Source organism: Sphingobium sp. B11D3D (assembly GCF_025961755.1).
GTDB lineage: Bacteria > Pseudomonadota > Alphaproteobacteria > Sphingomonadales > Sphingomonadaceae > Sphingobium.
Map to the genome: position 1 here is coordinate 960,779 of NZ_JAOQOG010000001.1, position 112,704 is coordinate 1,073,482.

109 protein-coding genes (2 of these 109 only partly in view) are annotated in these 112,704 nt (G+C 64.5%); 59 read left to right on the forward strand and 50 right to left on the reverse strand.

Features of this window, described 5'->3' with window-relative positions; genetic code table 11:
* Together M2334_RS04540 and M2334_RS04545 are read right to left on the reverse strand one after the other, a co-directional pair.
* Positions 1–267: the 5' portion of a hypothetical protein gene (locus tag M2334_RS04540; RefSeq protein WP_264604881.1), read on the reverse strand. The gene continues 927 nt to the left of window position 1, outside the view; 267 of the gene's 1,194 nt are visible here — the first part of the coding sequence; its start codon is at positions 265–267; the stop codon falls past the left edge of the window.
* Entirely contained in the window at positions 264–881 is a 618-nt protein-coding gene (locus M2334_RS04545) for a polysaccharide biosynthesis/export family protein (RefSeq protein WP_264604882.1), read from the reverse strand. Before M2334_RS04545 ends, M2334_RS04540 begins: the two co-directional genes overlap by 4 nt.
* Positions 882–1,113: 232 nt before the next feature.
* Here M2334_RS04545 and M2334_RS04550 point away from each other — a divergent pair, with 232 nt between their 5' ends.
* From M2334_RS04550 to M2334_RS04565, 4 genes are all read left to right on the forward strand, one after another.
* Complete coding sequence (locus M2334_RS04550) at positions 1,114–2,685, forward strand: tetratricopeptide repeat protein (RefSeq protein WP_264604883.1); 1,572 nt, start codon at positions 1,114–1,116, stop codon at positions 2,683–2,685.
* A 24-nt stretch (positions 2,686–2,709) separates the two neighbouring features.
* On the forward strand, positions 2,710–4,158 hold the full coding sequence (locus tag M2334_RS04555) for an undecaprenyl-phosphate glucose phosphotransferase (RefSeq protein WP_181560414.1): 1,449 nt from the start codon (positions 2,710–2,712) through the stop codon (positions 4,156–4,158).
* Positions 4,159–4,253: 95 nt separating this feature from the next.
* Positions 4,254–5,675 (forward strand): hypothetical protein, encoded by a 1,422-nt coding sequence (locus M2334_RS04560; RefSeq protein ID WP_264604884.1) that lies wholly within the window; start codon positions 4,254–4,256, stop codon positions 5,673–5,675.
* Between the two features lie 266 nt (positions 5,676–5,941).
* A complete protein-coding gene (locus M2334_RS04565; protein ID WP_264604885.1) occupies positions 5,942–7,669 on the forward strand; it encodes a hypothetical protein in 1,728 nt (575 codons plus the stop codon).
* A 66-nt stretch (positions 7,670–7,735) separates the two neighbouring features.
* On the opposite strand, the gene ggt is transcribed toward M2334_RS04565, so the two are convergent.
* Complete coding sequence (gene ggt, locus M2334_RS04570; protein ID WP_264604886.1) at positions 7,736–9,478, reverse strand: gamma-glutamyltransferase; 1,743 nt, start codon at positions 9,476–9,478, stop codon at positions 7,736–7,738.
* 219 nt (positions 9,479–9,697) lie between these two features.
* On the opposite strand from ggt, the gene M2334_RS04575 reads away from it, so the two are divergent.
* Positions 9,698–11,491 (forward strand): AMP-dependent synthetase/ligase, encoded by a 1,794-nt coding sequence (locus M2334_RS04575; RefSeq protein ID WP_264604887.1) that lies wholly within the window; start codon positions 9,698–9,700, stop codon positions 11,489–11,491.
* A 15-nt stretch (positions 11,492–11,506) separates the two neighbouring features.
* Here M2334_RS04575 and M2334_RS04580 read toward each other — a convergent pair whose 3' ends face one another.
* The 3 genes from M2334_RS04580 to M2334_RS04590 all read right to left on the reverse strand — a co-directional run bounded on the left by M2334_RS04580 (position 11,507) and on the right by M2334_RS04590 (position 13,215).
* Positions 11,507–11,920 (reverse strand): DUF6491 family protein, encoded by a 414-nt coding sequence (locus M2334_RS04580; protein WP_264604888.1) that lies wholly within the window; start codon positions 11,918–11,920, stop codon positions 11,507–11,509.
* Positions 11,921–12,055: 135 nt separating this feature from the next.
* Positions 12,056–12,787, reverse strand: coding sequence for a hydroxyacylglutathione hydrolase (gene gloB, locus M2334_RS04585; protein WP_264604889.1), 732 nt, complete (start codon positions 12,785–12,787; stop codon positions 12,056–12,058).
* Positions 12,781–13,215 (reverse strand): VOC family protein, encoded by a 435-nt coding sequence (locus M2334_RS04590; RefSeq protein ID WP_264604890.1) that lies wholly within the window; start codon positions 13,213–13,215, stop codon positions 12,781–12,783. Before M2334_RS04590 ends, gloB begins: the two co-directional genes overlap by 7 nt.
* Before the next feature lie 112 nt (positions 13,216–13,327).
* Here M2334_RS04590 and M2334_RS04595 point away from each other — a divergent pair, with 112 nt between their 5' ends.
* Positions 13,328–14,044, forward strand: coding sequence for an SIMPL domain-containing protein (locus M2334_RS04595; protein WP_264577455.1), 717 nt, complete (start codon positions 13,328–13,330; stop codon positions 14,042–14,044).
* Positions 14,045–14,056: 12 nt separating this feature from the next.
* Here M2334_RS04595 and M2334_RS04600 read toward each other — a convergent pair whose 3' ends face one another.
* From M2334_RS04600 to M2334_RS04625, 6 genes are all read right to left on the reverse strand, one after another.
* Positions 14,057–14,995, reverse strand: coding sequence for a hypothetical protein (locus tag M2334_RS04600; protein WP_264604891.1), 939 nt, complete (start codon positions 14,993–14,995; stop codon positions 14,057–14,059).
* A gap of 8 nt (positions 14,996–15,003) precedes the next feature.
* Complete coding sequence (locus tag M2334_RS04605) at positions 15,004–15,762, reverse strand: alpha/beta hydrolase (RefSeq protein ID WP_264604892.1); 759 nt, start codon at positions 15,760–15,762, stop codon at positions 15,004–15,006.
* A gap of 13 nt (positions 15,763–15,775) precedes the next feature.
* A complete protein-coding gene (locus M2334_RS04610) occupies positions 15,776–16,858 on the reverse strand; it encodes a M48 family metallopeptidase (RefSeq protein ID WP_264604893.1) in 1,083 nt (360 codons plus the stop codon).
* Positions 16,859–16,873: 15 nt separating this feature from the next.
* Positions 16,874–17,962: a YjgN family protein gene (locus M2334_RS04615; RefSeq protein WP_264604894.1), complete on the reverse strand. Its 1,089-nt coding sequence runs from the start codon at positions 17,960–17,962 to the stop codon at positions 16,874–16,876.
* A 111-nt stretch (positions 17,963–18,073) separates the two neighbouring features.
* Positions 18,074–20,263 (reverse strand): TonB-dependent receptor, encoded by a 2,190-nt coding sequence (locus tag M2334_RS04620; protein WP_264604895.1) that lies wholly within the window; start codon positions 20,261–20,263, stop codon positions 18,074–18,076.
* Between the two features lie 161 nt (positions 20,264–20,424).
* Entirely contained in the window at positions 20,425–22,011 is a 1,587-nt protein-coding gene (locus M2334_RS04625) for a M23 family metallopeptidase (protein ID WP_264604896.1), read from the reverse strand.
* Positions 22,012–22,237: 226 nt separating this feature from the next.
* Between M2334_RS04625 and M2334_RS04630 the strand changes: the two genes are divergently transcribed.
* From M2334_RS04630 to M2334_RS04650, 5 genes are all read left to right on the forward strand, one after another.
* Positions 22,238–25,207 carry a helicase-related protein gene (locus M2334_RS04630; RefSeq protein WP_413716457.1) on the forward strand — a complete coding sequence of 990 codons (2,970 nt, stop codon included), beginning with the start codon at positions 22,238–22,240 and terminating at the stop codon, positions 25,205–25,207.
* 4 nt (positions 25,208–25,211) lie between these two features.
* Positions 25,212–25,544, forward strand: coding sequence for an RNA-binding S4 domain-containing protein (locus M2334_RS04635; RefSeq protein WP_264606030.1), 333 nt, complete (start codon positions 25,212–25,214; stop codon positions 25,542–25,544).
* Positions 25,545–25,638: 94 nt separating this feature from the next.
* On the forward strand, positions 25,639–25,977 hold the full coding sequence (gene fdxA, locus M2334_RS04640) for a ferredoxin FdxA (RefSeq protein WP_264571087.1): 339 nt from the start codon (positions 25,639–25,641) through the stop codon (positions 25,975–25,977).
* Between the two features lie 391 nt (positions 25,978–26,368).
* Positions 26,369–26,899, forward strand: coding sequence for a CarD family transcriptional regulator (locus M2334_RS04645; protein WP_181560400.1), 531 nt, complete (start codon positions 26,369–26,371; stop codon positions 26,897–26,899).
* A 174-nt stretch (positions 26,900–27,073) separates the two neighbouring features.
* Positions 27,074–27,811, forward strand: a complete 738-nt coding sequence (locus tag M2334_RS04650) for a DUF2807 domain-containing protein (RefSeq protein ID WP_264604898.1) — start codon at positions 27,074–27,076, stop codon at positions 27,809–27,811.
* A gap of 64 nt (positions 27,812–27,875) precedes the next feature.
* Here M2334_RS04650 and M2334_RS04655 read toward each other — a convergent pair whose 3' ends face one another.
* On the reverse strand, positions 27,876–28,475 hold the full coding sequence (locus M2334_RS04655; RefSeq protein ID WP_264573413.1) for a PEPxxWA-CTERM sorting domain-containing protein: 600 nt from the start codon (positions 28,473–28,475) through the stop codon (positions 27,876–27,878).
* Positions 28,476–28,714: 239 nt separating this feature from the next.
* A complete protein-coding gene (locus M2334_RS04660) occupies positions 28,715–30,811 on the reverse strand; it encodes a RelA/SpoT family protein (protein WP_264606031.1) in 2,097 nt (698 codons plus the stop codon).
* A 178-nt stretch (positions 30,812–30,989) separates the two neighbouring features.
* Here M2334_RS04660 and M2334_RS04665 point away from each other — a divergent pair, with 178 nt between their 5' ends.
* The 3 genes from M2334_RS04665 to M2334_RS04675 are packed head-to-tail and all read left to right on the forward strand — an operon-like array spanning position 30,990 to position 33,405.
* Positions 30,990–31,499 (forward strand): winged helix-turn-helix transcriptional regulator, encoded by a 510-nt coding sequence (locus tag M2334_RS04665; RefSeq protein WP_264604899.1) that lies wholly within the window; start codon positions 30,990–30,992, stop codon positions 31,497–31,499.
* 8 nt (positions 31,500–31,507) lie between these two features.
* On the forward strand, positions 31,508–32,608 hold the full coding sequence (locus M2334_RS04670; protein WP_181560395.1) for a sensor histidine kinase: 1,101 nt from the start codon (positions 31,508–31,510) through the stop codon (positions 32,606–32,608).
* A complete protein-coding gene (locus tag M2334_RS04675) occupies positions 32,605–33,405 on the forward strand; it encodes a LytR/AlgR family response regulator transcription factor (RefSeq protein ID WP_181560394.1) in 801 nt (266 codons plus the stop codon). Before M2334_RS04670 ends, M2334_RS04675 begins: the two co-directional genes overlap by 4 nt.
* A gap of 102 nt (positions 33,406–33,507) precedes the next feature.
* Here M2334_RS04675 and M2334_RS04680 read toward each other — a convergent pair whose 3' ends face one another.
* Positions 33,508–33,882, reverse strand: a complete 375-nt coding sequence (locus M2334_RS04680; RefSeq protein WP_181560393.1) for a glycine zipper 2TM domain-containing protein — start codon at positions 33,880–33,882, stop codon at positions 33,508–33,510.
* A 188-nt stretch (positions 33,883–34,070) separates the two neighbouring features.
* On the opposite strand from M2334_RS04680, the gene M2334_RS04685 reads away from it, so the two are divergent.
* Positions 34,071–35,075 (forward strand): esterase-like activity of phytase family protein, encoded by a 1,005-nt coding sequence (locus M2334_RS04685; protein WP_264604900.1) that lies wholly within the window; start codon positions 34,071–34,073, stop codon positions 35,073–35,075.
* A gap of 81 nt (positions 35,076–35,156) precedes the next feature.
* Here M2334_RS04685 and rpmB read toward each other — a convergent pair whose 3' ends face one another.
* Positions 35,157–35,450 carry a 50S ribosomal protein L28 gene (rpmB, locus tag M2334_RS04690; RefSeq protein ID WP_181560391.1) on the reverse strand — a complete coding sequence of 98 codons (294 nt, stop codon included), beginning with the start codon at positions 35,448–35,450 and terminating at the stop codon, positions 35,157–35,159.
* Positions 35,451–35,609: 159 nt separating this feature from the next.
* Between rpmB and M2334_RS04695 the strand changes: the two genes are divergently transcribed.
* On the forward strand, positions 35,610–36,068 hold the full coding sequence (locus tag M2334_RS04695) for a nucleoside deaminase (RefSeq protein WP_264579577.1): 459 nt from the start codon (positions 35,610–35,612) through the stop codon (positions 36,066–36,068).
* On the opposite strand, the gene M2334_RS04700 is transcribed toward M2334_RS04695, so the two are convergent.
* Positions 36,027–38,075: a hypothetical protein gene (locus M2334_RS04700; RefSeq protein ID WP_264604901.1), complete on the reverse strand. Its 2,049-nt coding sequence runs from the start codon at positions 38,073–38,075 to the stop codon at positions 36,027–36,029. The genes M2334_RS04695 and M2334_RS04700 overlap by 42 nt on opposite strands.
* A 208-nt stretch (positions 38,076–38,283) precedes the next feature.
* Here M2334_RS04700 and M2334_RS04705 point away from each other — a divergent pair, with 208 nt between their 5' ends.
* Positions 38,284–38,664 carry a GtrA family protein gene (locus M2334_RS04705; RefSeq protein WP_264604902.1) on the forward strand — a complete coding sequence of 127 codons (381 nt, stop codon included), beginning with the start codon at positions 38,284–38,286 and terminating at the stop codon, positions 38,662–38,664.
* Positions 38,665–38,737: 73 nt separating this feature from the next.
* On the opposite strand, the gene M2334_RS04710 is transcribed toward M2334_RS04705, so the two are convergent.
* On the reverse strand, positions 38,738–38,947 hold the full coding sequence (locus tag M2334_RS04710; protein WP_181560387.1) for a circumsporozoite protein: 210 nt from the start codon (positions 38,945–38,947) through the stop codon (positions 38,738–38,740).
* A 183-nt stretch (positions 38,948–39,130) separates the two neighbouring features.
* On the opposite strand from M2334_RS04710, the gene M2334_RS04715 reads away from it, so the two are divergent.
* Positions 39,131–40,102 (forward strand): ArsR/SmtB family transcription factor, encoded by a 972-nt coding sequence (locus tag M2334_RS04715; protein WP_264579574.1) that lies wholly within the window; start codon positions 39,131–39,133, stop codon positions 40,100–40,102.
* A gap of 42 nt (positions 40,103–40,144) precedes the next feature.
* Here M2334_RS04715 and M2334_RS04720 read toward each other — a convergent pair whose 3' ends face one another.
* The 3 genes from M2334_RS04720 to M2334_RS04730 form a co-directional block, all read right to left on the reverse strand.
* Positions 40,145–40,327, reverse strand: a complete 183-nt coding sequence (locus tag M2334_RS04720) for a DUF465 domain-containing protein (protein WP_181560385.1) — start codon at positions 40,325–40,327, stop codon at positions 40,145–40,147.
* A 260-nt stretch (positions 40,328–40,587) separates the two neighbouring features.
* A complete protein-coding gene (locus tag M2334_RS04725; RefSeq protein WP_181560384.1) occupies positions 40,588–41,301 on the reverse strand; it encodes a hypothetical protein in 714 nt (237 codons plus the stop codon).
* A gap of 10 nt (positions 41,302–41,311) precedes the next feature.
* Positions 41,312–42,517: a toxic anion resistance protein gene (locus tag M2334_RS04730; protein WP_264594022.1), complete on the reverse strand. Its 1,206-nt coding sequence runs from the start codon at positions 42,515–42,517 to the stop codon at positions 41,312–41,314.
* Between the two features lie 323 nt (positions 42,518–42,840).
* Between M2334_RS04730 and sthA the strand changes: the two genes are divergently transcribed.
* The gene (gene sthA, locus M2334_RS04735; protein WP_264571076.1) at positions 42,841–44,238 is read left to right on the forward strand and encodes a Si-specific NAD(P)(+) transhydrogenase; all 1,398 of its coding nucleotides are present in this window, start codon (positions 42,841–42,843) and stop codon (positions 44,236–44,238) included.
* A gap of 149 nt (positions 44,239–44,387) precedes the next feature.
* Here the strand turns inward: sthA and M2334_RS04740 are convergent, their stop codons facing one another.
* Positions 44,388–45,761 carry a glutamate--cysteine ligase gene (locus M2334_RS04740; protein WP_264604903.1) on the reverse strand — a complete coding sequence of 458 codons (1,374 nt, stop codon included), beginning with the start codon at positions 45,759–45,761 and terminating at the stop codon, positions 44,388–44,390.
* A gap of 64 nt (positions 45,762–45,825) precedes the next feature.
* On the reverse strand, positions 45,826–46,587 hold the full coding sequence (locus M2334_RS04745) for a 16S rRNA (uracil(1498)-N(3))-methyltransferase (protein WP_264604904.1): 762 nt from the start codon (positions 46,585–46,587) through the stop codon (positions 45,826–45,828).
* Between the two features lie 268 nt (positions 46,588–46,855).
* On the opposite strand from M2334_RS04745, the gene ubiA reads away from it, so the two are divergent.
* From ubiA to M2334_RS04865, 24 genes are all read left to right on the forward strand, one after another.
* Positions 46,856–47,767, forward strand: a complete 912-nt coding sequence (gene ubiA / locus M2334_RS04750) for a 4-hydroxybenzoate octaprenyltransferase (protein ID WP_264594025.1) — start codon at positions 46,856–46,858, stop codon at positions 47,765–47,767.
* Positions 47,768–47,822: 55 nt separating this feature from the next.
* Complete coding sequence (locus M2334_RS04755; RefSeq protein WP_264604905.1) at positions 47,823–48,404, forward strand: YqaA family protein; 582 nt, start codon at positions 47,823–47,825, stop codon at positions 48,402–48,404.
* 4 nt (positions 48,405–48,408) lie between these two features.
* Positions 48,409–49,998, forward strand: coding sequence for an apolipoprotein N-acyltransferase (gene lnt / locus M2334_RS04760; protein ID WP_264604906.1), 1,590 nt, complete (start codon positions 48,409–48,411; stop codon positions 49,996–49,998).
* Positions 49,999–50,086: 88 nt separating this feature from the next.
* The gene (gene metK / locus M2334_RS04765) at positions 50,087–51,295 is read left to right on the forward strand and encodes a methionine adenosyltransferase (RefSeq protein ID WP_181560377.1); all 1,209 of its coding nucleotides are present in this window, start codon (positions 50,087–50,089) and stop codon (positions 51,293–51,295) included.
* 153 nt (positions 51,296–51,448) lie between these two features.
* Complete coding sequence (gene trmB, locus M2334_RS04770) at positions 51,449–52,156, forward strand: tRNA (guanine(46)-N(7))-methyltransferase TrmB (RefSeq protein ID WP_181560376.1); 708 nt, start codon at positions 51,449–51,451, stop codon at positions 52,154–52,156.
* Positions 52,157–52,314: 158 nt separating this feature from the next.
* Positions 52,315–52,854 carry a hypothetical protein gene (locus M2334_RS04775; protein ID WP_264604907.1) on the forward strand — a complete coding sequence of 180 codons (540 nt, stop codon included), beginning with the start codon at positions 52,315–52,317 and terminating at the stop codon, positions 52,852–52,854.
* A 13-nt stretch (positions 52,855–52,867) separates the two neighbouring features.
* Positions 52,868–54,172, forward strand: coding sequence for a DNA-packaging protein (locus M2334_RS04780; RefSeq protein ID WP_264606032.1), 1,305 nt, complete (start codon positions 52,868–52,870; stop codon positions 54,170–54,172).
* 106 nt (positions 54,173–54,278) lie between these two features.
* Positions 54,279–54,986, forward strand: coding sequence for a helix-turn-helix transcriptional regulator (locus M2334_RS04785; RefSeq protein WP_181560374.1), 708 nt, complete (start codon positions 54,279–54,281; stop codon positions 54,984–54,986).
* Between the two features lie 116 nt (positions 54,987–55,102).
* The gene (locus M2334_RS04790) at positions 55,103–56,248 is read left to right on the forward strand and encodes a phage portal protein (protein WP_264604908.1); all 1,146 of its coding nucleotides are present in this window, start codon (positions 55,103–55,105) and stop codon (positions 56,246–56,248) included.
* The gene (locus M2334_RS04795; protein ID WP_264571066.1) at positions 56,245–56,664 is read left to right on the forward strand and encodes an HK97 family phage prohead protease; all 420 of its coding nucleotides are present in this window, start codon (positions 56,245–56,247) and stop codon (positions 56,662–56,664) included. The genes M2334_RS04790 and M2334_RS04795 overlap by 4 nt, the downstream gene beginning before the upstream one ends.
* 79 nt (positions 56,665–56,743) lie before the next feature.
* A complete protein-coding gene (locus tag M2334_RS04800) occupies positions 56,744–57,895 on the forward strand; it encodes a phage major capsid protein (protein ID WP_181560371.1) in 1,152 nt (383 codons plus the stop codon).
* 95 nt (positions 57,896–57,990) lie between these two features.
* Complete coding sequence (locus M2334_RS04805; protein ID WP_264604909.1) at positions 57,991–58,530, forward strand: head-tail connector protein; 540 nt, start codon at positions 57,991–57,993, stop codon at positions 58,528–58,530.
* Between the two features lie 8 nt (positions 58,531–58,538).
* A complete protein-coding gene (locus M2334_RS04810) occupies positions 58,539–58,922 on the forward strand; it encodes a tail completion protein gp17 (RefSeq protein WP_264604910.1) in 384 nt (127 codons plus the stop codon).
* 61 nt (positions 58,923–58,983) lie between these two features.
* Positions 58,984–59,391: a phage major tail protein, TP901-1 family gene (locus tag M2334_RS04815; protein ID WP_264573391.1), complete on the forward strand. Its 408-nt coding sequence runs from the start codon at positions 58,984–58,986 to the stop codon at positions 59,389–59,391.
* The gene (locus M2334_RS04820) at positions 59,388–59,708 is read left to right on the forward strand and encodes a gene transfer agent family protein (RefSeq protein WP_264604911.1); all 321 of its coding nucleotides are present in this window, start codon (positions 59,388–59,390) and stop codon (positions 59,706–59,708) included. Before M2334_RS04815 ends, M2334_RS04820 begins: the two co-directional genes overlap by 4 nt.
* Positions 59,709–59,740: 32 nt before the next feature.
* Positions 59,741–59,914: a phage tail assembly chaperone gene (locus tag M2334_RS04825; RefSeq protein ID WP_413716103.1), complete on the forward strand. Its 174-nt coding sequence runs from the start codon at positions 59,741–59,743 to the stop codon at positions 59,912–59,914.
* Positions 59,907–60,470 carry a tail tape measure protein gene (locus M2334_RS04830; protein ID WP_264594040.1) on the forward strand — a complete coding sequence of 188 codons (564 nt, stop codon included), beginning with the start codon at positions 59,907–59,909 and terminating at the stop codon, positions 60,468–60,470. The genes M2334_RS04825 and M2334_RS04830 overlap by 8 nt, the downstream gene beginning before the upstream one ends.
* Before the next feature lie 161 nt (positions 60,471–60,631).
* Positions 60,632–62,959 carry a DUF2460 domain-containing protein gene (locus M2334_RS04835; RefSeq protein WP_264604913.1) on the forward strand — a complete coding sequence of 776 codons (2,328 nt, stop codon included), beginning with the start codon at positions 60,632–60,634 and terminating at the stop codon, positions 62,957–62,959.
* Positions 62,956–63,771, forward strand: coding sequence for a DUF2163 domain-containing protein (locus M2334_RS04840; protein ID WP_264594042.1), 816 nt, complete (start codon positions 62,956–62,958; stop codon positions 63,769–63,771). Before M2334_RS04835 ends, M2334_RS04840 begins: the two co-directional genes overlap by 4 nt.
* Before the next feature lie 3 nt (positions 63,772–63,774).
* Positions 63,775–64,173, forward strand: a complete 399-nt coding sequence (locus tag M2334_RS04845; RefSeq protein ID WP_264594043.1) for a peptidoglycan endopeptidase — start codon at positions 63,775–63,777, stop codon at positions 64,171–64,173.
* Between the two features lie 3 nt (positions 64,174–64,176).
* Positions 64,177–66,393, forward strand: a complete 2,217-nt coding sequence (locus M2334_RS04850) for a phage tail protein (protein ID WP_264594044.1) — start codon at positions 64,177–64,179, stop codon at positions 66,391–66,393.
* A 56-nt stretch (positions 66,394–66,449) separates the two neighbouring features.
* A complete protein-coding gene (locus M2334_RS04855) occupies positions 66,450–66,947 on the forward strand; it encodes a DUF2793 domain-containing protein (RefSeq protein WP_264571056.1) in 498 nt (165 codons plus the stop codon).
* Between the two features lie 194 nt (positions 66,948–67,141).
* A complete protein-coding gene (locus tag M2334_RS04860; RefSeq protein WP_181560360.1) occupies positions 67,142–68,230 on the forward strand; it encodes an OmpA family protein in 1,089 nt (362 codons plus the stop codon).
* 230 nt (positions 68,231–68,460) lie between these two features.
* Entirely contained in the window at positions 68,461–69,192 is a 732-nt protein-coding gene (locus M2334_RS04865) for a Bax inhibitor-1/YccA family protein (RefSeq protein ID WP_264575197.1), read from the forward strand.
* Positions 69,193–69,294: 102 nt separating this feature from the next.
* Here the strand turns inward: M2334_RS04865 and M2334_RS04870 are convergent, their stop codons facing one another.
* From M2334_RS04870 to M2334_RS04885, 4 genes are all read right to left on the reverse strand, one after another.
* On the reverse strand, positions 69,295–69,924 hold the full coding sequence (locus M2334_RS04870) for a glutathione S-transferase family protein (RefSeq protein WP_264594046.1): 630 nt from the start codon (positions 69,922–69,924) through the stop codon (positions 69,295–69,297).
* Positions 69,925–69,975: 51 nt separating this feature from the next.
* A complete protein-coding gene (locus M2334_RS04875) occupies positions 69,976–70,653 on the reverse strand; it encodes an alpha/beta fold hydrolase (protein ID WP_264594047.1) in 678 nt (225 codons plus the stop codon).
* A gap of 124 nt (positions 70,654–70,777) precedes the next feature.
* A complete protein-coding gene (clpA, locus tag M2334_RS04880) occupies positions 70,778–73,108 on the reverse strand; it encodes an ATP-dependent Clp protease ATP-binding subunit ClpA (protein ID WP_264594048.1) in 2,331 nt (776 codons plus the stop codon).
* Between the two features lie 143 nt (positions 73,109–73,251).
* A complete protein-coding gene (locus tag M2334_RS04885; RefSeq protein ID WP_264594049.1) occupies positions 73,252–73,452 on the reverse strand; it encodes a DUF1192 domain-containing protein in 201 nt (66 codons plus the stop codon).
* A 190-nt stretch (positions 73,453–73,642) separates the two neighbouring features.
* Here M2334_RS04885 and M2334_RS04890 point away from each other — a divergent pair, with 190 nt between their 5' ends.
* The 5 genes from M2334_RS04890 (at position 73,643) to M2334_RS04910 (ending at position 79,257) form a co-directional block, all read left to right on the forward strand.
* Entirely contained in the window at positions 73,643–74,623 is a 981-nt protein-coding gene (locus M2334_RS04890) for an NAD(P)H-quinone oxidoreductase (RefSeq protein ID WP_264606033.1), read from the forward strand.
* A gap of 104 nt (positions 74,624–74,727) precedes the next feature.
* The gene (locus M2334_RS04895) at positions 74,728–75,567 is read left to right on the forward strand and encodes a UDP-2,3-diacylglucosamine diphosphatase (protein ID WP_264594050.1); all 840 of its coding nucleotides are present in this window, start codon (positions 74,728–74,730) and stop codon (positions 75,565–75,567) included.
* Positions 75,564–76,622, forward strand: a complete 1,059-nt coding sequence (locus M2334_RS04900; protein ID WP_264594051.1) for a glycosyltransferase family 4 protein — start codon at positions 75,564–75,566, stop codon at positions 76,620–76,622. Before M2334_RS04895 ends, M2334_RS04900 begins: the two co-directional genes overlap by 4 nt.
* 167 nt (positions 76,623–76,789) lie before the next feature.
* Positions 76,790–77,446 (forward strand): DUF1013 domain-containing protein, encoded by a 657-nt coding sequence (locus tag M2334_RS04905; RefSeq protein ID WP_181561486.1) that lies wholly within the window; start codon positions 76,790–76,792, stop codon positions 77,444–77,446.
* A gap of 125 nt (positions 77,447–77,571) precedes the next feature.
* Positions 77,572–79,257 (forward strand): long-chain-fatty-acid--CoA ligase, encoded by a 1,686-nt coding sequence (locus M2334_RS04910; RefSeq protein WP_264594052.1) that lies wholly within the window; start codon positions 77,572–77,574, stop codon positions 79,255–79,257.
* 101 nt (positions 79,258–79,358) lie between these two features.
* On the opposite strand, the gene M2334_RS04915 is transcribed toward M2334_RS04910, so the two are convergent.
* Positions 79,359–79,553, reverse strand: coding sequence for a hypothetical protein (locus M2334_RS04915; protein WP_264573379.1), 195 nt, complete (start codon positions 79,551–79,553; stop codon positions 79,359–79,361).
* A gap of 240 nt (positions 79,554–79,793) precedes the next feature.
* Between M2334_RS04915 and M2334_RS04920 the strand changes: the two genes are divergently transcribed.
* Together M2334_RS04920 and M2334_RS04925 are read left to right on the forward strand one after the other, a co-directional pair.
* A complete protein-coding gene (locus tag M2334_RS04920; protein WP_264573378.1) occupies positions 79,794–79,976 on the forward strand; it encodes a hypothetical protein in 183 nt (60 codons plus the stop codon).
* Positions 79,977–80,049: 73 nt separating this feature from the next.
* On the forward strand, positions 80,050–81,417 hold the full coding sequence (locus M2334_RS04925) for a PQQ-dependent sugar dehydrogenase (protein WP_264604914.1): 1,368 nt from the start codon (positions 80,050–80,052) through the stop codon (positions 81,415–81,417).
* Positions 81,418–81,549: 132 nt separating this feature from the next.
* Here the strand turns inward: M2334_RS04925 and M2334_RS04930 are convergent, their stop codons facing one another.
* On the reverse strand, positions 81,550–82,371 hold the full coding sequence (locus tag M2334_RS04930; RefSeq protein ID WP_264606034.1) for an ATP-binding protein: 822 nt from the start codon (positions 82,369–82,371) through the stop codon (positions 81,550–81,552).
* Positions 82,372–82,535: 164 nt separating this feature from the next.
* Here M2334_RS04930 and M2334_RS04935 point away from each other — a divergent pair, with 164 nt between their 5' ends.
* Both M2334_RS04935 and M2334_RS04940 read left to right on the forward strand, forming a co-directional pair.
* Positions 82,536–83,492: an L-threonylcarbamoyladenylate synthase gene (locus tag M2334_RS04935; RefSeq protein ID WP_264604915.1), complete on the forward strand. Its 957-nt coding sequence runs from the start codon at positions 82,536–82,538 to the stop codon at positions 83,490–83,492.
* Between the two features lie 369 nt (positions 83,493–83,861).
* A complete protein-coding gene (locus tag M2334_RS04940; protein ID WP_264604916.1) occupies positions 83,862–85,652 on the forward strand; it encodes a glycosyltransferase in 1,791 nt (596 codons plus the stop codon).
* Between the two features lie 45 nt (positions 85,653–85,697).
* Here M2334_RS04940 and M2334_RS04945 read toward each other — a convergent pair whose 3' ends face one another.
* The 5 genes from M2334_RS04945 to M2334_RS04965 form a co-directional block, all read right to left on the reverse strand.
* Entirely contained in the window at positions 85,698–85,919 is a 222-nt protein-coding gene (locus M2334_RS04945; RefSeq protein WP_264594056.1) for a hypothetical protein, read from the reverse strand.
* A 98-nt stretch (positions 85,920–86,017) separates the two neighbouring features.
* On the reverse strand, positions 86,018–86,548 hold the full coding sequence (msrA, locus tag M2334_RS04950) for a peptide-methionine (S)-S-oxide reductase MsrA (protein ID WP_264575208.1): 531 nt from the start codon (positions 86,546–86,548) through the stop codon (positions 86,018–86,020).
* A 242-nt stretch (positions 86,549–86,790) separates the two neighbouring features.
* Positions 86,791–87,717 (reverse strand): N-acetyl-gamma-glutamyl-phosphate reductase, encoded by a 927-nt coding sequence (gene argC / locus M2334_RS04955; RefSeq protein WP_264604917.1) that lies wholly within the window; start codon positions 87,715–87,717, stop codon positions 86,791–86,793.
* Positions 87,714–88,619, reverse strand: coding sequence for a C40 family peptidase (locus M2334_RS04960; RefSeq protein WP_264604918.1), 906 nt, complete (start codon positions 88,617–88,619; stop codon positions 87,714–87,716). The genes argC and M2334_RS04960 overlap by 4 nt, the downstream gene beginning before the upstream one ends.
* A 91-nt stretch (positions 88,620–88,710) precedes the next feature.
* On the reverse strand, positions 88,711–90,111 hold the full coding sequence (locus tag M2334_RS04965) for a leucyl aminopeptidase family protein (RefSeq protein ID WP_264604919.1): 1,401 nt from the start codon (positions 90,109–90,111) through the stop codon (positions 88,711–88,713).
* An 83-nt stretch (positions 90,112–90,194) separates the two neighbouring features.
* On the opposite strand from M2334_RS04965, the gene M2334_RS04970 reads away from it, so the two are divergent.
* Complete coding sequence (locus M2334_RS04970; protein ID WP_264604920.1) at positions 90,195–91,022, forward strand: DUF3298 and DUF4163 domain-containing protein; 828 nt, start codon at positions 90,195–90,197, stop codon at positions 91,020–91,022.
* Positions 91,023–91,119: 97 nt separating this feature from the next.
* Here the strand turns inward: M2334_RS04970 and rimO are convergent, their stop codons facing one another.
* The 4 genes from rimO to serS form a co-directional block, all read right to left on the reverse strand.
* On the reverse strand, positions 91,120–92,490 hold the full coding sequence (gene rimO / locus M2334_RS04975; protein ID WP_264594061.1) for a 30S ribosomal protein S12 methylthiotransferase RimO: 1,371 nt from the start codon (positions 92,488–92,490) through the stop codon (positions 91,120–91,122).
* Positions 92,491–92,569: 79 nt separating this feature from the next.
* Positions 92,570–93,628, reverse strand: coding sequence for a potassium channel family protein (locus M2334_RS04980; RefSeq protein WP_264595363.1), 1,059 nt, complete (start codon positions 93,626–93,628; stop codon positions 92,570–92,572).
* A 107-nt stretch (positions 93,629–93,735) separates the two neighbouring features.
* Entirely contained in the window at positions 93,736–94,509 is a 774-nt protein-coding gene (gene surE, locus M2334_RS04985; RefSeq protein ID WP_264594062.1) for a 5'/3'-nucleotidase SurE, read from the reverse strand.
* Positions 94,509–95,786, reverse strand: coding sequence for a serine--tRNA ligase (serS, locus tag M2334_RS04990; RefSeq protein WP_264604921.1), 1,278 nt, complete (start codon positions 95,784–95,786; stop codon positions 94,509–94,511). The genes surE and serS overlap by 1 nt, the downstream gene beginning before the upstream one ends.
* Positions 95,787–96,048: 262 nt before the next feature.
* Here serS and dksA point away from each other — a divergent pair, with 262 nt between their 5' ends.
* Complete coding sequence (gene dksA / locus M2334_RS04995) at positions 96,049–96,510, forward strand: RNA polymerase-binding protein DksA (protein ID WP_181560338.1); 462 nt, start codon at positions 96,049–96,051, stop codon at positions 96,508–96,510.
* 840 nt (positions 96,511–97,350) lie between these two features.
* Here dksA and M2334_RS05000 read toward each other — a convergent pair.
* Positions 97,351–98,235, reverse strand: a complete 885-nt coding sequence (locus M2334_RS05000) for a neutral zinc metallopeptidase (protein ID WP_264594064.1) — start codon at positions 98,233–98,235, stop codon at positions 97,351–97,353.
* 194 nt (positions 98,236–98,429) lie between these two features.
* On the opposite strand from M2334_RS05000, the gene M2334_RS05005 reads away from it, so the two are divergent.
* Together M2334_RS05005 and M2334_RS05010 are read left to right on the forward strand one after the other, a co-directional pair.
* A complete protein-coding gene (locus M2334_RS05005; RefSeq protein WP_264594065.1) occupies positions 98,430–99,608 on the forward strand; it encodes a patatin-like phospholipase family protein in 1,179 nt (392 codons plus the stop codon).
* On the forward strand, positions 99,605–100,390 hold the full coding sequence (locus tag M2334_RS05010; protein ID WP_181560335.1) for a 3-hydroxybutyrate dehydrogenase: 786 nt from the start codon (positions 99,605–99,607) through the stop codon (positions 100,388–100,390). Before M2334_RS05005 ends, M2334_RS05010 begins: the two co-directional genes overlap by 4 nt.
* Before the next feature lie 249 nt (positions 100,391–100,639).
* Here the strand turns inward: M2334_RS05010 and M2334_RS05015 are convergent, their stop codons facing one another.
* From M2334_RS05015 to M2334_RS05040, 6 genes are all read right to left on the reverse strand, one after another.
* Positions 100,640–101,305: a DUF1345 domain-containing protein gene (locus M2334_RS05015; protein WP_264587646.1), complete on the reverse strand. Its 666-nt coding sequence runs from the start codon at positions 101,303–101,305 to the stop codon at positions 100,640–100,642.
* Between the two features lie 292 nt (positions 101,306–101,597).
* Complete coding sequence (locus M2334_RS05020) at positions 101,598–102,527, reverse strand: electron transfer flavoprotein subunit alpha/FixB family protein (protein WP_264594066.1); 930 nt, start codon at positions 102,525–102,527, stop codon at positions 101,598–101,600.
* 107 nt (positions 102,528–102,634) lie between these two features.
* Positions 102,635–103,381: an electron transfer flavoprotein subunit beta/FixA family protein gene (locus M2334_RS05025; protein WP_264594067.1), complete on the reverse strand. Its 747-nt coding sequence runs from the start codon at positions 103,379–103,381 to the stop codon at positions 102,635–102,637.
* A 49-nt stretch (positions 103,382–103,430) separates the two neighbouring features.
* Positions 103,431–103,880, reverse strand: coding sequence for a GFA family protein (locus M2334_RS05030; protein ID WP_264604922.1), 450 nt, complete (start codon positions 103,878–103,880; stop codon positions 103,431–103,433).
* The gene (gene sucC / locus M2334_RS05035) at positions 103,880–105,076 is read right to left on the reverse strand and encodes an ADP-forming succinate--CoA ligase subunit beta (RefSeq protein ID WP_181560330.1); all 1,197 of its coding nucleotides are present in this window, start codon (positions 105,074–105,076) and stop codon (positions 103,880–103,882) included. Before sucC ends, M2334_RS05030 begins: the two co-directional genes overlap by 1 nt.
* Positions 105,077–105,252: 176 nt before the next feature.
* Positions 105,253–105,576, reverse strand: coding sequence for a hypothetical protein (locus M2334_RS05040; protein ID WP_264571028.1), 324 nt, complete (start codon positions 105,574–105,576; stop codon positions 105,253–105,255).
* Positions 105,577–105,745: 169 nt separating this feature from the next.
* Between M2334_RS05040 and M2334_RS05045 the strand changes: the two genes are divergently transcribed.
* Positions 105,746–106,159 carry a low affinity iron permease family protein gene (locus M2334_RS05045; protein WP_413715532.1) on the forward strand — a complete coding sequence of 138 codons (414 nt, stop codon included), beginning with the start codon at positions 105,746–105,748 and terminating at the stop codon, positions 106,157–106,159.
* 53 nt (positions 106,160–106,212) lie between these two features.
* Here M2334_RS05045 and M2334_RS05050 read toward each other — a convergent pair whose 3' ends face one another.
* The 4 genes from M2334_RS05050 to M2334_RS05065 all read right to left on the reverse strand — a co-directional run bounded on the left by M2334_RS05050 (position 106,213) and on the right by M2334_RS05065 (position 109,633).
* Entirely contained in the window at positions 106,213–106,509 is a 297-nt protein-coding gene (locus tag M2334_RS05050; protein ID WP_264579531.1) for a hypothetical protein, read from the reverse strand.
* A gap of 55 nt (positions 106,510–106,564) precedes the next feature.
* The gene (locus tag M2334_RS05055; RefSeq protein WP_181560327.1) at positions 106,565–106,909 is read right to left on the reverse strand and encodes a glycine zipper 2TM domain-containing protein; all 345 of its coding nucleotides are present in this window, start codon (positions 106,907–106,909) and stop codon (positions 106,565–106,567) included.
* A 109-nt stretch (positions 106,910–107,018) separates the two neighbouring features.
* A complete protein-coding gene (locus tag M2334_RS05060; protein ID WP_264571026.1) occupies positions 107,019–107,444 on the reverse strand; it encodes an OsmC family protein in 426 nt (141 codons plus the stop codon).
* A 257-nt stretch (positions 107,445–107,701) separates the two neighbouring features.
* A complete protein-coding gene (locus M2334_RS05065; RefSeq protein ID WP_413716430.1) occupies positions 107,702–109,633 on the reverse strand; it encodes a ribonucleoside-diphosphate reductase subunit alpha in 1,932 nt (643 codons plus the stop codon).
* Positions 109,634–110,104: 471 nt separating this feature from the next.
* Between M2334_RS05065 and M2334_RS05070 the strand changes: the two genes are divergently transcribed.
* Together M2334_RS05070 and M2334_RS05075 are read left to right on the forward strand one after the other, a co-directional pair.
* Positions 110,105–110,671 carry a hypothetical protein gene (locus M2334_RS05070; protein WP_264575276.1) on the forward strand — a complete coding sequence of 189 codons (567 nt, stop codon included), beginning with the start codon at positions 110,105–110,107 and terminating at the stop codon, positions 110,669–110,671.
* A gap of 103 nt (positions 110,672–110,774) precedes the next feature.
* The gene (locus M2334_RS05075; protein WP_264606036.1) at positions 110,775–111,926 is read left to right on the forward strand and encodes a Bcr/CflA family efflux MFS transporter; all 1,152 of its coding nucleotides are present in this window, start codon (positions 110,775–110,777) and stop codon (positions 111,924–111,926) included.
* A 4-nt stretch (positions 111,927–111,930) separates the two neighbouring features.
* Here the strand turns inward: M2334_RS05075 and M2334_RS05080 are convergent, their stop codons facing one another.
* Positions 111,931–112,704: the 3' portion of a methyl-accepting chemotaxis protein gene (locus M2334_RS05080; RefSeq protein WP_264595365.1), read on the reverse strand. Its footprint extends 639 nt past the window's final position; only the last 774 of its 1,413 coding nucleotides appear in the window; its start codon lies beyond the right edge, outside the window — the gene reads right to left on this strand; it ends in the stop codon at positions 111,931–111,933.

Below are 112,704 nucleotides of genomic sequence, written 5' to 3' on the forward strand. Positions count from 1 at the left end.
GGTGCCGTCGTAGAGCCGCGAATATTCCGTATGCGTCACCGATCCCCGCAACTGGGTCGTGCCCGTCGGCGAATTGATCGTGACGGTGGGAGCGAAGCTGCCGGCCAGCGTGGCGGCGGCGCTATCGCCGCCCACCGTGCCATAGGGATTGCTAGCGACACCGCCGGTGACGCCGAGATCCGCGCCAATGCGGGTGTCAGCCTGCGCGGCGCTGCCGAGCATGAGGGCGGCGATGGCTGCCGAGCCGATCAGCTTCGTCTTATTCATGGAACGATCACCGTGTCGCCGGTCTGGATCTGGGGAATGGCGCGGGCGGCCTCTTCGGAAAGATTGCCCTTCATCGCGCCGCCGAGCCGGAAGCGCAGCGCGGACAGCTCATTGCCGTTCTTGCGGATGATGGTGACGTTATCGAGATTGGCGAACTCATCCGGTCCACCGGCCATGGCGATGGCCTCGACCAGGTTCACATAGCGACCCGGGGTGAACGAGCTGGGGCCGCGGACCCGGCCCACCACAGAGAAGGTAAAGCCCGAGGGCGTTTCTACCGAGACGGTCACCTGCGGGGGCTCGCCGCGATATTGGCTGGCCAATCCGTTCGAGATCGCAGTCTGGACCTGCTCGGGCAGCATGCCCTGCGCGACGATGCGGCCGACCAGCGGGAAGGAGAAGCTGCCATCCGGAAGCACGCGGATCGAGCGCTGCAGACGCTCCTCGCCCCACACATAAACTTCGATCTGGTCGCCGGGGTTAATTGTATAGGGCCGGGCGACCTGATTGGATGCACCGCCTGCCGCAGTGGCGTTCTGCTGTGCCATCGCTGGCAGCGTTGCGACGGCGGCAAGAAGGCCCGCCATGGACCATGAAATTACGGGAAACCGCACGGTTGAGGATCCTTCTACTTGGCCGGGAATGCAGGCTTCATATACCAAAACCCTATGCCGTCACTACGTAAAAGCTGGGTTAATGATGTGGGGGCAATGGTTACTTTCGTTGCTTGCTGGGGTTAAGCCCTGTAACGCGACGCGGGTTGGGCGATATTCACGACAGGGCGATATGACCGGGTTTGGCAGGCTGACTTTCGCTCATGGCAGCGCCGCCCGTTTCGGCGGTGGAATGCCGAAGGCCTCGGGCAGAGGCCCATCGTCGAACGCTTTGGCAGCTTTGCTGATCCTCGCGGCCCTGGGCGGCTGCAAGAGCCCGAGTGAACAGGCCGCCGAGCGCGCACAGGCGGCGGAAGCGCTGCTGCAGGCGGGTGACCTCGCCGGTGCGCAGCGGGCGATTGGCGAGGCGATCCGTCTGCGGGAAGATGGACCCAATTTCCAGCAATTGGCTGGCATGATTGCCTTGCAGTCGGGCGATCCTGCGGGGGCCTATCGGGCGTTCCAGAGGGCGCTGGAGTTCGATGCCACGAACCGCCTGGCCCTCGCCTATGTGGCGAATCTCGGCGTTCAGCTCGGGCAGATCGCAGATGCCGAAGCGGCAGCGGACCGACTGTTGACGCTGGAACCCGATGCCATGCCCGCGCTCCAGACGAAGGGCATGATCGCCCTGGCCCGCGAGCAACTGGACGATGCGATGTCCTATGCGGACCGGATTCTGGCGCGCTCGGCGACGGATGAGGCCGGTGTTATCGTGAAGGCGCGGGTGCTGGCGCGGCGCGGGCAGGCGGAAGAGGCCATCGCCCTGATCGACAACGCGTTGCGTGTCTCCGGCGATTCCTCGGCGCTGTTGACCAACAAGGTCAATCTGTACCGCTATCTGGGCAAGCCCGAGCCGATGGCTGAGGCGCTGGGCCGGCTGGTCGCGACCGGCAATGCCGGGACGGCCATGAAGCTGGACCGCATCAATCTGCTCTACAAGATGGGCCGGCTGCCGCAGGCCCGCGAGGCTAGCCTGGCGCTGCTCCGCGAGGGTTTGCGAGAGCCGTCGGATTATGAGGTGCTCACCCGCATCTGGTGGGAGTTCGACCCCACGTCGCTGTCGCCCGAGGTCGCGCGCGGGCCGACGGATTGGCGCGACCCGCTCGCCGTCCTGACGGTTTCGCGCTATCTGCTGGCGCGCGGAAATCGCGAGACGGCCAATCTGCTTTTGAATTCCGTGCCGGATGGGCGCGCCAAGGATTTGATCGCACCGCTCAAGCTGCGCCTGCTCATGGAAACCGGTAAGGATAAGGGAGTCGAGGGGCAGGTCGAATCGCTGCTCAAGCAGGATCCCGAGAATGTCGACGCGCTGCTGCTGCGCGCGCACTATGCCGCGAAAAGAGGCGACGCACGCGCTGCGCTGGAAGCGGCGCAGCTGGCGCTGGCGAACGATCCGCGCAATCCCGACGCCTATCAGGCCGTGGCGCAGCTTTATCGGGCGCGCGGCGAGAACTGGCGTGCCCGCCAGATCTACGAAGAGGGATTGAAGCAGATTCCCCAGAATTTTCCTCTGGTGCAATCTTATATGCAATATCTTCATGAATCGGGGGATAGGGCGCGGAGTATGTCGGTCGCGCGCAATTTTGCCCGGGCTTTGCCGTCGTCGGAAAAGGCGTGGAGCCTGCTCGTGGCGCAATGCGCGGCCATACAAGATGGGACCTGCGCGAGCGTGGCTCAGAATGGATTGGACAATGCCCGGACAGCCTATCTCGTGGATGATCCCCCAGGCAAACCGGCCGATCGCGGCCTGTTTGGTCGCTTTTGACACCGTTTTGTAATTCGGCGAACCATGATCAGCTTTCAGCGTCCTGCGCGTAACAAATATGTCCGCTTCACGTCCAACGTGTTGCGCTCGGGCGGTATCATTAATGATAGCCTGTGCTTCCTGCTGTCCTATCTGATCACGGTCGCCTTTTATCGCAGTTTCCTGGGCTATTATCTGGACGCACGCCTCCATTCGACCGTCGTGGTCGTCATGGCGATCAACTTTTTCCTGATCCGGATATCCCGGGACGCCTATTCCGGTTTCCGGGGGCAGGGCGATGATCTTGGTGGCAGCACATTCCTCGACTTCCTCGTGGCTTTGACGCTGACCGGATTCATCCTCGTCCAGTTTGGCAAAGGCGGCGATCTGTCGCTCCGCTTCGCGCTCGTCTTCTCGCTGGTCTGCCTCATCTTTCTGGTGTTTTCGCGCCTACTGTTCCGGCAGCTCGTTCGCGTCGCGATGAAGCACAAGATCATCGGGCAGCGCGTGGCGATCTATGGCGCGGACCGGGAGGTGACGAGCCGGCTGCTGGAACTGCTGGAGATCGAGCGGCTGCCCCATATCAACATCGTGGGTTTTGCGGACGACCGGCGCTCTCGAGTCGAGACGGGCATGATCGGGCGGTTTCCGTATCTCGGGGGGTTCGACGAGATGCTGGGCCTCGCGCAGCAGGGGATGCTGGACCAGGTGATCGTGGCGCTGCCTCTGGTGCGACAGGAGCGCCTCAACCAGATCATCGAGCAGCTCAGTGCCGGCGCGATCGACATTTGCATCATGCCGCGCGAGTTCCTGGTGCTGCGGGATCGGTACAGCGTCAATTATATCGGCTCCCTGCCGGTGCTCAGCGTGTGGCAACTGCCGATGCGAGACTTCGACGGTGTTCTGAAGGAGATCCAGGATCGCCTTCTTGCGCTCATCGGCGTGATCGTTCTGGCGCCGCTGCTCATCCTCACCGCGCTCGCCATCCGGCTGGAGAGCAAGGGGCCGATCCTGTTCCGCCAGAAGCGCCTCGGCTTCAACAATCTGGAAATCGAGGTTCTCAAGTTCCGGTCGATGTATACCGATCGTCAGGATGTCAGTGGTGGCGAACGGACGCGCAAGGGCGATCCGCGGATCACCCGGGTGGGGCGCATCATTCGTCGCACCAGCATCGACGAACTGCCGCAGTTGTGGAATGTGCTCAGGGGTGAGATGTCTCTGGTCGGGCCGCGGCCCCACGCCTTGGCGATGCGCGTGGGCGATGCCTATTATCACGACGCGGTTCGTGGATATGCTGCCCGGCATCGCGTGAAGCCCGGGATCACGGGCCTGGCGCAGGTGAGGGGCTTGCGCGGAGAGATCGATACGATCGAGAGAGCCAAGAAACGTGTCGAATATGACATCTATTATATCGAGAATTGGTCGCCCTTGCTTGATCTGCGGATCATCCTCGAGACTGTCGTGCGCCTGATCTGGGACAAACATGCCTACTGAGGCTGTCCGCCAGCGTGAAGGGTCGTGCGAGCGGGCTGCCATGGCCGGAGCGTTGATGAGCGCGCTCAACTGCATCGCGCGGAGGGGATGAAGCGATGCAGGCGTTGATCGCACAGGGCGTTCTTATCCTCTGGCCGCTGGTGGCTCTGGTCCTTTACATGACCATGGCGGCCGGACGGGCTACGATCTGGACGTTGCTCGCGGGCTATCTGCTGCTGCCGCGCGGGGTTGCGTTCGACCTTCCGGGCATTCCGGCCTTCGACAAGTCCACCATCCCGAGCCTCGCAGCGTTCGTGCTCGCGCTAGCCACCGCGCGGAGGGGTGAGTTCAAATGGCCGCGCAGCAAGGCGCTGAACTTGCTGATGCTGGGCTTCGTCCTCACGCCCTTTGCCACGGCTCTGACCAACCGCGATTTCTACATGATCGGGAGCATGGCCTTCCCGGCGCTCGGTTTTAGAGAAGGCCTGTCCATGTCGGTCGGCCACGTGATCACGCTGGCGCCGTTCGTGCTCGGCGCCGGTCTGCTCGGCAATGAGCGTGGCCATCGGCAGATCCTGCTCGCGCTAGTGATCGGCGCGCTAGCCTATTCCATCCCAATCATGCTCGAAGTCAGGCTCAGTCCGTTTTTGCAGCGATGGGTCTATGGCATCGAAGACGCCGAATATTTCCTGCAGCAGATGCGGTTCGGCGGCTTTCGCTCGATGGTGTTCCTCGGCCATGGCCTGCTGGTGTCCACGCTGCTCGGCATGGCACTTCTGGCCGCACTCGGCCTGATGAAGATGCGAATGAAGTTGTTCGGACTCCCGATGTCCCTCATCGCGGCTTATCTGGCGGGCATCCTGATCCTGAACAAATCCGTCGGCGCAGTCGTCCTGGTCGCCCTGCTGGCCCCGATGTTGCTGCTGCTCAAGCGGCGCATGTTCCTGATCGCAATCGCCGGGTTGGCCATGATGGTCGTGACCTATCCCGCCCTGCGCGGCGCCAATCTGCTGCCGTTGCAGGATATTGTGGAAGCCGCCGGCTCGTTGAGTGCCGAGCGGGCGGACTCCTTCGATTTTCGACTGAGGAATGAAGAACTGTTGCTCGACAGAGCGGAGCAGCGGCCATTGTTCGGATGGGGGACATTTGGTCGAAATCGTGTGATCGTGGTCGCGCATTGGGGCGGCACGCTCGATGTCGCGGTGACCGATGGCACATGGATCATCGTCATCGGCATGCTGGGCTGGGTCGGCTATGTGCTATTCTTCGGTTTGCTGTCCTATCCCTTCTGGCGCGCTTTCCGTTTGCGCCGCAGCGCGGTGCCGACAGCTAGCCTCGCACTGGTGGCGGTCCACATGTATAATGTGCTCGACTTGATCCCGAATTCATCCATCCAGCCGATTACGTGGCTGGTCGCGGGAGCGATTGCCGGACTGCGCTTGGACTCGGGGCTCCGGAGAGGCCAGCGCGATGCCCAGCCAGTGGACGGGCCATCCCGTGACATCCACCCGCCATCAAAGGCGTCGTCGCGAGCGTAGCAACATGGTGTGCCGCTGATCGCCGCAGATGGAAACCTGTTGGTAGCTTTGCTCTTGGCAAAACCGAAAGATCGGTCAACCGGCGTACAACGGCGGGCTGCAGATAATCTACAGAGCAATATATAAGCGGATCGGTAACGCGATGCGTTCAGCGGGGTGGTAAGCAGGAATTTAACCACACTTGGCAATCGAAGCTTTTTGGCTCTCTCCTAGGTTCGCTTCGGGACGCAATGAATCCCTACGGGGTTGGCAGGAAGTTGAAGCGTATGAACCGGGTGCGTAAGACGAAACTCAGGTTGATCGGTGCGATGGCACTGAGTTCGACAGTGATGATGGGCACGGCGGCAGTGGCTGCCAGCACGGCCAGCGCGTTTCTTCTCTATACGGCGTCAATCAAACTGAAAGGCCTCAATCTGGTGAAATGGGCCGATGTTCTCTCGGTTCTGACCCTTGCGTCACTCCCGTCGACGTCCTCGGGCACCAAGCCGTCGGGTTCATCGACCACGACGATTTCTACACCGGGTTCCGCGACCACTGTTGGAAGCGGGTCGGCAGCGACTGGCGTGCCGGCCATGAAGCTCGGGTTGAACCTGACCGCTCCCACCACGTGGATTGGAAACAGGTCTTTCCTGAACCTTCTAAGCGGCTGGCGTCTCAGCAATGCACAGGGCGGATGGTCTGACATGCCCGAGGACCGTCTGGACGCCAACAAACGGCTTGTCGATCTGCGATCGGGTGAATCGGGCATTCGCCAAATGGCTCTGCCCACGCGCAGCCTGTGGGGTGAGAGTGTCGATATCATCTGTCGGTGGCAGGGTACGGGAAGTGTCAGCGTCGGTGGTACGCCTGCAAAGAATACCCGAATATCGGGAAAAACTTTGACATTCACATTCGTGCCTCAGGGCGGAGCTTCAGCCTGGCTTCGTATCGCAAGTACAAGCCCGTCGGATCCTGTTCGGAACGCAGACTGTCGTGAAGTCGACGCCGATCCGAATGCGACGTTCGACCCGACTTATCTTGCCGAGGTGAAGCGCTACGGCGTCCTGCGGTTCATGAAATGGTCCTACGGGGGCGTCGAGGGCAATCTTCCCGTGCGTTGGGAGACCCGAGCAAAGCAGGGCGACGAAATCGTTGCCGGTCCGGACGGCGTGGCGCTGGAATATATGATCCAGTTGGCCAATGAATTAAAGGCCGATCCTTGGTTCTGCGTTCCCTGGAATGCCGACGACGAGTATGTGCGCAAGTTCGCGGAGCTCGTGCGCACACGGTTGGACCCGTCTCTCAAAGCCTATGTTGAGGTATCCAACGAGGTCTGGAATTACGTTTATCCCGTGACGACGCAGGCTTTGAAAGAAGGTAAGGCGGCCGGTCTCTCCTCGAACGACCATATGGCGATGCTGTCTCGTTATTCGCAGAAGACTGGACAAGTGATGGACATCTGGTCCTCCGTTTTTGCCGGCCAGATGCAACGGATCGTTCGTGTTGCGGCAGTTCAGACGGGCGCCTGGAATGCGGACTTTGTTCTAAGTTTTGGCGACACTGCAAAGAAGGTGGATGCTGTTGCCATCGCGCCCTATTTTGCAGCGAACCTGTCTGCGAATGCGCTTGATACCTCGGCAGGTGTCGATGCTGCCTTTGCCGGTCTGGCCAATGACGTGAATGACCGCATCGCCGAATCCAAGAAGGTCAAGGACGTTGCTACCAAATTCGGTTTGCGAACGATCACTTATGAGGCGGGCCAGCACGTGCTGGGATCGGCGCCGCTGGACAAAATGATCGCCCTGCAACGGGACGCGCGCATGACCAAGCTCTACACGACCTATCTCACCAAATGGCGTGACGAGGTCGGAGACCTCATGGTGATGTTCGCCGATTATGGAGGCGGCAGCCAATGGGGGAGCTGGGGCCAGCGGGATTATGTGGGCCAGCCTTTGAGTGAGGCGAATAAGGAAAGAGCTGTGGAGCTGTTCCGCCAGTCCTACATCACACGCTGATCAGGATAGATTAGATGGGACGGGTCGCGCTGAGCGCGGCCCGTTCTCTTGTCTGACGGATTAACTTTACCGGTCAACTTGCGGGATCGCGGCCTCAACGAGAACGCGGCCCTCTCTGCGTGGGTCATAGCCGCCGTCAACCACGCCATTGCGGATGATGACGGCATGAACACCGCTGTCTTCACCTTGTCCGGGTCGCAGGTCGATGCCGCGGGCCTTCAGGCCTGCCAGCGTGTCCGGCGAGAACTTGCTCACTTCACCCTGAAAGGCAGAGCCACGTGCGATGAGGTTGGGGAGGGCGAGGGCTTCCTGCATGGGGAGACCCCAATCCACTGCAGCGACCAGCGACTTGCCGACATAAGCGAGAATGGCGTTGCCGCCGGCTGAGCCAATGGCGCCTGCAAAGTGGCCCGCGCGATCGATCATCACCAGCGGGATCATCGAGGAACGCGGGCGCTTGCCCGGCGCCACCGCATTGGCGGCAGGCCTTCCATCCGCATCCTGCGGCGTGAAGGAAAAATCGGTCAGCTGATTATTGAGAAAGAAGCCATCGACCATGCGGCCCGTGCCGAAGATGGATTCGACGGTCGTCGTGATCGAGACAACATTGCCGCGCGCGTCGCCCACGATGAAATGGGAGGTGCCGCCGGGCTCATGGGTATCGTCGATGCCGGCGATCTGCGCACCGGGCGGCACGCCGGCCGAGGGCGGCGGCCCCGCGGTAGCGCCGATCAGCTTTGCCCGGCTGTCGACATAGGCGCTATCGAGGAGCCCGGCGACGGGAACGGCAGTGAACGCCGGATCGCCGACATAACGGTCGCGATCGGCGTACATCAGCCGGCTCGCCTCGGCGAACAGGAACCATGCCTGCGGGTCGGCTGGCCCGCGCTTGTCGATGTCGGTGCGTTCCAACAGGGAGAGCAATTGCAGGAAGGCGACGCCGCTTGACGGCGGCGGCGGTACGCACACGACGTAGACCCGGTAGGGATTGCACACAGCCTCACGCTTGATCGGACGGTAGGCCGCCAGATCAGCCAGCGTCATGCTGCTGCCGAGGGGGCCGGCAGCGACTCGCGTCACGATCCGTTGCGCGGTATCGCCGGCATACAGCGCGGATGGCCCTTGCGCGGCGAGCCGTTGCAGAAATTCGGCATAAGCGGGATTGGCGAGCTGATCGCCGGCCTTCTTGATCGATCCGTCCGGGGCAGAAAAATAACGCCGCGCATCGGCCACCTGCATCTGGGGAAAATTCCCTTCCAGGAACTTGGCCAGGCGCGGCGTGATGGTGAAGCCGGTGCGTGCCGTCCGCTCCGCATCGCCGAAGAGAGATTTCCAGGGCAGGCTGCCATGCTCGTCATGAGCCAGGGCCAGCATCCGCACCGCACCCGGCACGCCGGTTGCCCGGCCGCTCACCAGCGCGTCGCGGAAGGGGATGGGCTTGCCATCGGCACCGAGGAACATGTCCGGCGTGGCACCGGCGGGCGCGGTTTCCCGGCCGTCATAGACGACCACCTTGCCTGTGCCGCCATCGAAGAAGGTCATGAATGCGCCGCCGCCCATGCCCGAGCTCTGGGGTTCGACAAGCGAGAGCATCGCCTGCACGGCAATGGCCGCATCGACAGCGCTGCCGCCCTGGCGCAGGATCTTCATGCCGGCTTCCGCTGCCAGCGGGTTGGACGCCACGACGAAATTCTGGGCTACCGGCGAAGCAGGACGCGGCGCTGTGCTCGAGCGGGGCGGCGCAGTCGTCGCACAGGCCGTCAGGGCTAGCGCGGAAAGGAAGCCGATGGCGGCACGGAAATGGAACATATGGCAAGCCCGCTTGGTTGTAATCGATGACGCTGCGCTGCAGTCGCGGCACAGTGGGGCGCGCACGATCCCGAAGCAAGGGGATGATGTGCGTATCTTGCCGGCGCTGCCGCCCATGCACGATCGGGCGCGCGGGCAGGGTGGCCCTCGCGCAACGGCGCGCTATATGGGATGTAAAGGCGCTCGCTGTCGGAGCAGCCGGTTCAAGGAGAGCGTTGCTTGCAGGCCCTCGAATATTTTCCAAGCCTGACCGCCATGTTTTTCACGCGCGCCATGGAGCGCGGCGAGCGGCCGTTCCTGTGGGCCAAGCAGGGCGAGCAATGGCAGCCGATCAGCTGGATGGAGACCGCCCGCCGGGTTGCTTCAATGGCAAAGGCGCTCAAGGCGCTGGGCGTCGCGCCGGGCGACCGGGTGATGCTGGTCTGTGAGAACCGACCGGAATTCTGCATTGCCGATTTGGCGATCATGGCGGCGGGCGCCATCACCGTGCCCACCTACACCACCAACACCACGCGCGATCATGAGCACATCATCGGCAATAGCGGCGCGCGGGCGGTGATCTTCTCGACCGCGAAAATCGGCGCTGCCCTGCTGCCCGCCGTCGTGCGCTCGCGGATCGAATTCGCGATCAGCATCGAGCCGATCAAGTCGATGCAGAACTCGGCTGTGCAGATCTGCGACTGGGCGACGCTCATCGCCGAGCATCCGGCCGATCCTGTCGCCTGCGCCGCCGAGCAGACGGCCACGCGCGATGATATCGCCTGCCTGATCTACACCAGCGGAACCGGCGGGGCGCCGCGCGGGGTGATCCAGCATCACGGTGCGATCCTTTGCAATGTGGAGGGCTGTGTCGACATCATTGCCGGTGATTTCGGCTGGGACGACGAGGTGTTCCTCTCGTTCCTGCCGATCAGCCATGCCTATGAGCATTCGGGCGGGCAGTTCCTGCCGATCGGGTTGGGCGGGCAGATCTATTATGCCGAGAGCCTGGAAAAGCTGGCCAGCAATATTGCCGAAACCCGACCGACCATCATGGTGGTCGTGCCGCGCTTGTTCGAGCTGCTGAAAACCCGCGTCACAAAGGCGGTGGAGAAGCAGGGCAAGGTGCCCGCGCTGCTGCTGGAGCAGACGCTGCGGCTGGGCGCCAAGCGGGCGGAAAGGGGCGGCACGCTGCCCCTGTGGGACAAGCCACTCGAGGCCGTGCTCAACCGGACGATCAATCCTAAAATCCAGGCCCGGTTCGGCGGCAGGATGAAGGCGCTCGTTTCCGGCGGTGCGCCGCTCAATCCGGAGGTGGGCACCTTTTTCCAGTCGTTCGGCCTCACCTTGCTGCAAGGCTATGGCCAGACGGAGTCAGGACCGGTGGTGAGCTGCAATCGCCCCTCGGTAGGGCTGCGGATGGACACGGTGGGGCCGCCGCTCAAGCATGTCGAGGTGCGCATTGCCGAGGATGGCGAAATCCTCGTGCGCGGCGAGCTGGTGATGAAGGGCTATTGGAACAACCCGGCGGAAACCGCGCGGGCGATCCAGGATGGCTGGCTGCACACCGGCGATATCGGGCGGTTCGATGAGGCCGGGCGGTTGATGATCACGGACCGCAAGAAGGACCTGATCGTCAATGACAAGGGCGACAATGTCGCACCGGCAAAGCTGGAGGGCATGCTGACCCTGCAGCCGGAAATCGGGCAGGTGATGGTGCATGGCGACCGGCGCCCGCACATCGTGGCGCTGATTGTGCCCGATCCGGACTGGCTCAAGACATGGGCACAAGCGCAGGGCAAGCAAGCCGATCTTGCAGCGCTGCGTGAGGACCCGGTGCTGCACGGGGCGATCAGGGCCGCGGTCGATCGCGTCAATATCGATCTGTCCGTGATCGAGAAGGTGCGGCGCTTTGCGTTGGCGGACGAGCCGTTCACGATCGACAACGAGATGCTGACGCCCAAGCAATCAATCCGCCGCCACGTGATCCGCGCACGCTATCAGGCGCGGCTGGACGCGCTTTACAAGGCGTGACGGCTGCCCGGCGTGTTACTTGCCGGGCGTGCGGTAGGGAATGAAATCGCCCAGCGCACAGCTGCCGGTCATCGCGCCCGAGGGCAGGTTCACCACGCGGGCGATGTCGCCCCGGCAATACTGCGATGAACTCATGCGGTTCATCACCAGCGTGTCGCCGCGCGAGATGCCGGTGCAGCTCCCCTGCAGGCGGTTGAGATAGAGCTGATCCTTGCTGACCACATAGACCAGCGTGTTATCGCCGATGGACCGCAGGCGGCTGCTGTCGAACGAGGTGACGCAGGAGACGGGCTCGCCCGCCGTCTTGCGCTCCAGCAGGCGCTCTAACTCCTGCGTTTCGCGTTCGCTGAGCCTCGGTTCGGGAGCGGGACCCGCCGTCGCGCAGGCGGCCAGCGGCAGGACCGCCAATGAGAGACACAATCTGTTCATCATCTCCGCTCCTCTCGCGTCCTTCTGTCTCGCGAAACTAGCAGATTTCCCGCTGTCTCGCATCTTGTATGACGGATACGAATGTGCGGGCCCTTGGTTGCGCAGGCCAGGACAGAGCGCCGTGGCCTCTATTGCCTACCCCCTGTCCTTGGCCGCGCGCCGGCTGGCCAGTTCCTCCACGCTTTGGGCGCGCATGAAGGGGTTGGTGGCGCGTTCCAGCGCGATCGTTGTGGGAACGGTGGCCTCGTCGCGCGCGCGGGCAGCTTCGACCTGCGCGAGGCGATCCGCGATGGCCTCATTCTGCGGTTCTGCCTGAAGGGCGAACTTGCCGTTGGAGAGCGTATATTCGTGCGCGCAATAGACCTGGGTGTCGTCGGGCAGGGCCTCGAAGCGTCGCATGTTGGCGTACATCTGCGCGGGCGTGCCCTCGAACAGCCGGCCGCAACCCATGGCGAACATCGTATCCCCCACGAAGATCATGGCATCGTCGGCAAAGTGATAAGCGATGTGGCCGGCGGTGTGGGCCGGCACTTCCATCACCACCGCTTCATGGTCGCCCAGCCGCACCCGGTCGCCTTCGCGGGCCGGGCGATCGACATGGGGGATTTTCGCCAGTTCGGCGGCGGGCGCCGTGACGGTGGCGCCGGTCGCTGCTACGATGCCGGGGTTGCCGCCGATGTGATCGCCATGCCAGTGCGTGTTCCAGATCTGGGTGATGGACCAGCCGCGCGCTTGCGCGGCGGCCAGCACCGGTTCCGCCACCGAGGGGTCGACGACCAGCGTCTCCCCGCTCGGCTTGTCATGAACCAGCCAGACATAATTGTCCGACAGAACCGGAACGCGCAGGATTTCGAGCGCGCTCACCATTCACCCGTGTTCGGCATCGACGCCCAAGGCTCGGCCGGCTCGAGATGGCCATCCTGCAGCAGCTCGATGGAAATGCCATCGGGCGTGCGGACAAATGCCATATGGCCGTCCCGGGGCGGGCGGTTGATGGTCACGCCATTGTCCATGAGGCGCTGGCAGGTCTCGTAGATATTTTCGACCCGGTAAGCCAAGTGGCCGAAATTACGCCCGCCGCCATAGCTTTCGCAGGCGCTGCCGTCTTCCGGCGGCCAGTTGTAGGTCAGTTCCACCTGCGCATCCTCATCGCCCGGTGCGGCGACGAAGACGAGCGTGAAGCGGCCCTTCTCATTATCGAAGCGACGGACTTCCTTGAGGCCGAGCAACTCGAAAAAACGCAAGGTTGCGTCGATATCGGCGACGCGGATCATGGTGTGGAGATATTTGGGCATGGTGCAGCTCTTTCCTTTGGTCCCGCGTCAGCAACGGTTCAGCACAAGAGTGAGATTGGTCATCTCTCAAATAGGCGTCTCGCGGTCGCGGGAAAAGAGAGGAATGCGCACAATGGTTTGGCTGCAGGACATGAACAAGGTCGCTTTGGCAGGTGCGGTGGTACTCGCGGGCGGCATGATCACCGGTGGCTATCTGCTTGGGGATGGCCTGCGGCGTGCCCACGCAGCTGACCGATCCGTCACGGTGCGGGGCCTCGCCGAGCGGAATGTGACCGCCGATCTTGCGACCTGGACCATCGCCTATTCCGCGACCGGCACCGACCTTGCCAGCGTGCGGGCCGATATCGAGGGCAATACGGCCGAACTGCGCGGCTACTTCAAGAGCCTCGGCTTCCCGGACAATGCGCTGACCGCGACCGGGGCCGGGGTCAATCAGTTCATCAACAATGGCGTCCCCAACATCACGATCACCCAGCGGATGCAGTTGCGCACGACCGATATCGAGCGGGCGCAAAAGGCAGTGGCCAATCAGTTCGATCTCGTGCGGCGCGGCGTGACGCTGCAGGAAGGTTCGGCGATGAGCTACAGCTTCACCAAGCTCAACGATATCAAGCCGGAGATGGTCGCCGCCGCGACCAAGGATGCGCGCTCCTCCGCAGAACAGTTCGCCAAGGATAGCGGCACCGGCGTGGGCGGCATCAAGAGCGCGACGCAGGGCTATTTCTCGATCGAGCCGCGCGATGGCGAGACATCCGGCGGCTATGGCGCGGCCGACACGCCCTTCAAGAAGGTGCGGGTTGTGACGACGGTGGACTTCTACCTCGATTGACTCCAGCGCGCGTCAGCGACCGCTGTCGGTGGCTGACGCGCCCTCGGCGGCGGGGGCCGGCTCGCCGCTCAGCTGGGCGAGATAGTCGGTGGCCTGCCGGGCAATATCGCTATCGCGCGCAGCCAGCTCCTTGCTGCGGCTGAAGGCAGCGCGGGCGCCGGCATCATTGCCTGAGAGCGCCAGAATGATGCCCTGTTCCAGCGCAATGGCGGCATCGTTGCGGGCGCGGCTGGCGGCTTCCTCGATATGCAGGCGAGCCAAGGGCAGGTCGTCCATGCGCCGGGCCAGCGTGGCCGAGAGGAGCCATGCGAGCGGATCGGCGGCGGCCAGCACGATCGCCTGATCGAGGTCGGTACGGGCGCCGGGCAGATCGTTGGCACCCACGCGGGCGCGGGCGCGATCCAGATAGATTTCTCCGGTCGCGAGCGTCTTGGGCAGGGGGCGCAAGAGCGCCGCGTCCAGCGCCCGCAGCGCGCGCGGCGTCTCGCCTGCGATCAGCGCCGCGTTGCCGGCCTGCGACCACAATCGCGCCTGCGTTACCGCGTCGAGGCCCTTGAAGGCCGCGCCATCCTCGAAAGCCTTTGCCGCGTCGCTCCAGCGCCCGGCCTGGCCGAGCGCATAGCCCCGGCACTGCGCGGCATAGGCGCGGCCATCGGCCTTTGCCCAGGCGTCCGCATCGGCAATGCCCTCGGAGGGGTTGGCGTTGGCGCGCTCCAGACAGGTGGCGAGGCGGGGCGCAATGGCGGGCGGGACGACGGCGGCCAGTTCCGTGCTGTCATTGCCGGCGCGTTCCGCGGGCACCTGCTCGATCCAGGGGCGCTGCTCTCGCTGCTCGGCCTCGGCGCGGCGCATCTCGTCTCGTCGCCGCAGCAGGGCCTCGATTTCGGGATCATGCTGGGGCACGCTCGCCTGAGCGAGCTGGGCGAGGGAAAGCGCGGCGGCAACGAGCATAGGCAGGGTCAGGACTCCACGAGGCGCGCGACAGTCGCGATCAGCAGGGCGATGTCCTGCGGGCGCGAGAGGCGATGATCGCCATCCTTGACGAGCAGCGTCTGCACATCGGCTGAACGAACCTGCTGCGCGATCCGCACAGCGATTTGCCAGGGAACGTCGGTATCGGCCTGGCCCTGCAGCATCCGCACCGGGCCATCGATCGCGATCTCGCCATCGAGCAGCCGCAGCGCTTCGCCCGACTCCCAGAAGGCGCGTGTGGTGACATAGGGCTGGTCACCATAGGGCGTGGGCTCGACCAGCTTGCCCTCGCGCTGCAGGGTTGCCTTTTGCGCGACATCAAAGCCCCAATCGGTAAAATCCGGCGCGGCGGCGATGCCGACGAGGCCGGCGACGCGCGCGCCCAAATCGCGGGCGAGCAGCAGGGCCAGCCAGCCGCCCATGGATGAGCCGACGAGGATGATCGGTCCGGCGGGGACGCAATGATCGATCACGGCGCGGGCATCGTCGCGCCAGCTGGCGAGTGTGCCGTCCTCGAACCGACCTGCACTCTCGGCGCAGCCGGCATAATCGAAACGGAGCATGGCGCGGCCTTGGGCGGCGGCCCAGTCGTCCAGCGCCAGCGCCTTGCTGCCCATCATGTCCGACATGTAGCCGGGGAGGAAGACGACGGTCGGCGCTGTGCCGGGCCGGTGGCGGTAGGCGAGGCGCAGGCCCGCGGCGTTGGGCAGGAAGGCGGGCGGTGCGCTGGTGGTATCGTCAGTCATGACGCTGCCCTTATCAGAACGGGAAGCGACTGGCAGGGGCGACGTCCTTGTCATCCTTGCAGGCATTCACGATGGCGCGCCATTCCGCCGGAGTCAGTGCGGCCTCATAGCGGTGGCCCTTGCGCGCCGAGGCCTCGAACGCCTTGCGCCGCTCGGCGGAGATGGGGTGCGAGGCCATGAGATTGGCGGCACGCTCGATCTGCTCCCCGCCGTCGCCTCCCCCGAGGCGTTTAAAGAAAGCGGCGGTCGGCAGGGGCGATATGTCGGCCTTTTGCAAGGCGCCGATGGAGTAGCTGTCCGCCGCCCGCTCGGCATCGCGGCCATAACTCAGGGACAGCAGGCCGTTGGCGGTGTTGCCGAGGTCGCCGCCGAACCCGCCCAGCACGATGCTGAGGCCAAACTGGCGGATGAGCGCCGTCATCGTGTCGCGGTTGCGGACATGGCCGATCTCATGGGCGAGGATACCAGCCACTTCATCGGGCGACTGGGCATCCTGAATGAGCTGGTCGAACAGCAGGATGTGGCCGCCGGGCAGGGCGACCGCATTGACCATCTTTACATTGGCGATGCCGATGCGGCGGATGGGTACATCTTCCCCGAGCTTGCGCTGGAGCTTGTCGAGCGCGGCGCGGCTCTGCGGGGTCTGGCACAGGCGACCGCCGAAATCGCCGATCATGGCATCGCCGAGCCGTTGCTCCCAGCTGAGCGGAACATGCGGCGCGATCCAGTCGGGCGCGCGGAGGACGGCGTAGACGACGCCCGCCGCGATCACGGCGAAGAGCGCCAGTGCCCGCCACAGGCCGACACGGTCGATCCAGCGGCCATAACGTGCGGGGAGGGGCAGGTGGATCGCGAAGTCCTGCGGTGGCGCGCCGGTGAAGCCGAGCCGCCAGCCATGCTGCCCGCGCAGGCCATAAATGGAGCGCCCGCCGCTGCCATCGACCGGCACCAGATCGCCCCAGCGGTGCGGGCCGCTTTTGTTCAGACCCCAGCGGAGCGTGAACGTCTCCGCTGTCCATTCCAGAACCGGATGATGGCGCGTTGCGCTGGTGCCATCATAATGCCAAATAGTCTCGTCCGGGCCGGCCTGGGTCATGCGCGCGCTATGGAGCTAGATGGCGCCGATGTCGAACGCATCGGCAAGGCCCTCGCCCTGACCCGGCGCATTCGTGCTCGACTGGGTGAGAGATGAGAGGCTGATCTCGCCGCTGGCATCGAGATGGACGATGAAGAACTTCCAGTGCCGGTAGGAGAGGAAGACGAGGCCGACGCCGAGCGTCAGCACCACCAGCGCGATGTCGCCGAGGATGAGCTTGAACCAGTCCTTGGTGCGCGCCGAGAAGTGGAAATCGAGCGTCGAAAGTGACAGGCTGCTCACGGCCACGCGGAAGAATTTGGCGTAATAGGCCAGCGCCACAAAGCCGATGATCGTATAGATCAGCAGCACCATCAGGATCATCGCGAGCACGAAGGCGAGGCCGGGTTGGGCCTGCGTCTCGGGATCGAAACCGCCAAGCATCGCAGCGCCGCCACCTGCAAAGATGAGTACGGCCATGACGGCAAAGATGATGAACGGCAGCAGGTAGAACAGCAGGAAGCGGCGGAAGATCTGGCCGGGCATTGCCGCCGCGCGGAAGGGATGAGGGCCAAAGCTCATCGCATTCCAGCGGTCGTTCCACAGTGAGGTCATAGACCAGGGAATGAGCAGGCCGATCACCATCCACGCGACGATGTTACGCCAGACATAGGACCAGCCATAGGCCCAGCCCTTGTCATTGCTGCCGCCGCGAATGCCGTGCCACCAGGTGCGGCTGAGGCGATAGCGCAGCATCCGCATGCGTGCCACGCCGGCGAGATAGAAGATCACCATGAACGACGTTAGGCCCAGCACGCCGGCGAGCGGTGCCTGTCCGCGCAACACCATCGCCTGCATGCCGAAGTTGAGAAACAGGAAAGGAATGCCGAAAAGCACCAGCACGATGAGGAAGCCGATGAGCAGTTCAACGCCGGTGCCGGTCCATTCCAGCCGCTCGTCGATGAAACGGGTGCGGCTCCACAGATAACGGCGCGTCCGCGTCGTCGCCCAGAAGCGATAGACACCAAGAGTCACGATGGTCAGCAGCAGATTGGTGAAGGCAATCGGGGCGTATTCCCGCCAGCTTCCTTCAAAACCGAATGCACGGTCGGTCTGGTCGTTCATTGGCAATGGTCCCCCGGCTATTGCGCGGGCGACCAGACACCGGATGCGGCTGAGCTGTCAAGTGCCTGAGAAAAAAGGGCGGGGCGCGGAGAGGGGCGCCCCGCCCCGCACTCACAGGGCGAGGGAAACCGTGAGGCGTATGTCGCGCCCGGCGAGCGGGGCGTAATCCTTGAGCAGGCTGGCGTGGCGCCGCGCCTCGACATCGAAGATGTTATTGGCTTGCAGGGAGAAGGAAACCTGCTGGTTCGCGATGGCGGGCTTCCAGGTCAGCCCGGCGTTGACGAAGGTGTAGGCCGGCGTGACAGTCTCGCGCGCGCTTACCCGATCCTGCTTGAAGGCATGCTCAATCTCGCCGCGCACAGACCATTCGCCGGCATCGAGCGTGGCACCGCCAAGCAGCCGCAGCGGCGGGATGCGCGGGACCGGCTCGCCGCTGTCGAGCGTTGCGCGCGTGAAATCGGCCAGACCATCCAGACGCAGCTCGGTGCGACCGAATGTCGCTGCCGTCCAATCCGCCTGGATCTCCGCGCCATAATATTCCGCGCCGGATTGCAGATAGGCAAAGCAGGGGAATTCGAGCGAGGTCGCGCCGCTGGCCGCCAGACAGGCGCTGTCATCGACGATGGAATCGTAAATGAACCGGTCGAACTTGTTGTAGAAGCCCGAGACGGTGAGGTGGAAGTCCTGGCCCCGCCCGTGCAGGGTGCCCTCGACGCCCCAGCCGCGCTCGGTGCCGAAGTTCGGATTGCCAAGCTCAAAAGCCTGCGTGCCGGCATGGTTGCCGCGCGCGAAGAGTTCATCCGCCGTGGGCGCCCGCTCGACCCGGGAGAGGTTGACGCCGACCCGCCAGTCAGTCGCGATGGCATAGCTGGCGCCGAGCGATCCCGACACCGTGTCGAAGTTGCGGCGATAGTCCGGCGAGCCAAGGTCGCTGTCCTGCGCCGCCTCGATGCGGTTGTGCTCGAAGCGCGCGCCGGCCTCCAGCCGCACCTTGCCAAGATCGAGCGCCTGCAGGGTGAACAGGCCCCAGGTCTCGCTGTCGATCGCCGGCAGAAACTTCTCCTCGCCTTCGATGTGGCTCTTGCGCAGCAGCATCTGGCCACCGATCGCACCTTCCCATCCGCCACGCCGCGCCTGCACGAGATCGAGCCGAGTTTCGAGGCCTTGCGTGAAGAAGCGGGTGTGAATGTCCTGCCCGTCGAGCGACATTTCGGCATGTTCGTAATCGGCCCAGCCGGCGCGCAAGCGGATCTGGTCGAGCAATCCGCCACCCACATTTACTTGCGCGCGCAGATCGGCACGGGTCTGCTTCATCTGGATTTTGACTTCCTCGGCGCCGTGCTCGTGCTCGCCTTCTTCGCCCTCGATCGCGCCTTCGTCCTCATGATCCTCGTGCGTCACGTAGCGGATCGGCAGGCCATAGGTGAATTGCGAGCGGCCGACCGAGAAGCCGAGGGACCCGCCGGAATCGATGTAGTTGAGGCCGCCGGTGTAGCTCCAGCCTTCGATGGCCGAATTGGGGATGCGCCCGCGCAGCCCGGCAAGGTCGCGAATGTCGGCTTCGTCGCTTTCCAGCGCTTCGGCGCGGGGCTCGGCGCCCAACACATAGCCGCCGCTGCGCAGATCGCCGGTTTCGATCCAGCTGCCATCGGCATGAAAGACGAAGCCGCCGCCTAGTGCAATGTCGGTCTTGCCGGCGAGCGATTTCTCGCGGGCGGCGCTGCCGAAGGTACCGGTGGCGGCCAGATCGAAGCCGCCTTCGGGCAGATGCGTGGGAATGCGCGTGTCGATGACATTGACGACGCCGCCGACCGCGGAAGAGCCATAGAGCAATGCCGCAGGGCCGTGCAGCACCTCGATCCGGTCGGCGAGCAGCGGATTGATTGCGACGGCATGGTCCACCGAGGTGGCGGACGCGTCGAAGCTGCCGATCCCATCGGTGAGCAGGCGGATGCGGTCGCCGGAGAAGCCGCGCAGGATCGGGCGGGAGGCGCCGGGGCCGAAGGACGTGGAAGAAACGCCCGGCTGCCGGGCCAGCGTTTCGCCCAGGCTCGGGCGGATGTCGCGGGCCAGTTCCTCGCCGGTGAGGACGGATGTGCCACCAAGCACATCGATATGCGAGCGCGGGATGATCGCGGTGACGACGATGTTTTCCGGCCGATCGTCATGGCCATGCGCTTCGCCGGTATCCGGCGGCGGCTGGCGCTGCGCCAGAGCAGGGGCTGCGAACAGCGCGGCGCTGGAGAGAAGGGCGGAGAGGGCGGCGGTATGCGCGAGGCGCGGACGGAAATTGCTTTTCATATGATATAACGTAACGAGTGGAAAAATGCTGCGCAAGCGAAATATCGTTCGGCGTTCGCTTCGTGCAAATTTTGACGCGGCAGCAGGGCGGGGCGCATCAGGCGCGCGGAAGGCGTGGCATCCGAGGGGAACCGGCGTCGCTCCCGACCGAGCGGACGCTCTTATCGCGTGCGGCTGGACCCGCCGCCTGCCGACTGAGCGGACGCAGCAGCGCTTGAGGCATTGCTTGCTGCCATTTCCGTCGGCTCCGTCTTCGCAGGCTCAGGAGGGCCGGCGCGCAGGCGCTTGAGTTCGGCAAGGCGGCCCTTGAAGGCGCGCAGTTCGGCGCCCGCCAGTTGGGCCGTCTCAGTGAACTTCACGCTCGCCGGATTGATCGTGCGGCCATTGCGGTAGATTTCGTAGTGCAGGTGCGGCCCGGTGGAGAGGCCCGTCGAGCCGACATAGCCGATGACCTGCCCGCGCTTGACGCGCTGGCCGGCGGCGACGGCGATGCGACTCATATGGCCGTAGCCAGACCCAAGACTGCCACCATGCTCGATCTTGACGTACTTGCCGTGGCCGCCGTGCCAGCCGGAATAGGTCACCCGGCCGTCGCTCACCGCATAAATGGGTGTGCCGGTGCTGGCGGCGAAGTCGAGGCCGGCGTGCATCCGGCTATAGCCGAGGATCGGATGTCTGCGCATCCCATAGCCGGAACTCTGCCGTCCGCTTACCGGACGGGCGAGAACGCCGCGCCGCTCACCCACGCCGGATGCCTCGAACCACTGCGCGCGGCCGGCCTGCGTCCAGCGCAGCAGGTTGATGTCCTTGCCGCGCTGCCGCTGCAGCCCTGCGAACAGCAGCTCTCCGGTCTCGCTTTCACCGGTCGCGGCGCGGCGATGGGCGACGATGATATCGAACGTATCGCCAGCCCGCAGGCCGTTGCCGACATTGACCTGCGCCGACAGCACCTTGAGATAGGCCTGGATCGTCGACGGATCGGCGCCGGCTGCGCGGGCGGAGCGGTAGAGGCTGTCACCCACCTGGCCGCGAATGCGCAGCGGCGTGTTGTCCACGATGATGGGAATGCGGCGCAGCGTCAGCGCGCCATCCTGCCGGGTGATCTCCAGCGCCAGCTCGAGCTTCGCGCGGAGGGACAGATGATCCAGCGGGCGTGCGACATTGCGATTGGCGCGCCGGCCGAGCACGATGCGCACGCGGGTGCCGGGCGCGATCGTAGCAGGATCGACGGCCTGCCGGATCAGCGCCATCGCCGCGCTGGCGTCATTGCTGCTGATGCCGGCGCGGGAGAGGGTGTGGGCGAAGCTGTCGCCAGTGCCGACGGCGGCATCCAGTTCGATCTGCGGGCGCTCGGGCGTCTCGCGCAGCGGCGCGACCAGATCGGTCGGCCCCATGCGCTTGCCTGTATCGGCCCCGAGCGCCGAGGCGCTGATCATCTGCGAGCGATACTGGTCCAGCTGCTCGGTCGACAGCGGAGCGGGTTGTGCGCCGGGGACGGTCAGGACGCCGGGCGCGGACATGACCATGATGCCGCACAGCGAAAAGCACGTAATGAAGCCGCGCCACCAGGTCCGGCTGCCGATGTTCTGGCCAAGATCGGGCGCGAGATCGACGCGATGCGCCCAGTCCTGAACCCGCTCGCGCCAGTCGCCAGAACGGAGCGGTGCGAGCACCTTCGCCGGGCTGTTGAGCCAAAGCGTACCGGTGCCGGCGCCCTGCGTGGGGCTAAGCTCGATCTTCTGAAACACGAATTGATGCGCCCCTGACGGCTTCTGCCACGCTGTCGCGACTGCCAAACGTCGTGCTTTGTTTGTAAAGGCAGGGGGTTAAAGTCAAATAAAGACACAATATCGGCCAATAGCTTGCGGCGAGTTGTGCGCAATCGTCGGCTGATTGCGGAACCATCCCTAATTCATGCGCCGTCTGGATTGAGCCTTGCCGTGAGGCACGCCGCGCTCCATGTGTCAGCCAATCATGTCGAGCTACGAGCCTGCAGCTCTCAAGGCGGTCCTGGGACCGACCAACACGGGCAAGACCCATCTGGCGATTGAGCGGATGTGCGGCCATTCGAGCGGGCTCATGGGGTTTCCGCTCCGTTTGCTTGCGCGTGAGGTTTACGAGCGCGTGGTGCGAATCAAGGGCGCCGACCAAGTCGCGCTGCTGACCGGCGAGGAGCGAATCGCGCCGCCCGGCGCCCGTTATGTGCTGGCGACTGCCGAGGCGATGCCGGTTCGCGGCGGCTTCGGCGCCTTCTCCGATTTCGCGTTCGTGGCGGTGGATGAGATCCAGCTCGCCGCTGACCCTGAGCGCGGCCACATCTTCACCGACCGGATGCTGAACGCTCGTGGGCGCGAGGAGACGATGCTGCTCGGCTCTGCGAGCATGGCGCCCTTGGTGCGCACGCTGCTGCCCAAGGCGGAAATCGTGACGCGGCCGCGCTTCTCCACCCTGCGCTACAGCGGGCCGCAAAAACTCTCCCGCCTGCCGCGCCGCTGCGCCGTCGTCGCTTTCTCCGTCGAGGAGGTGTACCGCGTCGCTGAAATGCTGCGCCGGCATCGCGGGGGCGCGGCGATCGTGATGGGGGCGCTCAGCCCTGCGACGCGCAATGCGCAGGTCGCGATGTTCGAGGCCGGAGAGGTCGATTATCTGGTCGCCACCGATGCCATCGGCATGGGGCTCAATCTTAACGTCGATCACGTCGCCTTCGCGTCGCTCCGCAAGTTCGACGGGCGGCGGACACGCCGCCTGACCGTGTCTGAAATGGCGCAGATTGCCGGGCGCGCCGGGCGTCACCAGCGGGACGGGACATTCGGCGATGTCGGCGCGGCGGATGGCGAGCCGGCTTTTTCCGCCGAGGAGGTGGAGCGGATCGAGGAGCATCGCTTCGACCCCATCGAGCAGATTTTTTGGCGGGAAGCGGACCTGCCGATGGATGACATCGACACGCTGATCGAGGCGCTGCTGGATCGTCCGGAGCGCGCGGGCTTGCGCGCGGCGCCCGAAGCGATCGACCTGGCGGTGCTGCAATATCTCGCCGAGCTGCCAGACGTGCGCGCACGGGTGCGGGGCCGGGGGCAGGTCGCACGGCTCTGGGCTGCATGCTCCGTGCCAGATTTCCAGAAGCTCGGCATCGAGCATCATGCGCGGACCATCCACCGCCTGTGGACGTGGCTGAGCCAAGGCAACGGCCATATCCCGCAGGATTGGTTCGCGGCGCAACTTGCCCGGCTGGACAATGTGCAGGGCGATGTCGACGCGCTGGCGGGGCGGATCGGCGCCGTGCGAATCTGGGCCTATGTCGCGCAGCGGGACGATTGGCTGGCGCAACCGGTCGAGATGGCCGCACGCGCACGGGTGCTGGAAGAGCGGCTTTCCGACGCATTGCACGGCGCGTTACGGCAGCGTTTCGTTGATCGGCGCGCCTCCGCCTTGCTTCGGCGGGGCGGTGATGCCAAGGCGTTTTTGTCAGTGGACGTCGACGGCGCAGGCAATGTAACAGTCGATGGTCACAGGATCGGCACGATGCGGGGCTTCCGCTTCATCGTCGATCCGCTGGCGAGAGCGAATGAGAAGCGGCTGCTGCTGGCCGCTGCCGAACGGAGACTGGGTGCGCATTTGAACGAGATGGCTCAGGCATTGCTGGCGGTGGACGATAAAGCGTTCACTCTCGCCAGCCCTCCCGGCGGTGATGCGCAGATCATCTGGAACGGGCACCCGGTCGCGACATTGAAGGCAGGGCAGCGTCTGCTCGCGCCTGAAATGACGCTGGATGCGGGGCTCTCCAGCCTTGTGCCGGAAATTCAGCAGGGCGTGCGCGATCGGCTGGCGCTCTGGCTCAAGAATCAATTCGAGCGCCACATTCCGGCGCTGCTGAAGATGGAGGCCGGCTCCACGGAGGCCGAACTGCCCGCGACCGTGCGCGCGGTGCTCGCGCAACTGGCGGACGCGGGCGGCATCGTGCCGCGCAACACGCTGGATGAAGCGCTCGGGCAGGTCGCCAAGGAAGACCGCACCCATTTGCGCAAGGCCGGGGTCGTGATCGGCGTCATGGATTTGTATCATCCCGGCCTGATGAAGCCGGCGGCGGCGCAATGGCGCATGGTGCTGCTCTCGCTCAAGGCCGGCAAACCGCTGGTGGCGCTGCCCGCGCCGGGCGCGGTGCTGCTGCAGAGCGGTGGCGGCGAAGAACGCAAGGCGAGTGCGCCGAGCGAGCCGGTGGAAGCCAGCGACGTCGCAGCACCGGTTGAGGCCGAAGTCGAAGTGACCGCGGAGGCTACGGTGACCGTTGAGGCTCCCGCGTCCGAAACGCCGGCAGTTGCTGAGGCGCCCGCACCTGCCAAGGTCGCCAAGCCTGTCGTGCCGATCGACGAGATTGGCGCGCGCATTGCGGGATTCCGCAAGCTGGGTGATGCCTGGTTGCGCATCGATATGGCCGAACGGCTTGCGCGCGGGGCGCATGAGGCGATTGCTGCCGGCAAGCCCTATGGCGCTGATGATCCAACGATCGTCTCCATTGGCCTGAATGAAGCGAGCTTTCTGGAACTGATGCGGCAGGCCGGGTTCCGCCCCGTGCCCGATGCGGCGGAAGGCGCGCCCAACTGGCAGTTCCGTGGCCGGCCCAAGCCGCGTCCGAAATTCGAGGGGCCGCGCAATCGCGGCGGCAATCGTCGTCCGGCCCAGCAGGGGCGGCAGGATCAGGATGGCCAGCCCCAAGCGGCCGGCGATGGCCCGCGCAACCGCCCGGATCGGCGCGGTAAGGCGGCCGAGGGTGGCCCGCGTCGTGAACGGGACAAGCGCCCGGATCGCGACAATCGTTCCGATCGCGGCCAACGGCCGGATCGTGGTCCGCGACCGGACCGTGATGGCGGAGGTCGCGAGCGGCCGATTGTCGCCACGGGCAAGGCGTTGGCGGGTCTTGGCGCCCTGTTTGGCCGAGAGGACTGACTTTCTGGCGAGGCAGCGGGATGAGGGCGCATCGACCGGGCATGGACCGAGTTTGCGCCTCGACAAATTCCTCTGGTTCGTGCGCCTGTCCCCCAGTCGTTCTAGCGCACAGGCGCTCGCGGAGCGGGGCATCGTGCGCATCAATGGCCGCCGGATCGAGCGGGCGCACGCGCCGGTGCGTGTGGGTGACTTGCTCACCTTGCCGCAGGGCAATGTCATTCGCGTGATCCGCGTGGAACATTTGCCGGAGCGGCGCGGCCCGGCCACCGAGGCCCAGCTTTGCTACAGTGCGATCACGCCCGGCGCCGACCCGGATACGACGGTGATGCCCCGATAAAGTTAAGCTACGCGCAATCCTTGCCCTTGCCTGTTGACCCTGTGGCGGCGCGCGCATATCGCGATCAGCGAAAACCAAGCTAGGAAAGCCAGCCATGACCTATGTCGTGACCGACGCGTGCATTCGCTGCAAATATATGGACTGCGTGGAAGTATGCCCGGTGGATTGCTTCTATGAGGGCGAGAACATGCTCGTCATCAATCCCAACGAGTGCATCGACTGCGGCGTGTGCGAGCCGGAATGCCCGGCTGAGGCGATCCTGCCCGATACCGAGAGCGGTCTCGAGCAGTGGCTTGAGGTGAACACCAAATATTCCGCCGAGTGGCCGAATATCACGACCAAGCGCGAACCCCCCGCGGATGCTGAAGAGCATAAGGGTGAGGCCGGCAAGTTCGACAAATATTTCTCGCCTGAGCCGGGCGAAGGCGGCTGAGCCTTACGCACAACTGACTGTATTCGCCTGCACTTGCGGGCGGATGTGGTCCCTCGCGATGCCGACCTATTGGCTCGCGAAGGACTAAGGGCGGGTTCGGAGCGAGCCCGCTACGGTTAGGCCAGATGAACTCTCCAGACCAGCGCGACACGCCATCCATAGTGTGTCGGCGTGCGATATGCCGCAAAATATCAGATTACCTCCGGTTAGGCTGGTAATTTTGTTGCGAATCTGTTAAACCCGCCGGGAAGTGACACCCCTCGTCACTCAGGAGTATTCGCGCATGGCCTGTGGCTGGCACCTGCACATCTGCATTCTCGCAAATCTGCATTCTCAACGTGCCGCGTAACTCAGCCAAGAATACAAACAGATAGAAGAAAGGTTCGCAAGAATGGCTGCAAAAGCGCTGTCTTTTGATGTCGGCGACTATGTTGTCTATCCGAAGCACGGCGTCGGCCGGGTGATCGAGCTGCAAAGCCAGAAGATCGCCGGGATCGACCTCGAGCTTTATGTGCTGCGTTTCGAGAAGGAGCGGATGACCCTCCGCGTCCCGACGAACAAGGCCGAAAGCGTGGGGATGCGCAAGCTCTCCTCGGACAAGACACTGGGCGAGGCACTCGAAACCCTCAAGGGCAAGCCGAAGGTGAAGCGGACGATGTGGTCGCGCCGCGCACAGGAATATGAAGCCAAGATCAATTCCGGCGATCTGGTGTCGATCGCGGAAGTGACGCGCGACCTGTTCCGTGCGGACGATCAGCCCGAGCAGAGCTATTCCGAGCGTCAGATCTTCGAAGCCGCCTCCAGCCGTCTGGCGCGTGAACTCGCGGCGATGGAAGAGGTGGACGAGGCAACGGCTCTGAAGAAGATCCTCCAGATCCTCAATGAGGCTGCCCCGAAATATGCCAAGGAACGCGTCGAGTAATCGATGCTTCTTCCTTAGAGACCAAGAGACGGCGCCCCTTACGGGCGCCGTTTTTTGTTGGAGCGCGTCCACGCCCAGGGCATCGTCCATAGTCACCGCGTGACGATGGGGCCTCGTATGGGCGACTTGGGGCGGCTCATCTGCTATGCTCGCGCTCATGAACAGCTTCGGGGGATGACCGTCATGACATCAGGTGCCGCGCGCCGGGCGATCCGGCTGCTGATGCTCGTTGCCGCCGCTGGCGGACTGTCAGCGGCCCATGCAGCGAACCGCACCTATATCGTGACCGACTTTGATAGCATCCGTGTCGAGGGACCATTGGAAGTCTCCCTTGAAACCGGACGCGGGGCGTCCGCGCGGGGCGAGGGAGATCGTGCCACGTTGGATGCCTTGCAACTGACGGTGTCCGCGCGCACGCTGACGGTGCGCCTCCGCGCGCCCGTGGCCGGCGCTGCCGGGGCGCAGGGCGCCCGGGGCACCGCGCGGCTCGCTCTCACAGCACCGAGCTTGCGCCGGGTGCAACTTGTGGGCTCCGGTCTGCTGCGCGTGAAGGGCCTCAACAAGGCGGCTGCCGATGTAAACCTCGTGGGCAGCGGTCGCATCGAGGTGAGGGGGATCGAGATCGACGATCTCAAGCTCGTGCAGGGCGGTGCGGGCAGCACGCTCCTGTCCGGGCGAGCGCGCAAGGTGCAGATCGGTCTCTCCGGCAGCGGCACGCTCGATGCGAGCGACCTGCGGGCCGTGGACCTCGACCTCGCGGTGGATGGCGCCGCGACGACCGAAACCTTTGCCGAGCGGACCGCCAAAGTGATGCTGGTGGGAACCGGCAGCGCGGTGGTGGAGGGGCGCCCTGCCTGTACCGTGCGCCAGGTCGGGAGTGGGCTGGTGAGCTGCGGACGCCCTGCGCCTTGAGGTAAAAGAAAGGGCGCCGGAAACCCGACGCCCTGTCCTTATGCAATTCTGAGAGTCAGGTCGATCAGGCGAACTGAACCTTCGCGGCGCGGCGGCGCATCAGCATGCCTGCCAGACCCAGACCGGCGACCATCAGTGCCCAGGTGGCGGGCTCCGGCACGGGAGCCGGGACCGGCGCTGCGCCTGTCTTGTAGATGGTCGCGTTCGAGCCGCTGGCGAACTGAAGATTGAGCAGGTCGATGCCGTCGGTGCCAGCATCGAACTTGTAGAATGCGGTGATGTTGTTGGCGAGCGGCTGACCCTTGCCCGACGGATTGGGAATGTTGCCGAAGTGCACGCCGATATAGGTCGTGCCGTACATCATCGTGTCGAAGTTGAGGGTGGTGGTCGAGATCCAGGGCGAACCGGAGACCTTCTCCACGGCGCTGGAAAAGGCGTTGGGAAGCGTCAAGCCGAGCAGGGCCAGTGCGGACGTCTGATCTCCCGTGGTGGCCTGACTGGCCAGATTACCATTGTAGAAGCCGACGCAGCTGAAGCTCGAACTCGCGGTGAGGCCAATGTCCGATGCGGAGCAGCTTGCGGCAGAGCTGACAAGCGCAGCCTGAGCCGGCTGAACGGCAAAAGCAGCACAGGTCACCAGCGATGCGATGAGGATCTTACGCATGTATCGAACTTCCCGACTGAGCGTTCTCGGCTCGTTTCCTTTGGCAGGCCTGCCTTCGTTCCAACGGAGGCTTCCTGATGACCGAGCATGTAGAGCCCGCGGCAAAAAGGGGCGAGGTCGTTAAGAATAGTTTCCTGGCCCTTCCGGGCGCTGTCCGACATTGGCACTGTTTTGCAGCAAGGATTAACGCGCGTGGAAAAGCGGGATGATCGTTTGCAAGGCGCTGCCGCCCGCCGCCGCTAGATCCGATCCGCCTGCACCACGGCGTCCACGGCCCGCAACGCCGAGAGAATTCGGGCGACGTGGCTCGCATCTTCCACCTCAAGATCGATGAGATCGGTGTGGAACGGGCCTTCGCGGTTCACCAGTTGCAGGTTGAGGATATTGGCCTTGTTGACCGCGAAGATGTTGGCAACCGTCGCCAGAGCGCCGGGCTGGTTCTTCAGGATGACCGAAAGGCGCGCCGTGCCGCCCTTGGCTTCGCTGTCCCAGCTGAGGTCCACCCAGTCGGCATCCTGACCGGTCTCCAGCACGAGGCAATCGATGGTATGCACCTCGATCGGTTCGCCCGGCCGCCGCAGGCCGACGATGCGGTCGCCCGGAACGGGATGACAGCATTCTGATAGGGTGAAGGCGATGCCGGGCGTCAGGCCAATGATCGAAACGGCCTGCGCCTGCTTCTTGCGCCGCCGCGCCGCGCCGGGTGCATCCTCCGCACTGCCGGGCACGAGGGCGTTCATCACTTCCTCGTCCGAGATGCGGTTGGTTGCGATAGCGATCATCAGCGCGGCCTTGTCTTCCAGCTTGAGCCGCTTGATCGCCGCTTTCTCGGCCTTGTCGCCAATTTCCACCGGCAGGCGCAGCACGATCTCCTCGTACAGCTTCTCGCCCAGTGCGATCGTCTCGGTGCGCTGCTTCTGGCGGATGAACCGGCGGATCGCTGCGCGCGCCTTGCCCGTGATCGCGAAGCTGAGCCAGCCGGGCTGCGGCTCCTGCGCATCGGATTTGAGGATCTCGACCTGGTCGCCATTCTCAAGCTGCGTGCGCAGCGGCATGACACGCCCATTGATCTTCGCGCCGACGGTCTGGTTGCCAAGCGTGGTGTGGACGGCATAGGCAAAATCGACCGGCGTCGATCCCTTGGGGAGCTGTTGCAACTCTCCCTTGGGGGTGAAGGCGAAGATCCGATCCTGATACATCGCCATGCGGGTGTGCTCGAGCAACTCCTCCGCGTCATGGCTCTGCTCAAGGATTTCGACGAGATCGCGCAGCCAGCCGGCCTGCCCGTCGGGCCGCGCGCCGGACTGCTTGTAGGCCCAGTGGGCGGCAAGGCCGAACTCGCTATCCTGATGCATTCGTTCCGAGCGGATTTGCACCTCGATGCGGGCGTTCTCCTCATGGATCACGGTGGTGTGCAGCGACTGATAGCCATTGCGCTTGGGCGTGGAGATGTAATCCTTGAACCGCCCGGGCACCATCTTGAAGCGCTGGTGGATGAGGCCCAGGGCGCGGTAGCAATCGTCCGTGCTGTCGGTGACGACCCGGAACGCCATGATGTCCGTCAGCTGCTCGAAGCTGATGTGACGCTCCTGCGTCTTGCGCCAGATCGAGTAAGGATGCTTTTCGCGACCGGAGACCGTGACGTGCATGCCCGCCGAGGTGAGCATATTTTGGAGCTGCGTCGAGATGCGGGCAACCTTGCTCTCGCCGCCTTCCTTGAGCAGGGCAAGGCGCTTGGTGACGCTATCATAAGCATCGGGCTCAAGCTGCTGAAAAGCAAGGAGCTGCATCTCGCGCATGAACTCGTACATGCCGATGCGCTCGGCGAGCGGCGCGTAGATATCCATCGTCTCGCGGGCGATGCGGCGGCGCTTCTCCTCATTTTTGATGAAGTGCAACGTGCGCATATTGTGCAGCCGGTCGGCCAGCTTGACGAGCAGCACGCGGATGTCGTCCGACATGGCGAGCAGGAACTTGCGCAGATTCTCGGCGGCCCGCTGGCTCTCGCTCTGCGCCTCGATCTTGCTGAGCTTGGTCACGCCATCGACCAGCCGGGCGACGTCCTGCCCGAACAGGCGCTCGATCTCTGCCGTGGTGGTGAGTGTATCCTCGATCGTATCGTGCAGCAGGGCCGTGACGATGGTCTTGTCGTCGAGGAACAGTTCGGTCAGAATGCCTGCAACTTCAATCGGGTGACTGAAGTAGGGATCGCCACTGGCGCGTTTTTGCGTGCCGTGTTTGGCGACGGAAAACACATAGGCGCGGTTGATCAGGGCCTCATCGGCATCCGGGTCATAGCCTTTGACCCTCTCGACCAGTTCATATTGACGCAACATCGTCGCGCAACATGGTGGGCGGACCCCGTGCAGCGCAACAAAAAACTCGCGCTGCAGCGGTCCGCAGGCGGGAAGTTGTCCCCTCAACGCCACGCTCCGCCCGATCCGTGCGACGAAGGCACAGTCGAGCGCACTCGCCATTTGGCGCGGCGCGCCGAATGCGCTAGCGTCGCTGGCCATGGCTGAACGCAAGGGTCTTGATGCATTTGAGGGCTGCGCCCTGCCGGCCGCGCTCGAAACGATGGGCGAGCGGTGGTCGTTCATGATCCTGCGCGCCTGCTTCAGCGGCATCGTTTATTTCGAGGATTTCCAATGTGCGCTCGGCATCGCCCGCAACATCTTGTCCAATCGGTTGGGTAAGCTGGTTACGAGGGGCATCCTCACCCGTGAGCCGGTCGCCAATGACAAGCGCCGTGTCGCTTACGGCCTTACCGAGAAAGGCAAAGCCTTGATGCCGGTGATGATTGCGCTGCGCCAGTGGGGAGAGCGCTGGGAGCCAGTGCAGCCCGCACGGCGTATTCTGGCGGACAGCCGCGACCGGCAGCCGGTCCGCGAGGTGCGCTTGCAGGCAGCCGATGGCCGGCTGCTCGACTATCAGGATCTGTGCTGGATCGAGGCGCGGGCCGCGGCCGACGAGGAGCCGGACTGCACAGCCGCGCCCCTGCGCGCGATGGGCGCCGCGCGTTGAGCCCGCCGATGACATCCGTGCTCGTCATCCGCCGTCGCCCGTTCTTTGAGGATAAGAACAAGGCGTTCTGGACCTTGCAGGCGGTCGGATGGACCGGCGCGTTCCTGCTGCGCGCCGTCTCGGGCATCGCCAATGGCCAGCCAATGTCTTTCTTGGTGCCGGTGCTGATCTCGACGATCACCGGCTATTCGCTGACGCTGCTGATGGCGGTTGGCTATCGCTTCCTGCTGAGGCAGACGCCGATCGTCACCTGGACCGCCTCGATCGTCATCGCGATCGTCGCGGGCGGAACATCGGCCTTTATCGATGCCTGGGTGTTCACGACGCTCAACCAGTCAGGCGATGGCTCCAGCCTCAAGCTGTTTTTGGGAGCCTTTTACCTCAATTTCACGCTGCTGGGGGCCTGGTCGGCGCTCTATTACGCGATCAATTTCTACATCACCGTGGAAGAGCAGGCCGACCAGTTGCAGTTGCTGGAGAGCCAGGCAAGCAGCGCCCAGCTTGCCATGCTGCGCTACCAGCTCAATCCGCATTTCCTGTTCAACACGCTCAACAGCATTTCCACGCTCGTGCTGCTCAAGCAGACCGAGCGGGCCAATGCGATGCTCTCCCGCCTGTCGGCCTTCCTGCGCTACACGCTCATCAACGAGCCGACGGCGCAGGTGACGCTTGAGCAGGAGGTGGAGACGCTCAAGCTGTATCTTGAGATCGAGAAAATGCGCTTCGAGGATCGTCTGCGCCCGATCTTCGACATTCATCCGGCGGTCGCCTCCGCGCGACTTCCTTCGCTGCTGCTGCAACCTTTGGTCGAGAACGCCATTAAATATGCCGTAACCCCCCAGGAGGAGGGCGCGGATATCGTGGTCACAGCGCAGCCTGTCGGCGAAAACGTGCGGATCGTCGTTTCGGACACCGGTCCCGGCTTGAATGGGAGCGATCAGCGCATGACGAAGGGTACGGGTGTGGGCCTTGCCAACATTCGTGACCGATTGGTTCAGGCGTTCGGGGAACGCCAGAATATGGAAACGCGTTCACCACCCGAGGGGGGCTACAGCGTCATCATCGAGATGCCGTTCATTACCGCCGAACCATCAAGGGTAGCCGCATGACCATACGCACCATTCTCGTCGACGATGAAAGCCTCGCCATTCAGGGGCTGAAGCTCCGCCTAGAGGCCCATCCCGACGTTGAGATCGTGGAGACGTGCACCAACGGTCGCGAAGCGATCCGCGCGATCAAGACACACAAGCCCGATCTCGTCTTTCTCGATATCCAGATGCCCGGCTTTGACGGCTTCTCCGTGGTCCAAGGGGTGATGGAGGTCGAGCCGCCGCTCTTCATCTTCGTGACGGCTTATTCCGATCACGCGCTGCGGGCCTTCGAGGCCAAGGCGATCGATTATCTGATGAAGCCGGTGGAGGAGCAGCGCCTTGCCGATGCGCTCGACCGTGCCCGGACTCGCCTGCATGAGAAGAAACAGGTGGAGGAAGCCGGTCGACTGCGCGAAGTGCTGGCCGAGGTGGCACCGGACGCGGTGTCCGAAATGCCGGCGGACAATGAGGCGCCCTCATCGAGCCGCTATGAAAAGCTCATCAACATCAAGGATCGCGGGCAGATTTTCCGCATCGATGTCGACACCATCGAGCGGATCGACGCGGCCGGCGATTACATGTGCATCTATACCGCGGATAACTCGCTGATCCTGCGCGAGACGATGAAGGACCTCGAAAAGCGCCTCGACCCGCGCAATTTCCAGCGCATCCACCGCTCGACCATCGTCAACCTGTCGCAGGTTCGTCAGGTCAAGCCGCATACCAACGGCGAGTGCTTCCTGATCCTTGAATCCGGCAGCCAGGTGAAGGTGAGCCGCTCCTATCGCGACGTGGTCGCGCGCTTCGTGCACTAAGAGCGCCACCGCTCAGGTGACGCGACTGAAAAGAAAGGCCGGTCCCTCGCGGGGCCGGCCTTTCCATTTGCCTGGGAGGCAGAAGCGTGGCTGTCAGGCTGCTCAGCAGCGGCTGTCGGCCTTGTCGATCGCGCGGCCGGCAATCGCGCCGACGGCGCCGCCGATGATCACGCCTGCGGTCTTGTCGCCACGGCGACCGGCGACCTCATGGCCGAGCAGGCCACCGGCAAGGGCGCCGATGATCGTGCCGCCCGTGCCATTGTCCCGGCAGCGGTTATCGTAGCGATAGTTGCGGCGGTCAGAATAACGGGCATCGCGGTAATCACGATAGTCGCGGTCGTTGTAGCGATAGTCACGGCCATAATCGCCGCGATAGTCGCGATAATGGTCACGGGCCATGGCCGGAGCCGTGACGCCGAAGGACGTTGCGACCATGGTGGCGGCCGCCGTGATGCTGAGGAACTTGCGTGCAGTCATGGTCTTGCTCCTTGAAATCCTTTGGCGGGCATCTTGCGGCACGGTGCCCACGCCTTGTCCGTCATGATCTCTGTTTAGACCCCATCCGTTGAGCCAAAGCTGAATGGACATTTTAGCCAAGGTTCAGCTTTGCCGACCTGACGTCGCTTGGCTGGCGCGCTGCCCGAGGGGGCGCTAGGAGCAAGGCCATGCGGCGCATCCTGCTCATTCTCGCCCTCTTCATTCTGCTGATGAATGGCCGCCACCCGGCGCTTTCTCCGGGTCTTGAGAGCGGGCCGCTGCTGATCAAGGCCGAGCCATTGGCGCTGAGGTCGGCCGCAGCCGACGCCACGGCCTTCGGGCCGCTCCGCCTGACGGGCGTCTGGTCCCTGACCAGCGCGCGTGAGGTCTTCGGCGGCATTTCTGCGCTGATGGTGCGCGCTGACGGCAATCTGACCGGGCTGAGCGATTCGGGGGAATTGTTCGAGATCATGCGGCCGGGGCGGCCGGGCGTTGGCAAGGTCCAGTCCCTGCCGCGCTGGGCGGTCGAGCAGGACTGGCCGCGGTGGAAGATGGATTCGGAGAGCCTCGCGCATGACCCGGTGTCGGGGCGCTCCTGGGTGGGGTTCGAGCATCTTCAGCGAATCTGCCGCTATGCGCCCCGGTTTCGCCGTGTCGAAGCCTGCGTCGCCCCTGCGGAAATCAGACATTGGCCCTCGACGGGCAGCATCGAATCGCTGGTGCGGTTGGGCGATGGGCGGTTTCTCGCCATTGCCGAAATGGCGCAGGACCGCTCTGGTGCGTTCGAAGCGCTGCTTTGGCAGGGCGATCCGGTCGCGCAGGAGACGCCACCGCCGCTGCGGCTTCGCTATCATGCCCCGGCCGGTTACCGGCCGACGGACGCGCTGTGGCTTGGCGGAGACCGGCTGCTGGTCCTCAATCGGCGGCTGACGCTGGCACATGGCTTTACGGCCCGGCTGAGCCTTGTGCGACTGCCAGCGTTAAAGGATGGCGCCGAGCTTTCCGCCACGGTCGTGGCCCGGCTGGAGCCGCCCGGGCTAGCGGATAACTTCGAGGGGCTGGCGCTGGGCTGGGAGGCGGGTCAGCCGATCCTGTGGGTCGTTTCCGACAATAACCGCTTTGCCCTGCAGCGCAGCTTGCTGCTGCGCTTCGCCTTGCCGGCCGACTGGATTGGGGAGGGGCTGCAACCGTGAACTGCAGGCACAGAAAAAGGCGGCCCGCTCAGGCCGCCCCTTTCAATCTCTGTGTCTGGCCGAACGGATCGGCCAGCGCGTTCAGGCAGCCTTGACGGCTACCTTCTTGACGATCTCACGCTTCAGGCGACGCACGCGCAGCGAGAGCTTTTCGTCAGAGGTCTTGAGCAGCCAGTTGTCCAGACCACCGTTATGCTCGACCGAGCGCAGGCCGTGGGTCGAAACCCGCAGCTTCACGCCACGCTCCAGCGTGTCGGAGATGAGCGTCACGTTCTGCAGGTTGGGCAGAAACACGCGCTTGGTCTTGTTATTGGCGTGGGACACATTGTGGCCCACTTGGCGGCCCCGGCCGGTCAGTTCGCAGATGCGCGACATGTCAATCGATCCTGATACTTGGTCGTTCGGAAAGCGGCGCCGATACAAGGCGGGGGACGAATCGTCAAGGCGGTTTCCCGCAAAACGACCCTGTCCTTGCGCGCGACCTAGCAGGACTGGCCTCGACAGGGAAGGGCGGATGAGCCACTAGCTGCGATCATGTCGAGCGCTTTTCCCCTGCCCGAGCCGATGCGTCTGGCGCTGGAATGCGCCAGGCAGGCGACGCAGGCGGGCGAAGTGCCGATCGGTGCTGTGGTGACGCGGAACGGCCTGGTGATCGCGCAGGGGGAGAATCGCAACCGGCGCGATCACGATCCCACGGCCCATGCCGAGATCGTCGCGATCCGCGCTGCCTGCGCGCATCTCGGGCAGGACCGGCTTGGCGATTGCGACCTGTGGGTGACGCTCGAACCCTGCCCGATGTGCGCGGGCGCCATTGCTCATGCGCGGATCGCCCGGCTCTATTATGGCGCGGCCGATCCCAAGGGCGGCGGCGTCGAACATGGCGCGCGGGTCTTTGCGCAGCCGCAATGCCATCACCGCCCGGAGATCTTCCCCGGCATCGGCGAGGACAGCTCAGCGCGCCTTTTGCGGGACTTTTTCTCCGTGCGGCGGTGACGCGGTTGCGGAAGACGCCTGCGTCTCCAGCGGCGTGATCCGGTAAAGCCGGTAGGGCAGCTCGCTCGCCGCCTTGACGGTGACCGGCGTCAGGAAGGGGAATGTCTCGCCACGCGCCAGCCGTGCATAGAAGCCCTTGGGACTGCGGCGCTGGTAGATCGTCCCTTCCGGGAAGCCGGGACAATAGAGCAGATAGGTCGCGCCGCGCTTCTGCGCGATCTTGCGAAATGTCTCGGGCGACCCATCGAAGGCGTGGTGCACGTCGAGAATGGCTTCCTGATTGCGGTGATAGGGGCCGGCAATGACCGTGTGGTGCGTAATCGCGATGAGGCGCGGCCCCAGATCGACGAGGGTGAAGATCGTCGCAGGCGCGATCTGGTCGAGCGGTTGCAGCGCAGGCTGGGTGCGGCAGCGCACTTCCGGTCGATGCGCGCCGGTGAGCGGCTTCGTGGCGGGTTTTGAGACCGCGGACAGATTGGACGCCGGTGCGGCGCTGGCGCTGTTGGCTGAGGCGTTCTTCGCCGAGGGGGACGCCTGGTTGCGAATCGAGGGCGCGGTGTTCGCCTGGTTTTCTGGCTTGGGCGCCTGGGCAAAGGCCTTTGAAACGATGGGATAGAGGAAATAGACGCTGCTCGCCCAGATGAGGACGAGCGCGGCCGGCACGGCCAGCAATCGCCGGAGCCACGAGCCGGTGAGCAGGGTGACGATGATCGCCCAGCCGGCCCAGGCGACCGGGGGAATGGCCAGAAGCTGCGCGGCAGGGCCGGCGCGGATCTGCCAGAAAGTCAGCGCGATGGCGAAGGCGATCATCAGCGTGACCGTGGCCCAGGCCCACATTCGCTCCGAATCGCGGCGGGCGGCCCAGCAACCGATCAGGCCGCACAGCAGCCCGATCACCGGCAGGCTGATCATCGGCACCCAGCTTGATTGTGCTTGCACATAGATCGGCTTGGCCTCGCGGATGTAGACCAGCCAGCTCTTCTGGAGTTCCGGCGAGATGCCGTAGAGGTCCGTCACGCAATTGGGCCAGCTCAGCCATGCAAAAGCGAGAACGGCCGCTCCCCCAAGGGCCGCGGCGCCCAGGCGCTGCAGCCAGCCGCGGAGGGGCAGGAGGGTGAGGCCATAAAGAACGCCCGCCGTCAGCACGAGTACGCTGGCCCAGACCGGTGAGATGGCATCGCACACCGGCGCGCGATTGGCGTTGCTGGCGAACAGCGCGTAGCCGAGCGCCGTCGTGCCGCCGAGGCCGAGCGCATAGGGGCGGACGCGCCGGGCAGCGCCTTCCTTGAAAATCCACCGCAAGGCAATGAGCGCGCCGGCCCCGACGAGATATACCAGCATTTCCATGCCGATGACCACGGAGAGAGCGCTGGCGACGCCGGTGACGACACCGCCGCGCGTCCATTTGCGATCGACAAGGCCGGCCAGGGCGGTCGCGGTCAGCGCCAACTGCCAGCCATGATGATCGACGCGCAGGGGCATGAACATGGAGAGGCCCATGCCGGCGCCCAGCGGCAGCAGCATCGCGATGAACCAGCCTTGGCCCTGGCCACGATCCGACAAGCGCCGGGCGATAAAGGCGAGGGCGAGCATCAGCAGCAGCAATGGGAGCAGTGGCTCGACGCCAACCGCCAGTTCCTCGGCGCGCGCGCGATCGGTGAACAGGCTGAAGAAGAGGATGAGGGCAGCGATGGGCAGATCGACCAACCGGCTCCAGTGGATATTGGCGCCATCGGGCGGGGCCATGCGGTGCTGCCGCAAATCCCACCAACTCTGCCCGGCGAGCCAGTCCCTCACTTGCAGATACCGCATATTATCGTCGGTATCGCCAAGGGAGAGGAAGCGAATGGCATCCGCGGAGCGATTGAGGAAATAGGCCGCGATGATCAGCCAGGCGATGACGATCAGCCAGCGCCACTCACGCTGCGCGAACCCGTCTACAGCCCGCCACAGCCGGCTCGCGCGCGATGTCCACCCGCTTTGAGTGGCAGAACTGTCAATCCGCATGGTTCAGCGCCCGATAGCCATATGTGCAGGAACGGGCAGGGCGGCCTCGTCGTCCCGATACGCCTGCGGTCTTCCCCGTTGGGGAACCGCGACCATTGCCGCTGCCGAGTTCACGGCCTAGGGCTTAGCCATGTGCATCAAAAGCGCAACGGGGCAAATCACACATGGGCGAATCGAAACGCCGGTCGACCGTAGAGGCGTGGAACTGATGATTGGTGGACAACTCGTGCGCTATGCGCTGACCGGCGGCTTCGTCACGGCGCTGCAGGCTGGTGTCTACTGGGTTCTGGCGCAATTGTTGGGCGTCCACCCGCAACTCGCGAATGTCTGCGGCTATCTGGTGGCGGTAGCGACAGGCTATGTGCTGCATGGCCGCTTCACGTTTCGGGGGCATGGTAGCCGGGATCGTCCGGTGGCGCAGGCGGTGCGCTTTGGGATCGTTTCGCTGCTCAGTCTGGCGCTCAACGCCTTCTGGGTCTGGCTGTGCGTGGAACGGCTGATGCTGCCGCTCTGGTCACCGATTCCCTTGATGGGCGTGATCACGCCGGTGCTGGTCTTCACGCTCAACCGCCAATGGGTGTTCCGCTAAGGCGAGCGCGCAATAAAAAAGGGCCGCCGGATCGCCGGCAGCCCTTTTCGAATTCTTACGGCAAAGCCGTGGATTACATCGCGTTGTTGGCGACGTTGCTGGCACCGTTCGCCATGTTGTCCATCGCGTTGCCCGCGGCGTTCATGGTGTTGTCGGCAGCGTTTTCCACGTCGTTCGACATGTTCACGGTGTTGTTGACGGCTTCGTTGGTCTCGGACTTGGAGCACGCGGCGAGGCCGAGCGAAGCAGCCAGAACAAGCGAGATGGCAATAGTCTTGGTCATGGGCAAACCCCTTGATGAATTCAAACCGAGCAGAAGCTGTGGAAGGGGTCCCCCCCCTTTGCCTGCGAAGCGATTCGTATCGATTTGTGAGCGCCAGCGCAATCCCTTGGTAATGATGCCCATTAACCAGCGATGAAAGCTATGGCTTGAACTGCCTCCACGGATGCCGCAGACAGCCGGGCGATGCTGGGACAACTCGATCTTTTCCGCGCTCTTGCCGATCCCACGAGGCTGCGGATCGTGCATCTTCTGCGTGAGATGGAACTGGCGGTGGGCGAAGTCGCGCTCGTCGTCGGGCAGAGCCAGCCCCGCGTCTCCCGGCATGTCCGCATATTGGTGGAGGCCGGGCTGGCGGAACGCCGGAAGGAAGGCAGTTGGGTGTTCCTGCGTCTGTGCGGGGGACAGGAGACGCCGGCATTGCTGGCCCTGCTTGACGCGGCGGCACCCTCGGCAAGCGAGCGGCTGTGGATCGAGGCGGACCAGGCCCGCCTTACGGCCGTTCGGGCGGAGCGGGCGCGCGCCGCCGAGGATTATTTCGCCAGCCATGCCGAGGAATGGGACGCCCAGCGCTCGCTCTATGTGCCGGAGGCCGATGTGGAAGCGGCCATGCTGGCGATGCTCAAGACGCACAAGCTTGGCCGCTTGCTTGATGTGGGAACGGGGACGGGGCGGATCGCGACGCTGTTCGCCGCGCAGTCCGAGCAGGTGCTGGCGATCGATCGCAGTGCCGAAATGCTGCGGCTGGCGCGCGGGAAGCTGCCGCGCGACATCGCCGACCGGGTGCATTTTCTGGCCGGCGATTTCAGTGCCTTGCCCATCGAGGATGGATCGGCCGACACGGCGATTTTACATCAGGTGCTGCATTATGCGCAGGCGCCCGAGCGGGTCATTGCCGAGATCGCGCGCACCTTGCGACCCGGCGGGCGGCTGCTGATCGTCGATTTCGCGCCGCATGAGCGGGAGGAATTGCGAACGCGCGATGCCCATAGCCGGCTGGGCTTTTCCGACGAGCAGATCAGGGCGTGGTTTGCCGCAGCGGGCGTGGCGCTGGAGCAGGTGGATACGCTGGCGGGCGGTGAGTTGACCGTGAAGCTGTGGCTCGGCCAGAGCCAGCGCGTGCCGCTGGCTCAAAAAAAGGACGCCCGACGCGCATAAACGCCGGGCGCCGCGACTGCATTTCGCGACAATCGAGGGAGATCAGTCGCTCGGCACGAGGTGGCGCCGGCGCGCCATCAAGGCCAGCCGGTCCTTGACCGCCAGCTTGAGGCGCTTGAGTCGCTGCAGCTTTCCGAAATCCGGCGCGCGCTGCCGCTGTTCAAAGCGCAGGGCTTCATCAAGCTTCTGGTGCCGATCGAGGAGACTGAAGATATGCTTGGACATATGCCACTCCGTTGGAAGGTTTCCAAAACTCGGGTGACAACCGGGCGATGATCTTGTCTGCATGGGGGTGCCAGACGTCGCACCGGTGTCACCCGATGCGGTCCGACATCACGAGCTGACGCAGGGGGAACGTCGTTGCTCGCCAGAGGGGCCCGGCCCGCACATCCAATGTAGCGAGCCGAGACAGCTGTTCAAGCCTGATCAGGCTTTTTCTGTCGCAAAAACCGCCTCATAGCGGGCGTGGCGCGGAGCGACCGGCGTTATTCGCCGAGCTGGCGGGCTTCCTGATATTTGAGCTCAAGATAGCGGTTATGAACCGCGAGCTTGTCCAGGTCGCCGTCGGCAAGCTGGGCCGTCATGTGCGCGATTTCCTGCTCGATGACGGAGAGGCCCTCAACCAGCTGTGCATCCGGCACGCGGCCGTTGCGAGGGACATGACGGAGCGGTTCGGGAATCGACTGATAGCCGGTAACCAGCTCCGGCAGATGGTCGCTGAGCAGGCGGCGGACCTCGACGGCGGCGGGCTCGCGGGGGTCGAGCTTGGCGAGCTGCGGTGCCAGCGTTTCCAAGCGGTTGCCGATGGCGTTGACGATGGGAATGGCGGGCGCCGGCAGCGCGCGACGCTGATTGTCGAGCCAGATCTCGGTCTTTTGCGGAAGCGTCTTGAGGTCCGCCTGCGCGAGCCGTTCCGGCTCCATGACGCGGGGCTCGGTGGAGATGAACGCGAAAGCGAGGCAGGCGATGAGCAGCCCCATGACCAGCAGAACGCCGGTGGTGCCGATGCCGCCCAGCACGAACCCGGCAATCGCTGCGCCAACCAGCACGGCAGCGACCGCGAGGATCATGCGCTTGAGCCGCCGCGTCCAGTCGCGCTGCATCCGGGCGATCTTGCGACCGGTATGGCGGTAGCGCTCGCTGGTCCGCGCAATCAGCTCATTGGCGCGCTGGACGATCTCGTCGACTTCGCTGGGCATGGCGGCCCTGTTACTCGATTGCCGTCAGCGGAGACTGGCCGCTGGTCACCGCTGCCTGCGCGCGGGCCTGACCCTCGGCGCGCGCGATATAGCCTTTCGACTTCTCGACCTCGGTGCTCAGCGTGTTCACCGTCGTCTTCATATTCTCCAGCGCTTTCAGCTTGAAGGTGTCGATATTGTCCATGGTGTCGTAGATGTTCTGGAAGGCGCGCTGCAGCGTCTCCAGCGGAATCGTGCTGCTGGCCGCCTGCTCATGGATTTGCGCCGACTGGGTCTTGAGCAGTTCGCCCGTCGAATCGATGAGGTTGGCCGTGGTCGTGTTAAGCGCGGTGATCTGATCGAGGACCAGCTTCTGCCCGGCCAGCGCCTGCGCTACGGTGACCGCCGTGCGCAAGGCAGAGACGGTGGTCGTGCTCGCACGGTCCACCCCCTTCACCAGCTCGACATTGTTCTTCTTGACCAGATCCAGGGCCAGATAGCCTTGCACGGTGACTGCCATTTGCGTCAGCAGGTCCTGGGTGCGCTGGCGCACGTAGAACAGCGCGCTCTCCTTAATGGCCTTGCTCTTGGCCGGATCAGTCGCCTCCAGCTCGAAGGCTTTTTGTTCGAGCCGCGCGTCCATAGCCTTGGCGATGTGGATCATCTGCTCCAGCCGGCCCATGGTCGCCCACATGTTCTGCCGCTCGACATCGATGGCGGCATTGTCCTTGATCAGCGTGTCCTTGCCGCTGGCGAGGCTGCCGAGGATCGAGTTGATGTGCGTCTGGCTCGACTTGTAGCTGTCGAAATAGTTGCGCATCTTGTTGCCGAACGGGATGATGCCGAAGAGCTTGCGCGGCGCGAGCAGATTGCCGCGCTTGCCGGGATCGAGATCCTCGATGACACGGCGCAACTCGGCAAGGTCGGTGCCGACATTGCTGTCCGCGTCCATGGCGCGCACCGGGCGATCGAGGAAGCGGTTGGAGTGGCCGGCAGCTTCCGCAATCTCCTTGCGGCCCATATTGGTGATCTGATCGACCTTGGCGCCGAACTCGGGGGAATTGGCGTCGAGCGCGGCCAGTTCCTCGACAAAGGCTTCGACCTTTTCTTCGAGCTTGCTCTTCTTCTCGTCTTCCAGCGGCACGAGGCCGGCAGCGCGTTCAGCCGTCACATTGGGCACCACCTCGGGTGGGGTGAGATCAAGCTTGTCCTGGGTCGTCGTCGCGCTGGTCGCCATCTGGGTCTCCTTGGGGTGTAATATTGCGATATAACACCGCCGGTTCAAGGCCGGTCTTCAGTATAGGGGGCATGGGGCGGAGAAGTAAGTCCCCGGAGGTCAGGACGACGTGGATTGCACTGCGCGGCCACGGTGCTCACGAGGAGACGCCGGAGACGGAGTGATGGTAAATCAAATCTAAGCCATTTGAGGCTAGGCCCTGCCGCCTTGGAGAGAACATTGCAAAGGCGCCGGAAATGCACCACCATCATCGCTTCGAGAGGATGTCCCTTGGAAGGCGGTTGGACAGGCAGGCAGCCTGTCAGGCAGCGGGGGGCGCCATTATGGATGTTTATGATCTCGTCGTGATCGGCAGTGGGCCGGCCGGGCGCCGGGCAGCGGTGCAGGCCGCAAAGCTCGGTAAATCGGTGCTGGTGGTGGAAGGGCGCAAGCGTGTCGGCGGCGTGTCCGTGCACACCGGCACCATCCCGTCCAAGACCCTGCGGGAGACCGTGCTCAATCTGACCGGCTGGCGCGAGCGCGGCTTCTACGGCCGCTCCTACCGGGTGAAGAAGGACATTGGCGGCAGCGATCTCGATCACCGGATCGACAAGACGCTGGAGCATGAGGTGGACGTGCTGGAGCACCAGTTTCAGCGCAATGGCGTGCGCACGCTGGAGGGGTTTGCTCGTTTTACCGATCCGCACACCTTGCTGGTCACCGCGCCGGACGAAAGCGAATTGCGGGTGCGTGGTGAGCGCATCCTGATTGCGGTCGGCACTGCGCCGTTCCGGCCGGATAATATACCCTTCGACGACGATATCGTGCTGGACAGTGACGTGCTGATCGAGGCGCCGCGCGTGCCGCGCTCGCTGGTGGTCATAGGCGCGGGCGTCATCGGCATCGAATATGCGACCATCTTCTCTGCGCTGGATGTAGCGGTGACGCTTATCGAGCCGCGCGAGACATTTTTGGACTTCATTGATCGCGAGATCATCGAGGAATTCATCCATCAGCTGCGCGACCGGGGCATGACCATCCGGCTGGGCGCCAAGGTCACCAATGTGGCGAAGGATGCGAGCGGAGCCGTCGTCACGACGCTGGAGGACGGGCGCGCGATCCGCTCCGAGATGATGCTGTTCGCGGCCGGCCGGGTGGGCGCGACGCATACGCTCGGGCTGGAGCATTGCGGACTGGCGGTGGACAATCGCGGCCGGCTGAAGGTGGATCCCAAGACCTTCCAGACCGAGGTGCCGCACATTTACGCGGCGGGCGACGTGATCGGCTTCCCCAGCCTTGCCTCGACCTCAATGGAGCAGGGGCGGATCGCGGCGTGCCATGCGTTCGATCTGCCGATGCCGCCGGCGCCGGCCTATTTCCCTTATGGCATCTACGCGGTGCCGGAGATTTCCACGGTCGGCATGAGCGAGCAGGACGTGAAGGCCAAGAAGATCCCCTATGAATGCGGAATCGCGCGCTTTCGCGAAACCTCGCGCGGGCACATCATGGGGCTGGATTCAGGGCTGATGAAGATGATCTTCTCGCTCAAGACGCGGCGGCTGCTTGGCGTGCACATCATCGGCGAGGGCGCAACGGAGCTGATCCACATCGGGCAGGCTGTGCTGAATCTCAAAGGTACGATCGATTATTTTATCGAGAATACCTTCAACTATCCGACGCTGGCCGAGGCTTACAAAATTGCGGCACTGGATGCATGGAACCGGATGCCGCGGGAGGGGTGAGGGTTCGGTGCCTCGCTTCGTCATTCCCGCGCACGCGGGAATCCAGTTGCGCCTTATCCGCTTAGACCCAACGCCGAATCTGGATCCCCGCGTTCGCGGGAATGACGGGGGTGAGAATGAGCGCTCGGGGGGGGTTAAACTGACCCCCCTCAAAAACTCTCTTCGCCGTAGACCTTCGTGATGTCGCCGGCCCATGCGCCATTGTAGCGATCCAGCAGGCGTTCGGCGTGGGTGCGGTCGGTGGCGACGACTTCGTCCAGCGCAGAGAGGTAGCCGCCTTCATTTTCGCCGATGCTGTTGAGGCGGGCGCGGGCGGTGAGGCCGGCGCGGGCGATGGCGAGGACCTCGCCGGCGATGTCCTGCAGGGTGCGGCCGCCGGGGACGGGCGCGCCAAGGGCGAGGCGGGGGACTTCGGTGCGGAGGGTCTCGCGCTCCTCCATCGTCCAATCCTTCACCAGATCCCAGGCGGCATCGAGCGCGCCGTCATCATAAAGCAGGCCGACCCACAGGGCGGGCAGGGCGCAGATGCGGTTCCACGGGCCGCCATCGGCGCCGCGCATTTCGAGGAAGCTCTTCATGCGCACTTCCGGGAAGGCGGTGGAGAGGTGATCCTCCCAGTCGCCCATGGTCGGGCGCTCGCCGGGGAGGGCGGGCAGCTTGCCATTGAGGAAGTCGCGGAAGCTCTGCCCGGCGGCGTCGATATATTTGCCGTCGCGGAAGACGAAGTACATCGGCACGTCGAGTGCGTAGTCGGCGTAGCGCTCGTAACCGAAGCCATCCTCGAACACGAAGGGCAGCATGCCGGTGCGGTGCGGATCGGTGTCCGACCAGATGTGGCTGCGATAGGAGAGGTAGCCGTTGGGCTTGCCTTCCGTGAACGGCGAATTGGCGAAGAGGGCCGTCGCCAGCGGCTGGAGCGCGAGGCTGGTGCGAAACATCTTCACCATGCGCGCTTCGCTGGAATAATCCAGATTGACCTGAATCGTGCAGGTGCGCAGCATCATGTCCAAACCCATGCTGCCGACGCGCGGCATGTGCTGCAGCATGATGCCATAGCGGCCCTTGGGCATGATCGGCAGTTCAGCGCGCGTCTTGTCCGGCCACATGCCAAGGCCGAGGAAGCCGAGGCCGAGCTTGTCGCCGACGGCCTTGACCTGTTCCAGATGCCGCCCGGTTTCGGCGCAGGTCTGGTGGAGATTGTCGAGCGGGGCGCCGGAGAGTTCGAGCTGGCCGGCAGGCTCAAGGCTGATCGTGCCATCGCTGCCTGACAGCGCAATGACCTTGCCGCCTTCCTCGACCGGTTCCCAACCGAACTTGCGCAGGCCATCGAGCAGATCGCGAATGCCGCCGGGCTCATCATAAGAGGGGGCGCGGTGGTCTGCGAGGCGGTAGACGAACTTCTCGTGCTCGGTGCCGATTTTCCAGCGATCCGCAGGCTTTTCGCCATCCTGGAACAGGCTGATGAGCTGGCTGCGAGACTCGATGATCGGATCTTCGCCCGCCGTTTCCTTGCGTGTACTCATTGCGTGATCCGGTCCTCGCCCTGCATCGGCGCGCCCATAAGAGGTTTGCCGCGCCCGCGCAAATTCATTTCGATTCGAAACTTGTCCAGTCACCGTTGAGCGCCATCCAGCAGGCCGTGCCGGCGATGGCGGCGGTCTCGGCGCGGAGGATTCGCGGGCCAAGGGAGATGGGGCGGGCGGCCGGATGCGCGCGGATCAGCGCGCGCTCCTTCTCGGTAAAGCCGCCCTCCGGCCCGATGAGCAGGGCGGCCGGACCGGTGTTCGCCGCAAAGCTCGTGGTCATCGGCTCGCCGCCCGTCTCGTCCGCGAAGAACAGGTCGCGGTCAGCCGGCCAGTCGGCGAGCAGGGCGGGGAGGGTGGTGAGGTCGGCCAGTTCCGGCAGCGCGGTGCGGCCGCATTGCTCTGCGGCCTCCACCAGATGGGCATTCAACCGCTCGCCGTTGACCTTGTCGACGATGCTGCGCTCGGTGCGCACCGGGACGAGACGCGCGACGCCCAGTTCGCAGGCCTTTTCGGCGACCAGATCGATCCGGCCCTTCTTGATCGGTGCGACACAGAGCCAGAAATCCGGCACGCTCTCCGGCGACCGCGTCTGCGCCGTGCAGCGCAGGACGAGATCGCGCTTGCGGACCTGCTCGGCCGTGGCGCTCCATTCGCCCGAGTGGCCATCGAAGAGAAGGACGGTGTCGCCCTCGCGGATGCGCATCACCGAAATCAGATAATGAGCGCTGTTGCCCTCGACCGGCACGGCGATGTGATCGCCAAGCTCTGTTTCGACGAACAGGCGCGGCGTGGACTTGGGCGGCCAGGCAGGGGTGGCGGGCATGGGCATTGCCCTAGTGCATCGTCCGTTGAATCGGCAACGCCTCAATTCCGTTCTTGTCGAGCGAAGTCGAGACACTCGACAGCATGGCGTAAGGTCGAGGGGCGTGTCTCGACTTCGCTCGACACGAACGGTGGCCGCTCAAGGCACACGGGCAGAGGCCGTCAGGAGGTGGCGGAAGAGGAGGTCCGGCTCGACGAGGGGTTGATCGGATGGTCGCTCCTGGCGCAGGGGTGGGGCGACCATCAAGGCAACAGGGACTAGCAAGGCGATGGAGCGCAGCGAGCCGCAATATGTGCCGGATACCGAAGTACAGGGTCTCTTACGCCTGCTCCCCGCTGCGGCACGGCCCTACGCGATGCTGGCGCGGTTCGATCGGCCGATCGGCTGGTGGCTCCTATTTTGGCCCGGCGCTTGGGCGATTGCGCTCGCCGGCGGGGTGCCGGAGCGCTGGACGATGCTGCTCTGGTTCCTGCTCGGCAGCATCGCGATGCGGGGGGCGGGGTGCGTCTACAATGATATCGTAGACCGCGACCTCGACGCGAAGGTGGCGCGGACCGCCAACCGGCCCATCGCCAGCGGCGCTGTGTCGCTGAAGGCGGCTTGGGCGTGGTTGCTCATCCTGTGCTTCATCGGGTTGATCGTGCTGCTGCAATTGCGCTGGCAGGCGCAGGTCGTGGCGCTGGCGAGCCTTGCGCTGGTCGCGGCCTATCCGTTCATGAAGCGCATTACCTGGTGGCCGCAGGCTTGGCTGGGGCTGGTGTTCACCTGGGCCGCCCTGGTGGGCTGGGTGGAGATCAGCGGGGGCATGAACGCTGCGGGGCTGCTGCTCTATGGCGGCGCCTTCTTCTGGGTGATCGCCTATGACACCATTTATGCCCTGCAGGACAAGGAGGATGACGCGCTGGTGGGCATCCGCTCCAGCGCCCTGGCGATGGGTCGGCATGTGCGGGCGGGCGTGGGACTTTGCTTTGTCCTGTCGCTGCTCCTGTGGGGCGGCGCGCTCTGGCAGGTGGTGCCGAGCTGGCTCTCCCTCATGGCCTTGATGCCTCTGGCGGTACAGTTCGGGTGGCAGGTCGGAACCTTGCGCGAGGATGGCAAGGACCCGCTCATCAAGTTTCGCTCCAACCGCTTCGCCGGTTTGCTGATGTTCGCCGCCTGCCTTGCGGTGGGCAGTGCTTGACGAACGCAGCGGGGGCGGGCAGGCGCAGGCAGCCTGACACCGCCGGGGAGCGCCAATGCTGCGTCGCATCTTTGAATGGACTCTCGAGAAGGCCGGGCATCGCACCGCGCCGCGCTGGCTGTTCGGCATCAGCTTCATGGAAAGCAGTTTCTTCCCGATTCCGCCGGACGTGCTGCTGGGGCCGATGTGCCTTTCCAAGCCCCACAAGGCCTTTCAATACGCGTTGATCTGCACCGTGGCGTCCGTGCTGGGCGCATTGCTCGGTTATGTCATCGGCATGTTCCTGTTCGATACGATCGGGCGGGCGATTCTCGATTTCTACGGCATGACGGCGGAATTCGAGCATTTCGCACAACGCTTCAACGAGCAAGGCTGGTTGATCGTGCTGCTGGCCGGCTTCACGCCGTTGCCCTTCAAGGTGATCACCATTGCGGCGGGCGCTACCGGGATGCCCCTTTATGTGCTGGTGATCGCGAGCATCATTTCGCGGGCTGCGCGCTTCTTCCTGGTCGCAGGTTTGCTGTGGAAGTTCGGAGAGCCGATGAAGGCCTTTATCGACCGGCACTTCGGGCTGATCACGGCGATTGTCGGCGCGTTGGGCGTCGGCGGGTTCGTGCTGGTCAAGTATCTGGTGTGATGGCGTGACAATCTCCCCCGCGCCTTACCGGATCGCTGCGGCCTTCGTTGCGCGCAGGCCGGGGGTGACGGCCCTGCTTGCCGGGCTGCTCTCCGCCACTGGCTTCGCGCCGCTCGGGCTGTGGCCGGTGACGCTCATCATGCTCGCGCTGGTGATGCAACTGATCTGGGCGGCGCCGGACCGCAAGAGCGCAGGACGGATCGGCTATCTGTTCGGCCTCGGGCATTTCATGCTCGGGCTCAACTGGATTGCCCATGCCTTCACCTTTCAGGATTCGATGCCGGCCTGGCTGGGCTATCCAGCGGTGGGCCTGCTCTCGGTGTATCTGGCGGTTTATCCGGCGATGGCCGCCATGATCGGCTGGACGCTCGGGCGGGGCCGGCCGCAGGTCTTCGCCCTATTTCTCGCCACGGCCTGGTTGCTGACTGAATATCTGCGCGCGAGTTTGTTCACCGGCTTTGCCTGGAACCCGCTCGGGGTGATCTGGCTGGGCACGGGCGTGGAGCAGACTGCCATCGCCATCGGCACTTATGGTCTTGGTCTGGTCGCCATGCTGGCAGCGGCGGCCTTGTGGTGGCTGGCGCACCGGCAATGGCGGCCGGCAGGTATCATGATCGTCGGTCTCGCGCTGGTGGCTGGGCTGGGGCAGCTGCGGGCGAGCTATATCGGTGCAAAGGACCAGTCTGGCGCCCTTGCCAACATCCATGTGGTGCAGCCCAATATCAATCAGAACGAGAAGTACGACGCCAATCTTGAAATCCTGAACTTCCGCCGTCTGGCGGAGCTGACCATGCTGCGGTCCGGCAAGCCTGCGTTGATCTTCTGGCCGGAGGCAGCCGTACCAGCGGTGCTGGATATGGAACCACGCTGGCGCGGGCGGATCGCCTCGCTGCTGGGGATGGACGATCTGCTGATGCTCGGCGGCGACAAATATCATTTCCACGAGCAGGGCGGCGTGGTGGATACGCAGGTTCTGGAGGGCGCCAATAACAGCCTGTGGGTGCTGGACGCGCGCGGAGACCTTAAGGGCCGCTACGACAAGGCGCACCTCGTTCCTTATGGCGAATATCTTCCCATGCGCCCGGTGCTGGAGACGATCGGTCTCTCACGGCTCGTGCCGGGCAGCGTCGACTTCTGGCCCGGGCCGGGGCCGCGCACGCTCGATCTGCCTGCGACGCCGGATGGCGGGCAGGCGCGCGGCAAGCTGCGGATGGCGGTGCAGATCTGCTACGAGATCATCTTCTCCGGGCAGGTGGTCGACCGGGCCAATCGTCCCGATTTCCTGTTCCACCCGTCCAATGATGCGTGGTTCGGTAGCTGGGGCCCGCCGCAGCATCTGGCGCAGGCGCGGCTGCGGGCCATCGAGGAGGGGCTGTCCGTGATCCGCTCGACCCCCACCGGCATTTCGGCGCTGGTCGACCCAGCCGGGCGTGTCGTGCGGTCCATACCCTTCCAGCAGGCGGGTGCATTCGAGGCCCCCCTGCCGGCGCCGCTTCCGCCCACCTTGTTTGCGCGGCTGGGCAACCTGCTGCCGGTCGGCCTGGCCGTGCTGCTGCTCGTCAGCGGCGTTGCTATCGCACGGCGCACTCGCTAAGGAGCGCGCAACATAAACATTTCTTTATATGAACTGCGGCCCCGAACTTCCGCCACGAGAGCCGCTAGAAGAAAGGTCACGATCTCCCATGCGTTCCAGCTATCTCTTCACGTCTGAATCCGTTTCCGAGGGGCACCCGGACAAGGTTTCCGACCAGATCAGCGATTCGATCGTCGACCTGTTCCTTTCCAAAGACCCCGAAGCGCGTATCGCCTGCGAGACGCTGACGACGACGCAGCTGGTGGTGCTGGCCGGCGAAATCCGCTGCAAGGGCGTGTATGAGAACGGCCAGTGGGCGCCGGGCGCGCTGGAGGAAATCGAGCGCACGGTCCGCCAGACGGTCAAGGATATCGGCTATGAGCAGGAGGGCTTCCACTGGGAGACCCTGCGCTTCGAGAATAATCTCCACGGCCAGAGCGAGCACATCGCGCAGGGCGTGGACGCGAGCGGCAACAAGGATGAAGGCGCTGGCGACCAAGGCATTATGTTCGGCTATGCCTGCAACGAGACGCCCGACCTGATGCCGGCGACGCTGGATTACAGCCACAAGATCCTCGAGCGCATGGCCGCCGACCGCCACTCGGGTGCGGCGCCTTTCCTGGAGCCGGACACCAAGAGTCAGGTCACGCTGCGCTTCGAGAATGGCAAGCCGGTCGCCTGCACTGCCATCGTCGTCTCCACCCAGCATGCCAAGGGCTATGATGCCGGCGAAAAGGAAGCCGAGCTCAAGGCCTATGTGAAGAAGGTGGTCGCCGACGTGTTGCCCGCCGCGCTGCTGAGCGACGAGACCGAGTATCACATCAACCCGACCGGCAGCTTCGAGATCGGCGGGCCGGACGGCGACGCAGGTCTGACCGGCCGCAAGATCATCGTGGACACCTATGGTGGCGCGGCTCCGCATGGCGGCGGCGCGTTCTCCGGCAAGGACCCGACGAAGGTTGACCGTTCGGCGGCGTACATCACGCGTTATCTGGCCAAGAACATCGTGGCGGCGGGCCTGGCCAGCAAGTGCACGATCCAGCTGGCTTATGCCATCGGCGTGTCCAAGCCGCTCTCGCTCTATGTCGATACGCACGGCACCGGCACGGTGGGCGACGACAAGATCGAGGCGGCGATCGGCAAAATCGAGAAGCTGGGCGGCCTGACTCCGCGCGGCATCCGCACGCATCTGGGGCTTAACAAGCCGATCTATCGCAAGACCGCAGCTTACGGCCATTTCGGCCGCAAGGCGGAAGGCGACTTCTTCCCCTGGGAAAAGACCGATCTGGTCGAGGACCTCAAGGCCGCGCTGGGCTGAGCCGAAGCGCTCCTTTGCGTTCCAAGAGATAGGGAACGGCGCGAGGCTTGCTTCGCGCCGTTTTTCGTAGGTGCTGCGCGGGCGGATGAAAGCAGGCACCGCGCGCGCCGTCCCCCGTTTCCTCCAGCGACAAAATGATCTAGGCGCACGCGCATGACTGCGCACAAATCAGGCGATCCCACCACGCTCAACCGTCTCTATGGCCGCCAATCCGGCCATAAGCTGCGGCAGGGGCAGCAGGCCCTGGTCGATGAGCTGCTGCCGGCGATCAGCGTGCCCGAGGAGGGCGAGATCACCGCCGAGCGCTTGTTCGGCCCGACCGCCTTTGGCGAGCGGCCGCTGCATTTCGAGATCGGCTTCGGCAGCGGCGAGCATCTGGCCTACCGCGCCGATATGCTGCCGGACCATGGCTTCATCGGCTGCGAGCCTTTCCTTAATGGCGTGGTCGGCGCCTTGGGGCATGTGCGGGACCAGCATCTGGGCAATGTCCGGCTGCATATGGGCAATGCGCTCGAAGTGCTGGCGCGCATCCCCGATGGGGCGCTCAGCTTCGTGTATCTGCTCCACCCAGACCCATGGCCAAAGGCGCGCCATGCCAAGCGGCGGATGATGAACAAGGGGCCGGTCGACATGATCGCCGCCAAGCTGAAACCGGGCGGCGAGTTCCGGTTCGGGACCGATCATCCGATCTACCTGCGCTGGGCGCTGATGGTGATGCGGGACCGCGAGGACTTCGACTGGCTGTGCGATAGCCCGCGCGATTTCCTCAACCGTCCGGGCGGCTGGCCCGAAACCCGCTATGAGGCCAAGGCTCGCAGGCAAGGGCATGAGGTCTGGTACTTCCGGTATCGCCGGAAATAAAAATAACCATTTAGGTTATTTATTGTTGACATCGTGACGCTCTCTGGTTAGAAGAAGGCATGGTCGCAATTCGAATCGCTTGGACGGGCCGCTCATATACAGCCGGCCTGCTCGTCCCGTGGCGCATTGCGAAGGCTTCTCTCAACAGGATGGTGTTCATGACGCAACGCCCGATCGGTGCGCCGCGGCCGCGCATGTCGCGTCCCCGGCGCCCGCGCTGGACGATCCAGCGCCGCCGCCAGTTTCTTGCGGTGCTCGCCGAGACATCCAATGTCAGTGCAGCGGCGCAGGCGGCCTCAATGCATCGATGCACGGCCTATGCGCTCAAGGGGCGCGACCCGGACTTCGCCCGAGCCTGGAAGGAGGCTCTGGAGCAGGGCTATTCCGACCTCGAATTGCATCTGATGCGCCAATCGATCGACGGGACGATGCGAACCGAAACGGTTATCGATGGCGCAACCAAGGCGGTCAAGCAGGTGCGGACCATCCACAGCTATCCGCTGACGGTGGCCGTGCGATTGCTGACAGCCCATCGGCAGGAGGTGGAATCCTGGCGGCGCGAAACCGAAGCGGCAAGTGGCGCTGGCGATGACCCGGAAGATGTGGACGCGCTGGATGCCGAACTGGAGGCCATTTGCGAGCGGTTCCTCGCGGAGGACGATATAGAGGAGAATGCCGGGGAGCCGGCAGGTGAATGATGACAGGCTGTCGATGATCGATCGCCTGGCCAGGCTGGCGCCCACGCGGCGGCAGCAATTCTTGCGGAACCTGTCACTCTTGCAACGGCGGCGCTTGATGCAGGCTTGGCGCTTTCGGGCGCGACCTGCGCAATTGCCGCCCCGGGGCGAATGGTTCACCTGGATGATCATGGCGGGGCGGGGCTTTGGCAAGACGAGAGCCGGCGCCGAATGGGTGCGGATGGTGGCCGAGCGCGACCCCACCGCGCGCATCGCTTTGGTCGGGGCGAGCCTGCATGAAGCGCGAGCTGTGATGGTGGAAGGTGAGAGCGGGCTGCTTGCCATCGCGACGCAGGGCAATGAACCGAAATGGTTTCCTGCCAAGCGCCAGTTGCGCTGGCCGGGTGGGGCGTGCGCCATGCTTTACGGCGCTGCGGACCCGGAGACGTTGCGTGGGCCGCAGCACAGCCATGCCTGGGCGGACGAGATCGGGAAGTGGCCGCGCGGGGAGGCAGCGTGGGACAATCTGGCGATGGGGCTGCGTCTGGGCAATCGACCGGCCATTGTCGCGACCACCACGCCGCGCGCCGTGCCACTGGTCCGACGTCTGGCAGCCGATCCGCGCGTGGTGGTGACGCGGGGCAGCACGCAGGACAATCGAGGTGCGCTTCCGCAGAGCTTCCTCGCGGAGATGGAACGCAATTTCGGAGGCACGCGGCTGGGGCGACAGGAACTGGACGGGGAGTTGTTGCTCGATCACGAAGGCGCGCTGTGGACGCGGGCGCTCATTGAGACGTGCCGTTCAGCCGGCCTTGTGCCGGAGCGTGCAGAGCTAGCGCGTGTCGCGGTGGGCGTCGATCCGCCCGCGAGCGCGGGAGGCGACGCCTGCGGGATCATTGTCGCAGGAATCGATCAGGCCGGCGAGGCAATCGTGCTGGAGGATGCGAGCGTCGAGCGGGCGAGCCCGCAACGCTGGGCACAGGCTGTAGCGCACGCCGCGGAGCGCTGGGCGGCAGATCGCATCGTGGCGGAAGCGAACAACGGCGGCGAGATGGTGCGTACCGTGCTGCGCGGGGCCGACATGGCCCTGCCGGTCCGTCTGGTTCATGCGGCGCAGGGCAAAGTGGCGCGAGCCGAGCCGATTGCCGCCGCCTATGAGGCCGGTCGGGTCCGCCATGCCCGACCCTTTGCGATGCTTGAGGACCAGTTGTGCGGCTTGTTGATCAATGGACGTTACGAGGGGCCGGGACGATCGCCTGACCGTGCGGATGCCCTCGTCTGGTGCCTGACCGAACTGCTTTTGAAGACCAATCCGCAGGCGCGGGTGCGATCCCTCTAGCTTGTCGCTTCACCCCGTTTCGGGAACGATACGGAAGTGCTTGCTATTGGTTGCAAGCAGGCACAGCATGATCGTCCCATGAAGCTGTCCCCAGGAGCTTCCACGGGTGAACGACATTTTGGAGAAGATTGCCGAGGCATCCAGCCTCCCGCTGCTGTGGCGCGGGATGACGCGCTATTATGCGCGCAACGGCTTCGGCGCGGTCAGCTATTATTGGGTGAAAATCGGCACCAACATGCCGGCGACCCTGCCGCTGCAACATGGCTTCTCCAAAAAGGAGGTGGCGCTCTATTGCTCGTTCGATTTCCAGCGGCTGGATATCGTGCCGCGCGCGGCGCTGGCAGCAGGCGTACCCATTCGGTGGCATGAGGTGTGGGGCAATACCGAACTGACGGTCGAGGAGCGCCAGTTTCTGGAGGCCATGCGGCAGATCGATTTCACCGATGGGTTCTCCTTGCCTTGCTATGGCCCTGGCAATCGTAATGGCGTCGTCGGCCTTGGAAGGATCGCGCCGGATGCGGACCTGAGCGAAGAGCGGATGACCCAACTGCATTTTGCGGCGCAAGCGGCGCATTTGCGGATCTGCGGTCTCTTCGCGGAAGAAACGGGGCGCGAACGGCAACTTTCTGCGCGGGAAAAGGAGATCCTGCATTGGGTGGCGCGGGGTAAAAGCAACACGGTGATTGCCGACATCCTCCAGATATCGCCGGGAACGGTCGATACCTATATGCGGCGGATTTACGAGAAGCTGGAGGTGTCTGACCGGACGTCTGCCGCCGTCAAAGGTGTGGGGTCGGGCTTGATCGCGGCCTGATCTCCGCGCGATCGCGGGGTTTGCCACGTATCGGCCGTCGCGACCCATAAGTGAATCTTGCAGCCGCCAGCCCCGACGCTGGCGGCTTTTTCGTGCGCAAGCGAGGAGACGATCAGGTGAAATGGTTTGGACGAAAAGCCGCGTCGACACCGACGCGGCCGCCGCTGGCGCGCGCCTGGCTGGGGCTTGGCTGGGCAGGAGCGGGCGACTGGCCGCAAAGCTATGAGGCGCAACTCAAGGCGGCAGTGATTGCCAACCCGGTGGCGCAGCGTGCGGTGCGGCTGGTGGCGGAGGCGGCGGGAAGCGCGGCGTTGCACGCGGTGGCCGCCAAGGAGGGGGATGCGCAAGCGGCTCTGGCGCTCGTGCAGCGGCGCGTGGCCGGGCAAAGTCTCATTGAGACGCTCGCCGCGCATGTGCTGCTGCATGGCAACGGCTACGCACAGATTGGCCATGGCGCCGATGGTCTGCCCGCGACCCTCTATGCCCTGCGCCCCGAACGGGTGACAATCGAGCAGGATCGCGCCGGCTGGCCCGTGGGCTATCGCTACCGGGCGGGCGATAGCGAGATGCGCTATGCCAGCGAGGACGCGGCGGGGCGGACTGCGGTCATCCATGTCAAAGCGATCAACCCGGCAGACGATCATTATGGGCTAGGCTGCCTGGGCGCTGCAGCGGGTGCGGTGGCGATTCACAATGCGGCGACGCAGTGGAACAAGGCGCTGCTCGATAATGCAGCGCGGCCATCCGGGGCGCTCATTTATGCGCCGGGCGATGGCAGCGTGCTCGCGCCTGAGCAGTTCGCTCGGCTGAAGGCCGAACTGGAAGGCGCATTTCAGGGTGCGGACAATGCGGGGCGGCCGATGCTGCTGGAAGGCGGGCTGAACTGGCAGTCGATGAGCCTTTCCCCGCACGACATGGATTTTGTGGCGCTAAAGGCAGCGGCGGCGCGGGACATCGCGCTCGCCTTCGGTGTGCCCCCCGTGCTGATTGGGATGCCGGGGGACAGCACCTACTCGAATTATCGGGAGGCCAATAAGGCGCTGTGGCGGCAAAGCGTGCTGCCGCTGCTGGCCAAACTGCTCGGCGCGCTCGGGCAGGGGCTGCGCGACTTCTGGCCCGAACTGGTGCTGGAGGTCGATCTCAACCGCTTGCCCGCGCTCGCCGAGGACAGGATGCTGCTGTGGGACCGGATCGAGAGGGCAGATTTCCTCTCGACCGAGGAAAAGCGCGCGATGCTGGGGCTGGACGCCACGCGCGCGTGACCGCCGGGATCGTGCGGTTCGCCGGCTATGCGGCGATCTTCGACAAGATCGATCAGGGCGGCGATGTCATCGCGCCGGGCGCCTTCTCGGCCAGCCTCGCGCGCCGTGCGGCGACAGCGCTGCCGCTGCTCTGGCAGCATCGGGCGGGCGCGGTGATCGGGCGGATCGATCATGTGGCGGAGGATGCGCGCGGGTTGCGAGTGATCGGCACGATTAGTGCGGCCGGGCCAACAGCGGAACAGGCGAAGGCGCTGCTGCGCGATCGCCGGATTGAGGGATTGTCCTTCGGCTATCGCGTGGTGGCGGCGCAGGGCCATCAACCCCGACGGCTGGATGCGCTCGATCTGGTCGAGGTGAGCCTGGTGACTCACCCGATGCAGCCGCTGGCGCGGGTTCACGCGGTGGAGGCTGGCTAACAGCGCGCGCCGATTTTCTGGATGTTCGAGGGGCCGACTGCGGCCCCTTTTTTGTTTTTGACCGCAGGAGAATGACGCAATGCAGGACGTGGAAACCAAGAGCCTTGAGGAGAGCTTCGACGCGATCCTGCAAGCAGACCGGCTGACGGGCATGGAAGCCCGGATGGACGCCTTTGACGAAGCGCTGCGCAAGCAGGCCGAGCGGGCGATGGCGCTGGCCGGTCGGCCGCCTCTGGACGGCGCCAAGGGCAGCGACGTCGACCCGGCGCGGGCAGCCTTCACCGACCGCTATCTGCGGCGCGGCATCGAGGCCGGTGTGGAGCTGAAGAGCTTCTCGGGCGCGAGCGGCGGCAGCGGTGGCTATGCGGTGCCGCGCGAGATCGACCAGATGATCGACGCGGCGCTCAAATCAATCTCCCCGATCCGTGCGGTGGCCAATGTGGTGCGCACGGGGTCGGCGGGATATCGCAAGCTTGTGACGACCGGCGGTGTCGTATCCGGCTGGGCGGCCGAGACGGCAGCGCGGCCCGAGACGGCGACCCCCACCTTCCAGGAAATCGCGCCGCCCTCGGGTGATCTTTATGCCAATCCATCGGCCAGTCAGGCGATGCTGGACGATGCCCAGTTCGATGTGGAGAGCTGGCTCGCCGAGGAAATCGCCCGCGAATTTGGACGAGCCGAAGGCGCGGCATTCATCAATGGCGACGGGACGAGCAAGCCCAAGGGCTTCCTGACTTATGCCACCACCAATCAGGCGGACAGCGTTCGTCCATTCGGGTCGCTGCAATATGTCGCATCCGGGGCGGCGGGCGGCTTCCCGGCCAGCAATCCGCAGGATCGGCTGATCGACCTCGTCCAGTCGCTGCGGGCGCCCTATCGGCAGGGTGCGGTATTCGTGATGAATGCCGCGACGCTGGCGACGATCCGCAAGTTCAAGACCAGTGACGGCGCGTTCCTGTGGCAGCCGAGCATGATCGCAGGCCAGCCTGCGACGCTGCTTGGGTATCCGGTGATCGAGGCCGAGGACATGCCCGACATCGCCGCCAACAGCCTCTCCATCGCCTTCGGCAACTTCGCCAATGGCTATGTGATCGCCGAGCGCAGCGAGACGAGCATTTTGCGCGATCCCTTCACCAACAAGCCGTTCGTCCACTTCTACGCAGTGAAGCGGATCGGCGGCGCGGTCGCCAACAGCGAGGCCATCAAGCTCATGAAGTTCGCCGCCTCCTGAGGAGGCCCCGATCGGCGAACCGATGAGGGGCGCCATGCCGGTCTCTCCCCGCCGGCATGGCGCCTTTTTCTCCTGCTTGAAGGATGGCTGCGATTATGACCGTGACAATCGAGAAGGGCGGGCCGCTCGCGGTGCCGCTCGAAGACCTGAAGCAGTATCTTGGCATCAGCCTTGGCGACGATGATGCTGCGCTCACCGATCTGCTGCGCGCGGCGAGCGAGGCGGCCGAGCAATATCTCGGCCAAATGCTGATCGAGAGAGCTGTGACCGAAGTGCGCGGCGCCAGCGGTGCATGGGGTCGGCTGACGATGGCGCCGGTCAGCGCGATCAGCAGTATTGAAGGACTGCCGGCGGATGGCGCGGCATTCGTCCTGCCGGTTACGGCCTATACCATCGATATCGATGCGCAGGGGGCGGGATGGGTGCGCATCCTCAATCCGGGATCGGCCGGACGGGTTCGCGTGACCTATCGTGCCGGGCTTGCCCTTGCCACCGCCGAGGTGCCCGATGCGCTTCAGCACGCCGTCGTTCGGCTGGCGGGCGAGTGGTATGCGCGACGCGACGGGCTGGAGGGAGACCTGCCGGCATCGGTTGTCTCCCTGTTGCGGCCCTGGCGACGGGTGCACCTCGCATGAGCGGCGAGATGGCAGTGAGGGGGGCGGTGATCGCCGCATTCCGCAACGATGCGGACCTGATGGCGCTGGTCAACCTCGTGAGCAATGGCGAGCCGATCAAGGCAAGCCCGCCCTGGCTTCTGGTCGGCGAGATGATGTCGACCGGCTGGGGCGCGCGGGATGTGACGGGTCTGGCGCTCCGCTTGCCCATCCAACTGGTCGTTCGTGGCGATGATCTGGCGCGGGTGACCGCCGTGCTGGCGCGCGTCGATGCCGTGCTCGCGGGGGTCGATGGCGATCTGGGCGACTGGCGGATCACCAGCTTGCGGTTCGAGCGATCACGCATCCTGCGCAGCCGCACCGAGTGGCGAGCGAGCGCCGACTATGCCGTGAGGGCGGCGCGGCTGAATTGAAGCCCGCATCTCGACTTCGCTCGGTGCGAGCGGGGATGCGGATACAGAAAGGATCAAGGCGATGGCAGTGGAGAAGGGCAGCGCGTTTCTGCTCAAGATCGGCAACGGAAGTTCGCCGGTGAGCTATGCGACGGTGGCGGGGCTGCGCGCTACGCAGCTTTCCGTCAATGGTGAGGCGGTGAATGTCACCTCCAAGGATTCCGGCGGCTGGCGCGACCTTCTGCCGGGCGCGGGGGTGCGCTCCGTGAGTGTGTCAGGCTCCGGCATCTTTACCGGATCGGCGGCGGAAACCCGGCTGCGCAATCATGCGCTGGCCGGTGCCATCGACGATTATGAACTGAGCTTCGAGAGTGGCGAGAAGCTGCGTGGGCGGTTTCTGGTCACGCGGCTGGACTATGCCGGCGACTATAATGGCGAGCGCACCTATACGCTCGCGCTGGAAAGCTCAGGCGCCGTGAGCGCACTATGAGCGGGGCGGTCGCGAATGAGGCGCGCGGGGAAGCCGCGCTCATGGTCGGCGAGCACTGCCTGACAGTGCGCCCGACCTTTGCGGCGTTGGTCGCTGCCGAGCGTGAGACCGGGCCGTTGCTTGCGCTGGTCGAGCGCGCGGCGGACGGGCGGCTCGGCCTCGCCGAGATGGAAGCTCTGTTGTGGCACTGCCTTACGGATCGACCCGAGGCGATGGCCCGAGCCGATCTGGGCGACGCGCTGATCGCGCAAGGGGTGGGCGTGGCCTTGCCGGCGCTACGGGCAATCATGCGGCAGGTCGTGGCTGGCGGGGCATGACGTCGGCCTGCTTTGCGGAGGTCGCCCGAGCGTTGGCTGGGCAGGCCGGGCTGTTGCTTGGCTGGCGCCCCGACGAGTTCTGGCGCGCCACGCCGGCCGAGCTGGCCGACGCCCTGGCGGTGTTGCGCGATTTGACCGGGCCTCAGGTCGCGCCGTTCGACCGATCTGCACTGGCCAAGATGATGGAAAGGCATCCCGATGGATGAGGATATGCAAAGCCTGTTCGCGCCGATGGGTAGCGACATGGCCCGCTTGCGCGAAGATGCGAGCGGTCTGCGGGACGAGCTGGATTTACTGAGCGCAGGCGCGGAACGAGCGAGCCGCGCCATCGAGGCTGGGCTGCTGCGTGCCGTGCGGACGGGGCGGATCGGCTTTGAAGATCTCGGCAAGATCGCGCTGTCCGTCATGGACCAGATTGCCCGTTCGGCGGTCCGTAACGGCTTGGAGGCCGTCCTTGGCGGCGGAGGCTCTTCCGGGCTTTTGGGGTTGGGAACGAGCCTCCTCACCGGTGCGCTTGGGTTGCCCGGCCGGGCAACGGGCGGCCCGGTGGCGCCGGGGCGGGCCTATCTCGTCGGCGAGCGCGGGCCCGAAGTGTTCGTCCCGACGAACAGCGGCCAGATCGCGCCTGGCGTCGGTGGGCAGGGCGGACGAGACGTGCGCGTGTCGATCACCGTCAATGGCAGCGGCCAGGAGGCGCCGCGCGCGCTGGCGCGCAGTGCGCGTCAGGTGGCGCGGGCGGTGCGTGGGGCGCTCGGGGAGTAGGCGTTTTTCGCGTCCATGACTGTGTCTCGACTTGAGCCGAGAGGCTGAAGTTTACCCTGAGCGCCCGCCTGCGGGCGGTCGAAGGGCTCGACACAAACGGGCGGGGGCGGGTGGGATCGCCCGCCGAAATGGCTGCTCGATATCAACAAAGGATAACCCCGATGGCCTACTGGCTGGCGACTGAGAGGCGCAATCAGGAGAGCGGCGTGGTCAAGCGCTTCTCGCCACCTTTCTGGACCGTCAATTTCCCACGGCCGATGACGACCTCCGTCGTGACGGTCGGGGATGATGGATTGCGCGTCGATGCGGTGTTCCATGGCTCGGGCGACCTTGCCGGGCTGATCTGGGAATCGGCTGATGTATGGGACCATCCGCTGCTCCGTTATGAGACGCGACGGGATTATCGTGGCTGCACCCTGCGGTTCCGGTGGCGGAGCGCTGGGGTCAAGCCGCTCGATGCCATTCAGGGCCCGACGTTGACGCTCGAAGGGCGGGATGCGGCCGGCAATGCGCGCGCCTGGTATGTGCGGCTCTGGAACTATGCGGAAGGCAGTCCAGAGGACGCGGTCGTCACCCTCGACTTCGACGCGTTGATTGGTGGCTTTGCCTTGCCGGACGATGCGGACCCGGTGGATGCGCGGGATATCGACCGCCTGTTCATCTCCATCGTCCAGGCCGATTATGATGAGGGAGAGACGACCTTTCCTGACGCCCGCGAAGGCTGGGTGGAGGTCAGCGAGATGGTTTGCGAGGGAGCAGGATCGGTCATCGCCATCGGCGATCCGATGGTGCCGGAGCATGGGCTGTCCATCGCCAGCGGCTATGATGATGCCTACAACCAGACGCCCGAGCGCTTGCTTCGGCAGGCGCTGGCGCTCGGCTATCGCGGCGCGATCAATCATTATGTCGGGATGAGCCACTATATGCGGCTCGCCCCTGACGGCAGCGATTTTCGCGTGACGCTGGTGGGCGGTGCGCTGGCGACGCCGTGCCGGCGCTGGCACGAGGATTTCGCGGCGCGCTGCAAGGCGCTGGGGTTCGGGCTGATCCTGTCGCTCTCTTACGAGTTGTTCGATGCTTATTGCCCACCTGAGTGGAAGCAGCGGGCGTGGGACGGAGCGCCCGCGCTGACAGGGTGGACGCCGCCCTCCACCCTGCTTTCGCCAGCTAATGCCGCGGCTAACGACTATTTGCGTGCGGTGGCGCGGGCCTTTGCCGGCATCGCGCGGGATGCGGGGCTGGCAGTGCGTTTCCAGATCGGCGAGCCCTGGTGGTGGGTGATGGCGGATGGGCGTCCCTGCCTTTATGATGATGCTGCGCGCGCCGCGTTCGGGAGTGCTGCGGTGGAAATTCCGACGGTTCGCGATACGCTCGACAGCGGACAGATGGCTTTGTTGGATGCCGCTGGCGCTCTGCTGGCCACTTCGACGGCGGGCGTGGCTGATGCCGTGCGCGCGGAGACTCCGGGCGCCGAGCTTCTTCTGCTTGTCTATTTACCGAGCGTACTTGATCCGGCGGCGCCGGAACTCAAACGCGCGAACGTGCCGACAGGCTGGGCCGCGCCGGCGTTCGACCGGTTGCAGATCGAAGATTATGACTGGGTGACCGAGGGCCGAACCGCCCGCTCAGCCGCAGGGCGCGCCGCGATGGACGCGCGCCTGGGCTATCCGCCAGAGGAGCAGCACTATTTCGCCGGATTTTTGCCGGCTGGCTCCACCGATGAGTCAACGCAGATCGGCTGGGACCGCATCGCCGCGGCGGCAGATGCTGCGCGGGCGCGCGGCCATGCCGCCACCTTCATCTGGGCGCTGCCCCAGATCGCGCGGGACGGCTTTACCTATTTCCAGCTTTCAGGAGATGCGGACGTGCAGCATTTCGACGACCTCGCCTTTCCGCTCGACATCGGCAATCGCGCGCAGGTGGCGCCGGCTTTCTCGACGCGGATCGTGGAGAGCGTGTCCGGCCACGAGCAGCGCAGCACGCAATGGGCTGACGCGCGGCTACAGTTCGATGCGGGGCCGGGGGTGCGATCCGAGGCGGATATCGCGACGCTCATCGCCTTTTTTCGGGCTCGACGCGGTGCAGCTCGGGGGTTTCGGTTCCGCGATCCGTTCGATCATGCGTCCGGCCCGTTCGGCGTTGCGCCGGGGCCGTTTGATCAGTGGATCGGAACGGGCGATGGCGTGACGACCAGCTTCCAGTTGCGCAAGAATTACGGGGTGAATGATCCCCAGCAACGACGGATCACGCGGCCCGTCGCAGGGAGCATCAGGGTTGCGGTGGATGGGGTCGAGCGGTTTGCCGGCTGGTCTCATCCGGGCATGGGGGAGATCGCGTTCGATGACCCGCCGCCCGAGGGCGCGGTGGTGACGGCGGGCTTTGTCTTCGAGGTGCCAGTGCGCTTTGCCGAAGACCGGCTGGATATCGACCGAGAGACGTTTGCGGCGGGCATTGTCCCGTCCGTCCCCCTGATGGAGGTGCGTGAGTGAGCGCTGCGGCGATCCTGAGCAAGCCGCTTTGCGCGCTCGCTTTTTGCTGGCGGTTGGAGCGGCGGGATGGCGTGACCATCGGCCTGACCAGCCATGACCGGGGCCTGCAGGCGCACGGCCTGCGTTATGCGGCAGCACCCGGGATCACACCGAGCGCCATCGTGCAGGGTGGCAACGACCCGGACCTGACGGACTTGCAGGGCGCCATCAGCAGCGCGGCCATCAGTGAGGTCGATCTTGATGCCGGGCGCTGGGACGGTGCGACACTGCTCCTGCATCTCACCGAATGGACCGAACCCGGGGTGCTCTGGCTGGAACTTGCGCGCGGCGAACTGGGAAGCATCGAGCGGCGCGGCGGCGCTTATTCGGTGAGCCTGCGGTCCACGCTTGCTGCGGCGCTTGAGCGACCGGTCGCGCCGGTGACCAGGGCCACCTGCCGGGCGACGCTGGGGGATGCGGACTGCCGGATCGATTTGCGACGGCATCAGCAGATCGTCGCGGTTGGTGCCGTGGCGGATGACCGCGTTGCGTGCGGTGGCCTGCTGGCTGGGGTGTATCCCTTCGGCTCGTTGCGCTGGCTGGAGGGGCCCAATTGCGGCCTCCTGCAGACCATTGTCGATCAGGAGGCGGGGGGCGTTTTCTTGGCGGAACCGCCGGTGTTTCCGGTGGCAGCAGGCACGCGCGCGCAGTTGACGCAGGGGTGCGACAAGCGCCTCGCGACTTGTGCGGGGCGGTTCGGCAATGCCGTCAATTTCCGCGGGGAGCCGCATCTGCCCGGCATGGATCTGCTGACGCGCTATCCCGGGAGCTGAGTGATGGACGTTGGCGAACGAATGGCGGCCGAGGCCTTGGCTTTGGTCGGCGTGCCCTTTCGGTTGCACGGGCGCAGCGTAGAGACGGGGGTGGACTGTGTGGGCTTGGTTGCGCTTGCGGCGCGGCGGGCCGGAGTCCGCGTTCCCACGCTCCCGACCTATAAGCTGAGGGGCATGGGGCAGGCGAGGGCGGTGCGGAACCTCGCGGCATGCGGCCTCTCACCGGCGCCGGAGATGGGCGAGGGCGCCGTGCTGCTGGTCGATAGCGGTCCGATGCAGTTGCATCTGATGATCGTGACGCGGGGCGGTCATGTCCATGCTCATGCCGGACTGGGCAAGGTGGTGCTGATGCCGGGGCCATCGCCCTGGACGGTGCTGGGCGCGTGGCAATTTCAGGAGTAGCGCATGGCGACATTGGTTCTCACCGCCGTGGGCAGTGCCCTTGGCGGAACGTTCGGCGCTGTGGGCGCGGCGATTGGCGGCGCGGTCGGCGCGCTCGCCGGACGGTCTGTCGATGCCCTGATTTTTCGACCCGGCGGGCGGACGGGGCCCCGGCTGAGCGACCTTCAGGTTCAGACATCCCGCTACGGCGCGGCGATCCCGCGCATCCACGGAACGATCCGTGTCGCGGGCACGGTGATCTGGGCCACGGACCTTCAGGAAAGCACATCGACAAGCGGTGGAGGCAAGGGCAGCCCAAGCGTCACGACCTACAGCTATTCCGCGAGCCTGGCTGTTGCGCTTTCCTCACGGCCTATTCTCGGCATCGGACGCATCTGGGCGGACGGCAATCTGCTTCGTGGCGCGGTCGGGGATTTCAAATCGCCGCTCACGGCATTTCGGCTGTATCTGGGCGGGCCGGACCAGATGGTGGACCCGCTGGTGGCGTCCGCAGTGGGCGTGGCGCAATGCCCTGCTTATCGCGGCTGCGCTTACGTCGTGTTCGAAGGGCTGCAGCTGGCGGACTTCGGCAACCGGATTCCCTCGCTGACGTTCGAAGTGATCGCTGATGCCGAACCAGTGGCCCTGCCGGCGATTGCCACCGACCTTGCCGGACGCACCGTCAGTCATGCCGGTGAGGGCGATCCTGCGCGCCTGCTGGGCTTCGCTGCAGAAGGCGCTGTGGAGGAAGCGATGCGCGACATCGTCTCGCTGCACGACGTGCGATGGACAGAGCGCGAGGGGGAGCTCGCGCTGAGCAGCGGGACGCCGTCGAGCCATGTCATCGATCCGGTCACCGCCGTGCGCAGCATCGATGGCGAGAAGCAAGCCGAGCCTCAGCATGTTCGCACACCGATTGAGACGGTGGCTGCCCGGCTGGCAATCCGTCACCACGACCCGGCTCGCGACTATCAGCTTGGCTTGCAGACCGCATTGCGGGCGGGGCCGGGGATGCGCGGCGAGGAAATCGACCTGCCGGCGGCGATGGGGGCGGATGATGCGCGGCGCCTGGCCGACCGGAAGCTGCGCAATGCGCTGCGGCACCGCCGGTGCCTCAATATCGGCGCTGGTTGGAGCGCGCTGGACCTCGGTGCGGGCGATCTTGTGACGGTCGCGGGCGAGCCGGGGCAGTGGCTCGTCGAGACGACGGAATGGGATGACATGGCCGTCAGGCTCAGCTTGCAGGCTTTTGAGAGCGGCACGCGGGCCATCGCGGGCGCAGGGGCCTCCGGGGAGCCGGTCCGTCAGCCTGACCTCGTCCAGGGGCCGACCAGTCTGACGATTGTGGAGTTGCCGGGTGACGGGACTACGATTTCCACGAGCCCAGTCCTTGCGGCAGCGGCGTGCGGTACAAATGCCGGGTGGCGGCGCGCAGCCCTCTTTCGCTATGATCCGGTCCTGGAGATTGCCGAGCCCATTGGCAGCACAGCGCCGCGCGCCGTGATGGGCCGCACTGTTGGCGCGCTGCCTCCGGGCGCGCCGTGGCGGATGGACCTTTCCAGCAGCATTGAGATCATTCTCGACGATCCCGGTGATGTGTTGACCGGGGTGGGGGACGATCTTCTGCTCGGCGGCGCGAACATCTGCCAGATTGGAGAGGAACTGCTGCAATTTGGTCAGGCGGACGCGCTCGGGCCGGGGCATTATCGTCTGTCGCGTCTCGTTCGCGGGCGCATGGGCACCGAATGGGCCATGACTGGGCACGATCCGGGCGAACGGTTCGTGCTGATCGACCGCGAGCGGCTGGCGCCGATCCCGGTAGAGCAAAGCGCGGTTGGAACGACGCTGACTCTGAGGGCAATCGGCAGCGGGGACAGTACGCCCGCGCAGGACAGCCTTTTGATCGACGGCCGCGCATTGATGCCTCTTTCGCCGGTGCACGGGCGGCGCACGACTTTGGCCGGTGGTGATGTTGAGATCAGTTGGGTTCGCAGAAGCCGGCTTGGCTCGGCATGGATCGACGGCGTGGATGCGCCTCTCGGGGAGGAGCGGGAGGCTTATGCGGTCAGTGTCGTCGCAGACGGAGTGACATTGCGGCGATGGCAAACGACGCTCCCGTCCTGCGTCTACGCGGCGAGTGACGTTGCGACCGATCTCGCGGCGGCGGCCTCGGCTGGCGTGCAGATCGAAGTGAGGCAGATGGGAAGCTGGGGAGCGGGGCGAGCGCTCGTCATTCCCTAGCCCTGTCTTATCCGCGTCTCCGCGCGCGACTTCCCACATCAGAAGGACGACGATCTATGGCTCAAACCGATCGATTTGGCTTGCCGCTGCTCTCTGCTGGGCAGGCGCAAAAGGAACTTACCCATAATGAGGCGTTGTCGCTCATCGACATCGCGATTGGACGAGTGGTGGAAAGCGCGAGCCTATCAGCGCCTCCCGCCGCGCCCGATCTGGGTGCGTGCTGGCTCGTGGGAAGTGGCGCTACGGGCGAATGGGCGGGGTGCGAGCGAATGATTGCGGCGTGGACTGCGGCTGGATGGCGCTTCCTTGCGCCGTTCGAGGGCTTGCATTGCTGGAAGCGGGATACGCAAAGCGGCGTGAGATTCCAGGCCGGCGACTGGCGGGAAGAAGGTCTGCGGACTGACGGTTTCTATGTTGATGGCGAGAAAGTGATTGGCAGCAGGCGGCCTGCAATCGCGAATCCATCCGGGGGGGCGCCCGTCGATTCGCAGGCGAGAGAGGCGATCATTTCAGTGCTTGATACCCTGAGGGCACACGGCCTCATCGCATCGTAACCACGCATAAAGCACAAAGACGTTGTCGGTTCCCAACATGCGGACGCGACAGGCAATATTTCCTGCAGGGCCAACATTAGCTGATCACAATGCGGCATTTAGGCAACATCATGCGATTGTGCGCTTGAAACCTTTGCGGCGCACTCCTAAAAACGTCGAGCAGCATTTTACGATCAACCTGAAAGGGGAATGATATGCGGAAGCTTGGCCTCGCCATAGCGCTCGCTTCGACCGCGATGGCATCACCATCGCTCGCCAAGGACGGCGCCTGGTATCTGGGCGGTGACGTTGGCGCGATCATCGTCGAGGACTCTGACACCACGTATGACGCCGGCACCGTTGCCGGTGTGGCAGCGACCACTGGCGTCACGGCCAACACCCCGCACAAGGTCGGTTACGACGCCGCGGGTTATGTGGGTTACGACTTCGGCGCGTTCCGCCTGGAAGCCGAATATTCGCACAAGAAGGCGATGAACAAGAACACCACCTACTCGAACCGGACGACGGCTCTGCCTGGCGGCCAGGCTCGCGTGGACAGCATCATGCTGAACGGTATGCTCGACTTCGGTCCCGATGATGGCCTGCAGGGCTTCGTCGGCGGTGGCGTCGGCGTTGCGCGGTCCAAGATCTCGCTGCCCGACACGCGCGATTCCGACACGGGCTTCGCCTGGCAGGCAATCGCTGGTGTCCGTTATCCGGTGAGCAACAACGTCGATCTGTCGCTGAAGTATCGCTTCTTCAACCACAGCAACATCGACCTGATCAACACCGCCGGCACGCCGCTGGAAACTGAGGTTCGCAGCCACAGCATCCTGGCTGGCCTGGTGTTCAACTTCGGTGGTGAAGAGCCGGCTCCGCCGCCGCCTCCCCCGCCGCCCCCGCCGCCGCCTCCCCCGCCGCCTCCGCCTCCGCCGCCTCCGCCGGTTGCGCAGTGCCAGCCGGGGCCGTACATCGTGTTCTTCGAGTGGGATAGCGCCGACGTTACGCCGGATGCTGCCTCGATCCTCGACAACGCGGTTTCGGCTTATGCGAACTGCGGTAGTGCGCAGGTCATGCTCGCTGGTCACGCTGACCGTTCGGGCTCGCCCCGCTACAACATGGGCCTTTCCGAGCGTCGTAACGCTTCGGTCCGTGGCTACCTCACCTCGCGTGGCATCTCCGACGGCGTCATCTCGACGCAGGCCTTCGGTGAGACGCGTCCGCGTGTCGACACGGCCGACGGTGTGCGTGAACTCCAGAACCGTCGCGTGGAAATCACCTACGGTCCGGGTTCGGGCAACTAAGAACTCTCCGCTTCGGCGGGACGAACAAGGAAGGGGCCGGCTTATCCGGCCCCTTTTTTTGTGTGAAAGAGCGTCGGGCTGTCATCTTGCGTCTATGGGCGCGCATCGAGAGCGGGCGATACAGCAGGCATGATAAGCCTCGCGGACCGGTTTCACTTGAAATCTAAGGGCATAGCCCGATATTGTGCGCTGATAGTCCGGCGCTGTTGCCGGAAAGAGGAGATGATAAAATGGCGAATTGGCCAGATCCCCGGTCGTCCGCTACGGGCTACGGTGGTGCTTCCACGCATGCGAGCGAGGTTGCTTATGACGCAGGCCTGCGCTCCTACATGCTCTCGATCTACAATTACATGGCCAGCGGTGTTCTGGTCACGGGTATCGTTGCGCTGTTGTTTGCAAGCTCCGGCTTCGCAGCTCAGGTGCTGGTGACCCCGCTGCGCTGGGTAATCATGCTGGCGCCGATGGCCTTCGTGATGGTGCTGAGCTTCGGGATCAACAAGCTGCAGACGAGCACCGCGCAAGCGCTATATTGGGCATTTGCGGTCGTCATGGGCCTCTCCATGTCGTCGATCTTCCTGGTGTTCACGGGTGTCTCGATTGCGCAGACATTTTTCGCCACGGCAGCGGCTTTCGTGGGCCTGAGCCTTTACGGCTATACGACCAAGAAGGACCTCTCCGGTTTCGGCACGTTCCTGATCATGGGCGTGATCGGTATTCTCGTCGCCATGGTCATCAATATCTTCGTGCAGTCGACGGCGCTTCAGCTGGTCATCAGCATCCTTGGTGTCCTGATCTTTGCCGGCCTGACTGCCTATGATACGCAGCGCCTCAAGAGCCTGTATTTCCAGGTTGCCGGGTCCGACATGATGGGCAAGGCCGTCATCATGGGCGCGCTGAGCCTGTATCTGGACTTCGTGAACATGTTCACGTTCCTGCTGCAGTTCCTCGGCAATCGCGACTGATCGCGCCGAGTTCTTTTATTGACCAGAAGGGCCGGGAGATATCCTCCCGGCCTTTTTTCTTATTAAACCAGCCCGAGCGAGTGCACCGGAACTGGGTCTGGACTAAGCTTTGCCCGACTGCGCCTGCGCGATAAGCGCATTGTCGATGTCCTTCGCGCGCGCATAGGCGGGTCGGCTCTCAAGGCGCGCGACATAGTCCGAGAAAATCGGCCGGGAAGGGATGGTGCCGAACTGCAGCCCCCAGGCTATATGCGATCCGACATATACATCGGCTGCCGTGAACATCTCTCCGCAAATAAACGTCTTCCCCCGGAGCGCGTTTTCCAAGGTGTCGATTGTCTGCTCGAAGCTGCCATAGCCCAAAGTCCTTTCCCGGCCAGGCTCAGCGACAAAACCCAGGGCACGGTTCGTCACAGCCGCCTCTAGCGGTCCCGCCGCGAAGAACATCCAGCGATAATAATCGGCACGATCGGGCAGGGGCGGGGCCAGCGCTGCTTCGGGAAAGCGATCCGCCAGCCAGGCGCAAATCGCGGCGCATTCTGTGACGACCGCTCCTTCGTGCACTACGGCCGGCACCTTTCCCATCGGATTGATGGCCAGATAGGCCGGGCCTTTCATCTCGGTCTGGTAGTCGAGCAGGTGGGTCTCGTACGGGACGCCGACTTCTTCCAGCATCCAGCGGACAATTTGCCCACGCGACATCGGGTTGGTGTAGAATTGAATTTGGCTCATGATCGTCTCCCCAGTGACTGGAACGTATCATGAACGAAATTTAGAGTTCCGTCAAAGCCCTGTCTCACGAGCGAAGCGTCCTTCGCTCAGAAAATGCTTTATCTGGGCGTGGGCGGTCGGGTGATAGGGCAACAGCATATGGGAGAGCGGGAGGACGATGTGGTCCGTCGCGTTCTTCAATCTGGTCGAGGCCACGCTGACCTTGCCATCGCTCGGCCCGGGCAGAAGGCGTGACGCGCCATACCGCATCATCGGGCGGTCGCCGGCGATGATTCCCACCGGATAGTCGATCTCACCCAACATTGCAGTGACCTCTGCCGGGCGCTGCGTGACCAGGGCCGGGGCGGCCCTACCGAGTATCGGGCGCAGCAGAGCATAACGGTGCAATGTGTCGGCTATCTCGCTGCCAGCGTTAGGGGTTCCCAACATGACGACCCGGCCCAGCCGCGCCGGGCGCCGCGCTCTGATCAGCGCGCGGGCGACCAGACCGCCCATGGAATGGCAGACGATGTGGAGAGGCTGATCCGGGCTACCCGCTCTATCAATCTTTTCCAGACGTGAGCCGAGCAGTTTGCATATGCCCTCGAGGTCCAGCCGCCAACTGTCGTAACTCAGATCGACGGGCTGATAGCCGGTGCTGCGAAGCATGGCGGCGAGGGGGCGGTTCATCACCGCGAATCCGGCAAAGCCATGAATGAGGAGGACGGTCGGCTGCACGGTGGGTGTCAACGCCTGATCATGCCTGAGCGATCCCGGCCATCCTCGAGGTGATGCGGATATCCTGAAAACAAGCCGGCCCCGAGCAGCTGCCCGGGGCCGGTCAAGATTATATGAACTGTGCCGTCGATGGCGTTCAGCTCTTTGGCTCTGAGACCTCGGAAGGGCCGCTCTTTGCTTTGCGCGTAGCACTCCCCTTGCTGCGCTTGGGTGCTGCAGGCGTGATCTCGAAGGTGAGAGCATCGTCCTTGAGGCGGACGTGAACCTCGCCACCGTGCACGAGCTTGCCGAACAGCAGTTCCTCGGCAAGAGGCTGCTTGATCTTCTCCTGCATGAGCCGACCCATCGGACGGGCACCGTACAGCTTGTCGTAACCGCGGGCAGTGAGCCAGTTGCGGGCTTCGTCGTCGAGCGTGATGTGCACATCGCGATCGGCCAGTTGAAGCTCGAGCTGCAGGATGAACTTGTCGACAACGCGGGCGACGACTTCCGACGGCAGATAGCCAAATGGCACGATCGCATCGAGGCGGTTGCGGAATTCCGGCGTGAAGAGCTTCTTCACAGCTTCCTCCTGCACATCCTCGCGCGTCGACTCTCCGAACCCGATCGATTCCTTCGCCATGTCAGACGCGCCGGCATTGGTCGTCATGATCAGGATCACGTTGCGGAAGTCGACGGTCTTGCCGTGGTGATCGGTCAGGCGCCCGTTGTCCATCACCTGCAGCAGGATGTTGAACAGGTCCGGATGGGCCTTTTCGATCTCGTCGAGCAACAGCACGCAATGCGGGTTCTGGTCGATGGCATCGGTAAGCAGGCCACCCTGATCATAGCCGACATAGCCCGGAGGTGCGCCGATCAGGCGGCTGACCGAATGCCGCTCCATATATTCCGACATGTCGAAGCGCTGGAGCGGGATGCCGAGCAGCGTGGCAAGCTGGCGGGCAACTTCCGTCTTGCCGACGCCGGTGGGGCCGGAGAAAAGATAGTTGCCGATCGGCTTGTCCGGATCGCGTAGGCCGGCGCGCGACAGCTTGATCGCGGAGCTGAGCACCTCGATGGCCTTGTCCTGCCCGAAGACGACACGCTTGAGATCGGTCTGGAGGGTTTCCAGCACGCTCTTGTCGTCGCTCGACACGGTCTTGGGCGGGATGCGCGCCATCGTGGCGATCACAGCCTCGATCTCCTTGGGCGTGATCATCTTCTTGCGACGCGAGGGCGGCACAAGCATCTGCATCGCGCCGACTTCGTCGATCACGTCGATCGCCTTGTCCGGCAGCTTGCGGTCATTGATGTACCGCGCTGACAGCTCCACGGCGGCCTTGATGGCATCGGGCGTGTATTTGACCGCGTGGTGATCCTCGAAGGCAGAGCGCAGGCCCATGAGGATCTTGACGGTATCATCCACCGTCGGCTCGTTCACATCGATCTTCTGGAAGCGACGCAGCAGCGCGCGGTCCTTCTCGAAGTGGTTGCGGAACTCCTTGTAGGTCGTCGAGCCGATGCAGCGGATCGCGCCACCCGACAGCGCAGGCTTCAGGAGGTTCGAGGCATCCATGGCGCCGCCTGAGGTCGCGCCGGCGCCGATCACCGTGTGGATCTCGTCGATGAACAGCACCGCGTGCGGCATCTTTTCCAGTTCGGTGACGACGGCCTTCAGCCGCTCCTCGAAGTCGCCGCGATAGCGCGTGCCAGCGAGCAGCGCGCCCATGTCGAGTGAGTAGATCACCGCTTCCTTGAGCACGTCGGGCACTTCGCCATTGACGATCTTGCGCGCCAGACCCTCGGCAATGGCCGTCTTGCCCACGCCCGGATCACCCACATAGAGCGGGTTGTTCTTGGAACGCCGGCACAGGATCTGGATCGTCCGATCCACCTCGGAATCGCGGCCGATCAGCGGATCGACCTTTCCTTCCTTCGCCTTCTCGTTGAGATTGACGGTGAACTGGTCGAGCGCGCCTTCCTTCTTCTTGGCCTCCGGCTTCTTCTCTTCCTCGGCCTGGGCCGGCTTGGCCGGCTCCGGCGAGGCAGCGCCCTTGCCGACGCCATGGGAGAGATAGGAGACCGCATCCAGTCGGCTCATGTCCTGCTGCTGCAGGAAGTAGACGGCATAGCTTTCCCGCTCGGAGAACAATGCCACCAGCACATTGGCGCCGGTCACTTCCTCTTTGCCGGAAGACTGGACGTGCAGGATCGCGCGCTGGACGACGCGCTGGAACCCGCTGGTGGGAGAGGGGTCGACGCCGCCCGAGACCTTCAGGCTCTCCAGTTCGGTATCGAGATAATGGGTGACCGTGTCGCCAAGCTCACCAAGATCCACGCCACAGGCCTGCATGACCTTTGCGGCATGTTCATCGTCAATCAGCGCCAGCAGCAGATGCTCGAGCGTCGCATATTCGTGCGCGCGCTCCGTGGCATGTGCCAGGGCATTGTGCAGAGTTGTTTCGAGGGCGGACGCGAAAGAGGGCATATTGTTCTACTCCTGCGGCCCGAGAGAGGGTCGCGTTAGGGTCAATGTCGGCACGCCGCGAGCCGCCTTCAAGGGCCGCTCTGTCATCCACCGATTTGCCGGAGGCCGATATGCGCCAGAAGGCGATCCTGCCTCCGCTCTCCTCATTTCTTGAATAGCGCCTCAGCGCTTGCCTTATGGTGAACTGCGCTCGATTTCTTGGCGCGGGTGCGCTCGATTTCGGCTGAAAGAAGGCTGATGCGTTCATCGAGCTCATCGACCGAAAGCCGATCCAGATCTTCGCGGATCAGCTTTGCAATCAGGTCGCCGGGCCGCGCCCGGGGTGAGGCGTCGTCGAAATCCATGGCGACATGCTTGCGCCAAAGTCCGCGCAAGTCAACCGGGGTTGGCAGAAGCCTCGGCATGCCGGAAGGGGCCGTCCCAATCCGCCTATGTTGCTTTCCGGGCTGGTCTTTTTCGCACCGGACTCTAGACGTAGGGCCGATCACGGCCAGCCAGGGGGAGCAAGCCAAGGTGACGAACCTGCCCGAGACCATGCGCGCCATTGCTATTCGGGAGCCAGGCGGGCCGGATGTGCTGACCGAGGTTCAGGTTCCCCTGCCGGTGCCCGCGCAAGGCGAAGTGCTCATTGCGGTTGCGGCGGCAGGCGTCAATCGCCCGGACGTTCTGCAGCGGCAGGGCAGCTATCCGCCTCCGCCCGGCGCCTCCCCGCTGCCCGGGCTGGAAGTGGCCGGAACCATTGTGGCGGTGGGTGAGGGGATAGGCCTTGACGTGATCGGCGAACGCGTCTGTTCGCTGGTCGCGGGCGGCGGTTATGCCGAATATGCCTGCGCCGACTATGCCCAATGCCTCGCCATTCCACCGGCGCTCTCCATGGAAGAAGGGGCTGCAATCCCTGAGACGCTGATGACGGTCTGGCACAATCTCTTCGAGCGCGCCTATATCGTGAACGGCGACAGCGTGCTCATCCATGGTGGGACGAGCGGCATCGGCACCATGGCCGTGGCGCTATGCCGGCTGTTCGAGATCACGACGATCGTCACCTGTGGCAGTGACGACAAGTGCCGCGCCGCGCTGGAATGGGGCGCTGGCCATGCGATCAATTATCGCAGCGAGGACTTCGTCGAAGCTGTGAAGCGCATCACGGACGGCAAAGGCGTGACGGCGGTGCTGGACATGGTTGGCGGCGATTATCTCCCGCGCAACCTGGAGTGCCTGGCCGAGGACGGCCGGCATGTCTCCATTGCGGTGCTGGGTGGGGCCAAGGCCGACCTGTTCATTCCCAAAATCATGATGCGCCGCCTGACGCTCACCGGGTCCACATTGCGGGCGCGCACCGCGGGCTTCAAGGGCCTGCTCGTCGATGAGATCCGCCGCACGGTCTGGTCGATGGCGGAGGAGGGCGCGCTGCGTCCCGCGCTGGACCGCGTCTTTTCGCTCGGCGAAGCCGCGCAAGCCCATGCGCTGATGGAAGCGGGCGGGCACTTTGGCAAGATCGTCTTGAAGGTTCGGTGAAGAGTTACCGAGTGACGCAAATCCGTCATATTCCCAGAAAAACTGTCACATTGTTCGGCTAGAGCGCGCTCGGGGAAATGGTGTCCCCGGGGGTCGAGAAAGCCATGAACGCCATCAGCTCAATCGCGCAGGAACGGGCCGTGCGCAGCGGTCATCCGCGCGCCCATTACCGCACGATCTGGATCAGCGACATCCATCTCGGCACCAAGGGGTGCAATGCCGAGATGTTGGTCGATTTTCTCGACAATGTGGACAGCGACACGCTGTACCTGGTCGGCGACATCGTCGATGGCTGGCAGCTCAAGAAGCGGGTCTACTGGCCGACCGCCCATAACGATGTGGTCTGGCGCGTGATGAAGCGGGCGCGGCGCGGCACGCGCGTCATCTATATCCCCGGCAATCATGACGAGATTTTTCGCCAGTTCACCGGCATGAGCTTTGGCGGCGTCGAGATTCGCCGCAAGATGATCCACACCACTGTCGATGGCCGCAAGTTGCTGGTGCTGCATGGCGATGAGTTCGACACGGTCATGCTCGCCCATCGCTGGCTCGCCTTCGTGGGGGACGCGGCCTACACGGCGCTGATGGCGCTCAATCGCCGCGTCAATCAGGTCCGCCGCTGGCTGGGCCTGCCTTATTGGTCGCTCTCCAAGATCGCCAAGCACAAGGTCAAGAATGCGGTGGCGTTTATTACGCGGTTCGAGGAGATCGTGGCGCACGAGGCGGGACGGCGGCGTGTCGATGGCGTCGTCTGCGGGCACATCCACACGGCGGAAATCCGCCAGTTCGGCGACATCACTTATTATAATGATGGCGACTGGGTGGAGGGATGCACGGCGCTTGTCGAGCATCATGATGGGCGGATGGAAATCCTGCACTGGGCCGAGGTGATGGAAGCGCGCACCCCAGGCGCCGCTGCGGATGATCTGGAGGCCGCCGCTTGAGCGGTTATGGGCCTGCTCCGGCCCGCCGGCGCATCCTCATCGTCACCGATGCCTGGGCGCCGCAGGTCAATGGCGTCGTGCGAACGCTTCAGGCGGTTCGCGCGGAACTCATCGCCATGGGGCACACGGTCGAGGTGATCGCGCCCGATCGCTTTCACACGCTGCCTTGCCCCACTTATCCTGAAATTCGGCTGGCAATGCCGGCGCCGGGGGCGATTGCCCGCATGATCGCGGCGTTCGGGCCGGATGCGATCCATCTCGCGACCGAAGGTCCGCTGTGTCTCGCAGCGCGGCGCTGGTGCCTGCGGCACCACCGCCCGTTCACCACGGCATTCCACACCAATTTCCCTGATTATGTCGAGCGGCGCACGGGCCTGTCGGCGGACTGGTTCTGGCCCTATTTCCGCTGGTTTCATGGGGCGGCGCAAGCGGTGCTCACGGCAACGCCGTCCGTGCGCGTGGAACTGCATCAAGCCGGTATCCGTCACACGCACCACTGGGGGCGCGGCGTCGATCTGACGCAATTCTCGCCGCAGGGGGAGGGGCATCCCGCGCTTGCCGACTTGCCGAGGCCAATCCTTCTTCACGTAGGCCGCGTCGCCGTGGAGAAGAATATCGAGGCCTTCCTCGCGCTCGATACGCCCGGCAGCAAGGTCGTGGTGGGCGATGGGCCTGCCCGCGCGTCGCTGGAGGCGCGACATCCCGCCGTTCATTTTCTGGGCATGTTGAGCGGCGAGGCGCTTGTCTCGGCCTATCGGGCTGCCGATGTCTTCGTCTTCCCCAGTCGCACCGACACCTTCGGGCTGGTGATGATCGAGGCGCTCGCCTGCGGCACGCCGGTGGCGGCTTATCCGGTCACCGGCCCGGTCGACGTGCTGACAGCACAGACCGGCGCGATGGATGAGGATCTCGCGCGCGCCGTGACGCAGGCGCTGGAGCTTTCTCCGTCGGCCTGCACGGGGCATGCGCGCGGCTTCACCTGGCGGCGCAGCGCGGAGCAGTTCCTCGAGAGCTTGCACTGGCTCGACGCCCCAGCGCTGGCGCACGCGGCCTGAGTCCATTGTACCGCCCGAACGGCCTTTCGCCCCCTTGGGGGCCGCGACGCGCGCGAACGCTTGCCGATCCAGCCGGAATAGCTTATCTGTGCGACCATCAAGGCCATCCCGTGAGGGGTGGCCCTTCTATTTTGCACAGAAGGACTTGTCCCGTGGCACAGCCGCTCATGCCCCACGCCACAGCCAGCTGGCTGGTCGACAACACTGCGCTCAGCTTTGAGCAGATTGCGGAATTCTGCGGTTTGCACATCCTCGAGGTGCAGGCGATCGCGGACGATACCGCCGGCACCAAATATACCGGCCGTGATCCGGTCCGTGCGCATGAAATCTCGGTGGAGGAAATCCACAAGGGTGAGCAGAACCCCGATTACAAGCTGCAGATGCTCAAGGGGCCCGACCCGGTCCGCCGCACCAAGGGGCCGCGCTACACGCCGGTTTCCAAGCGTCAGGACAAGCCAGACGGCATCGCCTGGATTCTGCGCCACCATCCCGAGGTTTCGGACGGCGCGATCGGCAAGCTGATCGGCACGACGCGCACGACCATCCAGGCGATCCGCGAGCGGACCCACTGGAACATCAGCAACATCCAGCCCAAGGATCCGGTGACGCTGGGCCTGTGCTCGCAGCGTGAGCTGGATGCACTGGTGGCAAAGGCGGCCAAGAAGGCCGGCATCGAAGCGCCGACCGACAACCGTCTCGATGGCGACCGCGAGGCACTGATCGCCGAACTGCGTCAGGAGCGCGAGGACGCACAGCGCCGCGCGTCTGAAACGATGCTGGCGGAGGAAGCCGCTTTGTTCGCGAGCCGCCCCCGCGAAGACTGATTTCGCGCCCCGATTCGGGGCGTTCGGGGTCGAATTTGCACTGTGATCAAAAGCATTCAGCCGGGCGACGTAGCGTCGCCCGGCATGGCGTTGCCTTGCCACGCGGGATCGCATAGCCTCTCCGCATGGAGAGCGAAAAACCCGCCTGGCAGGACCATTATGATCACCCCGTTGCGTGGGCGCAGGACTTTGCCCCGCTATCGCTGCCGGAGATGCTGCGATCTGCCGTGGAGCAGGACGGCAGCCGCCCGATGCTCGATTTTTACGGGCGCAAGTTCAGCTATGCCGAGTGCTACCGCAACGCGCGGCGCTTCGCGGCCGGGCTGATCGGCCTTGGCGTCCAGCCCGGCGACCGGGTCGGCCTCTACCTCCCCAACGTCCCGCATTACGTCGTGGCTTATTATGGCGCGATGATGGCCGGCGCCATCGCGGTCAATTTCTCGCCGCTCTATACGGTCGAAGAGCTGGCGCATCAGGCGGAGGATAGCGGGACGACCCTGCTGGTCACCATCTCCGCCAAGCCCCTGTTTGGCAATGCCTGCGCCGTGCTGGATTGCTCCTGCATTGACCGGCTGGTGGTCGGCTCCGTCGCCGGTGGCCTGCCGCTGGGCAAATCCTTGCTCTACCGCCTGTTCAAGCGGTCGGCGGACGACCATGTCCCGTCCGATCCGCGCATTCTCTCGTTCGGCTCGCTGCTGGGCGATGATCCCTCCAGCCTGCCGTCGATCGATCCCCTGCGCGACCTTGCCTTGCTGCAATACACCGGTGGCACCACCGGGCGGCCCAAGGGCGCGATGCTCACCCACCAGAACCTCTCGGCCAATGCGCGGCAGATCGACCTGCTCGATCCCTGGCATGCCCTTGAGGACCGCATTCTGGGTGCGCTGCCCTTCTTCCACGTGTTCGCGAACACTGCGGTGCTCAATCGCACAGTCGTTCGCGGCGGGGAGATCGTTATCCTTCCACGTTTCGACGCGCGGCAGGTCATCGCGGCGATCCAGCGGACCCGCGTCACCTCGCTCCCGGGCGTGCCGACGATGTTCCAGGCTTTGCTCGACAGCCCCTATCTCGCCAAAGCCGACCTCTCTTCGCTACGCGTCTGCATTTCCGGCGGCGCGCCGCTGCCGCTGCCGCTCAAGGAGCGGTTCATGGCGACCACCGGCGCGCGGCTGGTCGAAGGCTACGGGCTGACGGAGAGCAGCGGGGTCGTCTCGGCCAATCCCTATGATGGGCCGGGCAAGACCGGCTCGATCGGCCAGCCCATTCCCGGCACGCGCGTGCGCCTGCTCGACCGGGAAGACCCGTCCCGGCTTGCCCAGCCGGGGGAACCGGGTGAGATCGCCTTTAGTGGGCCGCAAAGAATGCAAGGCTATTGGCAGAATCCGGATGCCGATCGGGAGGTGTTCGTCGACGGCTTCCTGCGCACCGGTGACGTCGGCACCATCGATGAAGACGGCTATTTCCGCGTGGTCGACCGCATCAAGGACATGATCGCGGTCGGCGGCTTCAAGGTCTTCCCTAGCCAGGTCGAGGACTTGCTGTATCGCCATCCCGCCATTCGGGAGGCGCTCGTGATCGGCATTCCCGATGATTATCGCGGGGAGGTGCCCAAGGCCTTCGTGACCTTGCGGCCGGAGGTTGAGGACGACATCGACGGCGAGCGTCTCAAGGACTGGCTCAATCCGCAGCTCGGAAAGCATGAGCGCGTCTGCGCGGTCGAAATTCGTGAGAGCCTGCCGCGCACATTGGTCGGCAAGCTCTCGCGCAAGGAACTTGTCGCGGAAGAGCGGGCCAAGGCGGGGCTTGTTTGAGGGTTTCTCTCCCGGCTCATCGTTGGGGGGGACTGAGGGATGAGCCGGGAGAGATGATAGCGGCAATTGCGGGGAGCCGCATCATTCCCTCAACGCGGCTGTCAATGGACGGTTCCCACGCAATGTTGGACTTGGAGAAGAAACAGGACGCGCTCCACCTCTCTCCAGTGGCAGAAGCGGATATGGTTGCCGACATCGCGGCTGCGATCCGCGCGCTGGGCCGCCTCAACGCCCGCGTGATCGCCGAAAATCCGCATCAATGCGGTGGCGTCGTCATAGCTCCGACGGTCGACCATGATCGGAAGATGCATTCAAAATTCGAATCCCTTGCCCCCGCAAAATCGAGTCATTCTGGTCCAGCTGAATCCATTCACGGACCGTGCCAGCTTCGCCCTCCATCCGGATCAGACGCCCCACGCTGGCTAAATACGGCTTAACCAAGTCCCGTGCGGGAGCAATCTGTCCAGTTACGGCACGACGAAGACCGCGCGCTTGTTCGGCTGGCATCGCGGCGCGGGACATGGCATGGGCGTGACATGACCGATCCGAATTCTTCAGGCGACAAATCACCCATGGGCGGCGGTGCGCCGCTGGCAGGCCTTATTCTCCTTGGCACGATCGTCGGCATCGCGACCGGGCAGCCCTCGATCGGCATTCTGGCCGGGCTTGCGCTGGGGGTGATCGTGGCTGTCGCGATCTGGCTGAAGGGCCGGGGCTGATCCGCGCAGATAAGGGCGGGCATGGCCGCTCGGCTTGTTGCGTCAAGGCAAGCGCAGCCGTAAGATCGTCGCCATGAAAAAGATCATCCTGCTGACACTCGCCGCGCTGATCCTCATCGCGGGTGGCGTGTTCTATTATTTGTCGCGTCCCGATGTCGCGCGCCTGCCCGAAACCGCGCTTGAAGGGCGCGAGCCCGAGTTTACGCCGGCGCGCAAGCAGATCCTCCCCACCGTCATGATCGCCAAGCCGGTGGGCTGGGCCGATGGCGCCGCGCCGGTGGCCGCGCGCGGTCTCGTCGTGCAGCGTTTCGCGGCCGGTCTCGATCACCCTCGCCAGATGCTGCGCCTGCCCAATGGCGACATTCTGGTGGCGGAGACCAACAGCCCGCCCCGCAAAGCCGGTGGCATTCAGGATTGGATCATGGGCAAGCTGATCGGCTTTGCCGGCGCTGGTGGCGTGTCCGCCAATCGCATCACGCTGCTGCGCGATACCAATGGCGACGGCATTGCCGAGCAGCGGCATGTTCTGCTGGAAGGGCTGAACTCGCCCTATGGCATGGCGCTGATCGACGAGACACTCTACGTCGCGAACACCGACAGCCTGATGGCCTTTCCCTACAAGCTGGGCGAGACGCGGATCACCGTGGAAGGCCGCAAGGTCGCCAATCTTCCCGCTAATGCGCCCAATAATCACTGGACGCGCAGCCTTGCAGCAAGCCCCGACGGCAAGCTCTATGTCGGCGTCGGCTCGAACAGCAATATCGCCGAGAACGGGCTGGACGCGGAGGATTATCGCGCCGCCATTCTGGAGATCGATCCGCGCAAGGGCGAGGCGAATATCTTCGCCAGCGGCCTGCGCAACCCCACCGATCTGGCGTGGAACCCGTGGACCGGCTCGCTCTGGGCGGTCGTCAACGAGCGGGACATGCTGGGCTCGGACCTGGTGCCGGATTACATGACCGACGTGGAATTCGCGGCCTTCTACGGCTGGCCGTGGAATTACTGGGGCGGCTATGTCGACCGGCGCGTGCAGCCGCAGCGCGATGATCTGCGCGAATATACCCGCCGCCCGGCCTTTGGTCTCGGCACGCACACGGCGCCACTGGGCCTGGCCTTCACGCCGGGGTCCGCGCTTGGCGCACCGTTCAATCAGGGGGCCTTCGTGGCCCTGCATGGCAGTTGGAACCGCAAGCCGCCCAGCGGCTACAAGGTCTCCTATGTCGCCTTCGACGATCGCGGCCGGCCGCAGGGCAAGCTTGTCGATCTTCTCACCGGCTTCCTCAACAAGGACGGGCAGGCGCAGGGTCGCCCGGTCGACGTGCTCGTGGCCGCCGATGGATCGGTGCTGGTCAGTGACGATGTCGGCGGGATCATCTGGCGTGTGAGCAATTCCGCAAAACCGGCCGTCGCGCCGACGCCGGAGCGCGGGCCCGCCTCCTGAGCCTTTTACAGAACTGATTAAGCCCCGTGCTCCTGCGAAAGCAGGAGCCCAGGGAGCAGCCGAAGAGAAGACCCGCCCTAGACTCCTGCTTTCGCAGGAGCACAGTTTTCATCGTGGTCTCGGCACCATCGCTTAGCGGTCGAGCGTAATGCCCGCCCGCCCGGCCAGTTCCACGACATATTGCCAGGCGACCCGGCCTGAGCGGCTGCCGCGCTGGGTTGCCCACTGGATCGCGGCCAGTGGATCGACGTCCAGTTCATAACGGGCGGCATAGCGGCGCACGATGGCGACATAGGCATCCTGATCGAGCGCATGGAAGCCGAGCGACAGACCGAACCGGTCGGATAGGGCCATCCGGTCGTCCACGACGTCGCGGGGGTTGATCGGGTCATCCTGCTCGCCCATCGAGCGCGGCACGATGTGGCGCCGGTTGGAGGTCGCATAGAGCCGCACATGGCTCCCGCGCGCACTGGCGCCACCCTGCAGCAGCGAGCGCAGTGCTCGCGCATCGGCACCGAAGTCACCGTCGAAACCAAGGTCGTCGATATAGAGGATGATCGGCCGGCGCGCGGCGCGCAGCAGCGAGAACAGCGTTGCGAGGCTGCGCAGATCGTCCGTGGCGATCTCGACCATCGCGAGCGGAAGCCCTTCCTTCTGCACCTGGCCGACACAGGCGGCGACCGTGGCCGACTTGCCCGTTCCCCGCGCACCCCACAGCAGAATGTCGTGCGCCGCATGGCCCCGCGCGAGGCGACGGGTATTCTCAAGGCAAGCCTCTTTCTGCGCGTCGATGCCGGTCAGCAGGGCGTAGTCGATCGGCTCGAAGCCCTCGATGGGCACCAGCGTCTTCCCATCCCATCGATAGGCCGGATGCGCCTCCAGATCCGGGGTGGCGGCGGCATTCGGCGCAAGCCGTTCGAGCGCGGCGGCGATCCGCGCGAGCGCATCGTCCATGGACGGTGTGGACATGGCATTTCCCTCGGTCATCATGGATTGAGCCGTGGCGGGCCGTTCCCGCGAGGTCAAGACGCGAAGGCGGGCGGCACCGGTCTCCGCCCCGTCGCCGCCACGCTATCATGCCGCTTCAATGTGTCACGCGGCGCGGCTATAGGCCGCACATGTCCCGCGCCACCCGGTCCCTCGAAACGCGTATTCGCGCCTATGACAGCGCCGGGCTGGCGGAAGCCGCCGCGCTGATCATGGCCGGCGAACCGGTCGCCGTGCCCACCGAGACGGTTTACGGTCTCGCCGCTGATGCGACCAACGATCTCGCCGTGGCGCGCATCTATGAGGCCAAGGGCCGCCCGTCCTTCAATCCCCTGATCGTCCATGTCAGCGATGTCGCGATGGCGCGCCAACTGGTGTCGTTCAACGCCACGGCACAGGCGCTGGCCGAGGCATTCTGGCCAGGCGCGCTGACCATGGTCCTGCCGCGCCTGCCCGATAGTCCCGTCGCCGGGCTTGCCAGCGCCGGTCTTCCCACGCTGGCGGTGCGGCTGCCATCGCATCCGGCAATGCGCGCGCTCATCGGCGCGGCGGGCGTGCCGCTGGCCGCCCCCTCGGCCAATCGCTCCGGCGCGATCAGTCCGACCCGTGCCAGCCATGTGCTGACCAGCCTCGGCGGGCGTATCCCGTTCATCCTCGATGCCGGGCCAGCCAGCGATGGCGTGGAATCGACCATCGTCGAGCCGCTCGACGATGCGATCATCCTGCTGCGACCAGGTCCGGTCACCCCGGAGCGCCTCGAAGCGATCACCGGACGACCGGTGCGCGCACCGGCAGCCAGTGCAGGGATTACCGCGCCCGGCCAACTCGAAAGCCATTATGCGCCATCCAAACCCTTGATGCTCAACTGCACGGACCCTGCGCCGGGCAGCTTCCACATCGGTTTCGGTCCGGGACCATCCCAGCGCAACCTCAGCCCGAGCGGTGATGTGGTCGAAGCCGCCGCCAATCTGTTCGCCGCTCTGCACGAGGCGGATGAGAGCGCGGCGGCGCGCATTTCGGTGGCGCCGATCCCGTCTGAAGGGCTCGGCCTTGCCATCAACGATCGTCTGCGGCGCGCGGCTGCGTGAGGTCGGCCTGAGCAGTGAGTCGGTTGAAAATATGCGGGACGGGCGGGGCCGATCGACCGCTGGCCATCCTCGCGAATCTCGCACATGTGGCAGGCAGCGGCGGCTCATGCACGGTTTGCCGCTGGCTGGTTTGCGGTTTTTGAAGAGTTCGTGAAGGCTCGATTGTCAAATCCATGCGTTATGCACGGACGCGGCAAATCCAGTTGGCGTGTCGGCAGTAAACGGAGGACTGAATAATTGATCGCCTTATCCAGAGTTGATCTCGATTCTTCGTTGATCTTCGTTGCATTTTTTACACTTGCGGCTGCACTTTTGACACTTCGTGCCGTTTCTGCGCCGCATCGTATTTCTCGGCCGGTTTCCGAGGAAGTGCACGAGTTTTTGGGCGCCTCGTTCGGCGCGCTTTTCGCCACGGCGCTGGTGACCTGGCAGATCGGCTCGGTCATCCCCATCTTCCTCGCCGCGATCACGCTGGTCGCAATCGCGCGCTATTATCTCGTGCGCTTCAGCATGCCGGGCATCCTCTGGCTGACTGGCGCCGGGCTTGGCAGCGTGATGACGAGCCTGTGGGGCACGCTGTTCATTCTCGAAGCCGGCCTGCCGCCATTGCTGATGGTGCTGGCCTTCGCCGCGCTCGGGCTGACGCTGTTCGCCTTCCTCGCCAATCTCATCGCCAGCGTGGCGCGCGAAGCAGTGCTGACGCATGAGCGCTGGCGCCTGCCTGTGGCGATCCCCTCATCCGATCCCGCAGCCGCGCATCTCAAGGTCTCGCTGCACCTCGCCTGCTATGCCGAGCCGCCCGAGATCGTGATCGAGACGATGAACCGCCTCGCCGCCCAGGATTATGATAATTTCGAAGTTCTGGTCTGCGATAATAATACGAAGGACGAAGCTCTTTGGAGGCCGTTGGAAGCCCATTGCGCGCGCCTCAACGCTAAGCTCGGCAAGGAGTGCTTCCGCTTTTTCCATGTCGATCCGCTGCCCGGCGCCAAGGCTGGCGCGCTCAATTTCCTGCTCGAGCAGACCGCCTCCGATGCGCAGATCATCGGCGTGATCGACGCCGATTATTATTCCCGCAACGACTTCCTCTCGCGCTTGCTACCGTTCTTCGCCGATCCGAAGCTTGGCTATATACAGACGCCCCACGACTATCGCGATTATGAGGGCAACGACTATCTGAGCGCCTGCTATTGGGAATATATGCCGGTCAACAAGGTCGATTACCCCGGCGTGAGCGAATATGGCGGTGCCTTCACCATCGGTACGATGTGTCTGATGCGCAAGGATGCGCTGGTGAAAGCCGGTGGCTGGGCCGAGTGGTGTTTGACCGAGGATTCAGAAGTCTCCGTCCGCCTGCGCAAGGTCGGCTATGAGGGCCTGTATTTCGGCGAGACCTTTGGGCGCGGCCTGATCCCCGAGACCTTCGACGATTACAAGAAGCAGCGCTTCCGGTGGACGGCGGGTCCGGTGCAGCAGCTGCGTCGTCACTGGCGCCTGTTCCTGCCGGCGCCCTTTGCCGCGCCACTGCCGGGTTGGACCAAATTGCTGGAAGTCGTGCGCTGCCTCGCGCCGTTGCAGACGCTGGCCGCGCTCGTCGTCAGCGTGGGGGGCATGATTGCCATGGTCGTCGGGCTGGCCATCGGCGCTATGGAGCCGGTCAAGGTGCCGTCCATCGCCGGTCTGCTGATGCTCATCGGTGCGGCGACATGGTGGGTGCGGCTCGTGCATCGCTATCGCCTGTCCGGCTGCTATGACACTGGCGCCATGGTGTGGGGCGAGATCGCCCGCGCCTCGCTCAGCTATGTCGTGCTGGTCGCAGGCATTGCCGGCCTCTCCAATCGCCCGCTCGCCTGGCGGCGCACGCCCAAGTTCGCCGGACTGGCCGACGAATCGCCTTTCGCGGCGACCCGGCCAGAGACGATCGCAGGGTGCGCGTCACTCGCCGTGGCAGTGCTGTGCCTGTTTGCCATCGGGCTGCTTGGCACGGGCGTCGCGCTCCTCAGCTTCATCGGCTTCGTGTCGCTGGCCCTGCGCTTCTTCTGTGCGCCATTGATGGCGGCGACGGCCATTCGTGCCTCCCGCCCGGCGCCCCGGCCGTCTCGCCCGCGCTACATTCCGCGGGATGCGCGCGTGGCCGTCAGCCGCGTCTGGGAAAGCTGAGGTTCTGACAATCGAGGGGAGGGCGGCTAGTCCCGCCCTCCTGCCTCATTTGCAATAATAAGGGTCGTAGCGCGCCTTGCATTTGCGCCGGAGTTCGCGACCCCGTTCCCGATCCGCTTCGTCGCCGCTGACCGTTGCCCAGTCAGCCATCTTCGCACCGGCATCGACCGGCGCCTTGGCTACCTTGTAGGCGGTGCGAGCAACGCAGCCCTGCAGGGCGAGCGGTCCAAGCACGCTCGCGGCGATCAGCAGGGCAGGTCGAACCATGGCAGCCTCTCCAATGTCCATCAGGGACAGGAGCACTGTCTGAGCGGCTTCCCGCCGTCGCGCAAGCCTGCTGCGCCGGAATGGCAGCCGCTTGCTGCTCAGGTCCTCAGGCGATCGGCGAAGCCCTTGCGCAGCTTCTGCAGCTTGGGTGGGATCACCGCCATGCAATAAGGGTTCCGGTCGCCGACCCGATCCCAATATTGCTGGTGATAATCCTCGGCCGGATACCAGGTGGCAAGCGGCTCGATCGTCGTGACGATAGGGCTGGGCCAGTCCGCCTGTGCCCGTTCCATGGCAGCGCGTGCCTCGGCCTCCTGCTCGGCATCATGAGGGAAGATGGCCGAGCGATATTGGGTGCCGATGTCATTTCCCTGGCGGTTCAGCGTCGTCGGGTCATGCGTGGCGAAAAAGATATCGAGCAGATCGCCATAACCGATCACGGCCGGATTATAAGTGATGCGGATCGCCTCGGCGTGGCCCGTGCTGCCCGAGCAGACCTCCTCATAAGTGGGGTTGGGTTTGCTGCCACCGATATAGCCGCTCTCGACGGACTCGACGCCGGCGAGATTTTGATAGACCGCTTCTGTGCACCAGAAGCAGCCGCCGGCCAGCGTTGCAGTCGCGCTCATGAGGGGGGCGTCCTTTCGAGGAGGGGTGTGTTGCCTCAAAGATAGGAAGCCGGTGGCGGGGTGCAAAGGGGTGCGCCCAGTCCACCTGCCCTTTGTGTCGAGCCCTTCGACTGCCCGCAGGCGGGCGCTCAGGATAAACTTCAGCTGCAAGCTGAAGTCGAGACACGTCAAGCGCAGTGGCAAAGTGTCTCGACTTCGCTCGACACGAACGGGAACGGGAACGGGAATCCGCTGGCCGTTGCCTAAAGGCGCAGCCCCGTCGTCTCCGGCAGGCCCGCCATCAGGTTGAGGTTCTGCACGGCCGCACCGGACGCGCCCTTGCCGAGATTGTCGAGCGCCGCGACCAGACGGATTTGCGCGCTGTTTTCATCCGCAAACACGAACAGACGCATGATGTCCTTGTCCCGCAGCAGCTCGATGGGGAGCGTCGCCGCCTCATAGCCATCCGCCACGCTGATGATCGGCGAGCCGGCATAATGCTCGGCCAGCGCTGCGCGCATGGTGCCGGCATCCGCGCCATTGGCCAACAGATCGCGATGCAGCGGGACGTCCACGATCATGCCGGAATAGACCGGCACGACGGCCGGCGCGAACAGCGGGCGATGCGCCAAGCCGCAGCGGGCCTGCATTTCGGGCACATGCTTGTGGCCAAGGCCGAGCGCATAGGTGCGGAAGGCACTCGGCGGGCCCTCTGCGCCCTCATATTCGGCGATCATAGCCTTGCCGCCGCCGGAATAGCCGGAGGCGGCGTTGCATGTGAGCTGCGTCTCGGCGGGGATGATCCCGGCCTGCACAAGCGGCGCCACGAGCGCGATGAAGCCGGTCGAATAGCAGCCGGGATTGCTCACGAAGCGGGCTTTCGCGACCGCATCATGGCCGGAGACCTCCGGCATGCCATACACCCAGCCGTCGGCCACGCGATGCGCCGTCGAGGCGTCGATCACCCGCGTGCGATCATTGGCGATCATCTGCACGGACTGGCGCGCAGCATCATCCGGCAGGCAGAGGATGACGATATCGGCGGCGTTGATCGCTTCGGCGCGCGCGCCATCGTCCTTGCGGGCGGCATCGCCCAGCGTGATGAGATCGAATTCGCTGCGCCCCTCCAGCCGGTCCCGGATCTGGATGCCGGTGGTGCCGGCGGCGCCGTCAATGAAAATCTTTGTCATGTCGTAATCCTGCGCCGGCCTGTCACCGGCTGCTCATGCGTGTCGCGGAGCCGCGCGACGACATCGTCCAGCGGCTCTATGGTCACGGCCATCGCGTGGGCATTGGCATGGATCAGGCGCTCGCCATCCACCATCAGCCCCACATGGCCGGGGAAGAAGACGATGTCGCCTCGTCGGAGCGCGGCATTGTCGCCCAGCGCCTCGCCGACGGCCTCGGCCTGCTGGTCGGTATCGCGCGGTGCGTTGATCCCACAGGCAGCCAGAGCGATCTGCACCAGCCCCGAGCAATCGAGCCCAAGGCCCCGGCCACCCCATATATAGGGCGCGCCCAGATGGCGCTCCGCGACGGCAACCCAGTCGCTCTCGACATCCGCGAGAGTGCGGACGTGCCGCTGATGGACAAATCCTTCGGCGATGGCGAGAAAATCGCCCTGCGCCGTACCGGCCAGTTTGGCACCGGCGGGCAGCAGCATCTGCACCGGTGACTTGATATCAGCCGCCGCGAACACCGGCGCGATGCCGCGCGCGATATGGCTGGCTTCGGCAGGTTCGCCCAGCGCATCCAGCGGCACATAGCCGACATAATGATCATGGCCGCAATAGCCCCAGGCCCAGCCGGCGCGGGCATCGAGCATGTGAAAGCTCTCGCCATAGAGCAGCTCGCTCACGGCGCTCGCGGCGGCATCCGGGGCGGCGCGCAGCATCGAGGCGGCCACGACGCAACTGCGTGGCACAGGCGCGGCATAATGGGGCGCGAAATACAGATCGGCGAGGGCGACATCGGCCAGATCGGGCCGGATCGCGCGCACGCGTGGATCGTAGCTGCGGGATGTCCCATCCAGCTTCACGCTCTTGCGTTCGGGCGACGACGCCACGCTAGTCCCGGCGATGGTCTGTTTCATCGGCGCCCCCTGCGGCAAAACAGGCCGAAAGGTCAAGGGATACCCGACCGCAACGGTGCATCCCGGCCCCCGGCGCAGACGCCCCGATCGCTCAATCCCCCGACTGTCCGTAGCGCTTTTGCAGCATGGCAAAGGTCGCGCGCAGGCCGAGTGCCTCGCCCCCCTTGGGTCGGCCCGGTTTGGCGGTCGGCCGCCAGGCGAAGGTATCGAAATGCACCCACAGGGTCTTGTCCGGCACGAAGCGCTGGAGGAACAGCGCCGCCGTCGAGGCGCCGGCAAACGGCGTTTCGCCACTGTTGGAGAGGTCCGCAATGTCGCTCTTGAACAGGTCGTTGTAGGGCGCCCAAAGGGGCAGGCGCCAGAGGGGATCATCCACGTCGCTGCCACAGCTGGCCAGCGTGGCCGCCAGCGCATCGTCATTGGTGAACAGCGCGGGCAGGTCCGGGCCGAGCGCGACCCGCGCCGCACCGGTCAGCGTCGCGAAGTCGATAATGAGTTCGGGCTTGTCTTCGCCGGCCCGCGTCAGTGCGTCGCCGAGCACCAGCCGTCCCTCCGCATCGGTATTGCCGATCTCCACGGTCAGGCCCTTGCGGCTACGCAGCACATCGCCGGGGCGGAAGGCATTGCCGGCGATGGCGTTCTCGGCGACCGGCAGCAGCAGGTGCAGGCGCACCGGCAGGCCCGCACCCATCACCAGGTCCGCCAGCGCCAGCGCATGGGCCGCGCCGCCCATGTCCTTCTTCATCAGGCGCATTCCGGAGGCCGGCTTGATATCGAGCCCACCGGTATCGAAGGTGATGCCCTTGCCGACCAGCGCGACGCGGGGATGCTCCTCGCGGCCCCAGACCAGCTCGATCAGCCGGGGCGCATTGGCTCGGTCCGCCGCGCGGCCGACGGCGTGGATCATCGGATAGCCCGATTCGAGCGTATCGCCCCGCGTCACGGTCATGGTCGCGCCATGGCGCTCGGCGACCGCGCGCGTCTGCGCCTCGATCTCGTCCGGTCCCATTTCGGCCGTCGGCGTATTGACCATATCCCGCACAAGCGCCGTCGCGCGGGCCTGCGCGGCCTCACCGTCAATGGCGCCGGGCTGGCTGCTGAGCAGCACGCACGGCCCCTTGGCCGCCGGCTTCGCCTTGTAGCGCTCGAAGCGATATTGCGCCGTCATCCAGCCGAAGATCGCGGGACCTGGCTCCCTATCCGCCAGACGATAGGTTCCGGCGGGCAGTACGCCCGGCAATTTGGCGAGGCACCAGCTGGAGAGCGAGTCGACATTGGCGACATATGTCACCACGCTCCAATCATCGGGCTTTTCCCCGGGCATGATGGCGTGGGCATAGGGTTTTGGCTGGTAATTCTGCGCCACGAGCGCCGCGCGTTCCCGCTCCGTCCGTCCGGCGAGCCATTGCTCATAGTTGGCGGCATCGATGAGATGGATGAGATGGGCGGTCTGGCCCGTGTCGGGGCGCACGAGATCGGCTGGGTCCGTCATAATGCAGGGTTAGATTGCGCAAGGGGCCTCGGCAAGCGCCGGCTGATCCGTTAGGCTCGCCCCATTCGTGAAAGGATTGCCCTATGGCCCCCATCAAGACCGCTACTCTGCTCAGCCTGTGCATCGCGCTGGCCGCCTGCGGCAATGAAACCGTCGCCAACAATATGCAGGCGCCGGTCGAAAATGTGGCCAATGCCGCCGAGCCTGCCAACCCCATGCAGGCCAATGGGGTGGGAGGCAAGTCGGTGGCGTTCACCAAGGGCGAATCCGAATTTCGCGTCAGCTGGCCCGCCGCGGCCGCTGCCATCGCCCCGCTCAATGCCATGCTGCAGGAGAGCGCGGAGAAGCAGCGCAAGGAGACGGAGGACGGCATCCGGGCAGAAGAAGCCTCCGCGAAGGAAGCCGGCTATCCCTTCCGTGGCTATAGCTACACCGAGGACTGGTCCGTGGCGGCCGACGTGCCGACGCTGCTCGTTCTGCGCAGCGAAGGCTATAGCTATACGGGCGGCGCGCACGGCATGCCGCTGGTCAAGGTTCTCTACTGGGACAAGGCCGGGAACGAGGCGCTGGAAGCCAGCGACCTGTTCGACATTGCTGCGCTAGGCCGCGCCGTTAAAGACCGCTTCTGCGCGGCTTTGGACGCCGAGCGCACCAAGCGGCGCGGAGAGCCCGTCGGCAGCGGGGAGGGCAGCCCGATCCCCGAATTCGACCAATGTGTCGATCCGACCAAGCAGACGATCATTGCCGCGACGTCAGGTGGTGGCGCGCTCAACCGCCTCCACTTCGTGATCATGCCCTATGAGGCCGGACCCTATGCGGAAGGGATTTACGAGATCGAAGTGCCGGTGGATGCGGCAGTGCTGGGCGCGGTGAAACCGTCCTGGAAGGGGGCCTTCGCGGCGGCGCAGTAGGCCCGCAATCCCCACCTCCCGTTCGTGTCGAGCCCTTCGACTGCCCGCAGGCGGGCAGTCGAAGGGCTCGACACGAACGGGAGGCTGGAAAGCTTCGTCAGACCGAAATCGGCACGCCAAACAGGTCGTGCTCGTCCGCATCCTCGATCTCGACGGTCACGAAATCCCCCGCCGCAAGCCCCGGATCGACGTCGCGCAGATAAACATGCCCGTCGATCTCGGGCGCGTCAGCCTGGCTGCGGCCGGTCGCCCCGACACTGCCGTCCTCATCCGGTTCGCCAACCTCGTCGATAATCACAGGCAGCGTCCGGCCGATCTTGGCGGCCAGCTTGGCGGCTGAAATCCGCGCGCAGGCGTCCATGATCCGCTGGAAGCGCTCTTCCTTGATCTCGTCGGGCACATGGTTGGGCAGGGCATTGGCCTGCGCGCCTTCCACCGGCTCAAAGCGGAACGCGCCGACGCGGTCGAGCTGCGCTTCCTCCAGCCAGTCGAGCAGATACTGGAAGTCCGCTTCCGTCTCGCCGGGGAAGCCGACGACGAAGCTGGAGCGGATCGCGATGTCCGGGCAGATTTCCCGCCAGCCGCGCAGGCGCTCCAGCACCTTGGCCTCGTTGGCGGGACGCTTCATGGCGCGCAGCACATTGGGCGCGGCGTGCTGGAAGGGGATGTCGAGATAGGGCGTCAGCAACCCTTCCGCCATCAGCGGGATCACCGCGTCGACATGCGGATAGGGGTAGACATAATGCAGCCGCACCCAGGGCTGCTCGCCCTGTGGCGTGCGCAGGCCGCCGAGTGCGCGGGCAAGGTCGGTCATATGGGTGCGGACGGGCTCGCCCTTCCATAACCGCTCCTCATGGCGCACGTCCACCCCATAAGCAGAGGTGTCCTGGCTGATGATCAGCAGTTCCTTGGTGCCCGCCGCGACCAGCTTCTCCGCCTCGCGCAGCACCGCATCGATCCGCCGGCTGGCGAGCTTTCCGCGCAGGTCGGGGATGATGCAGAAGGCGCAGCTGTGGTTGCAGCCCTCGCTGATCTTCACATAGCCATAATGGCGCGGGGTGAGCTTAAGGCCGCCCTCCGGCACCAGATCGACAAAAGCATTGGGGACGGGCGGCGCGGCATCGTGCACCGCATTGACCACATCCTCATATTGATGCGCACCGGTGATCGCCAGCACCTCCGGGAAGCGGGCGCGGATCAGCTCGGCTTCATTGCCCATGCAGCCGGTCACGATCACGCGACCGTTCTCGGCAATGGCCTCGCCAATTGCCTCGAGGCTTTCTTCCTTGGCGCTGTCGAGGAAGCCGCAGGTATTCACCAGCACCACGTCCGCGCCATCATAGTCCGGGGACAGCGCGTAACCATCGCTCCTCAGCTTGGTGAGGATACGTTCTGAATCGACCAGCGCCTTGGGGCAGCCGAGCGAGACCATGCCCACCTTGGGCGCGTCGGGAATTTTCAATGCCATGATTGCGCGCGCATATAGTGGTGGTCAGCGCAAAATGCGAGTCGTCCCGCGCAAGGCCCTTGAAGGTTCAGTTCGGCGATCAGTTCGGCGGCGGGCTTCTTTCGGCCGGCCCGTCATTGGCGATGATCTCGATGACCGTATCGCCCGCATAGAGCATCGCGGCCTCCGGCTCCCAGAAACCATAAGCGCGCCCGGCCCGGTAGAGCCGCACGCCCAGGCCGGTCTGGATCGCGCTCAGCGGTTCGCCCACCTCGGCCTGCGTGACGCGGCGCTCGCGCAGCTGCACGCGCCCGCCCGATGCGGCAAGATCGGCCATATAATCGGCGATATGAGCGCCTTGGCACGAACCGGCGAGCAGCAGTCCGGCGAAACTGACCGGATTGATGACCGTCGTCGCCCCCGCCTGGCGGGCGAGCGACTCATTGTCTGGCGCCCTCACGACGACACTCAGCGGGATATCGGGCGCGAGGTGGCGAGCCGTCAGCGTCACGAGGATCGAAGTGTCGTCGCGTCCGGCCGAGACGATCATGGCCTGCGCTTCTTGAACGCGCACGTCCATCAGCGTCTGGTCGCGCGTCGCATCCCCTTTCAGGATGTTGCAACCAGCGGCCTCGGCCAGCGCCAGCGATTCGTCGCTGCGCTCAATGACGACGATGCAGCGGGGGTCTGTGCCGCGCGCCACCAGCTCCCGCACGGCCTCGGAACCGCTCGTGCCGAAGCCGGCGACGATGATGTGGTTGGTGAGGGACTTCTGGATCTGCGACATGCGCCACCTGTGCCAAACATTGCGGAAAACGAACTGATAGGCCGTGCCAAGAAAGATCAGCCAGACGAAGATGCGCGCCGGGGTGACGAAAATGCTCTCAAACAATCGCGTCCGGTCCGTGACCGGCACGATGTCGCCATAGCCCACGGTGGTGACGGTTACGGCGGTAAAGTAGACGACATCGCCGAAGCTGACCTCCCCGTCGAGATTGTCGCGCAGGCCGTCCCGTTCGACCCAGTGAACCAGCAAAACGAAGGTCGCGAGGATGAGCATGGCACAGACCCGCCAGGCGAGATCCGCCCAGACCGGCAGGGACGAGCGTCGCCGGAGGAATGCGCGCGGCGGCACGCGGGGATCGTCGCGCTGGAACATCACCGGCCTTGTGCCAGTGGGGAGGGCAGGGTGCAAGGCGAGCAACCGGGGAGGGGATGTTGAACCTTCCTCCATCCTCTTCAGAGGAGGGGCTTGAGATCGCCGCCTTACTCTCCAGCCCCCGCCAGCCCCTCTTCCAGCGCCGTCAGCAGTTCATAATGCGTCAGATCGTAATGCAGCGGCGTCACCGAGACATAGCCCTCCGCCACTGCCGCCAGATCGCTGGCTTCCGGCGCGGAGTCGCTATGGTGCAGGCCGAACCAGAAATAATCATAGCCGCGCGGATCGGTGCCCGGGACGATGCGGGTGCGGTCGATGTCGTAGAAGCCCTGGCGCGCAACCTTGATGCCCTTGATCGCGCTGGCGGGCAGGGCAGGGAAGTTGACGTTGATGAGCGTGCGTTCCAGCGCATCCTGCTTGAGCAACGCGCGCACGACCCGCTCGCCCCAGGCCTCGGCCGCCTCGAACGGGATGCTGTCGCCCAGCCCCTCGCGCGAATAGACCTGGCTCAGCGCAATCGAGCGCACGCCGGAGATCGCGCCTTCCATCGCCGCCGAGACGGTGCCGGAATAGGTCACGTCCTCGCCCAGATTGGCGCCGCGATTGACGCCGGAGAGCAGCAGGTCGGGCTTCTGGTCCTTCATCAGATGCCCCACCGCCATCATCACCGCATCGGTGGGCGTGCCGGAGACGCTGTAATGCTTCTCGCCATGCTGGCGCAGGCGCAGCGGGCGGGAGAGTGTCAGGCTATGCCCGGCGCCCGATTGCTCCTCCATCGGTGCGACGATCCAGATGTCGTCCGAAAAGCAGCGCGCGATTTTTTCCAGCACTTTGAGGCCGGGCGCGTTCACGCCGTCATCATTGGTGAGCAGGATGCGCATCAGGCCGGCGTCAGCAATTTGAGGCCGCCGGTATAGGCGTGCAGCGCCTCAGGCACCGTCACGCTGCCATCGGCATTCTGGTAATTCTCCAACACCGCCACCAGCGTCCGCCCCACGGCGAGGCCCGATCCGTTAAGCGTGTGGAGGAAGCGCGTGCCCTTCTCGCCCTCGGGACGGTAGCGCGCATTCATGCGCCGCGCCTGGAAGTCGCCACAGGTCGAGACGGAGCTGATCTCGCGATAGGTCTGCTGGCTCGGCAGCCACACTTCCAGATCGAAGGTCTTGGTGGCGGAGAAGCCCATGTCTCCAGCACAGAGCAGCATCCGACGATAGGGCAGGCCCAGCGCCTCAAGAATGCCCTCGGCGGATTTGAGCATATGCTCATGCTCGGTCGCCGCCTGATCGGGTGTGCAGATCGCCACCAGCTCGACCTTCTCGAACTGATGCTGGCGAATGAACCCGCGCGTATCGCGCCCGGCCGACCCCGCCTCCGAGCGGAAGCAGGGCGTGAGCGCCGTGAACCGCATGGGCAGCGCGGCCTCGGTCAAAATCTGCTCGCGCACGAGATTGGTGAGGCTCACCTCGGCGGTCGGGATCAGCCAGTGGCCGGTGGTGGTGCGGAAGAGGTCTTCGGCGAACTTCGGCAACTGCCCGGTGCCGAACACCGCCTCGTCGCGCACCAGCAGCGGTGGATTGACCTCGGTATAGCCATTGGTCTCCGTCTGCCGGTCGAGCATGAATTGCGCGAGCGCCCGATGCAGCCGCGCCATCTGCCCCCGCAGCGCCGCGAAGCGCGCGCCGGACATGGCAGCCGCACCCTCGAAATCGAGGCCGAGCGCAGGACCGAAATCGGCATGGTCCTGCGGCGTGAAGTCGAAGCTGCGCGGCGTGCCCCAGCGGTGCACTTCCACATTGCCCGCCTCATCGACGCCTTCGGGCACGTCTGCGGCGGGCAGATTGGGAATGGCGGCGAGGCGGCTCTGCACAGCCTCCGCCAGCGCCTTCTCCTGCGCCTCCAGCTCGGGCAGGCTGGTCTTGAGTGTCGCGACCTCCGCCTTCAGCGCCTCGGCTGTCTCCTTGTCGCCCTTCGCCATCGCCTGGCCGATGGCCTTGCTGGCCTCGTTGCGTCGCGCGAGGCCTTCCTGCACCTGCGTGGCGACGGCGCGCCAGCGCGTGTCCTCCTCGCCGATAGAGGCGGCGACCGGCTCCATACCACGGCGGGCGAGGGCGGCGTCGAAGGCGGCGGGATTGTCCCGAATGGCTTTGATATCATGCATGGCGCACCGCCTATGCCCCGCGCGCCATGGCCGATCAAGCGGCCAGCGATCTCCCAGTGGTGAGGACGCGACTGGCACCGCCGCCCAAGCCTGGCGAGGGCAGCGGTATTCGTCTCGTTCGGCCGCCGATTCACGGCGGATTCGGCCGTTGTTCAGTCATCGTTCAATGCGCTGGAAACAGTGCTTGTTTCACTCTCGGCTGCGCTCTATAGGCGCCGCGAGAGCGCCGGAAATCGGCGACTTGATCGACGCGGAGAAGTGAATGGCCTCGCTTGCAGATTCGTCGGATAAAAACGGCTCGAAAGGCTCGGGGATCGATCTTCCCGAGGGCTATCGGCCTTCCGCAGACGAAGAGTTTATGGGGCCGCTGCAGCTGGAATATTTCCGCCGCAGGTTGCTCGATTGGAAAAAGCAAATTCTCGCCGAGGCAGAGGGCACGCTCGCCACGCTGCAGAGCGAACCGCTGCGCGAGCCCGATCTCAACGATCGCGCCTCCAGCGAAACGGACTGGTCCATCGAGCTGCGCACCCGCGATCGCCAGCGCAAGCTCATCTCGAAGATCGACGCCGCGTTGCGCCGCATCGACGATGGCGAGTATGGCTATTGCGAAGTGACCGGTGAGCCCATCTCGCTCGGTCGCCTCGAAGCCCGCCCCATCGCGACAATGACCGTCGAGGCGCAGGAGCGCCACGAACGGCAGGAAAAAGTCTCCCGCGACGATTGATCATAGCGGCCGTCGGTTGGCTGCCCTCGTCCTGATAGCTCGCGCATCTTAGCAGGGTGCGCTGGCGACGAGCGGCGTTCGGCCGCTGGCCTTCCTGACTGATCAACTAGCGTTGATTGCGCGTGCGCGGTTCAGTGCTCGCGGGCTTTCTATTCTCTCGCGAGGCTGTCAACGGTGCCGGGCTGCCGCCTTCGCTCGGGGAGCATCCTTGTGCCCTAACCCGCGCGCTCACACCCGCCTACGGCAGTCAGCCCGCAATGACAGCAGGATTCTGCTGCATCTATAATCGCGCCAATGTCCAGAAACGAAAAAGCGGAGGAGAGCTGCTTCTAAGCGCTCGATCCTCCGCTTTGTCCCGTCGCCCGTGCCGGTCTTCCCGGCGGCTCCCTCTCCGAAGTAATCTTGTAAGAGCGATGGAGACGGGCCTGCCTAATGCAGTTTTATACAAAAAAAAAGGGCCGACCTCGTGAGAGATCGGCCCCTTGAGTCTTAGGAGAGGATGCCTGAAAGGCAGTTTCTAAATAGCACATCCGCTTTTTGCTGCAAGTGCGAAAAACGAAACTCGCTGATGCAAAAATGTAATTTGCGTATACAGCGTTGATATAAAAGAGAAAAAATTTTCTCCGAAGAGGAAACCTTCTTCATCCCTCTCGCTGCAGAGTTTTATCTCGCGCGCGCGAGAGGTGACGGAATCAACCGGCGATCGCCTCAAAGAAGCGAAAAAAATTCAAAGAAACCCGCCATTTTCTGATCATGGACAAGGGCGCCTTGCTCCTAGCTGAACATTGCAATCGAATGCAATGTCGCCCTCATTCGCGAATCACCTGCCCGCTTCGACGATCAGATGTCGCCGCTGAAGGTGTCGCACTGGGCAGGGTCGCCGGAGTCGTAGCCCCGACGCAGCCAAGCCACCCGCTGGGCGCTGGTGCCGTGGGTGAAGCTGTCCGGCACCGGCCGGCGCCCGGCGTCCTTTTGCAGCGTGTCATCGCCGATCGCTGCGGCAGCGCGCAGGCCTTCCTCCAGGTCGCCAGTTTCCATCAGACCGGTACGGCGTCCCCACACCCCTGCGTAGCAATCGGCCTGCAGCTCGATGCGGACCTGAAGTGCATTGGCTTGTGCTTCGCCCAGCTGCTGCTGCCTTTTGTTCACATCATCCAGCCGGCCCTCCAGATGCTGGACATGATGCGCGACTTCATGGGCAATCACATAGGCCTGGGCGAAGTCGCCCGGTGCGCCGAAGCGCTGCTGCAGTTCCCGGAAGAAATCCGTGTCGAGGTAGATTTTCTCGTCGAGCGGGCAGTAGAATGGTCCCATGGCCGATTGCGCGATCCCACAGCCAGATTGTCCGTTTTGGGCATAGAAAGAGAGGACGGCGGGCTTGTAGGTCTGGCCGCTTTGCCGGAAGAGATCGCCCCAGATGCGCTCGGTGGTGTTGAGCACCTTGAGCGAGAAGCTCTGCATCTGTGTCAGCTCTCCCTCCTGACCCGCAGGAGCGCCCTGTTCGGTCGCCGGCTGCGAGGTATCTCCGCCGGTCAGCAGCCCGCCACCGCTAAAGCTGATGAAGGCGAACACGGCGAGCGCGATTACCACCCCGCCGCAGCCGAAGCGGCTGCCGATCATCGGCAGCAACATGCCGAGCAGATTGCCGCCCCCGCCGCCGAAACCGCCCCCGCCGCCACGCTGGATCTCGTAGTTGCTGCTTTCCCGTTCGTCGTCGAGCCGCATTCTCGTCCCTTCCCCAGCGCGTGCTTGCATGATCACGCCATGGTCGATGTGTCGGGAAATTCTCCCCGCTGCGACGGTGAAATGCAACAAGGCTAGGAACTATCCCAACGCCCCGGCAATTCTGTGGGGATCACGACATCCGGTCCCCGCTCGGCGCTGGTGGACAGCCGGGGAATGGGATATTGCATCGCACCATGGATATGCCGACTCCGCGTCGCCGCGGCGGCCATGCGCCGCTTCCTTTGCCCGATCAGGTCGCGCTGGTCCTCCAGGGCGGAGGTGCGCTGGGGTCTTATCAGGCCGGCGTGATCGAGCGGCTGGCGGCGCTTGGCATCGGGATCGACTGGGTCGCGGGCATCTCCATCGGCGCCGTCAATGCCGCCATCATCGCCGGCAACACGGCCGATCAATGGGTGGCGCGTCTGACCGAGTTCTGGACTCTCGTCAGCAGCGGCCTGCCGAACATCTGCCTGCCCGAGGACGATCATCTGCGCGAGGGCGCACATCTCGCCGCCGCCGGCGCCGTGCTGCTCGGGGGCGTACCAGGTTTCTTCCGCCCGCATTTCTTGCAGCCCCTATGGGCACCGCCCGGAACGACGGAAGCGATCAGCTATTACGACACGGCGCCCTTGCGCGAGACGCTGGACCGGCTGGTCGACTGGGACCGGGTCAATCACGGTCCCATGCGGTTTTCCATTGGCGCAGTGGATATCGAGAACGGCAATTTCGTCTATTTCGACAATCAGGATCCGCAATGGCGGGGCCGGATCGATGCCCGCCATGTCATGGCTTCCGGTGCCCTGCCGCCGGGCCTGCCGCAGGTGGAGATTGACGGCCGCCATTATTGGGATGGGGGCCTGGTCTCCAATACCCCGCTCAGTCATGTCCTCGATCATCAGTCCGGTGATCTGCTGATCTTCCAGGTCGATCTCTTCCCGGCAGAAGGGCCGCTGCCGCGCGAAATGAGCGATGTCTGGTCGCGGCAAAAGGATATTCAATATTCCAGCCGCACCCGGCAGGTGACGGACCGCTTCCTGCGTACCCGGCGGGAGCATGAGGCGATCCGCGCGCTGCTGGATCGCTTGCCGCAGGACGTCGCCCAAACATCCGAGGCGCGGCGGCTGGCGGGGATGATCGAAGAAGGATCGGTCAACATCATCCATCTCATCCACCGCCTGCGCGCCTGGCATAGCGGCGCGCGCGATTTCGAATTTTCGCGCCGCACGATGCTGGATCACTGGGCGCAGGGCGATGCCGCCGTCGCCGCCGTGCTCTCGCACGGGACCCAGCTTATCGCGGAAAACATCGTCAGTGGCCGCAGCGCAACCTTCGACCTCGCGCTGACCGGTCAGATCAAGGAGAAGCAGGCATGAGTTTGAAGGGCAAGACAGCGCTGATCACCGGCTCCACATCGGGCATCGGCCTTGCTTATGCCAAGTCGCTGGCGGCCGAGGGCGTCAACCTCGTCATCAACGGCTTTGGCGATGCAGACGCCATCGAGAAGGAGCGGCTGGCGCTGGAGCAGGCGAGTGGTGCGAAGGCGATCTATTCCGGCCATGATCTCACCAAGCCGGAGGAGATCGAGGCGATGATGGCGCAGGCGGCGGAGGCCTTCGGCGGCGTCGATATCCTTATCAACAATGCCGGCACCCAGCATGTCGCGCCGGTGGAGGAATTCCCGCTCGACAAGTGGAGCCTCATCATCAAGCTCAATCTGGAATCCGCCTTCCACACCACCAGGCTTGCCGTGCCCTATATGAAGCAGCGCAAATGGGGCCGGATCATCCAGACCGCCTCCGCGCATAGCCTCGTCGCCTCGCCGTTCAAGTCGGCTTATGTGACCGCCAAGCACGGCCTTGCCGGCTTCACCAAAACGATCGCGCTGGAACTGGCGACCTTTGGCATCACTGCCAATTGCATCTCGCCCGGCTATGTCTGGACGCCGCTGGTCGAGGGCCAGATTCCGGACACGATGAAAGCCCGCAACATGACGCGCGAGCAGGTCATCAACGATGTGCTGCTCGCCGGCCAGCCGACCAAGGAGTTCGTGACGGTGGAGCAGGTGGCCGCGATCGCGATGTTCCTCTGCTCGGATCCCGCGAGCAACATTACCGGCGCGAACATCAGCGTGGATGGCGGCTGGACCGCTGCCTGAGGGCTAGAATTACGACAGCTAGATAGAAGCGCGCAGGAGCACTATTCGCAAATCTAGCTGGGATGGGGGCACTTAGCCCCAACGTCCTTGGCCCCTCCCTGGGGGAGGGAGGGGCCGTCGGGGACTGTGGGAGAGTATCAGCGCCGTGGGAGAGTAACGCTGATGAAGACTGTATAGCCCCCACTTGTCACGAGACTTTGTCGCAATCGGCGGAGTTTGTATCAATGTGTCGCAGCCGGCGCGACGGGCTCAGTTGCCGCTGCCGCCCAGCACGTTGATCGTGAAGGCCAGTACGCCCAGATTGAAGACAAAGGCGGCGAGGCAGTGGATCGTCGCCACGCGCCGGACCGAGGTGGAGGTGACCGCCACGTCCGAGGTCTGGAACGTCATGCCCAGCGTGAAGCTGAAATAGACGAAATCCCAATAGGTCGGCTCCTTGGTGCCGGGAAAGTCGAAGCCGCGCGCATCCGCGCCGCCCTCGTCCTTCGCGTCGCCCTCGCTCCGCACATAGAACATATGGGCATAATGGAGGGCGTAGACCATGTTGGAGAAGATCCACGCCAGTGCCAGGGTCCCGATGACCAGAGCCATGGCCTCGACGCCGGGATCGTGCCTGTTCTCAAGTTCGGAGAAGATTGCGACGAGCACCACCAGCGAGACCGCGCCGGTTATCCCCAGCAGCAAGGTGCGATTGGCATCGTTCCGCGCAGCCGACTGGCGCATCTGATCCGGCCCGGCGCGCGCCAGCAAAGGCCAGACGGACAGCAGAAAGATGCCGGCCGCCACGTCGAATCCTGCCATCATGGCATGGCGCCAGCCCAGCACCGGATGCAGTAGCGGCAGGCTGACAAGCAGGATCGCCGCAAAAGCGAGGAAGCGTATGGGCGCAAGGCGCCGTCCAAGGTCAAGAGCCATCGGCGCGACTATAGCGGGCGAAATTGCCTGCCGAACCTTGTTTCTTCATCTGCTAGCGCCGGCGCGTGTCACCGGTTGAAACGAGAAGCTGCGTAAAGCGTAACCCTCGCTTGGGTCCGCCAACGCTCGCGTTCAGGAGCGACGCTCAGGCTCCTCGATCTCTGACTTCCGTTATTCAGACAAACAACATTTCTGGACGGTCCGAGCGCCAACATGATCCGGTCTTGGCCCCGCAGAACCCGGACGCGTCCAATATCGACGCGCCCGCATTCTGCCAAATTCAACCCGCGCTTCAGAGCTTGCTCGTCAACTCCGGCACGATCTGGAACAGGTCGCCCACCAGTCCAACGTCGGCCACCTGGAAGATCGGCGCATCCTCGTCCTTGTTGATGGCGATGATGGTCTTGGAGTCCTTCATGCCGGCAAGGTGCTGGATGGCGCCGGAAATACCGACGGCGATGTAGACGTCCGGCGCCACGATCTTTCCGGTCTGGCCGACCTGATAATCATTGGGCACGAAGCCCGCATCCACCGCCGCCCGGGAGGCGCCGACAGCGGCGCCGAGCTTGTCGGCCAGCGGCTCGATGAGCGCCTTGTAATTTTCGCCGCTGCCCACGCCACGACCGCCCGAAACGATCACCTTGGCGCTGGTCAGCTCGGGCCGCTCCGAGGCCGCAACCTCGGCGGACACGAAGCGCGCGGTGCCAGCATCGCCGGTGCCGGACACGGCCTCCACCGGAGCCGATCCGCCCTCGGGCGCCGCCTTGTCGAAGGCGGTGCCGCGCACGGTGATGACCAGCTTGGCGTCGCTCGTCTTCACCTGCGCGATGGCATTGCCGGCATAGATCGGGCGCGTGAACGTGTCCGGCCCATCCACCGCGATGATGTCCGAAATCTGCATCACGTCGAGCAAGGCGGCGACGCGCGGCGCGATGTTCTTGCCGGTCGTCGTGGCCGGGGCGAGAAAGGCGTCATGATGCCCCATGAGGTCGACGATCAGCGGTGCGACATTCTCGGGGAGCTGGTGCTCCAACGCCGCATCATCGGCGAGATGCACCTTGGCGACGCCAGCAATCTTGGCGGCCTGCTCCGCCACCCCGGCGCAGCCCTTGCCCGCGACGAGCAGATGGACCTCGCCCAGCTTGGCGGCGGCGGTCACGACCGGCAGGGTCGCATCCTTGAGGGTGGCATCGTCATGCTCGACCAGAACCAGTGTCTTCATTATCCTGTCCCTTCATCCGCATCCCGTTCGCTTCGAGCGAAGTCGAGAAGCGTTGTGCGCGGCGTGTCTCGACTTCGCTCGACACGAACGGAAAAGTGATCGGTCGCTCAGGCGACCCCAAGCACCTTCAGCTTCTCGACCAGCTCATCCACGCTGTTCACCTTCACGCCCGCCTGCCGCTTGGCGGGCTCGGTCACCGTCAGCGTCGTCAGCCGCGGCATCATGTCCACGCCGTAGTCGGCCGGCGTCTTCTGCGCGAGCGGCTTGGACTTGGCCTTCATGATGTTGGGCAGCGAGGCATAGCGCGGCTCGTTCAGGCGCAGGTCGGTCGTCACGATGGCCGGCAGCTCGAGCGCCACCGTTTCCAGCCCGCCGTCCACTTCGCGCGTCACGTTCGCCGTGTCGCCCGATACCTCGACCTTGCTGGCGAAGGTGCCCTGTGCCCAGCCGAGCAGCGCGGCGAGCATCTGGCCGGTCTGGTTGCTGTCATCGTCGATTGCCTGCTTGCCGAGAATCACCAGCCCCGGCTGCTCCTCATCGACAATCGCCTTGAGGAGCTTGGCCACCGCCAGCGGCTCGGCCACGCCCTCATGGGTGATCAGGATCGCGCGGTCCGCGCCCATGGCCAGTGCCGTGCGCAGCGTCTCCTGCGACTTCGCCTCGCCGATGGAGACCGCGACGATCTCGGTCGCGACGCCTTTTTCCTTCAGGCGAATGGCTTCCTCGACGGCAATCTCGTCAAAGGGGTTCATGCTCAGCTTGACGTTGGCAAGGTCCACACCGGACCCGTCCGCCTTCACGCGCGGCTTGAGATTGTAATCGAGCACCCGTTTTACGGGGACGAGGATTTTCATCTGCGCTCTCCTTAAGACATTCAAATGTTAGTTGACGTTCACGTTAACGTCAACCGTGCGCGAGACTGGCGAATTCCGCCATGAGGGGTTGGAATTGCTCCATGGGCGGGAAGGTCTCGAAGCTGTGTCTGGCTTTCGTGACTGCCCAGGGCAGCGCTTCCGAGGTATAGGTTTCGAGGAAGGGTGGGTCCGTCGGTGGCACATCCAGCAGGGTCGTGCGCACGTTGACGATCTCGTCCATGCCGTCCGGCCGCGTGAACACCCAGCTCAGGCAATGATCGCAGAAGAAATGCCGGGTTGCCCCGTGCAATCCACCGATCACCGGCTCTCCGGCGATCACTTCGAAACCGGTCGAGAGATAGCAGCTACTCAGCGAGAAGGCGCTCGCCGTCATCAGCTGGCAGCCGCGGCAGTGGCAGGCCGCCGTGAATAGCGGCGCTCCGGTCACCCGGAAGCGCAGCTTGCCACAGCGGCAACCGCCCTCTGCCGCGCCCTGCATCAGGCCAGTGCCTTCACCTCGGCCACGATCTTCTTGGCGGCATCGCCCAGATCGTCGGCCGGCACAATGGCGAGGCCGGAATTGGCGAGGATTTCCTTGCCCTGCGCCACATTGGTGCCCTCAAGCCGCACAACCAGCGGCACCGAGAGATTCACTTCCTTGGCCGCTGCGACAATGCCCTCGGCAATGATGTCGCAGCGCATGATGCCGCCGAAGATGTTGACCAGAATGCCCTTCACTGCCGGGTCGGAGAGGATGATCTTGAATGCCGCCGTCACCTTCTCCTTGGAGGCGCCGCCGCCCACATCGAGGAAGTTGGCCGGAAACATGCCGTTCAATTTGATGATGTCCATCGTCGCCATGGCAAGGCCCGCGCCGTTGACCATGCAGCCAATGTCGCCATCCAGCTTGATGTAGGCGAGGTCGTACTTGCTCGCTTCCAGTTCGGCGGGGTCTTCCTCGGTCTCGTCGCGCAGTTCCATCAGGTCCGGGTGGCGGAACAGCGCGTTGCCGTCGAAGCCGACCTTGGCATCGAGCACCTGGATCTTGCCGCCGGCAATGGCGAGCGGGTTGATCTCGATCTGGCTGGCATCGGTGCCGAGGAACGCCTTGTAGAGCGCGCCGGCGACCTTGCTGGCCTGCTTGGCGAGATCACCGGAAAGCTCCAGCGCGGCAGCCACGCGGCGGCCATGATGCGGCATGAAGCCGGTCGCCGGGTCGATGGTGATGGTGTGGATTTTCTCGGGCGTGGAGTGCGCCACTTCCTCGATGTCCATGCCGCCCTCGGTCGAAGCGACCATGGCGATGCGGCCGCTGGCGCGGTCCACGAGGAGGGCGAGGTAGAATTCCTTTTCGATGTCGACGCCATCGGTGATGTAGAGGCGGTTGACCTGCTTGCCGGCCTCGCCGGTCTGGATCGTCACCAGCGTGTTGCCGAGCATGTCCTTGGCGTGCGCCTCGACTTCCTCGATCGTCTTGGCCAGCCGCACGCCGCCCTTGGCATCCGGACCGAGCTCCTTGAACTTGCCCTTGCCGCGCCCGCCGGCATGGATCTGCGCCTTCACCACATAGAGCGGGCCGGGGAGCGACTTGGCGGCCTCGACGGCTTCCGCCACGGTCAGCGCTGCATGGCCGGCGGGGACGGGGGCGCCAAATTTCGCGAGCAGTTCCTTGGCCTGATATTCATGGATGTTCATGGGTGCAGTATCCTGAGCCTGAGAAGAGGTTGGCCGCGCCATAGCCCAAGCCGACGCCGGCGTAATTTGCAAAGTTGCAAAATCGACGGCTCGGATGCGATATTTACGCGTAGACCAGCGCGGCGCCGGTCAAGGTCTCGCGAGGCGGATTGGCTCGAAGACGTCGGGTCTGTGTGTCAGATCGCGCAGCTAATGGCCGATGCTGTAGCCGCCCGCAGGATTTCTGGATCGCCCAACGTGCTCAAGTGGCGAACCATTTCGCTCACCGTCGTCCGGTTCGGGTCGATACCGCGTCCATCGGTCAGCGTCGCGATCCGGCGAAGCTGCGCATTGCTCAGGCGATCCGTGAGGGTGCGCGCCATGCAGCCGGCCATCGGCTCGCTGAGGCCAGCGCGCACGAGCCCTGCGCGAATGCGACTTTCCGGCGTCGCGCAGCTGCTCAACAAAATGGCTGCGGGCAGGGCGAGGGCGGCAAGCGCGCGGGCGGAGGTGAGCTTCATGCGCGGGAGATTAGCCGGCCAGGCGGCTCATGCCTAGAGCCTGCGTTTCGGCTGCTCTGTCTTGGCGCACAGGCGGGCGCAGCATCCTTGGTGTGCGTGCCTGCTTGCTGGCCAGCCCGGCCCCGACCGGTTACACATCCGCCGCATCCTCCCTGCTGGAATGCGCACTATGATCGAGATGTTTTTCACCCGTTTTGCCAGTCGCATGGCGAGCTGGACGGGCCAGCCATTCACCTTCGTTCTCGCCTTGGGCATCATCGTCATATGGGGGGTCAGCGGGCCGCTCTTTCAGTGGTCTGATACCTGGCAACTGGTCATCAACACCGGCACGACCATCGTGACCTTCCTCATGGTGTTCCTGATCCAGAATGCCCAGAACCGCGATGCGAGCGCCATGCAGGTCAAGCTGGACGAGCTTATCCGCGCCATCGAGTCCGCGCAGAATGGCTATATCGGCATCGAGCACCTTACGGATGCGCAGATTTGCAGCCTGCGGGATGCCTTGGAGAAGGAAATCGACGCGGTGCCGGAATTGATCGCCCAGCGCCAGGTGGAGCTCAACAGGCTGATCGAGCGGCGCTGACAAAGCAAAACGGGCGCCATTCGGGCGCCCGTTTTATGGGGAGGACTGAGCGCTTAGCTCGGCATGGCCTGTGGATCGACCGGCCAAGGATGGGCCTTTGCGGGCTTCGAAACGTCCGGCGACGCCGAAGCACTGGCTTGTGCTTTGTCGGACGACAGCGATTTGCCGATCCCCTGCCGGGCCGTATCCGTCTCGGACGTCTGGCGATGTTCCGCTAGCTTGTCCTTGAGCTCCTGAGCGCGCTTGCGAGCGCGATCCTTATACGGCTCGAGGCGTCCCTCATCGTTCATCTTCTTGAGCTTCGAGCCGATGAAGGCGGCGACCGCTCCATAGAAAAATGTTTTCAGCATGATGCTCTCCTGATTTGCGAATGTTGCGAAGACGTTTGCGTTGGCCGGCGAGGCCTTAACGGCAGCGCACCTCGCCGCGTTCGATGGCGCGACCAGCCACGGCGCCACCTGCAGCGCCGATGATCGTGCCGATCGTCTTGCTGCCGCCGGGCGCGATGATGTTGCCGAGAACGCCCCCGGCAAGGCCGCCGATGATCGCGCCCCGCGTGCCGTCCGGCTTGCGGCAATAGTAGCCGCCTCGGTCGTCACGGTAGATCGGGTCATTGGCGCCCAGCACATAGCCATCATTGTTCGAGGCGTAGCCGGGGCCGCCGCCAAGGCCCATGTCGCTGCACCCTGCGAGGGTCATGGTCGCGGCTGCGAGCGCGATGGCCGGTGTGCGAAATCCTGCGAAAGTCATGTCCTTGCCTTTCTGATCGTCCTGCCCTTGTTGGCAGAGATAACGGCTGGAAGGCGAGGTCGTTCCGAGGGATCGCAGAACCTGTCCTGCTGCGCGCTCGCGTGCCGGATCAGCTCAGGCGATGTTCCAGCGTCACCTCGGCATTGAGCAGCTTCGAGACCGGGCAGGTCTTCTTCGCCTCTTCCGCGATCCGCGCAAACTCATCCGGGTCGATGCCGGGGACGGTGGCTTCCAGCACCAGGTCCGAGCGGGTGATCGTAAAGCCGCCGTCGCCCTGTTCGAGCTTGACCGAAGCCTTGGTGTCGAGCGACCCGTCCGCATAGCCGGCGCGCTCCAGCGCGAAGGAGAGCGCCATGGTGAAGCAACCGGCATGGGCCGCCGCGATCAGCTCCTCGGGATTGGTGCCGGGTTCATCGCCGAACCGGGTGCCAAAACCATAGGGCTGCTCCTTGAGCACGCCGGATTGGGTGGTGAGGCGGCCTTTGCCGGCCTTGCCCATGCCTTCATATTGAGCCGATGCTGTCCGGGTGGTCATATGCTGTCTCCTTGAACGCGTTGCGCAATATCGTTGAACGAACGCCCCCCGCGCTCGGTTGCCTGAAGGGCGACGTGCCAGATCGTACCATCTTTGCTGGAGGATTTGGCGACAATGCATGGGGGAGGCGTCGCCTGTGAAAGATATGGGCCGGAGACGCGATGCGCTCCGGCCCATAAGGGAATGATTGAGTAGCAGGGCCGACACTTACTGGCAGGCGAGAGTGCAGAGCCGAGATGCGCCGATGATCCGGGGGATCATTGGCAGGCGAGGCACTCGTCATAATCGGTGGACTCGCCCAGCTCGATCTTCTTGAGCTCGGCTGTGTTGTCCGCCTCCACGCCGCCCGCGAAGCCGGCGCGCTGGATGGACTTGGAGCGCAGATAATAGAGCGACTTCACGCCCAGCTCCCAGGCGCGGAAGTGGAGCATCAGCAGATCCCACTTCTCCACGTCGGCCGGGATGAACAGGTTCAAGGACTGCGCCTGGTCGATGAACGGCGCGCGGTCGGCGGCCAGCTCGAGCAGCCAGCGCTGGTCGATCTCGAAGCTGGTCTTGAACGTGTCCTTCTCTTCCTGGGTCAGGAAGTCGAGATGCTGCACGCTGCCGCCCTTCTCGAGGATCGAATTCCAGACATTGGTCGAATCCTTGGACTTCGCCGCGAGGATCTTCTCGAGATAGGGGTTCTTGACGATGAAGCTGCCCGAGAGCGTCTTGTGCGTGTAGATATTCGCCGGGATCGGCTCGATGCACGCCGAGGTGCCGCCGCAGATGATGCTGATCGACGCGGTGGGGGCGATCGCCATCTTGCAGGAGAAGCGCTCCATCACGCCCTGATCGGCCGCGTCGGGGCAGGGGCCGCGCTCTTGCGCCAGCACCATCGAGGCCTCGTTTGCCTTGGCATTGATATGCTTGAAGATGCGCAGGTTCCAGCTCTTGGCCATGGCGCCTTCGAAGGAGATGCCGCGCGCCTGCAGGAAGCTGTGGAAGCCCATGACGCCGAGGCCAACGGACCGCTCGCGGCCGGCGGAATATTTGGCGCGGGCCATCTCGTCCGGTGCGCGGTCGATATAGTCCTGCAGCACATTGTCGAGGAAGCGCATGACGTCCTCGATGAACATCTTGTCGCCGTTCCACTCGTCCCAGGTTTCGAGGTTGAGCGAGGAGAGGCAGCACACGGCGGTGCGATCCTCGCCGAACTGGTCCTTGCCGGTCGGCAGGGTGATTTCCGAGCAGAGGTTGGAGGTGGAGACCTTCAGGCCCACGTCGCGATGATGCTTGGGCATCATCCGGTTCACCGTGTCCGAGAAGACGATATAGGGCTCGCCGGTCGCCAGCCGCGTCTCGACCAGCTTCTGGAAGAGCGAGCGGGCGTCGACGGTGGCGCGCACGCTGCCGTCCTTGGGGCTGCGGAGCTGGAATTCAGTGCCGTTGCGCACCGCTTCCATGAACTCATCGGTGATGAGCACGCCATGGTGCAGGTTGAGCGCCTTGCGGTTGAAGTCGCCCGACGGCTTGCGGATTTCGAGGAACTCCTCGATCTCGGGGTGAGACACATCCAGATAGCAGGCCGCCGAGCCGCGCCGCAGCGAGCCCTGGCTGATCGCGAGGGTGAGCGAATCCATCACGCGGACGAAGGGAATGATCCCGCTGGTCTTGCCGTTGAGGCCGACCGGCTCGCCGATGCCGCGCACGCTGCCCCAATAGGTGCCGATGCCGCCGCCGCGCGAGGCGAGCCAGACATTCTCGTTCCAGGTGTTGACGATGCCTTCCAGGCTGTCATCCACGCTGTTGAGATAGCAGGAGATGGGCAGGCCGCGCCCGGTGCCGCCATTGGAGAGCACGGGCGTCGCGGGCATGAACCACAGCTTGGAGATATAGTCGTAGATGCGCTGGGCGTGCGCCTCATCGTCGGCATAAGCCGCAGCAACGCGCGCGAACAGATCCTGATAGGATTCGCCGGGCAGCAGATAGCGATCCTTGAGCGTCTCCTTGCCGAACTCGGTCAGCAGGGCATCGCGCATGGAATCGGTCACCACGTCGAAGCGGCGGGCGTCGATGGTGTTCGATGCTGCCGCCTTCTTGGGCGCCTTTTCAGGCGCATCGCCCGTCCGCACAGTCTCCATGATACCCTCGCTGGCCAGCGTTGCTTCTGCCAAACCTTCCGCCTGCAAATCCCGAAACTCCATGATTTAACCCCCAATGTTCTTGCTTCGTTCGGTTTCGTCAAGCCTTGGCCGGAGAGACCTCAAATTCGGATGTCGGCGGGATTTTCCGCCGGGTCACGCGCCTTGGCGCGCTATCCAGAACATCACGAAGCACAATCTATAGCGTAGCCCCCGGACCCCTAACACTATTGATAGTGCCACAGATGATTGCGGATGCAAGGTATAATGGCGATCGCGAGGCCGCATTTCATCGACGAAATGACTCGGTTGGGCGATGCCTGCTTATGCTGCAGTGCAGCGACGCGCGGTCCTGCGCGGGCTTGCCGGAAAGCAAGCGCAGAAAGCGGGCCGGAAAAATAAAGATGTGGAAAAGGCCGGCCATAGGGACGGGCCTGGCGATGCGCACCGAAACGCGCGCCGTCGTGATGCTGGCAAATCCGCCGAGGCCGCCTTATGGATCGGTCGAAGAGTCAGGCACAGAGGATTGTCGGCATGTCCCAAGGCATCATCATGATCATCGGCGCAATCGCGCTCATCATTCTGCTGGTGTGGGTTTTCCGGTCACGATTCGGAGCGGCGGACCATATCGATACCTCGGCCACCGCCGTGGGCGCGGTGACGGAAGCGGCACGCAACATCGCCGAGGAAGTCGTGCATAAATTCGAGGGCAAGCACGAGCCGCAGGTTGCCGCAGAGGCCCCGGTATCGGTTGCTGCTGCTCCGGTCGCTCCGGCTCCGGCTCCGGCTCAAGCTCAAGTCAACACGGCCCCAAACGCCATCGGCATCCCCGCAGCGGTGGGTGCGCCGGACAATCTGCGTCTCCTCAAGGGCGTCGGGCCGAAGCTGGCCGCTTTGCTGACGGAGCTCGGGATTACCCGCTTCGACCAGATCGCCGCCTGGAACGCGGCGGACATTGCAACGGTCGATGCCAATCTGGGCACCTTCAAGGGCCGCATCGTGCGCGACAATTGGGTGGAGCAAGCCGGCTTCCTGGCGCGCGGCGACACTGCCGGCTTCGAGGCGCGGTTCGGCAAGCTGGACGGCCCCGGCAACAGTTGAACGGACCCCCATTCTGACTGATCATCCTTCCAAGGCGGCGCCCGGCGTCGCGGCGCCCGGCGCCTCCGCACCGTCGCATCTCCCGCTCGGCCATGTCCTGCTGCTGGCCGCGCTGACGGCCACCTTGCCGGCCGCCATCGAGGGCGTGTCTCCCGCCCTGCCGGCCATTGCGAGCGGCCTTGGGGCAGACCCCACTCATATGCCGACCGCGATGAGCGCGTTCGTGATCAGCTTCGCCATCGCGCAGCTGCTCGGCGGCATGTGCGCGGATGCACTAGGCCGCCGGCCGGTCGTCATCGGCGGGTTGCTGCTGTTTACGCTAGCGGGCCTGTTGGGTGCATTTGCGGAGAGCTTCCCGATGCTGCTCGCGGCTCGTGCGCTGCAGGGCGTCGGGGCGGCCGCAGCGGTGCTGTTGGCCCGCACGATGGTCCGCGATCAGCTCGGCCGGGAGGACGCCGCGCGCGCTCTGGCGCTGATCGGCATCATCATGGGGTTCACTCCCGCGTTGGCACCACTCATCAGCGGCGTTCTGGTGGCGACAGGCGGCTGGCGTGCGCCCCTGGTGGCACTGGCCGTGATGGGCGGTGTGCTGGTCATCGTGACGACCCTGCGCTTGCCGGAAACGCTGGCGCGCGAAGAGCGGCTCCCCTTTGATCTGCGCGCCTTGTTCCGCACCCTCGCAGGCCTTGCCCGGTCGCGCGCGTTGATGGCCTACATCATCGCGAACGCCTTTGCTTACAGCGGCATCCTGCTGTTTTCTTCTGCCGCGCCGCAAGTCATCATCGATTATCTCGGCGTCTCGGCCGCCGGCTATGCCGCGATGCTCTCGCTGGCGACGGCCGGGTTCATCGCGGGCAATTTCCTGTCCTATCGTCTCGTCCGTCGCCTGGGCGTGGATGGCACCTTACGGGTCGGCGTGCTGTTCCAGGCGGCCGGGCCGCTGCTCATGCTGCTCGCCGTCTCTGTGTGGCCGCACATATGGGTCGCGCTGGTGATCCCGCAGATGCTCTATACCATGGGTTGGGGCATCGTGCAGCCGCAGACGCAGGCCGGCGCCTTGTCCACCCATCCGCACAGCATCGGTCAGGCCTCGGCCTTGCTGGGTTTCGTCCAGCTCGCGCTGGCCGGCCTGATCGTGGCGATTTTCTCGCGCGTGACGGCGGGAGAGCCGGTTTCGCTCGCTCTGGCCCTGATGGTTTGCGGCGGCATGGCGACGGTGTGCGCCTGGCATCTGGTGCCGCGCCAACGCGCCTGAGCCGTCAGGCTGCGATGGTGAGCGGCGCAGCCAGCGGCGGCTGATAGATCAGTTCGATGACGCCCCAATGCTGGCCCGCAATGGAGAGCGGCGCCACCACCTGCTTGAACAGCCCGCTTCTGCCCTGCGCCAGCGGGCGGCGACTCGTCCGCACGGTGAACGGTCGCGTGTTCCGCGCCAGCGCGCGCATGTGCGGCGCATTGAGCATCTGCCCCTGCTGGCCCTGATCGCTCGCCTGCTCCAGGGCCGCTGACGGTTGCTCCATCCCCTGCACGGGGAGAGCGAGCGCGCAAAAGGCGTTGCGGTCGAGGCAATTGAAGCTAACCAGCCCTAGCAGCTGCCGCGCACCGTCCCGCCAGCCCGCCGCAATCCGCTCGATCAGAGGCTGGGCAGGATGGCTGAACAGCGGCGGATTGCTGCTCGCCAGCGGCTCATAATCGTCCGTGAAGATCTGATCGGCCGTGATCTCGCCGGCTGCGATGGCCTCCTCGACGGCAGAAGCCATGGCCGCCGCCGCTTCGGACGCAAAGCGGATATAAGGCGAATCCGGGATGTCGACGCCGCTTTCGGCCAGATACTGGAGCAGCTGGTTGGTGTCCTCGCTCACGTCGATGACGCGCGTAGATAGCCGCTGGAGGCCGATGGCATTGTCGATGGAGGCATCGGCAAGGTCGGAGAGGCCGGTGCGGATTTCGCCGACCGAGCCGAGGATAGCGTGGATGTTGGCCGACACCGCCTCGCTGTTGCCGGAGAGGCCGAGGATCAGATCCCGCAACCG

Coding starts and splice junctions, on each gene's coding strand:
- M2334_RS04720 (WP_181560385.1), bottom strand. CDS start 40,327: ATGTCCAAGCATATCTTCAGTCTCCTCGATCGGCACCAGAAGCTTGAT.
- M2334_RS04675 (WP_181560394.1), top strand. CDS start 32,605: ATGACCATACGCACCATTCTCGTCGACGATGAAAGCCTCGCCATTCAG.
- M2334_RS04695 (WP_264579577.1), top strand. CDS start 35,610: ATGTCGAGCGCTTTTCCCCTGCCCGAGCCGATGCGTCTGGCGCTGGAA.
- M2334_RS04685 (WP_264604900.1), top strand. CDS start 34,071: ATGCGGCGCATCCTGCTCATTCTCGCCCTCTTCATTCTGCTGATGAAT.
- rimO (WP_264594061.1), bottom strand. CDS start 92,490: ATGGCATTGAAAATTCCCGACGCGCCCAAGGTGGGCATGGTCTCGCTC.
- M2334_RS04970 (WP_264604920.1), top strand. CDS start 90,195: ATGGCCCCCATCAAGACCGCTACTCTGCTCAGCCTGTGCATCGCGCTG.
- M2334_RS04580 (WP_264604888.1), bottom strand. CDS start 11,920: ATGAACAGATTGTGTCTCTCATTGGCGGTCCTGCCGCTGGCCGCCTGC.
- M2334_RS04730 (WP_264594022.1), bottom strand. CDS start 42,517: ATGGCGACCAGCGCGACGACGACCCAGGACAAGCTTGATCTCACCCCA.
- M2334_RS04775 (WP_264604907.1), top strand. CDS start 52,315: ATGACGCAACGCCCGATCGGTGCGCCGCGGCCGCGCATGTCGCGTCCC.
- M2334_RS05055 (WP_181560327.1), bottom strand. CDS start 106,909: ATGACTTTCGCAGGATTTCGCACACCGGCCATCGCGCTCGCAGCCGCG.
- M2334_RS04800 (WP_181560371.1), top strand. CDS start 56,744: ATGCAGGACGTGGAAACCAAGAGCCTTGAGGAGAGCTTCGACGCGATC.
- sucC (WP_181560330.1), bottom strand. CDS start 105,076: ATGAACATCCATGAATATCAGGCCAAGGAACTGCTCGCGAAATTTGGC.
- M2334_RS05060 (WP_264571026.1), bottom strand. CDS start 107,444: ATGACCACCCGGACAGCATCGGCTCAATATGAAGGCATGGGCAAGGCC.
- serS (WP_264604921.1), bottom strand. CDS start 95,786: ATGCATGATATCAAAGCCATTCGGGACAATCCCGCCGCCTTCGACGCC.
- M2334_RS04605 (WP_264604892.1), bottom strand. CDS start 15,762: ATGACTGACGATACCACCAGCGCACCGCCCGCCTTCCTGCCCAACGCC.
- M2334_RS05025 (WP_264594067.1), bottom strand. CDS start 103,381: ATGAAAATCCTCGTCCCCGTAAAACGGGTGCTCGATTACAATCTCAAG.
- M2334_RS04930 (WP_264606034.1), bottom strand. CDS start 82,371: ATGGACGATGCGCTCGCGCGGATCGCCGCCGCGCTCGAACGGCTTGCG.
- M2334_RS04655 (WP_264573413.1), bottom strand. CDS start 28,475: ATGCGTAAGATCCTCATCGCATCGCTGGTGACCTGTGCTGCTTTTGCC.
- M2334_RS04615 (WP_264604894.1), bottom strand. CDS start 17,962: ATGAACGACCAGACCGACCGTGCATTCGGTTTTGAAGGAAGCTGGCGG.
- M2334_RS04935 (WP_264604915.1), top strand. CDS start 82,536: ATGTCCCGCGCCACCCGGTCCCTCGAAACGCGTATTCGCGCCTATGAC.
- M2334_RS05005 (WP_264594065.1), top strand. CDS start 98,430: ATGGATATGCCGACTCCGCGTCGCCGCGGCGGCCATGCGCCGCTTCCT.
- M2334_RS04835 (WP_264604913.1), top strand. CDS start 60,632: ATGGCCTACTGGCTGGCGACTGAGAGGCGCAATCAGGAGAGCGGCGTG.
- M2334_RS04565 (WP_264604885.1), top strand. CDS start 5,942: ATGAACCGGGTGCGTAAGACGAAACTCAGGTTGATCGGTGCGATGGCA.
- gloB (WP_264604889.1), bottom strand. CDS start 12,787: ATGGTGAGCGCGCTCGAAATCCTGCGCGTTCCGGTTCTGTCGGACAAT.
- M2334_RS04920 (WP_264573378.1), top strand. CDS start 79,794: ATGACCGATCCGAATTCTTCAGGCGACAAATCACCCATGGGCGGCGGT.
- M2334_RS04815 (WP_264573391.1), top strand. CDS start 58,984: ATGGCAGTGGAGAAGGGCAGCGCGTTTCTGCTCAAGATCGGCAACGGA.
- M2334_RS04890 (WP_264606033.1), top strand. CDS start 73,643: ATGCGCGCCATTGCTATTCGGGAGCCAGGCGGGCCGGATGTGCTGACC.
- M2334_RS05070 (WP_264575276.1), top strand. CDS start 110,105: ATGTCCCAAGGCATCATCATGATCATCGGCGCAATCGCGCTCATCATT.
- M2334_RS05065 (WP_413716430.1), bottom strand. CDS start 109,633: ATGGAGTTTCGGGATTTGCAGGCGGAAGGTTTGGCAGAAGCAACGCTG.
- M2334_RS05030 (WP_264604922.1), bottom strand. CDS start 103,880: ATGCAGGGCGCGGCAGAGGGCGGTTGCCGCTGTGGCAAGCTGCGCTTC.
- M2334_RS04870 (WP_264594046.1), bottom strand. CDS start 69,924: ATGAGCCAAATTCAATTCTACACCAACCCGATGTCGCGTGGGCAAATT.
- dksA (WP_181560338.1), top strand. CDS start 96,049: ATGGCCTCGCTTGCAGATTCGTCGGATAAAAACGGCTCGAAAGGCTCG.
- sthA (WP_264571076.1), top strand. CDS start 42,841: ATGGATGTTTATGATCTCGTCGTGATCGGCAGTGGGCCGGCCGGGCGC.
- M2334_RS05045 (WP_413715532.1), top strand. CDS start 105,746: ATGATCGAGATGTTTTTCACCCGTTTTGCCAGTCGCATGGCGAGCTGG.
- ggt (WP_264604886.1), bottom strand. CDS start 9,478: ATGTTCCATTTCCGTGCCGCCATCGGCTTCCTTTCCGCGCTAGCCCTG.
- argC (WP_264604917.1), bottom strand. CDS start 87,717: ATGACAAAGATTTTCATTGACGGCGCCGCCGGCACCACCGGCATCCAG.
- M2334_RS04925 (WP_264604914.1), top strand. CDS start 80,050: ATGAAAAAGATCATCCTGCTGACACTCGCCGCGCTGATCCTCATCGCG.
- M2334_RS04855 (WP_264571056.1), top strand. CDS start 66,450: ATGGCTCAAACCGATCGATTTGGCTTGCCGCTGCTCTCTGCTGGGCAG.
- M2334_RS04885 (WP_264594049.1), bottom strand. CDS start 73,452: ATGGATTTCGACGACGCCTCACCCCGGGCGCGGCCCGGCGACCTGATT.
- M2334_RS04665 (WP_264604899.1), top strand. CDS start 30,990: ATGGCTGAACGCAAGGGTCTTGATGCATTTGAGGGCTGCGCCCTGCCG.
- M2334_RS04755 (WP_264604905.1), top strand. CDS start 47,823: ATGCTGCGTCGCATCTTTGAATGGACTCTCGAGAAGGCCGGGCATCGC.
- M2334_RS04805 (WP_264604909.1), top strand. CDS start 57,991: ATGACCGTGACAATCGAGAAGGGCGGGCCGCTCGCGGTGCCGCTCGAA.
- clpA (WP_264594048.1), bottom strand. CDS start 73,108: ATGCCCTCTTTCGCGTCCGCCCTCGAAACAACTCTGCACAATGCCCTG.
- M2334_RS04660 (WP_264606031.1), bottom strand. CDS start 30,811: ATGTTGCGTCAATATGAACTGGTCGAGAGGGTCAAAGGCTATGACCCG.
- M2334_RS04960 (WP_264604918.1), bottom strand. CDS start 88,619: ATGAAACAGACCATCGCCGGGACTAGCGTGGCGTCGTCGCCCGAACGC.
- M2334_RS04820 (WP_264604911.1), top strand. CDS start 59,388: ATGAGCGGGGCGGTCGCGAATGAGGCGCGCGGGGAAGCCGCGCTCATG.
- M2334_RS04810 (WP_264604910.1), top strand. CDS start 58,539: ATGGCAGTGAGGGGGGCGGTGATCGCCGCATTCCGCAACGATGCGGAC.
- M2334_RS04680 (WP_181560393.1), bottom strand. CDS start 33,882: ATGACTGCACGCAAGTTCCTCAGCATCACGGCGGCCGCCACCATGGTC.
- rpmB (WP_181560391.1), bottom strand. CDS start 35,450: ATGTCGCGCATCTGCGAACTGACCGGCCGGGGCCGCCAAGTGGGCCAC.
- M2334_RS04705 (WP_264604902.1), top strand. CDS start 38,284: ATGATTGGTGGACAACTCGTGCGCTATGCGCTGACCGGCGGCTTCGTC.
- surE (WP_264594062.1), bottom strand. CDS start 94,509: ATGCGCATCCTGCTCACCAATGATGACGGCGTGAACGCGCCCGGCCTC.
- M2334_RS05050 (WP_264579531.1), bottom strand. CDS start 106,509: ATGCTGAAAACATTTTTCTATGGAGCGGTCGCCGCCTTCATCGGCTCG.
- M2334_RS04965 (WP_264604919.1), bottom strand. CDS start 90,111: ATGACGGACCCAGCCGATCTCGTGCGCCCCGACACGGGCCAGACCGCC.
- M2334_RS04620 (WP_264604895.1), bottom strand. CDS start 20,263: ATGAAAAGCAATTTCCGTCCGCGCCTCGCGCATACCGCCGCCCTCTCC.
- M2334_RS04910 (WP_264594052.1), top strand. CDS start 77,572: ATGGAGAGCGAAAAACCCGCCTGGCAGGACCATTATGATCACCCCGTT.
- msrA (WP_264575208.1), bottom strand. CDS start 86,548: ATGAGCGCGACTGCAACGCTGGCCGGCGGCTGCTTCTGGTGCACAGAA.
- M2334_RS04560 (WP_264604884.1), top strand. CDS start 4,254: ATGCAGGCGTTGATCGCACAGGGCGTTCTTATCCTCTGGCCGCTGGTG.
- M2334_RS04895 (WP_264594050.1), top strand. CDS start 74,728: ATGAACGCCATCAGCTCAATCGCGCAGGAACGGGCCGTGCGCAGCGGT.
- M2334_RS04715 (WP_264579574.1), top strand. CDS start 39,131: ATGCTGGGACAACTCGATCTTTTCCGCGCTCTTGCCGATCCCACGAGG.
- M2334_RS04630 (WP_413716457.1), top strand. CDS start 22,238: ATGTCGAGCTACGAGCCTGCAGCTCTCAAGGCGGTCCTGGGACCGACC.
- M2334_RS04850 (WP_264594044.1), top strand. CDS start 64,177: ATGGCGACATTGGTTCTCACCGCCGTGGGCAGTGCCCTTGGCGGAACG.
- M2334_RS04845 (WP_264594043.1), top strand. CDS start 63,775: ATGGACGTTGGCGAACGAATGGCGGCCGAGGCCTTGGCTTTGGTCGGC.
- M2334_RS05015 (WP_264587646.1), bottom strand. CDS start 101,305: ATGGCTCTTGACCTTGGACGGCGCCTTGCGCCCATACGCTTCCTCGCT.
- M2334_RS04550 (WP_264604883.1), top strand. CDS start 1,114: ATGCCGAAGGCCTCGGGCAGAGGCCCATCGTCGAACGCTTTGGCAGCT.
- M2334_RS04905 (WP_181561486.1), top strand. CDS start 76,790: ATGCCCCACGCCACAGCCAGCTGGCTGGTCGACAACACTGCGCTCAGC.
- M2334_RS04700 (WP_264604901.1), bottom strand. CDS start 38,075: ATGCGGATTGACAGTTCTGCCACTCAAAGCGGGTGGACATCGCGCGCG.
- M2334_RS04710 (WP_181560387.1), bottom strand. CDS start 38,947: ATGACCAAGACTATTGCCATCTCGCTTGTTCTGGCTGCTTCGCTCGGC.
- M2334_RS04830 (WP_264594040.1), top strand. CDS start 59,907: ATGGATGAGGATATGCAAAGCCTGTTCGCGCCGATGGGTAGCGACATG.
- M2334_RS05040 (WP_264571028.1), bottom strand. CDS start 105,576: ATGAAGCTCACCTCCGCCCGCGCGCTTGCCGCCCTCGCCCTGCCCGCA.
- M2334_RS04980 (WP_264595363.1), bottom strand. CDS start 93,628: ATGTTCCAGCGCGACGATCCCCGCGTGCCGCCGCGCGCATTCCTCCGG.
- M2334_RS04865 (WP_264575197.1), top strand. CDS start 68,461: ATGGCGAATTGGCCAGATCCCCGGTCGTCCGCTACGGGCTACGGTGGT.
- M2334_RS04645 (WP_181560400.1), top strand. CDS start 26,369: ATGGCTGCAAAAGCGCTGTCTTTTGATGTCGGCGACTATGTTGTCTAT.
- M2334_RS04780 (WP_264606032.1), top strand. CDS start 52,868: ATGATCGATCGCCTGGCCAGGCTGGCGCCCACGCGGCGGCAGCAATTC.
- M2334_RS05020 (WP_264594066.1), bottom strand. CDS start 102,527: ATGAAGACACTGGTTCTGGTCGAGCATGACGATGCCACCCTCAAGGAT.
- M2334_RS04915 (WP_264573379.1), bottom strand. CDS start 79,553: ATGGTCGACCGTCGGAGCTATGACGACGCCACCGCATTGATGCGGATT.
- metK (WP_181560377.1), top strand. CDS start 50,087: ATGCGTTCCAGCTATCTCTTCACGTCTGAATCCGTTTCCGAGGGGCAC.
- M2334_RS05000 (WP_264594064.1), bottom strand. CDS start 98,235: ATGCGGCTCGACGACGAACGGGAAAGCAGCAACTACGAGATCCAGCGT.
- M2334_RS04670 (WP_181560395.1), top strand. CDS start 31,508: ATGACATCCGTGCTCGTCATCCGCCGTCGCCCGTTCTTTGAGGATAAG.
- M2334_RS04745 (WP_264604904.1), bottom strand. CDS start 46,587: ATGCCCGCCACCCCTGCCTGGCCGCCCAAGTCCACGCCGCGCCTGTTC.
- M2334_RS04650 (WP_264604898.1), top strand. CDS start 27,074: ATGACCGTCATGACATCAGGTGCCGCGCGCCGGGCGATCCGGCTGCTG.
- M2334_RS04610 (WP_264604893.1), bottom strand. CDS start 16,858: ATGACCCAGGCCGGCCCGGACGAGACTATTTGGCATTATGATGGCACC.
- trmB (WP_181560376.1), top strand. CDS start 51,449: ATGACTGCGCACAAATCAGGCGATCCCACCACGCTCAACCGTCTCTAT.
- M2334_RS04555 (WP_181560414.1), top strand. CDS start 2,710: ATGATCAGCTTTCAGCGTCCTGCGCGTAACAAATATGTCCGCTTCACG.
- M2334_RS04860 (WP_181560360.1), top strand. CDS start 67,142: ATGCGGAAGCTTGGCCTCGCCATAGCGCTCGCTTCGACCGCGATGGCA.
- M2334_RS04945 (WP_264594056.1), bottom strand. CDS start 85,919: ATGGTTCGACCTGCCCTGCTGATCGCCGCGAGCGTGCTTGGACCGCTC.
- M2334_RS04595 (WP_264577455.1), top strand. CDS start 13,328: ATGGTTTGGCTGCAGGACATGAACAAGGTCGCTTTGGCAGGTGCGGTG.
- M2334_RS04740 (WP_264604903.1), bottom strand. CDS start 45,761: ATGAGTACACGCAAGGAAACGGCGGGCGAAGATCCGATCATCGAGTCT.
- M2334_RS05010 (WP_181560335.1), top strand. CDS start 99,605: ATGAGTTTGAAGGGCAAGACAGCGCTGATCACCGGCTCCACATCGGGC.
- M2334_RS04600 (WP_264604891.1), bottom strand. CDS start 14,995: ATGCTCGTTGCCGCCGCGCTTTCCCTCGCCCAGCTCGCTCAGGCGAGC.
- M2334_RS04725 (WP_181560384.1), bottom strand. CDS start 41,301: ATGCCCAGCGAAGTCGACGAGATCGTCCAGCGCGCCAATGAGCTGATT.
- M2334_RS04590 (WP_264604890.1), bottom strand. CDS start 13,215: ATGCCCAAATATCTCCACACCATGATCCGCGTCGCCGATATCGACGCA.
- ubiA (WP_264594025.1), top strand. CDS start 46,856: ATGGAGCGCAGCGAGCCGCAATATGTGCCGGATACCGAAGTACAGGGT.
- fdxA (WP_264571087.1), top strand. CDS start 25,639: ATGACCTATGTCGTGACCGACGCGTGCATTCGCTGCAAATATATGGAC.